This window comes from Streptomyces sp. NPDC051243, assembly GCF_044455405.1.
Classification (GTDB): Bacteria; Actinomycetota; Actinomycetes; order Streptomycetales; family Streptomycetaceae; genus Streptomyces.
This window is the reverse complement of sequence record NZ_JBITES010000003.1, coordinates 239,020-354,362: the sequence shown is the minus strand read 5'-3', so window position 1 is coordinate 354,362 and position 115,343 is coordinate 239,020. Positions and strand designations below refer to the sequence as shown.

Annotated in this window: 97 protein-coding genes and 2 tRNA genes (1 of these 99 running past the window's edge); 33 read left to right on the top strand and 66 right to left on the bottom strand. The window is 70.8% G+C overall.

All coding sequences use genetic code 11. The features are described 5' to 3' along the window. A protein-coding gene (locus ACIBAG_RS08865; RefSeq protein WP_399102576.1) for a VOC family protein crosses the window boundary here: on the bottom strand, positions 1-174 show its 5' end (the start). The gene continues 237 nt to the left of window position 1, outside the view; the window shows 174 of its 411 coding nt (coding positions 1-174); it begins with the start codon at positions 172-174; its stop codon lies beyond the left edge, outside the window. A gap of 224 nt (positions 175-398) precedes the next feature. After that, the gene (locus ACIBAG_RS08860) at positions 399-1,130 is read right to left on the bottom strand and encodes a FadR/GntR family transcriptional regulator (RefSeq protein ID WP_399102574.1); all 732 of its coding nucleotides are present in this window, start codon (positions 1,128-1,130) and stop codon (positions 399-401) included. A 351-nt stretch (positions 1,131-1,481) separates the two neighbouring features. Here ACIBAG_RS08860 and ACIBAG_RS08855 point away from each other — a divergent pair, with 351 nt between their 5' ends. The 5 genes from ACIBAG_RS08855 to ACIBAG_RS08835 are packed head-to-tail and all read left to right on the top strand — an operon-like array spanning position 1,482 to position 8,074. Then, on the top strand, positions 1,482-3,110 hold the full coding sequence (locus tag ACIBAG_RS08855) for an ABC transporter substrate-binding protein (protein WP_399102572.1): 1,629 nt from the start codon (positions 1,482-1,484) through the stop codon (positions 3,108-3,110). Between the two features lie 20 nt (positions 3,111-3,130). Then, positions 3,131-4,090 carry an ABC transporter permease gene (locus tag ACIBAG_RS08850; RefSeq protein WP_399102570.1) on the top strand — a complete coding sequence of 320 codons (960 nt, stop codon included), beginning with the start codon at positions 3,131-3,133 and terminating at the stop codon, positions 4,088-4,090. Then, entirely contained in the window at positions 4,087-6,075 is a 1,989-nt protein-coding gene (locus ACIBAG_RS08845) for a dipeptide/oligopeptide/nickel ABC transporter permease/ATP-binding protein (protein WP_399102568.1), read from the top strand. Before ACIBAG_RS08850 ends, ACIBAG_RS08845 begins: the two co-directional genes overlap by 4 nt. Continuing rightward, complete coding sequence (locus tag ACIBAG_RS08840) at positions 6,072-7,142, top strand: oligopeptide/dipeptide ABC transporter ATP-binding protein (protein WP_399102566.1); 1,071 nt, start codon at positions 6,072-6,074, stop codon at positions 7,140-7,142. Before ACIBAG_RS08845 ends, ACIBAG_RS08840 begins: the two co-directional genes overlap by 4 nt. Continuing rightward, positions 7,139-8,074 carry a dihydrodipicolinate synthase family protein gene (locus tag ACIBAG_RS08835; RefSeq protein ID WP_399102564.1) on the top strand — a complete coding sequence of 312 codons (936 nt, stop codon included), beginning with the start codon at positions 7,139-7,141 and terminating at the stop codon, positions 8,072-8,074. Before ACIBAG_RS08840 ends, ACIBAG_RS08835 begins: the two co-directional genes overlap by 4 nt. A gap of 188 nt (positions 8,075-8,262) precedes the next feature. Here ACIBAG_RS08835 and ACIBAG_RS08830 read toward each other — a convergent pair whose 3' ends face one another. From ACIBAG_RS08830 to leuA, 6 genes are all read right to left on the bottom strand, one after another. Further along, positions 8,263-9,453 carry an exo-alpha-sialidase gene (locus ACIBAG_RS08830; protein WP_399102562.1) on the bottom strand — a complete coding sequence of 397 codons (1,191 nt, stop codon included), beginning with the start codon at positions 9,451-9,453 and terminating at the stop codon, positions 8,263-8,265. Positions 9,454-9,492: 39 nt separating this feature from the next. After that, positions 9,493-10,152 carry a response regulator gene (locus tag ACIBAG_RS08825; RefSeq protein WP_399102560.1) on the bottom strand — a complete coding sequence of 220 codons (660 nt, stop codon included), beginning with the start codon at positions 10,150-10,152 and terminating at the stop codon, positions 9,493-9,495. Continuing rightward, entirely contained in the window at positions 10,149-11,339 is a 1,191-nt protein-coding gene (locus ACIBAG_RS08820; RefSeq protein WP_399103294.1) for a sensor histidine kinase, read from the bottom strand. Before ACIBAG_RS08820 ends, ACIBAG_RS08825 begins: the two co-directional genes overlap by 4 nt. A 119-nt stretch (positions 11,340-11,458) precedes the next feature. Next, positions 11,459-13,495, bottom strand: a complete 2,037-nt coding sequence (locus ACIBAG_RS08815; protein WP_399102557.1) for an MMPL family transporter — start codon at positions 13,493-13,495, stop codon at positions 11,459-11,461. A gap of 235 nt (positions 13,496-13,730) precedes the next feature. Continuing rightward, positions 13,731-14,429 carry a TerB family tellurite resistance protein gene (locus tag ACIBAG_RS08810; protein ID WP_399102555.1) on the bottom strand — a complete coding sequence of 233 codons (699 nt, stop codon included), beginning with the start codon at positions 14,427-14,429 and terminating at the stop codon, positions 13,731-13,733. A gap of 296 nt (positions 14,430-14,725) precedes the next feature. Next, positions 14,726-16,447 (bottom strand): 2-isopropylmalate synthase, encoded by a 1,722-nt coding sequence (gene leuA / locus ACIBAG_RS08805; RefSeq protein ID WP_399102553.1) that lies wholly within the window; start codon positions 16,445-16,447, stop codon positions 14,726-14,728. Positions 16,448-16,767: 320 nt separating this feature from the next. Between leuA and ACIBAG_RS08800 the strand changes: the two genes are divergently transcribed. From ACIBAG_RS08800 to ACIBAG_RS08785, 4 genes are read left to right on the top strand one after another with little or no spacing between them, the layout of a single operon-like run. Further along, positions 16,768-17,838: a M4 family metallopeptidase gene (locus tag ACIBAG_RS08800; protein WP_399102551.1), complete on the top strand. Its 1,071-nt coding sequence runs from the start codon at positions 16,768-16,770 to the stop codon at positions 17,836-17,838. Between the two features lie 21 nt (positions 17,839-17,859). Beyond that, positions 17,860-18,126, top strand: coding sequence for a protealysin inhibitor emfourin (locus ACIBAG_RS08795; protein WP_031476947.1), 267 nt, complete (start codon positions 17,860-17,862; stop codon positions 18,124-18,126). Between the two features lie 46 nt (positions 18,127-18,172). After that, a complete protein-coding gene (locus ACIBAG_RS08790) occupies positions 18,173-19,507 on the top strand; it encodes a GH1 family beta-glucosidase (RefSeq protein WP_399102548.1) in 1,335 nt (444 codons plus the stop codon). Beyond that, on the top strand, positions 19,504-20,754 hold the full coding sequence (locus ACIBAG_RS08785) for an MFS transporter (protein WP_399102546.1): 1,251 nt from the start codon (positions 19,504-19,506) through the stop codon (positions 20,752-20,754). The genes ACIBAG_RS08790 and ACIBAG_RS08785 overlap by 4 nt, the downstream gene beginning before the upstream one ends. Before the next feature lie 50 nt (positions 20,755-20,804). Here ACIBAG_RS08785 and ACIBAG_RS08780 read toward each other — a convergent pair whose 3' ends face one another. Then, positions 20,805-21,200: a peptidase inhibitor family I36 protein gene (locus ACIBAG_RS08780; RefSeq protein ID WP_399102543.1), complete on the bottom strand. Its 396-nt coding sequence runs from the start codon at positions 21,198-21,200 to the stop codon at positions 20,805-20,807. 124 nt (positions 21,201-21,324) lie between these two features. Continuing rightward, complete coding sequence (locus tag ACIBAG_RS08775; RefSeq protein WP_399102541.1) at positions 21,325-22,179, bottom strand: NAD-dependent epimerase/dehydratase family protein; 855 nt, start codon at positions 22,177-22,179, stop codon at positions 21,325-21,327. 119 nt (positions 22,180-22,298) lie between these two features. Here ACIBAG_RS08775 and ACIBAG_RS08770 point away from each other — a divergent pair, with 119 nt between their 5' ends. Both ACIBAG_RS08770 and ACIBAG_RS08765 read left to right on the top strand, forming a co-directional pair. Beyond that, a complete protein-coding gene (locus tag ACIBAG_RS08770) occupies positions 22,299-23,147 on the top strand; it encodes a helix-turn-helix transcriptional regulator (RefSeq protein WP_399102539.1) in 849 nt (282 codons plus the stop codon). Between the two features lie 239 nt (positions 23,148-23,386). Further along, complete coding sequence (locus tag ACIBAG_RS08765) at positions 23,387-23,863, top strand: hypothetical protein (protein ID WP_399102537.1); 477 nt, start codon at positions 23,387-23,389, stop codon at positions 23,861-23,863. Between the two features lie 47 nt (positions 23,864-23,910). Here ACIBAG_RS08765 and ACIBAG_RS08760 read toward each other — a convergent pair whose 3' ends face one another. Continuing rightward, the gene (locus tag ACIBAG_RS08760; protein ID WP_399102535.1) at positions 23,911-24,249 is read right to left on the bottom strand and encodes a P-II family nitrogen regulator; all 339 of its coding nucleotides are present in this window, start codon (positions 24,247-24,249) and stop codon (positions 23,911-23,913) included. After that, positions 24,246-25,565: an ammonium transporter gene (locus tag ACIBAG_RS08755; protein WP_399103292.1), complete on the bottom strand. Its 1,320-nt coding sequence runs from the start codon at positions 25,563-25,565 to the stop codon at positions 24,246-24,248. The genes ACIBAG_RS08760 and ACIBAG_RS08755 overlap by 4 nt, the downstream gene beginning before the upstream one ends. Before the next feature lie 532 nt (positions 25,566-26,097). Between ACIBAG_RS08755 and era the strand changes: the two genes are divergently transcribed. From era to ACIBAG_RS08730, 5 genes are all read left to right on the top strand, one after another. Then, positions 26,098-27,066 (top strand): GTPase Era, encoded by a 969-nt coding sequence (era, locus tag ACIBAG_RS08750; protein WP_399102533.1) that lies wholly within the window; start codon positions 26,098-26,100, stop codon positions 27,064-27,066. A gap of 223 nt (positions 27,067-27,289) precedes the next feature. Beyond that, on the top strand, positions 27,290-28,354 hold the full coding sequence (locus ACIBAG_RS08745) for a PhoH family protein (RefSeq protein ID WP_399102531.1): 1,065 nt from the start codon (positions 27,290-27,292) through the stop codon (positions 28,352-28,354). A 15-nt stretch (positions 28,355-28,369) separates the two neighbouring features. After that, entirely contained in the window at positions 28,370-28,867 is a 498-nt protein-coding gene (gene ybeY, locus ACIBAG_RS08740) for an rRNA maturation RNase YbeY (RefSeq protein WP_399102528.1), read from the top strand. Next, complete coding sequence (locus tag ACIBAG_RS08735) at positions 28,864-30,168, top strand: hemolysin family protein (RefSeq protein WP_399102526.1); 1,305 nt, start codon at positions 28,864-28,866, stop codon at positions 30,166-30,168. Before ybeY ends, ACIBAG_RS08735 begins: the two co-directional genes overlap by 4 nt. Then, entirely contained in the window at positions 30,165-30,524 is a 360-nt protein-coding gene (locus ACIBAG_RS08730; RefSeq protein WP_399102524.1) for an MmcQ/YjbR family DNA-binding protein, read from the top strand. The genes ACIBAG_RS08735 and ACIBAG_RS08730 overlap by 4 nt, the downstream gene beginning before the upstream one ends. Here the strand turns inward: ACIBAG_RS08730 and ACIBAG_RS08725 are convergent. Next, entirely contained in the window at positions 30,486-31,940 is a 1,455-nt protein-coding gene (locus ACIBAG_RS08725) for an MFS transporter (protein ID WP_399102522.1), read from the bottom strand. The genes ACIBAG_RS08730 and ACIBAG_RS08725 overlap by 39 nt on opposite strands. Positions 31,941-32,088: 148 nt before the next feature. On the opposite strand from ACIBAG_RS08725, the gene ACIBAG_RS08720 reads away from it, so the two are divergent. Together ACIBAG_RS08720 and ACIBAG_RS08715 are read left to right on the top strand one after the other, a co-directional pair. After that, positions 32,089-32,910: a helix-turn-helix transcriptional regulator gene (locus tag ACIBAG_RS08720; RefSeq protein ID WP_399103289.1), complete on the top strand. Its 822-nt coding sequence runs from the start codon at positions 32,089-32,091 to the stop codon at positions 32,908-32,910. A 28-nt stretch (positions 32,911-32,938) separates the two neighbouring features. Continuing rightward, positions 32,939-33,292 carry a cytidine deaminase gene (locus tag ACIBAG_RS08715; RefSeq protein WP_399102520.1) on the top strand — a complete coding sequence of 118 codons (354 nt, stop codon included), beginning with the start codon at positions 32,939-32,941 and terminating at the stop codon, positions 33,290-33,292. A gap of 21 nt (positions 33,293-33,313) precedes the next feature. Here ACIBAG_RS08715 and ACIBAG_RS08710 read toward each other — a convergent pair whose 3' ends face one another. After that, positions 33,314-33,727, bottom strand: coding sequence for a nuclear transport factor 2 family protein (locus tag ACIBAG_RS08710; protein ID WP_399102518.1), 414 nt, complete (start codon positions 33,725-33,727; stop codon positions 33,314-33,316). Between the two features lie 112 nt (positions 33,728-33,839). On the opposite strand from ACIBAG_RS08710, the gene ACIBAG_RS08705 reads away from it, so the two are divergent. Beyond that, positions 33,840-34,643, top strand: coding sequence for a VOC family protein (locus tag ACIBAG_RS08705; protein WP_399102516.1), 804 nt, complete (start codon positions 33,840-33,842; stop codon positions 34,641-34,643). Positions 34,644-34,757: 114 nt separating this feature from the next. On the opposite strand, the gene ACIBAG_RS08700 is transcribed toward ACIBAG_RS08705, so the two are convergent. Both ACIBAG_RS08700 and ACIBAG_RS08695 read right to left on the bottom strand, forming a co-directional pair. Next, positions 34,758-35,882, bottom strand: a complete 1,125-nt coding sequence (locus ACIBAG_RS08700) for a carbohydrate kinase family protein (RefSeq protein WP_399103286.1) — start codon at positions 35,880-35,882, stop codon at positions 34,758-34,760. 176 nt (positions 35,883-36,058) lie between these two features. Then, entirely contained in the window at positions 36,059-37,354 is a 1,296-nt protein-coding gene (locus ACIBAG_RS08695) for a glucarate dehydratase family protein (RefSeq protein ID WP_399103284.1), read from the bottom strand. Positions 37,355-37,490: 136 nt separating this feature from the next. Between ACIBAG_RS08695 and ACIBAG_RS08690 the strand changes: the two genes are divergently transcribed. Continuing rightward, positions 37,491-38,276: an IclR family transcriptional regulator gene (locus tag ACIBAG_RS08690; protein ID WP_399102514.1), complete on the top strand. Its 786-nt coding sequence runs from the start codon at positions 37,491-37,493 to the stop codon at positions 38,274-38,276. Positions 38,277-38,496: 220 nt separating this feature from the next. Beyond that, on the top strand, positions 38,497-39,732 hold the full coding sequence (locus ACIBAG_RS08685; protein ID WP_399102512.1) for an MFS transporter: 1,236 nt from the start codon (positions 38,497-38,499) through the stop codon (positions 39,730-39,732). Here ACIBAG_RS08685 and ACIBAG_RS08680 read toward each other — a convergent pair. The 5 genes from ACIBAG_RS08680 to ACIBAG_RS08660 all read right to left on the bottom strand — a co-directional run bounded on the left by ACIBAG_RS08680 (position 39,725) and on the right by ACIBAG_RS08660 (position 45,999). Beyond that, positions 39,725-40,717, bottom strand: a complete 993-nt coding sequence (locus tag ACIBAG_RS08680; RefSeq protein WP_399102510.1) for an adenosine deaminase — start codon at positions 40,715-40,717, stop codon at positions 39,725-39,727. The two genes, ACIBAG_RS08685 and ACIBAG_RS08680, sit on opposite strands and share 8 nt — an antisense overlap. A 20-nt stretch (positions 40,718-40,737) precedes the next feature. After that, the gene (locus tag ACIBAG_RS08675; RefSeq protein ID WP_399102508.1) at positions 40,738-41,643 is read right to left on the bottom strand and encodes a ribonuclease Z; all 906 of its coding nucleotides are present in this window, start codon (positions 41,641-41,643) and stop codon (positions 40,738-40,740) included. Positions 41,644-41,674: 31 nt separating this feature from the next. Continuing rightward, the gene (locus tag ACIBAG_RS08670) at positions 41,675-42,028 is read right to left on the bottom strand and encodes a histidine triad nucleotide-binding protein (RefSeq protein WP_399102506.1); all 354 of its coding nucleotides are present in this window, start codon (positions 42,026-42,028) and stop codon (positions 41,675-41,677) included. A 122-nt stretch (positions 42,029-42,150) separates the two neighbouring features. Next, positions 42,151-45,417 carry a S41 family peptidase gene (locus ACIBAG_RS08665; protein WP_399102504.1) on the bottom strand — a complete coding sequence of 1,089 codons (3,267 nt, stop codon included), beginning with the start codon at positions 45,415-45,417 and terminating at the stop codon, positions 42,151-42,153. Positions 45,418-45,501: 84 nt separating this feature from the next. Further along, the gene (locus ACIBAG_RS08660) at positions 45,502-45,999 is read right to left on the bottom strand and encodes a hypothetical protein (protein ID WP_399102502.1); all 498 of its coding nucleotides are present in this window, start codon (positions 45,997-45,999) and stop codon (positions 45,502-45,504) included. Between the two features lie 202 nt (positions 46,000-46,201). On the opposite strand from ACIBAG_RS08660, the gene ACIBAG_RS08655 reads away from it, so the two are divergent. Next, positions 46,202-46,618 carry a hypothetical protein gene (locus tag ACIBAG_RS08655; protein ID WP_399102500.1) on the top strand — a complete coding sequence of 139 codons (417 nt, stop codon included), beginning with the start codon at positions 46,202-46,204 and terminating at the stop codon, positions 46,616-46,618. On the opposite strand, the gene ACIBAG_RS08650 is transcribed toward ACIBAG_RS08655, so the two are convergent. The 5 genes from ACIBAG_RS08650 to hrcA all read right to left on the bottom strand — a co-directional run bounded on the left by ACIBAG_RS08650 (position 46,560) and on the right by hrcA (position 51,029). Then, positions 46,560-46,952, bottom strand: coding sequence for a VOC family protein (locus ACIBAG_RS08650; protein WP_399102497.1), 393 nt, complete (start codon positions 46,950-46,952; stop codon positions 46,560-46,562). The two genes, ACIBAG_RS08655 and ACIBAG_RS08650, sit on opposite strands and share 59 nt — an antisense overlap. 22 nt (positions 46,953-46,974) lie before the next feature. Further along, entirely contained in the window at positions 46,975-47,724 is a 750-nt protein-coding gene (locus ACIBAG_RS08645) for a 16S rRNA (uracil(1498)-N(3))-methyltransferase (RefSeq protein ID WP_399102495.1), read from the bottom strand. Beyond that, positions 47,721-48,797, bottom strand: coding sequence for a nitronate monooxygenase (locus ACIBAG_RS08640; RefSeq protein ID WP_399102493.1), 1,077 nt, complete (start codon positions 48,795-48,797; stop codon positions 47,721-47,723). The genes ACIBAG_RS08645 and ACIBAG_RS08640 overlap by 4 nt, the downstream gene beginning before the upstream one ends. Before the next feature lie 78 nt (positions 48,798-48,875). After that, entirely contained in the window at positions 48,876-50,012 is a 1,137-nt protein-coding gene (gene dnaJ, locus ACIBAG_RS08635) for a molecular chaperone DnaJ (RefSeq protein WP_399102491.1), read from the bottom strand. Then, positions 50,013-51,029, bottom strand: coding sequence for a heat-inducible transcriptional repressor HrcA (gene hrcA / locus ACIBAG_RS08630; RefSeq protein ID WP_399102489.1), 1,017 nt, complete (start codon positions 51,027-51,029; stop codon positions 50,013-50,015). A 165-nt stretch (positions 51,030-51,194) separates the two neighbouring features. Between hrcA and ACIBAG_RS08625 the strand changes: the two genes are divergently transcribed. Then, the gene (locus ACIBAG_RS08625) at positions 51,195-51,938 is read left to right on the top strand and encodes an MBL fold metallo-hydrolase (RefSeq protein WP_399102486.1); all 744 of its coding nucleotides are present in this window, start codon (positions 51,195-51,197) and stop codon (positions 51,936-51,938) included. A 42-nt stretch (positions 51,939-51,980) separates the two neighbouring features. After that, positions 51,981-52,796, top strand: a complete 816-nt coding sequence (locus ACIBAG_RS08620) for a DUF3097 domain-containing protein (protein WP_399102484.1) — start codon at positions 51,981-51,983, stop codon at positions 52,794-52,796. Here the strand turns inward: ACIBAG_RS08620 and ACIBAG_RS08615 are convergent. From ACIBAG_RS08615 to ACIBAG_RS08605, 3 genes are all read right to left on the bottom strand, one after another. Next, positions 52,774-53,364, bottom strand: a complete 591-nt coding sequence (locus tag ACIBAG_RS08615) for a Uma2 family endonuclease (protein WP_399102482.1) — start codon at positions 53,362-53,364, stop codon at positions 52,774-52,776. The genes ACIBAG_RS08620 and ACIBAG_RS08615 overlap by 23 nt on opposite strands. Positions 53,365-53,467: 103 nt before the next feature. Then, on the bottom strand, positions 53,468-54,700 hold the full coding sequence (gene hemW, locus ACIBAG_RS08610; RefSeq protein WP_399102479.1) for a radical SAM family heme chaperone HemW: 1,233 nt from the start codon (positions 54,698-54,700) through the stop codon (positions 53,468-53,470). A 58-nt stretch (positions 54,701-54,758) separates the two neighbouring features. Then, a complete protein-coding gene (locus tag ACIBAG_RS08605) occupies positions 54,759-56,999 on the bottom strand; it encodes a SpoIIE family protein phosphatase (protein ID WP_399102477.1) in 2,241 nt (746 codons plus the stop codon). A gap of 102 nt (positions 57,000-57,101) precedes the next feature. On the opposite strand from ACIBAG_RS08605, the gene ACIBAG_RS08600 reads away from it, so the two are divergent. Beyond that, the gene (locus ACIBAG_RS08600) at positions 57,102-61,250 is read left to right on the top strand and encodes a HAMP domain-containing protein (RefSeq protein WP_399102475.1); all 4,149 of its coding nucleotides are present in this window, start codon (positions 57,102-57,104) and stop codon (positions 61,248-61,250) included. Between the two features lie 12 nt (positions 61,251-61,262). Beyond that, positions 61,263-61,823, top strand: a complete 561-nt coding sequence (locus tag ACIBAG_RS08595) for a two-component system response regulator (RefSeq protein ID WP_399102473.1) — start codon at positions 61,263-61,265, stop codon at positions 61,821-61,823. A 123-nt stretch (positions 61,824-61,946) separates the two neighbouring features. On the opposite strand, the gene ACIBAG_RS08590 is transcribed toward ACIBAG_RS08595, so the two are convergent. Together ACIBAG_RS08590 and lepA are read right to left on the bottom strand one after the other, a co-directional pair. After that, positions 61,947-63,821: an AMP-dependent synthetase/ligase gene (locus tag ACIBAG_RS08590; protein ID WP_399102471.1), complete on the bottom strand. Its 1,875-nt coding sequence runs from the start codon at positions 63,819-63,821 to the stop codon at positions 61,947-61,949. A gap of 273 nt (positions 63,822-64,094) precedes the next feature. After that, positions 64,095-65,963, bottom strand: coding sequence for a translation elongation factor 4 (gene lepA / locus ACIBAG_RS08585; protein ID WP_399102468.1), 1,869 nt, complete (start codon positions 65,961-65,963; stop codon positions 64,095-64,097). Positions 65,964-66,227: 264 nt separating this feature from the next. Here lepA and rpsT point away from each other — a divergent pair, with 264 nt between their 5' ends. After that, entirely contained in the window at positions 66,228-66,494 is a 267-nt protein-coding gene (rpsT, locus tag ACIBAG_RS08580) for a 30S ribosomal protein S20 (RefSeq protein WP_399102466.1), read from the top strand. Between the two features lie 202 nt (positions 66,495-66,696). Here the strand turns inward: rpsT and ACIBAG_RS08575 are convergent, their stop codons facing one another. The 10 genes from ACIBAG_RS08575 to leuS all read right to left on the bottom strand — a co-directional run bounded on the left by ACIBAG_RS08575 (position 66,697) and on the right by leuS (position 79,395). Then, positions 66,697-67,092 (bottom strand): nuclear transport factor 2 family protein, encoded by a 396-nt coding sequence (locus tag ACIBAG_RS08575; RefSeq protein WP_399102464.1) that lies wholly within the window; start codon positions 67,090-67,092, stop codon positions 66,697-66,699. Positions 67,093-67,122: 30 nt separating this feature from the next. Next, positions 67,123-67,518, bottom strand: a complete 396-nt coding sequence (locus ACIBAG_RS08570; RefSeq protein WP_399102462.1) for a nuclear transport factor 2 family protein — start codon at positions 67,516-67,518, stop codon at positions 67,123-67,125. A gap of 176 nt (positions 67,519-67,694) precedes the next feature. After that, the gene (gene holA / locus ACIBAG_RS08565; protein WP_399103281.1) at positions 67,695-68,684 is read right to left on the bottom strand and encodes a DNA polymerase III subunit delta; all 990 of its coding nucleotides are present in this window, start codon (positions 68,682-68,684) and stop codon (positions 67,695-67,697) included. Between the two features lie 118 nt (positions 68,685-68,802). Further along, positions 68,803-69,048 carry a hypothetical protein gene (locus ACIBAG_RS08560; protein WP_399102460.1) on the bottom strand — a complete coding sequence of 82 codons (246 nt, stop codon included), beginning with the start codon at positions 69,046-69,048 and terminating at the stop codon, positions 68,803-68,805. Positions 69,049-69,399: 351 nt separating this feature from the next. Continuing rightward, on the bottom strand, positions 69,400-70,239 hold the full coding sequence (locus tag ACIBAG_RS08555; RefSeq protein ID WP_399102458.1) for an arylamine N-acetyltransferase: 840 nt from the start codon (positions 70,237-70,239) through the stop codon (positions 69,400-69,402). A gap of 4 nt (positions 70,240-70,243) precedes the next feature. Beyond that, positions 70,244-73,045: a ComEC/Rec2 family competence protein gene (locus ACIBAG_RS08550; RefSeq protein WP_399102455.1), complete on the bottom strand. Its 2,802-nt coding sequence runs from the start codon at positions 73,043-73,045 to the stop codon at positions 70,244-70,246. Continuing rightward, entirely contained in the window at positions 73,042-74,280 is a 1,239-nt protein-coding gene (locus tag ACIBAG_RS08545; RefSeq protein ID WP_399102452.1) for a helix-hairpin-helix domain-containing protein, read from the bottom strand. The genes ACIBAG_RS08550 and ACIBAG_RS08545 overlap by 4 nt, the downstream gene beginning before the upstream one ends. A gap of 176 nt (positions 74,281-74,456) precedes the next feature. Continuing rightward, entirely contained in the window at positions 74,457-75,302 is an 846-nt protein-coding gene (locus ACIBAG_RS08540) for a DegV family protein (protein ID WP_399102450.1), read from the bottom strand. Positions 75,303-75,395: 93 nt separating this feature from the next. Further along, complete coding sequence (locus ACIBAG_RS08535; RefSeq protein WP_399102448.1) at positions 75,396-76,193, bottom strand: hypothetical protein; 798 nt, start codon at positions 76,191-76,193, stop codon at positions 75,396-75,398. Positions 76,194-76,512: 319 nt separating this feature from the next. Further along, positions 76,513-79,395 carry a leucine--tRNA ligase gene (gene leuS / locus ACIBAG_RS08530; RefSeq protein ID WP_399102446.1) on the bottom strand — a complete coding sequence of 961 codons (2,883 nt, stop codon included), beginning with the start codon at positions 79,393-79,395 and terminating at the stop codon, positions 76,513-76,515. 469 nt (positions 79,396-79,864) lie between these two features. Here leuS and ACIBAG_RS08525 point away from each other — a divergent pair, with 469 nt between their 5' ends. Next, positions 79,865-81,208 carry a cytochrome b/b6 domain-containing protein gene (locus ACIBAG_RS08525; RefSeq protein WP_399102444.1) on the top strand — a complete coding sequence of 448 codons (1,344 nt, stop codon included), beginning with the start codon at positions 79,865-79,867 and terminating at the stop codon, positions 81,206-81,208. Then, entirely contained in the window at positions 81,205-82,818 is a 1,614-nt protein-coding gene (locus ACIBAG_RS08520; protein WP_399102442.1) for an NADH-ubiquinone oxidoreductase-F iron-sulfur binding region domain-containing protein, read from the top strand. Before ACIBAG_RS08525 ends, ACIBAG_RS08520 begins: the two co-directional genes overlap by 4 nt. A 167-nt stretch (positions 82,819-82,985) precedes the next feature. Here ACIBAG_RS08520 and ACIBAG_RS08515 read toward each other — a convergent pair. Further along, positions 82,986-83,058 (bottom strand) — tRNA-Ala (locus ACIBAG_RS08515). A gap of 100 nt (positions 83,059-83,158) precedes the next feature. On the opposite strand from ACIBAG_RS08515, the gene ACIBAG_RS08510 reads away from it, so the two are divergent. Beyond that, positions 83,159-84,373, top strand: coding sequence for a glycosyltransferase 87 family protein (locus ACIBAG_RS08510; protein WP_399102440.1), 1,215 nt, complete (start codon positions 83,159-83,161; stop codon positions 84,371-84,373). On the opposite strand, the gene ACIBAG_RS08505 is transcribed toward ACIBAG_RS08510, so the two are convergent. The 8 genes from ACIBAG_RS08505 to ACIBAG_RS08470 form a co-directional block, all read right to left on the bottom strand. Continuing rightward, entirely contained in the window at positions 84,352-84,585 is a 234-nt protein-coding gene (locus ACIBAG_RS08505) for a hypothetical protein (RefSeq protein WP_003976229.1), read from the bottom strand. The genes ACIBAG_RS08510 and ACIBAG_RS08505 overlap by 22 nt on opposite strands. A gap of 442 nt (positions 84,586-85,027) precedes the next feature. Continuing rightward, positions 85,028-85,100, bottom strand: a tRNA-Ala gene (locus ACIBAG_RS08500). 131 nt (positions 85,101-85,231) lie between these two features. Next, positions 85,232-85,903 carry a histidine phosphatase family protein gene (locus ACIBAG_RS08495; protein WP_399102437.1) on the bottom strand — a complete coding sequence of 224 codons (672 nt, stop codon included), beginning with the start codon at positions 85,901-85,903 and terminating at the stop codon, positions 85,232-85,234. Further along, positions 85,900-86,346 (bottom strand): ribosome silencing factor, encoded by a 447-nt coding sequence (gene rsfS, locus ACIBAG_RS08490; RefSeq protein ID WP_399102435.1) that lies wholly within the window; start codon positions 86,344-86,346, stop codon positions 85,900-85,902. The genes ACIBAG_RS08495 and rsfS overlap by 4 nt, the downstream gene beginning before the upstream one ends. A 124-nt stretch (positions 86,347-86,470) precedes the next feature. Continuing rightward, positions 86,471-88,174: an LCP family protein gene (locus ACIBAG_RS08485; protein WP_399102433.1), complete on the bottom strand. Its 1,704-nt coding sequence runs from the start codon at positions 88,172-88,174 to the stop codon at positions 86,471-86,473. Between the two features lie 25 nt (positions 88,175-88,199). Next, positions 88,200-88,838 (bottom strand): nicotinate-nucleotide adenylyltransferase, encoded by a 639-nt coding sequence (nadD, locus tag ACIBAG_RS08480; RefSeq protein ID WP_399102430.1) that lies wholly within the window; start codon positions 88,836-88,838, stop codon positions 88,200-88,202. 79 nt (positions 88,839-88,917) lie between these two features. Beyond that, a complete protein-coding gene (locus ACIBAG_RS08475; protein ID WP_399102427.1) occupies positions 88,918-89,082 on the bottom strand; it encodes a hypothetical protein in 165 nt (54 codons plus the stop codon). A gap of 131 nt (positions 89,083-89,213) precedes the next feature. Next, complete coding sequence (locus tag ACIBAG_RS08470) at positions 89,214-89,375, bottom strand: hypothetical protein (RefSeq protein WP_399102425.1); 162 nt, start codon at positions 89,373-89,375, stop codon at positions 89,214-89,216. Positions 89,376-89,500: 125 nt separating this feature from the next. On the opposite strand from ACIBAG_RS08470, the gene ACIBAG_RS08465 reads away from it, so the two are divergent. After that, on the top strand, positions 89,501-90,610 hold the full coding sequence (locus ACIBAG_RS08465; protein ID WP_399102423.1) for a M48 family metallopeptidase: 1,110 nt from the start codon (positions 89,501-89,503) through the stop codon (positions 90,608-90,610). 133 nt (positions 90,611-90,743) lie between these two features. On the opposite strand, the gene ACIBAG_RS08460 is transcribed toward ACIBAG_RS08465, so the two are convergent. The 5 genes from ACIBAG_RS08460 to proB all read right to left on the bottom strand — a co-directional run bounded on the left by ACIBAG_RS08460 (position 90,744) and on the right by proB (position 95,874). Continuing rightward, positions 90,744-91,820 carry a hypothetical protein gene (locus ACIBAG_RS08460; protein WP_399102421.1) on the bottom strand — a complete coding sequence of 359 codons (1,077 nt, stop codon included), beginning with the start codon at positions 91,818-91,820 and terminating at the stop codon, positions 90,744-90,746. Positions 91,821-91,941: 121 nt separating this feature from the next. Then, positions 91,942-92,541: a hypothetical protein gene (locus ACIBAG_RS08455; protein WP_399102419.1), complete on the bottom strand. Its 600-nt coding sequence runs from the start codon at positions 92,539-92,541 to the stop codon at positions 91,942-91,944. Positions 92,542-92,697: 156 nt separating this feature from the next. After that, positions 92,698-93,984, bottom strand: a complete 1,287-nt coding sequence (locus ACIBAG_RS08450; RefSeq protein ID WP_399102417.1) for a glutamate-5-semialdehyde dehydrogenase — start codon at positions 93,982-93,984, stop codon at positions 92,698-92,700. Positions 93,985-94,058: 74 nt separating this feature from the next. Continuing rightward, positions 94,059-94,523 (bottom strand): hypothetical protein, encoded by a 465-nt coding sequence (locus ACIBAG_RS08445; RefSeq protein ID WP_399102415.1) that lies wholly within the window; start codon positions 94,521-94,523, stop codon positions 94,059-94,061. Positions 94,524-94,767: 244 nt separating this feature from the next. Next, a complete protein-coding gene (gene proB / locus ACIBAG_RS08440) occupies positions 94,768-95,874 on the bottom strand; it encodes a glutamate 5-kinase (RefSeq protein ID WP_399103278.1) in 1,107 nt (368 codons plus the stop codon). A 247-nt stretch (positions 95,875-96,121) separates the two neighbouring features. On the opposite strand from proB, the gene ACIBAG_RS08435 reads away from it, so the two are divergent. Together ACIBAG_RS08435 and ACIBAG_RS08430 are read left to right on the top strand one after the other, a co-directional pair. Further along, the gene (locus ACIBAG_RS08435; protein WP_399102413.1) at positions 96,122-97,531 is read left to right on the top strand and encodes a polysaccharide pyruvyl transferase family protein; all 1,410 of its coding nucleotides are present in this window, start codon (positions 96,122-96,124) and stop codon (positions 97,529-97,531) included. Between the two features lie 124 nt (positions 97,532-97,655). Further along, a complete protein-coding gene (locus tag ACIBAG_RS08430; protein WP_399102411.1) occupies positions 97,656-99,704 on the top strand; it encodes a hypothetical protein in 2,049 nt (682 codons plus the stop codon). On the opposite strand, the gene ACIBAG_RS08425 is transcribed toward ACIBAG_RS08430, so the two are convergent. The 11 genes from ACIBAG_RS08425 to rplU form a co-directional block, all read right to left on the bottom strand. After that, the gene (locus ACIBAG_RS08425; protein WP_399102409.1) at positions 99,673-100,899 is read right to left on the bottom strand and encodes a glycosyltransferase family 2 protein; all 1,227 of its coding nucleotides are present in this window, start codon (positions 100,897-100,899) and stop codon (positions 99,673-99,675) included. The two genes, ACIBAG_RS08430 and ACIBAG_RS08425, sit on opposite strands and share 32 nt — an antisense overlap. A 234-nt stretch (positions 100,900-101,133) precedes the next feature. After that, the gene (locus tag ACIBAG_RS08420; RefSeq protein WP_399102407.1) at positions 101,134-103,218 is read right to left on the bottom strand and encodes a hypothetical protein; all 2,085 of its coding nucleotides are present in this window, start codon (positions 103,216-103,218) and stop codon (positions 101,134-101,136) included. Positions 103,219-103,348: 130 nt separating this feature from the next. Beyond that, positions 103,349-104,848: a D-ribitol-5-phosphate cytidylyltransferase gene (locus ACIBAG_RS08415; protein WP_399102405.1), complete on the bottom strand. Its 1,500-nt coding sequence runs from the start codon at positions 104,846-104,848 to the stop codon at positions 103,349-103,351. 180 nt (positions 104,849-105,028) lie between these two features. Next, positions 105,029-106,222: a hypothetical protein gene (locus tag ACIBAG_RS08410; RefSeq protein WP_399102403.1), complete on the bottom strand. Its 1,194-nt coding sequence runs from the start codon at positions 106,220-106,222 to the stop codon at positions 105,029-105,031. 93 nt (positions 106,223-106,315) lie between these two features. Next, entirely contained in the window at positions 106,316-107,875 is a 1,560-nt protein-coding gene (locus tag ACIBAG_RS08405; protein ID WP_399102402.1) for an alkaline phosphatase D family protein, read from the bottom strand. Positions 107,876-108,064: 189 nt separating this feature from the next. Then, the gene (locus ACIBAG_RS08400; RefSeq protein ID WP_399102400.1) at positions 108,065-109,543 is read right to left on the bottom strand and encodes a VCBS repeat-containing protein; all 1,479 of its coding nucleotides are present in this window, start codon (positions 109,541-109,543) and stop codon (positions 108,065-108,067) included. 40 nt (positions 109,544-109,583) lie between these two features. Continuing rightward, the gene (locus tag ACIBAG_RS08395) at positions 109,584-111,083 is read right to left on the bottom strand and encodes an FG-GAP-like repeat-containing protein (RefSeq protein ID WP_399102398.1); all 1,500 of its coding nucleotides are present in this window, start codon (positions 111,081-111,083) and stop codon (positions 109,584-109,586) included. A gap of 65 nt (positions 111,084-111,148) precedes the next feature. Continuing rightward, the gene (locus tag ACIBAG_RS08390) at positions 111,149-112,537 is read right to left on the bottom strand and encodes an integrin alpha (RefSeq protein ID WP_399102396.1); all 1,389 of its coding nucleotides are present in this window, start codon (positions 112,535-112,537) and stop codon (positions 111,149-111,151) included. Positions 112,538-112,844: 307 nt separating this feature from the next. Next, on the bottom strand, positions 112,845-114,290 hold the full coding sequence (gene obgE, locus ACIBAG_RS08385; RefSeq protein WP_399102394.1) for a GTPase ObgE: 1,446 nt from the start codon (positions 114,288-114,290) through the stop codon (positions 112,845-112,847). Positions 114,291-114,437: 147 nt separating this feature from the next. Further along, entirely contained in the window at positions 114,438-114,692 is a 255-nt protein-coding gene (gene rpmA, locus ACIBAG_RS08380; protein ID WP_030051735.1) for a 50S ribosomal protein L27, read from the bottom strand. Positions 114,693-114,706: 14 nt separating this feature from the next. Beyond that, positions 114,707-115,027, bottom strand: coding sequence for a 50S ribosomal protein L21 (gene rplU / locus ACIBAG_RS08375; RefSeq protein WP_004931419.1), 321 nt, complete (start codon positions 115,025-115,027; stop codon positions 114,707-114,709). Positions 115,028-115,343 lie beyond the last annotated feature (316 nt).

The window sequence follows — 115,343 nt, the reverse complement described above, 5'->3', positions numbered from 1 at the left end:
CGGCGCGAGGAGGATGGACGTGCCGGGCTGGTCGGCGGGGCCGACCGTGATCCAGCGCATCTTGCCCTGGCCGACGTCGGTCCGGACCTCGAAGCCGAGGGCGTCCCGGTAGAAGGCGAGGGAGGCGTCCGGGTCGTCGTGGGGGAGAAAGCTGGCGTGAATGCTGATGTCCATGGCCGTCACGCTAGCGGTGGGTCGGGGGCGGCGCTTCTTGATTCCTGACCGGTGTCGGCGACGCCTTCGTCTCTTTCGCCTGCGCCGCCCCTACCCGTCCCATCCTGAAGGGGCTGCCATCCCTTCGACCCCGCTTTCAGGGGGCTCTGCCCCCTGGACCCCCGCTCCTCGAACGCCGGAGGGGCTGACTTACCGGCGGGGGCGAACATCGCGACCCGCACCTGTCAGCCGGCCCCCCGCGACTCCCGCCCCGCCCGCGCCTCGATCCCCCTGAAGTGCACGGCCATCGCCCGCTGCGCCCCCTCCACGTCCCCGGCCCGCAAGGCCGTCACGATGTCCCGGTGCCAGCGCGCGGTGACGTCGGGAGACGGGTCGTCGGGACGCCCCCGCGCACCGTTGACGCGCCGGAAGACCGTCCAGAACGCGGCGAGCAGCTGCGGCACCAGGTCGTTGCCGAGGGACGCGTAGAGCAGCTCGTGGAACTCGCGGTCGAGGTCGGGGAAGGGCCGCCCCGCCCGCCCCGCCTCCTCCATCCTCGCCACGACGCCCTCCAGCCGGTCCAGCTCCGGCTCGGTGACCGTCGCCGCCACCCGCCGGATCAGCCCCTCCTCCAGCACCTCCCGCACCTGCAGGATCTCGGCGAGGGCACCGGCGTCATGGTCGTGCCGGGTGAGTGTGCGGAAGGTCAGCCCGTCGACCAGCGGGGTCAGCGAGGCCTGGCCGACGTACGTGCCGTAGCCGTGCCGGATCTCCACGATGTCCAGGGCCTGGAGCGCCTTGAGCGCCTCGCGGACGGAGTTGCGGCTGACGCCGAGGTCCTCCATGAGCTCGGCCTCGGTGGGCAGCAGGGCGCCGGCCTGGAGCCTGCGGTCGATGATCAGCTGCATGACCTGGCGCTGGATCCGGCTGTTCCTGGACTCCTCGGACGTACGGCTGTTCCTGGGCTGCCCGGGCATGCGGCGCATGGTACGCGCACCCGGACGTCCCACGTCCCATGTCTGCCGGATACGGCTCTGACGGGGGGTCAACTCTCGCCATTTCACAGCGCCATTGGTCCGACCTGTGGCAGATGCGCCATTCGTGTGAGATCCCTTGACCGCCCCCATCGCCCCACCTATGGTCGCGCTGACCGTCAGGACGTAGGACGTCGTATCTCCTCACCTTCCGAGATCCTCCAAGTTCCTTCCCAAGATCCCTCCCGAGATCATTCCCGAGATCATTCCGAATTCCCTCCCGAGATCATTCCGAGATCGTTCCGAGTTCCCTTCCCGAATCGTTCCGAGCTCTTTTTCTCCGCTGGAGGAACCGTGCCCGACGTGACCCACGACGTGCCGGCGCTGCACCGCCGGTCGTTCCTGAAGTACACCGGCGCGCTGGGCGCGGCCGCCGCCGTCTCCGCGTCGCTGTCGGCCTGTTCGTCGGGGCCGGAGTCCACCAACGAGACCGGCGGGGGCGGCGGCCAGAACCGGACGCTCACCGCGGTGATCGGCTACGGCAACGACGGCAGCTGGGACCCCACCCAGACGGCGTCCGCCTTCTGCATGGCCGCCAACAACCACATCTACGAGGGGCTCCTCGACACCGATCCGATCTCCCGCGAGCCGTACGCCGCCCTCGCCACCCAGGTGCCGGCCGACCCGAACGCGACGTCCTGGAAGTTCACCCTGCGTGCGGGCGCCACGTTCCACGACGGGAAGCCGGTCACGGCCGACGACGTGGTCTTCGTCTTCGACCGGATCCTCGACCCGGACACCCAGACCCTCGCCAAGGGGTTCTTCGCGAGCTGGCTGAAGGAAGTCCGCAAGATCGACGCGCAGAACGTCGAGCTGGTGCTCAAGTTCCCGTTCCCAGACGGGATTTCGCGACTCACCCTCGCCAAGATCATGCCGAAGCACGTCTTCTCCCAGCCGGGCGCCTGGGAGGACGCCATCAAGGGGAAGGCGATCGGCTCGGGGCCGTACCGGCAGACCGCGCACCACCCGAAGTCCAACACGACCTTCGAGGCGTATCCCGACTACAACGGCCCGCGCAAGCCCGCCTTCAAGAAGATGAACTGGCTGACGATCGTGGACGCGGCGCCTCGCGTGGCCAGGATCTCGGGCGCGAGCGCCGGGGCGCAGATCGCGGACAACATCCCGTACGCCAACATCGGGCAGCTGGAGAGCAGCGGCCTGACCGTCGCGGGCGGCGCCGGGATGAACAACCTGTTCCTGATGTTCAACACCAAGCACAAGCCCTTCGACGACGTACGCGTCCGCCAGGCACTGCACTACGCCATCGACACCGGCAAGATGATCGAGGTCGCCCTCAAGGGGCACGGGAAGCCGTCGTCCTCGTTCCTCAACGAGTCCAATCCCAGCTACCGGCGCGCCAAGACCGTCTACGACTACGACCCCGACAAGGCCAAGGCGCTGCTGAAGGAGGCCGGGGTCAGCGGGCTGGAGATCGAGATCCTCGCCGTCAACGTGAGCTGGATCGTGGACTGTCTGCCGACCGTCAAGTCGTCGTGGGACGCGATCGGCGTCAAGACGACCCTCTCCCCGCAGGAGACGACGGCCGTCTTCACCAAGATGGACCAGAAGCAGGACTACCAGGTGGTCGCCGCCGCCTCGAACCCCAACCAGTTCGGCCTCGACGCCGACCTGATCATGCACTACAACTACGGCCCCGAGAACCTGTGGATGCAGTACACGCGGTGGGCCGACAACTCCGTCGCCAAGGCGCTCTTCAAGGACATGGACCGGGCGACCCAGGAGCCGGACCCCGACAAGAAGAAGACGATGATCCAGGACTACATCGACGTCGTCGCCGAACAGGCCGTGCTCTACCCGGTCGTCCACAACGAGCTGATGACGGCCTGGAACGCCAAGCAGCTCAGCGGCATAAGGGCACAGCCGTACCCCGGTATCAACCTCCTCCAGGCCAAGTGGGCCTAGGGGCCCTGGGAGTCCCTGAAGTGGTCACCGTCGTCAGGATCCTGGCCCGTCGCGTCGCACTGCTCGTGCCGCTGATGCTGGGCATCGTGCTGTTCGTGTTCCTGGTCATGCGGTTCTCGGACGTCGACCCGGCGTCCGCGTTCTTCCAGGGCGCGAACCCGACGCCGCAGCAGCTGCACGAGTTCCGCGAGGAGAACGGCCTGCTGGATCCGCTCCCCGTCCGCTACCTCGTCTTCGTCGGCGACCTGCTCCACGGCGACATGGGCATCAGCGCCCTGACCCGGGCGCCGGTCGTCGACCAGGTCATGACCGCGCTGCCGCTGACCATCCAGCTCACCTTCCTGGGCCTCGGCATCGCGGTCGTGCTGTCGCTGCTCGGCGGCGTCACGGCGGCCATCTACCGCGACCGTCTCCCCGACCAGATCATCCGCGTCGTCTCCCTCACCGGGGTCGCCGCCCCCGGCTTCTGGCTGGCGCTGCTGATGATCCAGTACCTCGCCGTCGACCTCGGCTGGTTCCCGACCGGCGGCTACATCAACCCGGCCGACTCCTTCACCGGCTGGCTGAAGACCATGACCCTGCCCGCCTTCGCGCTGTCCCTGCCGGTGGCGGCGCAGCTGACGCGGATCGTGCGGACGTCCGTGGTGGAGGAGCTCGACAAGGACTACGTCCGTACGGCGATCGGCAGCGGGCTGCCGCCGGTCGTCGTGGTCGGGCGGAACGTCCTGCGGAACGCGCTCATCAACCCGCTGACCGTCCTCGGGCTGCGGGTCGGCTATCTGCTCGGCGGCGCCGTCGTCATCGAGACGATCTTCTCCCTGCCCGGCATGGGGAAGCTGATGATCGACGCCGTGAAGAACGGTGACCCGGCGGTCGTCCAGGGCGTGGTCCTGACGACGGCGACCGGGTTCGTGGTCGTCAACCTCGTCATCGACATCCTGTATCTGCTGGTCAACCCGCGACTGCGGGAGGCGACGTGACGTTCAACCGCAAGCGCCTGGCCGAGGCGCTGTCCCGTCCCGGCATCCGGCTGCGCGGCTGGCGCAAGCTGCCGCTGCTGTCGAAGGTCGCCGTCTGCTTCCTGGCCGTCGTGGTCCTGATGGCGCTGCTCGCCCCCGTGCTCTCCCCGCACGACCCCCTCGACCAGCAGCCACCGGTCGACGGCACCGGACACCCGTCCGCCGACCACTGGATGGGCCAGGACAGCCTGGGCCGGGACATCCTCAGCCGGCTGATGTACGGCGCCCGCTGGTCGCTGGCGATCGGGCTCGGCGCGACCGGGCTCGCGCTCGTCGTCGGCGCCCTGATCGGCGCGATCGCGGCGACCTCCCGCAAGGCGGTCGACGAGACGCTGATGCGCTGCCTGGACGTGGTGATGGCGTTCCCGGGCATCGCGCTGGCCGCCGTACTGGTCGCGGTCTTCGGCGGCGGCATCACGGTCCTGATCTGCGCGATCGCGTTCCTGTTCACGCCGCCGGTGGCGAGGGTCGTACGGGCGAACGTCCTCGATCAGTACGGCGAGGACTATGTGACGGCGGAACGGGTGATCGGGGCACGGACGCCCCACATCGTGCTGAGGCACGTGGCGATCAACTGCGCCGCCCCGGTGCTGGTGTTCTGCACGGTCCAGGTGGCGGAGGCGATCGTCTTCGAGGCGTCGCTGTCCTTCATCGGCGCGGGCGTGCGGCCGCCGGACCCGTCGTGGGGCAGTGTCATCGCGGACGGCAAGAACATGGTGCTGACCGGGGGTTGGTGGGCGACCGTCTTCCCCGGCCTGCTGATGCTGGTGACGGTGCTGTCGCTGAACATCCTCTCCGAGGGCGTGTCGGACGCGTGGGCGGCCCCGTCGGCGCGCGAGGTCGACGTACGGGACGACCACGACAAGCTGGAGGCACCGGAGCCGGGCAGCGGCGAGGTGCTGCGGCTGCCGGGACTGGAGGAGGCGGCGGCACGGCTCCGCTCACGGGCACGGCCGTTGCCGCAGGGACGGCAACCGGTGCTCGAGGTGGAGCACCTGGCCATCGGCTTCGAGGGCCGCCACAACGGTGTGGACATCGTCGACGGCATCAGCTTCGAGGTGCAGCCCGGTGAGGTGCTGGGGCTGGTCGGCGAGTCGGGCTGCGGCAAGTCGCTGACCGCCCTCGCGGTGATGGGCCTGGAGCCGAAGGGCGCCCGGGTCCGCGGCCACGTCCGCTTCAACCAACGCCAGTTGGTGGGCGAGCCGATGCGCGTACGCCGCAAGCTGCTCGGCCACGAGATGGCGATGATCTACCAGGACGCCCTCTCCTCCCTGAACCCGGCGATGACGATCCGCGCCCAGCTCAAGCAGGTCGTACGCCGCGGAGGCCGCCGCAGTCCCCACGAACTGCTCACGATGGTCGGCCTGGACCCCGAACGCACCCTGCGCAGCTACCCGCACGAACTCTCCGGCGGCCAGCGCCAGCGCGTCCTGATCGCCATGGCCCTGTCCCGCGATCCGAAGCTGATCGTCGCCGACGAGCCGACGACCGCGCTGGACGTCACCGTGCAGGCGCAGATCATGGAGCTGCTGCTGAGGCTGCGGGAGGAGCTGGGCTTCGCCCTGATCCTGGTCTCGCACGACCTCGCGCTGGTCGCGGACATCACCGACCGGGTTGTCGTGATGTACGGCGGCCAGATCGTGGAGACGGGTGTGACCGCCGACCTGGTGGAGGCGCCGGCGCACCACTACACGCGCGGACTGCTCGGGAGTGTCCTCTCGCTGGAGTCGGCGCAGGAGCGGATGACGCAGATCAAGGGCGTGGTGCCCTCCCCCGCCGACTTCCCCGCGGGCTGCCGCTTCGCGGACCGGTGCCCGCTGGCGAGCGAGGTGTGCCGGACGACGGCACCGGACCTGATCGGCGCACCGACACACACGGCGGCCTGCCATCACCCCGCGGTGGTGCTGGCGCCGACGGACCGCTCGGAGAGCGAGGCGGTGACATGAGCGCGGTCGAGAAGAGCGCGGCCGACGAGGTGAGCGCCGCCGGGGCGAGCCCTCTGGTGGAGCTGTCCGGCGCGCACGTCGTGCACAAGGCGCGCAGCGGCGGGCTGTTCACCCGGGACAAGGTGTACGCCCTGACCGGCGCCGATCTCGTCATCGCCCCCGGCGAGACGGTGGGCGTGGTCGGTGAGTCGGGGTGCGGCAAGTCGACGCTGGCCAAGGTGCTGGTCGGGGTGCAGCGGCCGACGGAGGGAACGGTGGCCTTCCGGGGGCGCGACCTGTGGGCGATGACACCTGCCGAGCGCAGGACGGCGGTCGGCGCCGGCACCGGAATGATCTTCCAGGACCCCTCGACGGCCCTGAACCGACGCCTGCCGGTCCGGCAGATACTGCGGGACCCGCTGGACGTGCACGAGCGGGGCACCAAGCGCGAACGCGAGGACCGGGTACGGGAGTTGATGTCCCTCGTGGGTCTCCCACGCGCGCTCACCGACGCGCTGCCCGGCCAGCTGTCCGGCGGCCAGCGCCAGCGCGTGGCCATCGCACGGGCGCTGGCCCTGGACCCCGACCTGGTCGTGGCCGACGAGCCGACGAGCGCGCTGGACGTGTCGGTCCGCGCCCAGATCCTGAACCTCCTCCTCGACCTGAAGGAGCGGCTGGGCCTCGCCCTGGTCTTCGTCTCGCACGACATCCAGACGGTACGGCGGATGAGCGACCGCGTGATCACGATGTACCTGGGCCGGATCGTCGAGGAGGCCCCGGCCGACCGGGTGACCGACCGGGCCCGGCACCCGTACACCCGCGCCCTCTTCTCCGCCACACCCGGTCTGATCGACCCGATCGACCCGATTCCGCTGGTCGGGCCGGTGCCGTCGGCGACACGGCCGCCGAGCGGGTGCCCGTTTCGGACGCGGTGCTGGAAGGCGAACGAGGTGTGCGCCGAGGTGATGCCCGAAATTTCCGGTGCGTCCATCCCGGGGCACCGGTACCGCTGCCACCATCCTGTGGAGGAGGACCAGTCGACCCGTGACCTGGTGACCCAGGCCGCGTCCACCAGGGAGCCTTCATGACCATCCCCACCCCGCTCACCGGTGTCGTCCCGCCCGTCTGCACGCCCCTGACACCGGACCGCGAGGTGGACGTCCCCTCACTGCTCAGGCTGGTCGACCACCTGGTCGAGGGCGGGGTGCACGGCCTGTTCGTGCTGGGCTCGACCTCGGAGGCGGCGTATCTGACGGACCGGCAGCGCAGGCTGGTGGTGGAGTCGGTGGCCGGGCATGTCGCGGGGCAGCTTCCGGTGCTGGCCGGGGTGATCGACATGACGACGCCGAGGGTGCTGGACCACGTCCGGGAGGTCACCGCGGCCGGTGCGGACGCGGTCGTGGCGACCGCCCCCTTCTACGCCCGCACCCACCGCGCCGAGATCGCCCGCCACTACCGCCTGATCGCGACGGCCTCCCCGGCCCCGGTCATCGCCTACGACCTCCCGGCCTCCGTGCACACCAAGCTTCCCGCCGACGTGATCCTGGACCTCGCGGCCGAGGGCTCCCTCGCGGGCCTGAAGGACTCCAGCGGCGACCTCGCCGCCTTCCGCGAGGTCGTCACCGGCACGCGTACCCGTCCCGACGTCCGGCGCTTCAGCGTGCTGACCGGTTCCGAGCTCGTCGTCGACGCGGCGCTCGCGATCGGGGCGGACGGCGCCGTGCCGGGGCTCGCCAACGTCGATCCGCACGGTTACGTCCACCTCGACCGGCTGTGCCGTGCGGGTGACTGGGAGCGGGCGCGGTCGGAACAGGAGCGGCTGTGTGCCTTGTTCGGCATGGTGACGGTCGGGGATCCGGGGCGGATGGGGGGCAGTTCGTCGGCGCTGGGGGCGTTCAAGGCGGCGCTGTATCTGCGGGGGGTCATCGGGTGTCCGGCGACGGCTGAGCCTCAGGTGCCGTTGTCGCCGGAGGAGGTGGAGCGGGTGGGCAAGTTCTTGGCGGGTGCGGGGTTGCTGTAGCGGTTTTTCGCCCCCGCCTCGGCTCTGCCCCCTGGGCCTCCGCTCCTCAAGCGCCGGAGGGGCTGACCCAGCCCGTCCGGCGCTTGAGGACGAGGCCCTTTAAGGGCCGAAGCGGGGGTCTGGGGGCGGCAGCCCCCAGGGATGGGACGGGTAGGGGCGGCGGGGCGGGAAAACACCGGCCGCGCCCGCTAGCCCAGGTCCGTCACCGGCAACCTCCGGAACTCGATCGTCTCGTACGTCCCCGTCACCCCCGTCTCGTACAGGATCCCGACCGTACGCCGGTCCACCCGCACCAGGTCGGAGTACGCCGCCCGCTGCTGAGACAGCGTCAGCGCCTTCGTGAACGTCGCCCCGCCGTCCGTACTGCGCCACACAGCCATCGACTGACGGGCGGTAGGGACGGACGGGCCCGAGAACAGCAACGGAGCGGCCCGACCCGGAAGTTGGAGCACACTCGCCTGCACCACCGGGACGTCGTTCAACGCGGGCTGGACGGTGTACGGCCGGTCCAGCGTCTCGCCACCGTCGTAGGAGTGACCGTCGAGACGGTTGCCGACGCTCGTCCCGTGCTGGTCGCGGGAGTTGAAGTACAGCCTGCCGTCGGGGAGTTCGGCGGCCGTGGACTCGTTGGCGTTCTCGTAGCCGTCGTAGGAGTCGTCCACGAAGCCCATGTGCCAGGTGAGACCGGCGTCGTCGCTGTAGATGGCGTGCGCGCCGTAGTACTTGGGCTCCTGGCCGGTGTCGGCCGAGCCGGGCGCCGGAGCCGTCGAGTGGTTCGACGGGACGACGAGGCGGCCCGCGTGCGGACCCCGCTCGAGCGCGATCGCGTGGCCCGGACCCGTCGCGTACCAGCGCCAGTTCGCCGGCTTCACCTGCCGCGTGATGTCCCGGGGGGAGGAGAAGTTCCGCCCGTCGTCCAGGCTCCGCTGGACGAACACCCGGCGGCTGTCCTCCGGCGCCGCCTCGCCCCGCATGATCTCGGCCTCCGTGACGTCACCGCTGTTGTAGGAGGTGACCAGCACGACCGTGCCCGTGCGCGGATCCACCACGGGTGCCGGATTGCCGCGCGTGTCCCCCTCCCCGGCGGCGACCACGGTCAACGGGCCCCAGGTGCAGCCGCCGTCGGTGGAGCGTCTGAGGACGACATCGATGTCCCCGGTGTCCCCCGCACCGTCGTGCCGGCCCTCGGCGAAGGCCAGGACCGTGCCGCGTGGGGTCGTGATCGCCGCCGGGATGCGGTACGTGTCGTAGGCGCCCTCGCCCGAGACGTACGGGACGGAGGACGTGCAGCCGGTGCCCGCCGAGGCGGTGCCGGCGGAGGTGAGTGGAGTGGTCAGGAGTACTGCGGTGGCCAGGAGTGTGCGGCTCAGGATGGTCATCGAGCTCCCTTGACGGAGGGTCAGACATTGACCTGTCCGTCACAGGTTCCCCGGTGTCACCATTCCTGACTCGTACGCCACGATGACCAACTGCGCCCGGTCCCGCGCCCCCAGCTTGCCCATGATGCGGCTGACGTGGGTCTTTGCCGTGAGCGGGCTCAGTCCCAATGCCTCCGCGATCTCCGTGTTGTTGAGGCCGCGCGCGACCAGCGTCAGCACTTCGCGTTCACGTTCGGACAGGCATTCGGGCCCGCCGGCGGTGGGCGCGGAGGGGCTGCGGAGGAAACGCTCGATCAGCCGTGCGGTCGGCCCCGGGGACAGCAGGGCCTCGCCCGCCGCCACCGTGCGGATGGCGTCGAGGAGTTCGGCCGGTCGGGTGTCCTTGACGAGGAATCCGGAGGCGCCGGCCCGCAGCGCTTCCACGATGTTCTCGTCGGTGTCGTAGGTGGTGAGGACCAGAACCCGCACCCCGGCCAGGTCCTCGTCGGCCGCGATGAGCCGGGTCGCCTCGATGCCGTCCAGATCGGGCATGCGGATGTCCATCACGACCAGGTCGGCGCGGGCGCCGCGGGCCAGTTCCGCGGCCTCCCGGCCGGTGCCCGCCTGGCCGACGACCTCCATGTCGGGGGCCGACTCGACCAGCATGGCGAACGCCTCGCGTACGAGGGTCTGGTCGTCGGCGAGCAGTACGCGGATCATCGGTTTCCCTCCCGGTCGGCTCCGATCGGGAGGACGGCACTGACCTCGAACCCGCCCCCCGTACGCGGTCCGGCGTCGAGTGTGCCACCCACGCTGCGGGCCCGCTCGCGCATGCCGACGAGGCCGTAGCCGTGGCCGGGACGCTGTGGGTCGAGGCCGGGGCAGGAGCCGTCATCGGAGACCGACACGCGCAGGGCGCCCTGCTCCTCGTACAGCTCGACGCGTACGGCCGGTTCGGCCCCCGCGTGCCGTACGACGTTGGTCAGCGCCTCCTGCACGATCCGGTACGCGGCCGCCCCCACGGCGGGCGGCACCTCCCGCACCCGTACCGCCGATTCCACCCGCGCACCGGCCAGGCGCGCCGTCTCCACCAGGTCCGGCACTCCGTCGAGCCCGGGCAGCGGGCCTCGAGCCTCACCGGCCGCGCCCCGTTCACGCAGGACGTCCAGCGTCGTACGCAACTCACCGCGCGCCGTGCGGCAGGTCTCGGCGATGTCGTCGAGCGACTTGGCGACCGTCTCGCGGTCCAGCCGCTCCGGGTCGGCCGCCAGTACGTGCGCGGCCACCGACGTCTGCACACCGATCAGCGTGATGCTGTGGGCGAGCAGGTCGTGCAGGTCGCGGGCGATGCGCAGGCGTTCCTCGGCGACCCGGCGGCGGGCCTCCTCCTCGCGGGTGCGTTCGGCGCGTTCGGCGCGTTCGACGATGGCGGCGACGTACTGGCGGTAGTAGCGGACGTCGATGCCGCAGAAGAGGACGGCGACGACCCAGCCGGCGATCCGCAGGAGTTCGCGCACCCCGTCGGGGTTGGTGAGGGCGTTGATGATCAGCGTCACGCCGAGGACCGTGGTGCCGGTGAGCAGCGTGCGGCGCACCGTGCCGGTCGCCGCGACCGTGTAGAGCACCACCATGGTGGCGGGGATGGGCGCGACGTGGTTGTTGTCGAGCGCGTGGTACGGGCCGATACAGGTCAGCACGGCGACCAGCACCAGCAGCGGACGGCGGCGCCGCCACACGAGCGGCACATGCGCCGCGAGCAGCAGGGTCCAGCCGAACGCGTCGGGTCGGAGCCCGTGGCTGCCGAGCAGGGCGATGACCGTGGCGAGGGCCGCCAGCGCCACTGCCAGCACAGCGTCGTTGCGCATGGCGTGCGGGGCGGTGTGGGGTTCGCGGTTGATCGCCGCCATCACCCGCTCGCCCACGCGGGGCCTGCCCACCGCTTTCGTCGTCTGCTGCACCGGCTCATCCTCCGCCACGGGGGCGTCCCTCCGGGAGAGGAGGGACGCCCTGACGGTGCGTGAGAGGCTCACACCGGCTCCGGCTGGCGTTCCTGCCGTGCCGCTGGCTGCGGCGCCCGGGACAGCCCGCCCGGCCACCACACCTTCCGCCGCAGCGCCACGCTCGCGCTCGTGACGAGGTAGGTGCGGACCAGGAACGTGTCCAGCAGCACGCCGACCGCGATGACGAAGCCCAGCTCCACGAGCGGCACCATCGGCATGCTGGTGAGCACCGCGAAGGTGGCGGCGAGGACGAGTCCGGCGGAGGCGATGACGCCGCCCGTCGTACGCAGCGCGGTCAGCGCGGCCGACGCCGGTTCGGCGCCGTTCAGGCACTCCTCGCGCATCCGGTGCATCAGGAAGATGCCGTAGTCGACGCCGAGGGCGACCAGGAACACGAAGGACAGCAGACCCAGCCCGGGATCCGTGCCCTCGAAGCCGAACACCGGCCCGAAGACGAGGCCACCGATGCCGAGTGCCGCGCCCCACACCGCGACCACGGCCCCGACCAGGATCAGCGGCGCGACCAGCGAGCGCAGCAGGACGACCAGGATCAGCAGCACGGACAGCAGCACGATCGGCACGACGATCGTCGTGTCCCGGGCGTTGGTGTCCTTCAGGTCGATCTGCTCGGCGCTGGGCCCGCCGACGTAGGAGCCGTCGAGCTTGTCGCGCAGGGCCTCGATGGTGGCCGTCTCCCCCGCGGACTGGGGCGGTGCGGCGGCGAGGACGGAGATCTCGGTCCAGCCGTCTCCCGTACGTCCTTCCTGCGCGCTGTCGACGCCCCGGGTGCCGCGGATCGACGCGAGCGTGTCGTCGGCACGGTCCTCCGGCGTGATGACGCTGATGGGCTGGGTGCCGCGCTCGGGGTAGGCCTCGGCGAGCGTCTCCATGGCGGCGATGGCGTCGGGCTTGCTGGTGAAGGAGTCCGCCTGCTTGAGGCTGCCGGGCAGGTTCAGGGCGCCGAGCGCGAGCGCGCCGAGCAGGACGGCACCGCCCACCAGCACGGTGATCGGCCGGCGTCCGGCGGAGCTGCCCATGGCGGTGAACAGGGACCGGCGGGCCTTGGGCGTGCTGCCGAAGCGGGGCACGAGCGGCCAGAACACGCGCCGGCCCAGGAGGACGAGGATCGCGGGGAGCAGCGTCAGCATCGCGGCGAGCGCGCACAGCACGCCGACGGTGCCGAGGGGGCCCATGCCGCGGCTGGAGTTGAGGTCGGCGGCGAGCAGGCACAGCAGTCCGGCGGCGACGGTGCCGGAGGAGGCGAGCACGGCGGGCCCGCAGCCCCTGAGCGCGGCGGCCATGGCGTCGTACGGCCGCTCGATGCGCCGTAGTTCCTCGCGGTAGCGGGAGATGAGCAGCAGCGCGTAGTCGGTGCCGGCGCCGAACACGAGGATCGTCATGATCCCGGAGCTCTGGCCGGAGATCGAGGTGCCGAATCCCTGATGGAGCCCGTATGCCACGCCCATGGACAGGTAGTCGGCCATGCCCGCGACCGCGAGCGGCACCAGCCACAGGAACGGGCTGCGGTAGATGAGGATCAGCAGCAGCGCGACGACGGCCGCGGTGGTGTAGAGCAGGGGGCCGTCGAGCGAGTTGAAGACCTCGGAGGCGTCCGTGGCGAGCGCCCCCTCGCCACCGACCTCGACGCTCAGTCCGTCGCCGCCCTTCGCCATGTCCCGCACCTCGTGGACGAGTTCGTCGCGGGCCTCCTCGTCCTGGCCCGGCTCGGTGCTGGCCACCGGGTACATCAGGGTGGTGCCGTCCTTCGACGGGATGCCCTGCGGCTGCCCGGTGAGCCGGTGCGCGCCCGCGATCCGGTCGATCTGGTCGGCGGCGGTCGCCTTGTCCTCGGCGGTCAGCCCGCCGTCACGGTGGTAGACGACGACCATTTCCGTGGCCTCACCGCCCGGCAGCCGGTCCTGGATCTTCGCGACCTGGGTGGAGTCGGCGCTGGCCGGCAGGTAGTCGATGGCACGGTCGCGCTGGACGTCCGCCAGCTTCGACGCGAACGGCGAGGCGATCGCGAGCACGGCGATCCACAGCCCGAGCACGAGCCAGGGCACGGCACTCCCCCACTGCTTCAAGGGCGTGGGAGGTACCCCCAGCCGCGCTGCTGTCCTTACGGCCCCCATCTGACGGGCCTCCCTCCGGTCCGGGTGTCTGGGTCGGTTCCAGACTCCCGGCGGGACGGGGGCGGATCGTCGGGCGCAAGGGCGAGTTCGCGGGTACTGCCGGGGGTGGCGGGACGGCCGGATTACTCCCGCGGGAGTACTGCGGGTGAAGAACGCGGCGACCGTTCTACGACGGTGTGCGCGCCGCCGCGGCCAGCAGCCGGGGCACGTCCTCGGAGTGGATGGTGAGGGCCGCGCCGACCGTCGCCAGGACGTCGCGCTCGGCGGGCGTGTACGGGCCGTCGGCCAGGGCGATCCGGGCGCCCTGGAGCAGGATGGACTCGCGTCCGGCGGGGGCGAGGTGCGGGGCGAGCGGGTCGAGGGCCTCATGGAGCTCTATGGCCAGACCGGCACCGCAGGGCTCGGAGAAGACCCGCCCGGTGTCCGCGGCCAGCGCCTCGACCAGGGCGTTGAGCTGTTCCTCCGTGCAGTCCTCGAAGCCGGCCGCCCGTACCGTGGCCGCCGCGGCCTCCAGGGAGGGACGGGCACAGGTGCCGCCCGCCGCCAGCACCGCCAGGGCGACGGTGTGCACGGCGTCGCGGAGCATCGCGGAGAAGCGGGTCGTGGTCGGGTGGTCCAAGACGTCGGTGCCGAAGTGGCGCCGGCAGGCGGCGCACTCCACGACAGGGGCGGTCTCCCCGCGCGGCAGCACGGGCACGCCGAGCAGAGTGAAGCGGCGGTGCCCGGTCAGCCGCTGGTAGTTGCGGTCGCCCCCGCATCCGGGGCAGAAGAACTCGCCGTCACCCACGGCAGACCACGCGGTGCGGGTGCCCAGGATGCGCGCAAGCCTGGCGGCACGGCCGTCTCGTCCCCGTCCTGGCAGCACGTCGCACCTCCGTAACGCCGCGGCAACATCGCCGCGCTTGCGTGATGTTAGCCACATCACGGACGCGGAGTCAGTACCCCGGACGAGACCTTTCCGTGACCTGCACAGGTCAATGGCCGAAAACGGACGGGCTCCGCCCGCCGGTATACGGCGGGCGGAGCCCGTTCAGGGGCGCGGGGCTGCAGTCGATCTGCGGCTACCGCCGCGTGGGCGCGACAAGCCACGACGGACCCGAGTCACCCACTGTCCAGCGGGCCTACGGCGAGAAGACGCGGCCAACCCAACGGAGCGAACCGTCAGCGAGCCGCCCTGTTGACGGCCGAGACAACCGCCTTCAGCGACGCACGCGTCGTGTTCGCGTCGATCCCGATGCCCCACAGCACCTTGCCGTCGATCGCACACTCGATGTACGACGCGGCCTGCGCCGACGCACCCTCACTCATCGTGTGCTCCTGGTAGTCCAGCAGCCGCGCGTCGATACCGATGGACTGCAGCGCGTCGAAGAAGGCCGAGATCGGACCGTTGCCGGTACCGGCCAGCACGGTGTCGACGCCGTCGACGGACGCCTCCACCTTCAGCGTGTCCACACCGTCCGTGTCGGTCGTCGACTGCCCGTTCTTGACCTGGATGCGGCCCCACGGGTTCTCGGGGTTCGGCAGGTACTCGTCCTGGAAGACCGCCCAGATGTCGGACCCGGTGACCTCGCCGCCCTCGGCGTCCGTCTTCGCCTGGATGATCTTCGAGAACTCGATCTGCATCCGGCGCGGCAGGTCCAGCTTGTGGTCGTTCTTCAGGACGTACGCGATACCGCCCTTGCCGGACTGCGAGTTGACACGGATGACGGCCTCGTACGAACGACCCACGTCCTTCGGGTCGATGGGCAGGTACGGCACGGCCCACTCGATGTCGTCCACCGTCACGCCCTTGGCGGCCGCGTCGGCCTCCATCGCGTCGAAGCCCTTCTTGATGGCGTCCTGATGGGAGCCGGAGAAGGACGTGTAGACCAGGTCGCCCACGTACGGGTGGCGCGGGTGGACCTCCATCTGGTTGCAGTACTCCCACGTACGACGGATCTCGTCGATGTCGGAGAAGTCGATCTGCGGGTCGACGCCCTGCGAGAACAGGTTCATGCCCAGGGTGACCAGGTCGACGTTGCCGGTGCGCTCGCCCTGCCCGAACAGACAGCCCTCGACGCGGTCGGCGCCGGCCATCAGCGCCAGCTCGGCCGCGGCGACGGCCGTACCGCGGTCGTTGTGCGGGTGCACGGAGATGCAGACGTACTCGCGGCGCGACAGGTTGCGGCTCATCCACTCGAAGCGGTCCGCGTGCGTGGACGGCGTCGAACGCTCCACCGTGGCGGGCAGGTTGAGGATGATCTCGCGGCCCGGGCCGGGCTGCCAGACGTCCATGACCGCCTCGCAGACCTCCAGCGCGAAGTCCAGCTCGGTGTCGGTGAAGATCTCCGGCGAGTACTGGTAGCCGAACTCGGTCTCCGGGCCCAGCAGCTTCTCGGCGTACTCCATCACCAGACGGGTGCCGTCGACGGCGATCTGCTTGATGTCGTCCTTGGAGCCACGGAAGACCACCCGGCGGAAGACCGGCGCGGTGGCGTTGTACAGGTGGACGGTGGCCCGCTTGGCGCCCTTCAGCGACTCCACAGTGCGCTCGATCAGGTCCTCGCGGGCCTGGGTCAGTACGGAGATCGTCACGTCGTCGGGGATCGCGCCCGGCTCCTCGATGATCGACCGTACGAAATCGAAGTCCGTCTGGCCCGACGCCGGGAAACCAACCTCGATCTCCTTGTAGCCCATCTTGACCAGCTGGTCGAACATCCGGCGCTTGCGCTCGGGCGACATCGGGTCGATCAGGGCCTGGTTTCCGTCGCGCAGGTCGGTGGAGAGCCAGCGGGGGGCGACGGTGACGCGGTTGTCCGGCCAGGTGCGGTCAGGGATGTCGACCTGCTCGTAGCGGCCGTACTTGTGGATCGGCATGGAACTGGGCTGCTGGCGGTTCGCCATGATTGCGGGGCTCCTCAGGGTGTCCGGAAGGACGGCCGACGACGCAACGCGAAGCTCCGCGGGGAGGGAGTCGACCTGGACTACAGGCCCTCGCCGCGGCAGCTAAGAAGAAGCAGCCCGAAACGCATGATGCTCCGCATGCTAGCCGAGCCCCTTCCGGATGCGGGGCGCCGTATCAGTATGCGGGACCCGAAGGACGAATGGGGCAAAAAGTGCGCCATACCACTTCGTCACGGAGCGTGCGGCTCCCTGTCCGCATATTTCACCAATCATGGTTGCCGGTAGTGACAGCGAGCTAACCCAGTGCAATGGTGCCGGGCATGACGACAAACGGGGGCTTCGAGCCCGTCTTCTGCACCGTCGTACCGCCACACGTCCTCGACAAACTGGCCCGCAACGACGACCCCGCGCTCTCCGGTCCCGCCCAGCGCACCCTGATGCGCGACAGCGAGCTGCGTGGCAGGCGCCGCGTGACGACCGAGTTCGCGCTCGCGGCCGCCCCGACGGCGAAGGCACCGTCGGACCAGCCGCTGCGCACGATCCACGACGCCGAGCACAAGACCGCCCTGCCCGGCAAGAAGGTCCGCGGCGAGGGCGACGACCCCGGCCAGGACGCCACGGTCAACCGCGCCTACTCGGGCCTCGGCGCCACCTTCGAGCTCTTCCTCAAGGCGTACCGGCGCCACTCCATCGACGGCGACGGCCTGCCGCTCGACGCCACCGTCCACTACGACAAGGACTACAACAACGCCTTCTGGAACGGCGAGCAGATGGTGTTCGGCGACGGTGACGGCGAGATCTTCCTCGACTTCACCATCCCGATCGACGTCATCGGCCACGAGCTCACCCACGGCGTCACGCAGTACACGGCCAACCTCACCTACTACGGCCAGCCCGGCGCCCTGAACGAGTCCATGTCGGATGTCTTCGGCGCCCTCATCAAGCAGTACACGCTCGGCCAGACCGCCGCCGAGGCCGACTGGCTGATCGGCGCGGGCCTGCTCGCCCCCAGCGTCTCCGGCAAGGCCCTGCGCTCCATGAAGGAGCCGGGCACGGCGTACGACGACGACGTCCTCGGCAAGGACCCGCAGCCCGCGACGATGGACGACTACGTCCGCACCGGCCGCGACAACGGCGGCGTCCACATCAACTCCGGCATCCCCAACCACGCCTTCTACCTGGCCGCCACCGCCCTCGGCGGCCACGCCTGGGAGAAGGCCGGCCAGATCTGGTACGACGTCCTGACCGGCGGCGAGCTGTCGGACCGGGCCATGTTCACCGACTTCGCGGGGCTGACCGTCAAGGCCGCACGGGAGCGCTTCGGCGACGGCGGCGAGGAACTCCAGGCCGTGGAGAAGGCATGGGAGCAGGTCGGGGTGCGGATCCTGTAAGTCCGTACTAGACAAGAACCCATGCGTATTCAGGTACGGCGCACGGGCGGATTCGCGGGTATCGAGCGGCACGCCGAGGTGGACACCTCGGGGCGGCCCGACGCCCAGGAGTGGCACGCCCTGGCCGAGAGCGCGGTCGCGTCCGGCCGGGGCACACCCCCGATCGGGGTTCCGGACGGCTTCAGCTACCAGATCACCGTGGACGGCAAGACGGTGTACTGCTCGGATCCCCGGCTCACCGACGAGCAGCGCAAGCTGATCAGCCGGGTACTGAAGGAAGGGGCGTAACTGGTTGTTCACGCCTGCCCGTTGACTTCCGTTACCGCCGGTACGGATGATCCGGCGCATGGCGACTGATGCGCACGGCGCGACGAACCCGATACCGCAGTTCCCGGCCGGCTTCCTGTGGGGCGTCTCGACCTCGGCCCACCAGATCGAGGGCGCGGCGGACGAGCGCGAGCAGTCCGTGTGGGACGCCTTCACGGCCGAGCCGGGACGGGTGAAGGACGGCTCCACGGCCGCGGTGGCCTGCGACCACTACCACCGCTACCGCGAGGACGTGGCACTCCTGGCCGACCTGGGCGTGGACGCGTACCGCTTCTCGATCTCCTGGCCGCGGGTGAACACACCGAAGGGCCTCGACTTCTACGACCGTCTGGTGGACGAGCTGTGCGCGGCCGGCGTACGTCCGGTCCCGACCCTCTTCCACTGGGACCTCCCGGTCGCGCTCGACTGGCTCGACCGGGACACGGCCGCCCGTTTCGCCGAGTACGTGTCCGTGGTCGCCGAGCGTCTGGGCGACCGCGTCAAGAAGTGGATCACCATCAACGAGCCTGCCGAGCACACCCTGCTGGGACACGCCCTCGGCACCCACGCGCCGGGCAGGCAGCTGTTGTTCGACGCCCTGCCGGTCGCCCACCACCAGCTGCTGGCCCACGGTCTCGCCGTACGGGCCCTGCGCGCGGCCGGTGCCACGGACATCGGGATCGCCAACTCGCACGGGCCGACGTGGCCGGCGTCGCGGGAGCAGGCGGACGTGGAGGCGGCGGACTTCTACGACGTACTGCTCAACCGGCTGTTCGCGGACCCGCTGCTGCTGGGTGAATACCCGGAAGGGCTCGGCGAGTTGATGCCCGGGGACGTCGAGTCCGATCTGAAGGTCATCGCCGAGCCACTCGACTTCTACGGCGTCAACTACTACGCGCCGACCCGGGTGGGCGCCCCGCAGGGAACCGAGATCGAGTTCGGCGGGGTGACCATGCCCGCCGAACTGCCCTTCTCGGTGCGGGAGATCGAGGGTGTCCCGACGACGGACTTCGGCTGGCCGGTGGTCCCCGAGGGCCTGACGGAGCTCCTCACCGGCTTCCGGGAACGCTACGGCGACCGGCTCCCGCCCGTTGTCATCACCGAGAACGGCTGCTCGTACGAGGGCGTCGACGACCAGGAGCGGATCGCCTACCTGGACGGCCACATCCGGGCGCTGCACAAGGCGGTGGAGGCGGGGGTGGACGTGCGTGGGTACTTCGTGTGGTCGCTGATGGACAACTTCGAGTGGGCCGAGGGGTACGTGCGGCGATTCGGGCTCGTGCACGTGGACTTCGGAACGCAGCGCAGGACGCGCAAGGCGTCGTACGGCTGGTTCCAGGAGTTGCTCCGGGCGCAGAGGTGACCGCGGCCCCACCCCATGCCCTCGCCGAACCCGTCGACCGGGTCGGCGGGGGCTGGACGGCGGCGCTGTCGCTGGCCAACGTCGCGATCTGGGTGGGCTGGTACGGCCCCCTGCAGATCCTGCTGGCCCAGCAGGCCGAGGACTTCGCGCCCGGCACGGGCATGTCGAAGGAGACGCTGCTGGCGTGGGTGACCGGCGTGGGCGCGGTCGTGTCCCTGGCGGCGAACCCGTTCTTCGGCGCGCTGTCGGACCGCACCACGGCCCGCTGGGGCCGCCGTACGCCATGGATCGTGGCCGGTGCGGCGGGCGGCGCGCTGTCGCTGCTGCTGCTCGCCGGGGCGGGCGGGCTGTGGACGATGGCGGTCGGCTGGTGCCTGGTCCAGCTGACGCTGAACGCGGCCTTCGCGGCGGTGACGGCGGCCGTGCCGGACCGGGTGCCGAGGCTCCAACGGGGCACGGTGGGCGGGTGGTTGGGGGCGGCGCAGATCCTGGGGGCGGTCGCCGGTACGGGCCTGGCGACGGCGGCCGGCGGGATCGCGGCCGGGTATGCGGCGTGCGCGGTGTTCGCGGTGGTGGGGGTGCTGCCGTATGTGCTGCGGTACCGGGATCGGAGGATCGGGGTGGCGGACCGGCCGGCGTGGTCGTCGGGTTCGTTCGTGCGGGGCTTCTGGCTGAGCCCGCGCCGCTACCCGGACTTCGGCTGGGCGTGGCTGACCCGCTTCCTGATCAACCTCAGCAACGCGCTGGTGATCCTGTACCTGCTCTACTACCTGCGGGACCGGCTTCGCTACGACGACCCCGAGCAGGGCGTGCTGATCCTCACCGCGGTGAACAGCGTGACCCTGCTGGCCACGGTCGTGGTGGGCGGCGTCTGGTCGGACCGGGTGGGGCGTCGCAAGCCGTTCGTGCACTGGTCCGGGGTGCTGATGGCGGCGGCCACCGCCCTGCTGGCCGTCTGGCAGACCTGGCCGGGCGCGATCGTCGTGGCGGCGCTGCTGGGCGTGGCGCTGGGGGTGTTCATGTCGGTCGACTTCGCGTTGATGACGGACGTCCTGCCCGAGGCACGGGACCGCGGGAAGGACCTCGGCGTCATCAACGTGGCCAACGCCCTGCCCCAGGTCGCGGCGCCCGCCCTCGCCGCGCCGATCGTCACCCACCTGGGCGGCTACCGGATGCTGTACCTGGTGGCGGCGGCGGTGGGGCTGGCCGGGGCGGTGCTGGTGGGGCGGATCAGGGACACGGCCTAGGACCTGTCAGACAGGCTCCAGGGGCTGGGGCGGGCCGGGAGGCGATCAGGTCAGCATTCGCCGCCCCACCGTGCGCTGTGCAGGGTGACGGGGCCCTCGAAGGTCACCATGTTGGTGTCGTTCGGGTAGTGCAGGCACCCCTTGAAGTTGCCGCCGTTCTCCGGCGTGGCGGTGAGGTTGTACCAGATGTGGTCGGCACCCGGGTGGCGCACACCGTTGTTGACGATGGTCACGCCCTTTTCCGAGTGCAGGTCGTACAGATTCCCCTTCGACTTCCACTTCGGCTTGCCCGACGCCGTGTCGTTGTTCCACACGCAGACGTATTCCCTCGGGCAGTCCGCCGGGGCGGCCGCCGCCGGCGGCGCCGCAGCCACACCCATGGCGGCCATCATCAGCACTGCCGCCACACCCATGCCGGCCTTCGCGCGCAACCGTGTCTTCATCATGTCGGCCCCTCCGTTTTCGCTCACTCGGGGCAGCCGTGGTCAATTCGGCCGCCCCCGAGTGACCCAGCATCGCGCGTGGTTCGGGGCGCCGGTCCCTGACATCTGTCAGGCAACCGGAGGCCGGTCACAGCGCTCCGGCCTCCCGGGCCGCGTAGACCGACGGGTACAGCGGGCGGTAGCCCAGCTCCCGGCGGATACGGACGGTGGAGGTGATCACGTGCCACGGGTCGGGGTCCGTGCGGTCGTACAGGTCGGCCGGGACGTCGACGCCGTTGAGCTGGTGCAACTCGACCGCCGTGACGGGGGCGTCGTCGGCGATGTTGTAGACGCGGCCCGCGATGCCCGGCGCGTGCAGGATGCGCAGCAGCGCCTGGGCGGCGTCCGCGTGATGGCCCATCTGGAGCCGTTGGGTGGCCGCCCAGTTCCGGGCCCACATCAGGGACTGGGAGAGGTGCGGATCGCCCTCGCCGTAGACGAAGGGGAGCCGGCCGACACGTACGTCCAGGCCCTCCAGCGCGAGCAGCTCCCGCTCGGCCGCCGCCTTGGACTCCGGATACGCACCCCACATCGCCCCACCCGGCCGGGTCTCGTCGTCCTCGGTCAGCGGGCGGCCACGGCCGGTGCCGTACACCAGGCCCGTGCTGACCTGCACGAACCTCCGCACGCCGGCGGTCTGCGCGGCACGGCCCAGCTCCACGGCCGCGTCCCGGTTGACGGCCCACGCCTCCTCGTCCGGGACCCCGCGGAAGGACGCCGCGACGTTCACGACGGCGTCGGCCCCGGCGACGGCCTTGCCGAGTACGTCGGCGTCCCGCAGGTCGCCGACCACGACTTCGGCGCCCAGCTCGGCAAAGGGCTCGCCGCGCGCAGCGTCCCGCACCAGCACCCGCGCGCGCTCTCCAGGCCGGGCCTGCGCCAGCAGCCTCGGCACGAATCGGCGGCCGACCTGCCCCGTCGTGCCTGTCACCAAAGTCAGCATGTCCTGCTCCTCTCGTCACCGACCACCCTCGGACGGCACCGGGAGGAGCGGGAGAGACCCGTTGATCAGGGGATCGGCAGTCCCTGGATAAGCCGGGCGGCATGCCCCAGGCTGGAGGAGTGAACCGAGCCGAACTCGCCGACTTCCTGCGCCGCGGCCGTGCCCGCCTCGGCCCCTCCGACGTGGGTCTCACGGCCGGCAGCCGCCGCCGTACGCCGGGGCTGCGGCGGGAGGAGGTGGCCCAGCTGGCGGGCATGTCGGTGGACTACTACACCCGGCTGGAACAGTCCCGGGGGCCGCGCCCGTCCCGCCAGATGCTGACGGCGCTGGCCCGGGCGCTGCGCCTGACCGCCGTGGAGCAGGATCACCTGTTCCACCTGGCCGGCGAGGAGCCCCCGCGGCGCGAGACGGCGTCGGCGCACGTCCGTCCCGGGCTGTTGCTGATCCTGGACCGCCTGCACGACACACCGGCGCAGGTGGTCAACGACTGCGGCGAGGTGCTGGCCCAGAACGCCATGGCCAGGGCGCTGGTCGGCGACGTGATGTCCCGCCCGCGCCGCGAACGCAACCTGACCCGCCTGTTCTTCCTGGACCCGGCCGCGCGCACGCTCTTCCCGGAGGAGGACCTCGCGGGCCACGCGCGCGCCCATGTGGCCACCCTGCGCGCGGTGGCCGCCGCCCGTCCCGACGACCCGGAACCGGCCGCGCTGGTCGCCGAACTCCGGGCGGCCAGCGAGGAGTTCGCGCGGCTGTGGGACGAGCACGAGGTGTCCCAGCGCAACAGGGCGACGAAGCGTTTCGTGCATCCCGTGGTCGGCCTGCTGGAGCTGGACTGCGAGGTCATGGTCAGCCACGAACACCACCACCTCCTGGTCGTCCACTCCGCCCGCCCGGGCACGGAGTCCCACGAACGCCTGCAGCTCCTGCGGGTGGTGGGCCTCCAGGACATGTCGCCCAGCGTTCCGTAGGTGCCGCGACGCTGACCAACTGGCGGTTGGTCCCTGGTAGTTGACTCGTCGGTAGTTGAGGCCGGAAATCACCCTTGCCGACCCTCGCCCCACGCGTATCAATGGAAACGGCGGTTCCGACGGACCGTCAGATTCGGCTCTCCACGCAGTGTGTCCGTACCCACCTGCCGAGCAGTTGCCCCACCCCCCACACGCAAGGCAGACGGAACTCCCCCACCCCCGAAAGGGAGCGAATCCCCATGAGACGAACGCGAATCGGAGCAGGTGCGGCGCTGGCGGCCGGGGCCCTCGCGGTCACCGGACTGGCCTTCGCGCCCGCCGCCCTCGCCGTCGCCCCCGGCACCGCGACGATCACCGCCGACTGCGGCAGCTTCGGCGGCGGCGAGGCCACCCTCACCGCGACCCAGAACGGCACGGCGGCCACCGTCACCGTCAACTCCTCCGCGATCACCGCGCCGATCGCGCTGGGCGAGGACTCGATCGCCTCGACGCTCACCCTGGTGAAGGCGGGCGGCGGCACCGTCGCCTTCACCGGCACGGAGAACCCGGCGATGGCCGCCGGCGACCCCGTACAGGTCGGCCCGCTCAGCGGCACCGTCGCCTCCGGGGACAGCCTGGAGGCCTTCGGCGGCTCGCTGCAGATGACCGTCTTCGGCATCACCATCACGTGCACGGCGACCGGGCCGCAGTCGCCGGGCCCGTTCGTGTTCGACTGAGGCGCCCGACGCGCTGACCAAGGGCGCGGTCCCGGCGCCGCTGCGCGTTACAGCGCGTCGGGGCCGCGCTCGCCCGTCCGCACCCGTACGACCGTGTCGACCGGCAGCGCCCAGACCTTGCCGTCGCCGATCTTGCCGGTCTGCGCGGCCTTCACGATCGCGTCGATGACGTCGTCGCACTGCGCGTCGTCCACGACGACCTCGATGCGGACCTTCGGCACCAGGTCGACCTGGTACTCCGCGCCCCGGTACACCTCGGTGTGGCCGCGCTGACGGCCGTAGCCGCTCGCCTCGGTCACGGTCAGACCGTGCACACCGATCTCCTGGAGGGCGGTCTTGACCTCGTCGAGCCGGTACGGCTTGACGATCGCGGTGATGAGCTTCATGCCTGCTTCTTGACCTTCTGGGCGGCGGGGACGGAGGCGGAGAGGGACGAGGTGACCGGGGCACCGTGCCCCAGGACCCCGTGATCGTAAGCGGTCTCGGCGTGCACCGTAAGGTCCAGGCCGGTGTGCTCCTGGTCCTCGCTCGCCCGGAAGCCCATGGCCTTGTCGATGACCTTGCCGATGCCGTAGGTGACGAGGAAGGCGTACGCCGCCACGGCCACGATCGCCACCAGCTGCTTGCCGAGCTGCCCGAGCCCGCCGCCGTACAGCAGGCCCTCGGCCCCGCCCGTCATGGCGGACGTCGCGAAGACGCCGATCAGCAGGGTGCCGATGACACCGCCGACGAGGTGGACGCCGACGACGTCCAGGGAGTCGTCGTAGTCGAGCTTGAACTTCCAGCCGACGGCGTAGGAACAGACGACACCGGCGGCGAGACCGATGACGAGCGCGCCGAGCAGGGAGACCGAGCCGCAGGAGGGTGTGATGGCGACCAGGCCGGCGACCGCGCCGGACGCGGCGCCCAGGGTGGTGGGGTGACCGTCGCGCTTCTGCTCGACGAAGAGCCAGCCGAGCAGGCCGGTGCAGCCGGCGGCGAGGGTGTTGAGGAAGGCGGCGGCCGCGAGGCCGTTGGCGCCGAGGGCCGAGCCCGCGTTGAACCCGAACCAGCCGAACCAGAGAAGACCGGCACCGAGCATGACCATCGGCAGGTTGTGCGGCCGCATGGCGTCCTTCTTGAACCCGAGCCGCGGGCCCAGGACCAGGCAGAGGGCGAGGCCGGAGGCGCCGGAGGTGATCTCGACCGGGAGACCGCCGGCGAAGTCGAGGGCGCCGAGCCGTTCGAGGATCCAGCCGCCGGGGCCCCAGGTCCAGTGGGCGACGGGAACGTATACGAGCAGCGCCCACACCGGCACGAAGACCAGCCATGCGCCGAACTTCGCACGGTCGGCGACCGCACCGCTGATGAGCGCCGCCGTGATGATCGCGAAGGTGAGCTGGAAGGTGGCGAACAGGACGGTGGGGACGGTGCCCTGGACGCTGTCGGGTCCGAGGCCGGACATGCCGGCGTGCTCGAGTCCGCCGATGAGACCGCCGAGGGCGTCGTCCCCGAAGGCGAGCGAGTACCCGCAGGCCAGCCAGACGATCGTCACCAGGGCGATGGACACGAAGCTCATCATCAGCATGTTGAGGACGCTCTTCGTGCGGACCATGCCGCCGTAGAACAGGGCCAGGCCCGGGGTCATCAGCAGCACGAGGGCGGTGGCGGCGAGCAGCCAGGCGGTGTCGCCGGTGTCGACGCTTGCGGCGGCGAGGGGCACGGTGGTCTCCAACGGTGCGGGGGCTCGTCAGAGGTTCACCGGGAAGAGTTTCCGGCTGTGTACGGGTGTGTTTCCGGGGTGTTTCATTGCACGGGGATTTCCGGAAGCTCACACGGCGGGGGTGGTCGATCCCTTGTGCGCGGGATGGCCATTCCCCGGCGCCCGGGGGTCTCGCCCCCTTGTGCGCGAGATGGCCACTTCCCGGCGCCCGGGGTTCTCGCCCCCTTGTGCGCGAGATGGCCGCTCCCCAAGAGCTCGGGGTTCTCGCCCCCCGTGCACGGGCTGGCCGCTCCCCGAGAGCCCGCGGTTGCCGCCCCCTCGCGCGAGATGGCCACTCCCCCGTACCCGGGGTTCTCGCCCCCCCCGTGCACGGGCTGGCCGCTCCCCGAGAGCCCGCGGTTGCCGCCCCATCGCGCGAGATGGCCACTCCCCAGCGCCCGCGGTTGTCGCCCCCTCGCGCGCGAGATGGCCACTCCCCGAGAGCCCGGGGTTCTCGCTCCCTTGTGCGGCGGGGGCTTGTGGATCAGGGAGAATGGGCGCCATGAGCGTTCGCAGCAAGTCATCCGAGCCGTCGGCATCGTCGGAGGCACCCCACCGCGCCGGCTTCGCCTGCTTCGTGGGCCGCCCCAACGCGGGCAAGTCCACGCTTACGAACGCTCTGGTCGGGCAGAAGGTGGCGATCACCGCCAACCAGCCGCAGACGACGCGGCACACGGTACGAGGGATCGTGCACCGGCCCGACGCGCAGCTGATCCTGGTGGACACCCCCGGGCTGCACAAGCCGCGCACGCTGCTGGGCGAGCGCCTGAACGACGTCGTGCGCACCACCTGGGCCGAGGTCGACGTGATCGGCTTCTGCCTGCCCGCCAACGAGAAGATCGGTCCCGGCGACCGCTTCATCGCGAAGGAACTGGCGTCGATCAAGAAGACGCCGAAGATCGCGGTCGTCACGAAGACCGACCTGGTGGACTCCAAGACCCTGGCCGAGCAGCTGATCGCGATCGACCAGTTGGGCAAGGAGCTCGGATTCGAGTGGGCCGAGATCGTGCCCGTCTCGGCGGTCGGCGACAAGCAGGTGGGCCTGCTGGCCGATCTGCTCGTTCCGCTGCTGCCGGAGGGGCCGGCCCTCTATCCCGACGGTGAGCTCACCGACGAGCCCGAGCAGATCATGATCGCGGAGCTGATCCGCGAGGCCGCGCTCGAGGGCGTGCGCGACGAGCTCCCCCACTCCATCGCCGTCGTGGTGGAGGAGATGCTCCCCCGCGAGGACCGCCCCGCCGACAAGCCGCTCCTCGACATCCACGCCTTCGTCTACATCGAGCGGCCCAGCCAGAAGGGCATCATCATCGGGCCCAAGGGCCAGCGCCTGAAGCAGGTCGGGATCAAGTCCCGCAAGCAGATCGAGGCGTTGCTGGGCACGCCCGTGTTCCTGGACCTGCACGTCAAGGTGGCGAAGGACTGGCAGCGCGACCCGAGGCAGCTGCGCAAGCTGGGGTTCTGAGGGGCACGAAACGACTGCGGCGGCCGGGCTTCGCAAGGGCGCTCCCCGCCGCCGCGTGACGGGGGATCCACCGACCGTGAACATCCCCACACACCCGTGACACCTCCCCGTCGAAAAGCCCTACGGCGTTGTCAGTCCCCCGGCGTACTCTTGAAATCGCCAGGCCGCCCATGTGGCAGGCGCGTCGTATCGAGGAGGATGAGCAGGCCTACAGAGCCGGCCCATGACTCAGACACCCACAGCTCACACCCCCGCGCAGGGGCAGGCACGAGCGCAGTTCACCGTCCCCGCCCAGCACCCCATGGTGACCGTCCTGGGGTCCGGCGACTCCCTCCTGCGCGTGATCGAGAAGGCCTTCCCGGCGACCGACATCCATGTCCGGGGCAATGAGATCAGCGCGGTGGGCGACAGCCATGAAGTCGCCCTTGTCCAGCGTCTGTTCGACGAGATGATGCTGGTGCTCCGCACCGGACAACCGATGACGGAGGACGCGGTGGAACGCTCGATCGCCATGCTCAGGGCAAGCGAGAACGGGGAAGGCCCAGAGGAGACCCCCGCCGAGGTCCTCACCCAGAACATCCTGTCCTCGCGCGGTCGCACGATTCGCCCGAAGACCCTCAACCAGAAGCGGTACGTCGACGCGATCGACAAGCACACGATCGTCTTCGGCATCGGCCCCGCCGGTACCGGCAAGACGTACCTCGCCATGGCGAAGGCGGTGCAGGCCCTGCAGTCCAAGCAGGTCAACCGCATCATCCTGACCCGGCCGGCGGTGGAGGCGGGCGAGCGGCTCGGGTTCCTCCCGGGCACGCTGTACGAGAAGATCGACCCCTACCTGCGCCCGCTGTACGACGCGCTGCACGACATGCTCGACCCCGACTCCATCCCGAGGCTCATGGCCGCCGGGACGATCGAGGTCGCGCCGCTCGCGTACATGCGTGGCCGCACGCTCAACGACGCCTTCATCATCCTGGACGAGGCCCAGAACACCAGCCCCGAGCAGATGAAGATGTTCCTCACCCGTCTCGGCTTCGACTCGAAGATAGTCATCACCGGTGACGTCACCCAGGTCGACCTCCCGGACGGCACCAAGTCCGGTCTGCGGCAGGTGCAGGACATCCTGGAGGGCCTGGACGACGTCCACTTCTCCCGGCTCTCGTCCCACGATGTCGTCCGGCACAAGCTGGTCGGCCGTATCGTCGACGCGTACGAGAAGTACGACAGCAAGCACGGCACCCAGAACGGCACGCACAAGGGCCGGGGCAAGTCCGGGCACAAGGGGAAGTAGAGACCGAGCAGCACCATGTCGATCGACGTCAACAACGAGTCCGGAACCGAGGTCGACGAGCAGGCGATCCTCGACATCGCCCGCTACGCGCTCGCGCGGATGCGCATCCACCCGCTCTCCGAGCTCTCGGTGATCGTCGTGGACGCCGACGCCATGGAACAGCTCCACATCCAGTGGATGGACCTGCCGGGGCCCACCGATGTCATGTCCTTTCCCATGGACGAGCTGCGGCCGCCCTCCAAGGACGACGAGGAGCCGCCCCAGGGGCTGCTCGGTGACATCGTGCTGTGCCCCGAAGTGGCCGCCAAGCAGGGGGCGGAGGCGCCCACGCAGCACTCCATGGACGAGGAGCTCCAACTGCTCACCGTCCATGGTGTGCTGCACCTGCTCGGGTACGACCACGAGGAGCCCGACGAGAAGGCCGAGATGTTCGGTCTGCAGGCCGCCATCGTGGACGGCTGGCGTTCGGAGAAGGGCCTGACCGGGCCCTCCCCGGCCCCGACCGTGTCATGAGCATCGCCCTCATCTCCGGTGCGATCGCCCTGGTGGTCGTGGCCTGGCTCGCCGCCTGCGCGGAGGCGGGCCTGGCCCGCGTCTCCAGCTTCCGCGCCGAGGAGGCCGTACGCGTCGGCCGGCGCGGCAGCGAGAAGCTCGCGCTGGTCGCCGCCGATCCGACGCGCTATCTGAACGTCGCGCTGCTGGTCCGCGTGGCCTGCGAGATGGCCGCCGCCGCGCTCGTCACCTACGCCTGCCTCCAGGAGTTCGACAGCACCACCGAGGCGCTGCTGGTCGCGATAGCGGTCATGGTCCTGGTGTCGTACGTCGCCGTCGGGGTCTCCCCGCGCACCATCGGCCGCCAGCACCCGCTGAACACGGCGACGGCGGCGGCGTACATCCTGCTGCCGCTCGCGCGGGTCATGGGGCCGATCCCCTATCTGCTGATCCTCATCGGCAACGCGCTCACCCCGGGCAAGGGCTTCCGCCGCGGCCCGTTCGCCTCCGAGGCGGAGCTGCGCGCGCTGGTCGACCTCGCCGAGAAGGAGCAGCTGATCGAGGACGAGGAGCGCCGGATGGTGCACTCGATCTTCGAGCTGGGCGACACGCTGGTGCGCGAGGTGATGGTGCCGCGCACCGACCTGATCGTCATCGAGCGCTACAAGACGATCCGCCAGGCCCTCACCCTCGCCCTGCGCTCCGGTTTCTCGCGCATCCCGGTCGTCGGGGAGAGCGAGGACGACGTGGTCGGGATCGTGTATCTGAAGGACCTGGTCCGCAAGACGCACATCTCCCGGGACGCGGAGAGCGAGCTGGTGTCGACGGCGATGCGGCCCGCGTTCTTCGTGCCCGACACCAAGAACGCCGGTGACCTGCTGCGCGAGATGCAGAAGGAACGCAATCACGTGGCCGTCGTGATCGACGAGTACGGCGGCACCGCGGGCATCGTCACCATCGAGGACATCCTCGAGGAGATCGTCGGCGAGATCACCGACGAGTACGACCGTGAGCTGCCGCCGGTGGAGGAGCTCGGCGAGGACCGCCACCGGGTGACCGCCCGGCTGGACATCACGGACCTGGGCGAGCTGTACGGCCTCGACGAGTACGACGACGAGGACGTGGAGACCGTCGGCGGGCTGCTCGCGAAGGCGCTCGGCCGGGTGCCGATCGCCGGGGCGTCGTCCGTGGTGGATCTGCCCGACGGCCGTGCGCTGCGGCTGACGGCGGAGGCGGCGGCGGGCCGCCGGAACAAGATCGTGACGGTGCTCGTGGAGCCGGTGGATCCCGTGGAGTCCCCGGAGGAGAAGGAGTCCGAGTGACGCCTCAGGAGCTGCGCGCCTTCTGCCTGTCCTTCAACGCGGCGGTGGAGGACTTCCCGTTCGCTCCGGAGATCTCGGTCTTCAAGGTGCTGGGCAAGATGTTCGCCCTGAGCTGGATGGACGCCCGCCCCCTCAAGGTCAACCTCAAGTGCGACCCGGAGGACGCGGCGCGGCTCCGCGGTGAGCACGAGGGCCTGATCACCCCCGGCTATCACATGAACAAGCGGCACTGGAACACCGTCACGGTGGACGGCGAACTCCCGGACCGTCTGGTCCGGGAGCTCATCGAGGACTCGTACGACCTCGTCGTGGCGGGTCTACCGCGAGCCGACCGGCTCCGCCTCGACCGCCCCTGAGCCGGCCGTCGCCCGCAGGGGCCGCAGGCCGAGTGCGATCAGGGCCGCGGCGGCCAGGACGATCGCCGCGTTCAGCGCGATGACCGTGCGGGTACCGGACAGCAGATCGCCGGCGGTCGTCGCGAGCACGCCCAGCAGCGGGATGCCGACCGTGAGGCCGACCTGCTGGGTCGAGGTGACCAGACCGGTGGCCAGGCCCTGCTCCTCGTCGGGGACGCCGGAGGTGACCGTCAGACCGTAGGAGATGATCGCGCCCAGATGGAACATGCTCGCCACCGAGACGGCGGCCGTGGCGAGCCAGACGGACCAGGTGTGGGCGTTCAGGAACAGCAGGCCCGCGGTGAAGGCGCCCTGGCCGGCCAGCGAGACGACCAGGGTGCGGCGCGCGCCGAGACGGCTGACGACCCTCGGGGTGAGCGAGCCCGCGATCACCGACACGACACCCTGGACACCGAAGACCAGGCCGGTCTCCCACGCCGACAGGTCCAGGATCTCCTGCAGATACAGGGTGAGCACGAAGATCACCGTCGACATCATCGAGAAGGTGACCAGACCGCCCAGGTTGCCCCACGCCACCGTGCGGCGGCGCAGCATGGGCAGGGAGACCAGCGGCTGCCGGGTGCGGGACTCGACGACCGCGAAGGCGGTGAGGAGGGCGATGCCCGCGACCAGGGTCGTGACGACGTCGGCGTGGGCGAAGCCGTGGTCGGCGGCGGTCGTGAGGGCGTAGATCAGGGACAGCAGACCGGCGGTGACGGTGATCGCGCCGGGGACGTCGAGGTGCGGGCGCTCGGGGGTGCGGGACTCGGGCAGCAGGCCGGGCGCGAGCGGCAGCACGACCAGCGCGAAGATCGCGAGCAGGCCCATCGTGGAGCGCCAGCCGAGCGCGTCGGTCAGGACGCCGCCCGCGACCATGCCGATGGTGAAGCCGAGGGACATCAGCGTCCCCGAGATCCCGAGGGCGCGGTCCCGGGCGGGGCCCTCGGCGAAGGTCGTCGTGAGCAGGGACATCCCGGTCGGGACGATCACCGCCGCGCCCAGCCCCTGCAGTGCGCGTCCGGCGAGGAACGACGCCGGGTCCCAGGCGAACGTCGCGAGCACCGAGGCCGCGGCGAACAGGGCGAGGCCGGTGAGGAACAGCTTGCGGCGGCCGTAGAGGTCGCCGATGCGGCCGAACAGGAGCAGGAACCCGCCGGACGGCAGCGCGAACGCCGTGACCGCCCACTGCAGCGCCGACTGGCTCATGCCGAGGTCGGCGCCGAGGACGGGCAGGGCGACGTTCAGGACGGAGAAGTCGAGCGCGACCATGAACTGGGCCGCGCACAGGACGAACAGGACGAGTTTGTCGCGCGTCGACATCCGGGGGGTGTCGAGCGGTGGGGACGAAGGGTGGGTGAGGTCGGTGTCGATCGCCATGGACAAGAGACTGCTGGCGTCGGAATAGCCGTGGGGAGCGGGGAGTTGTGCTGGTGGTGGCACCACCAGGCAACGGGATGAGGGGGATCCGTACGTGTCTCAGGGCACGCTGAAGAGCCAACGGCGGCAGGAACTGCGCGAGTTCCTGATGACAAGGCGGGCCAGGGTGACCCCGGCCGAGGCGGGCCTGCCGGACGGCGGGGCTCGGCGCCGTACGCCGGGGCTGCGGCGCGAGGAGGTCGCCGTGCTCGCCGGGGTGGGTGCCTCCTGGTACCAGTGGCTGGAGCAGGGGCGAGAGATCTCCGTGTCGCCGCAGGTCCTGGACTCGGTGGCGCGGGTGCTGCGGCTGAGCAACGCCGAGCGGCGGCATCTGTATCTGCTGGCCGGGCTGAATCCGCCCGAGCGTGAAGTGGCGCCCGAGAAGCGGGACATGTGCGACGGGCTACGGCGGCTGATCGACGCGTGGATGCCGTATCCGGCGCACATCATGGACCGGTACTACAACGGCGTCCTGTACAACGACGCGGCGGCGACGGTGCTCGGCATGCGTCCCGGCAAGCGGTGGAACTGCCTGATCGACTTCTTCACCGATCCCATGTACCGGGCCCGGGCGAAGAACTGGGAGGAGAACGCCCGGACGGTCGTGGCGCAGTTCCGTGCGGTGTGCTCGGCCTCCCCCGACGACGAGGGGTTCCAGGATGTGCTCGCCGAGGCGAAGGCGTCCAGCCCGGAGTTCTGCGAGCTGTGGGAACGGCGGGACATCGAGGACGCCGGGCAGATCCGCAAAGAGCTGGACCATCCGCTGGTCGGGGTGCTGTGCCTGGAGTCGAGCGTGATGCAGATGCCGGTACGGCCCGATCTGTCGATCGTGCTGCACGCGCCGCTGGACGAGGCGAACACGGCGGCGAAGCTTCAGTGGCTGGCGTCGCCGGAGGGGCGGCGCGGGGCGATGTACCCCGTGGCCGGGTAGGGCGGCTGCCGCTCCGTATGCTCAGGTCATGACCGACAACAGCGCGCTTGACCCCGAGGACCGCAAGATCGTCACCCTGGCCCGTTCCGCGCGGGCCCGCACCGGTGTGCCCGAGGGGGCGGCCGTACGGGACGAGACCGGCCGTACCTATGTCGCCGGGACCGTCGCCCTGGACTCGCTGAAGCTGAGCGCGCTGCGGACCGCGGTGGCGATGGCGGTGGCGTCGGGGGCGAAGTCGCTGGAGGCGGCGGCGGTCGTGACGGAGGCGGAGTCGCCCTCGGACGAGGACCGGGCGGCGGTACGGGACCTTGGCGGGCCGGGGACGCCGGTGCTGGTGGCCGGGCCTGACGGAGTGGTCCGTACGACGGTGACGGCCGGCTGAGGCCCGCGTTCCGGCCTGAGTTCAGGTCCGGGCCGCCCCCGTGATGTGGCTGAGCACGCAGAGCCAGCGGTCGTCGCGCCGTACGAACACGTCGGTCGTCCATTCGTCGGCGTCGAAGCGTTCGCCCCGGTAGTGAGCGGTGTTCGTGACCCGGGCCGTCAGGACCGCCGAGTCGCCGTACACCCGGATCCTGGGCTCCCCGACGAGCCGGAACGCCGAGTGGGTCAGCTCCCCGGACTCGACGTACGCCAGGAACTGCTCTCTGGTGGAGATGCCCGACTCGGAGACGATGACCCAGTCCTCGGCCATGAAGCCGGCGATCCGCGCGGGGTCGTTGGAGACCATCGCCGCCGCCCAGTCGTGTGCGAGGGCGGCGAGCCGGTCGTGCGGCGCACCGTCCGGTCCCCGCGGGGCCGCACTCGCGTCGTCGCTCATGGCCGGATGGTAACCGGAGCCGCCCGGCGGGGCGTCCGCAGCGGAGCCGACGGGCGAGTGTCAGTGCCGGGTGCCACGCTGAAGTCATAGCGGACTGCGGAAGGGCATCGTCATGATCACCACTGACCTCTCCCCCGGCTCCCCCTGTTGGCTCGACCTCGGCTCCCCCGACGTCCGGGCCGCCGCGGCCTTCTACGGCTCGGTGCTCGGCTGGGAGTTCGAGTCCATGGGGGGTGAGGCGGAGGACTTCGAAGGCGGGATGTTCAAGAAGGACGGCAAAACCGTCGCCGGGCTCGGCAGGCTCACCGAGGAGGGGGCGCGCTCGGCCTGGATGATCTACTTCACCGTCACCGACGCGGACGCCACGACGGAGGCGGTTCGCGGTGCGGGCGGCACCGTGCGGGTGGAGCCGCGGGACCTCGGCGACTGGGGTCGGATGGCGCAGTACAGCGACCCGCTGGGCGGGCAGTTCGCCGTCTGGCAGCCGGGGAAGAACGCGGGCTTCGAGCTGGCGGACGAGACGGGGTCGCTGTCGTGGACCGAGCTGTACACGAGCGACGCGGGGGCGGCGCGGGAGTTCTACGGCACCGTCTTCGGCTGGCAGTACAGCGACATGGAGCTGCCGGGCGGCGGGGGCACGTACACCCTCATCACCCCTGCCGATCTGCCCGAGGAGCGTATGCAGGGCGGGCTCATGGAGCTGCCCAAGGAGAACCTCGCGCTGGCGGGCGGGCAGCCTTACTGGCATCCGGTCTTCAATGTCGACGACTGCGACGCCGCGGTCGCCAAGGTCACCGAGAACGGCGGCAGCGTGCAGATGGGGCCGGAGGACGCGGAAGGCGTGGGCCGGCTGGCGGTGTGCCTGGACCCGGCCGACGCGGACTTCGTGGTGCTGAAGCCGGCGCCGGCGAGCTGAGCCCTGCGGGGCATCGCCGCCGGGTCTCGGCCGGGCGCGTCACATGGGCCGGGCGCTGTCACATGGGCCGGGCGCTGTCACATGGGCCGGGCGCTGTCACATGGACGGGCGCTGTCACATGGACCGTCTGAACCCGATCGTCGGCACCGCCCGCCGCAACGGCCAGGGTCTCGCGGCCTCCTCCGGCACCAGGTCCGCCAGGAACGCGTACCGGCGCAGGGCCTCGGGGTCCTGCCGGTCGAGGGACTGCACCTGGCGCCACCAGGCGCCGATCTCCGCCCAGCCGGGGGCCGAGAGGGAGCCGCCGAACTCCTGCACCGAGAGGGCCGCGGTCAGCCCCGCGAAGGCGAGCCGGTCGGCGAGCGGCCAGTCGGCCAGGGTGCCGGTGACGAAGCCGGCGACGAAGACGTCGCCGGCGCCGGTCGGATCGAGGGCCTCGACCGCGATGGCCGGGACCACGGCGGTCTCGCCGGTCCGGCCGTCCACCGCGTACGCACCCTCCGCGCCGAGGGTGACCACGGCCACCGGCACGTACGCCGTGAGGGCATGGGCCGCCTCGCGGGGGCACTCGGCGCCCGTGTAGCGCATGGCCTCCGCCGCGTTCGGCAGGAACGCCTCGCAGTGCTCCAGGTCGGCGAGCCCCGCCAGGTCCCACGCCCCCGTGTCGTCCCAGCCGACGTCGGCGAAGATGCGGGCGCCCTTGCTCGCGGCCTGCGCGATCCACGGGGCCCGCTGTCCCGGCACCAGGGAGGCCACGGCGGCACGCGCGCGGGGCGGGCAGTCCGGTGCCGGCTCCTCGGGGGGCGGCTCGTGGCCGTGGGAGACCATCGTGCGCTCCCCCTCGTACGCCATCGAGACCGTGACCGGCGAGTGCCAGCCCGGCACCGTGCGCGACGGCGAGAGGTCGATGCCCTCGCCGTGCTCCAGCGCGTCCCAGCAGTACTCGCCGTAGTGGTCGTCGCCGAAGGCCGCCGCGAGCGACGTCCGCAGGCCGAGGCGGGCCAGGGCCGTCGCCATGTTCGCCACCCCGCCGGGGCTCGAGCCCATCCCGCGCGCCCAGGACTCGGTCCCGCGCACGGGGGCCGAGTCCAGGCCGGTGAAGATGATGTCGAGGAAGACCGTGCCCGTGAGATACACGTCCCAGGGCGGGTCGGCGGGCGTGCGCAGACCGGTGAGGGGGTCGACATGGGTCCCCTGGGCACGGCGGTACTGGCCCCCGGCCGTGGCCGTCCTGCTCATGGGTGTCTTCCCCATGGCCGCCTTCCCCTGCGGCGAGGGTCCCTTTCCGTTGGGCGCGGTGGGCGTGGTCACGGTGCGCTCCCTGACGTGGTGCTGATCTGGCCAGTGTGCACCACGCCACTGACAACGCCACAGGGATCTCGCCCGGCCCCCCTTACGGGCAGGCCAGGGAGCTCCTACCAGCGAGGCACCGACGGTGTGACCCACCCGGGGTCGGCGACCCGCATCGCGGCCGCGTCGTCGCGGTCCCGCAGCGAGCCGTCGTCATCCAGCCACCGCCGGTGCAGCTCCGCCAGCCGCTCGCGGTCCAGCTCGACACCGAGACCGGGCGCGTCGGGTACGGCGACCTTGCCGTCCGCGAAGCGGAGCCGCTCGGTGAGGACGTCCTCCGACTGCCAGGGGTAGTGGGAGTCGCAGGCGTGGTGGAGGTCCGGCACGGTCGACGCCACGTGGGTCATCGCGGCCAGGGAGATGCCGAGGTGTGTGTTGGAGTGCATGGACACGCCGACGCCGAAGGTGCGGCAGATCGCGGCCAGCTGCTGGGTGTTGCGCAGCCCGCCCCAGTAGTGGTGGTCGGAGAGGACGACCTGCACGGCGTCCTTGGTGAACGCCTCCTTGATCTCGGCGAACGTCGTCACGCACATGTTGGTCGCCAGCGGCACCCCGGCCCGCGCGGCGACCTCGGCCATCGCGGCCGTACCGAGGGTCGGGTCCTCCAGGTACTCCAGGACGTCCCCCAGTTCCCGCGCCACCTTCAGCGAGGTCTCCACGGACCAGGCACCGTTGGGGTCGAGACGCAGAGGGTGCCCGGGAAAGGCCTCCGCGAGCGCCCGTACGGCGGCGATCTCCTCCTCCGGCGCGAAGACCCCGCCCTTGAGCTTGAAGGAGGTGAACCCGTACCGCTCCGTGAACCGCCGCGCCTGCTCGACGACTCCGGCCGGATCGACGGCGGCACCCCAGTCGTCCTTCTCCGCGCGCACGCCCTCCGGATGGTCGGCCCACTTGTAGAACAGGTAGGCGCTGTACTCGACCGCGTCCCGCACCTTGCCGCCGAGCAGCGCGTGCACGGGCAGCCCGAGCGTCTTGCCGAGGGCGTCGAGGCAGGCGACCTCGAAGCCGGAGACGACGGACAGCCGCAGCTTGTCGGCGGTCTGGACACCGCGCAGCCCGCCGACGTCGACCTGGCCGGAGACCCGGGACCGGTCGACGGCCACCTCGTCCGCGATGACGAACAGCCCGTTGAGATCACCGACTTGACGGCCGACCAGCTTCTCCGCGAACGGCCGGGCGAGCTCCAGGTACTTGGTGTCGCCGTACGTCTCACCGACCCCGACGACCCCGCCGGCCGTCTCGAGCTCCACGATCAGGCGGGGCGTGTACGGCTGGTGCACGCCCTGGGTGTTCAGCAGCGGCGGGTCGGCGACCAGGATCGGCGTCAGGCGTATGTCCGTGATGGTGAGGTCCCGGGACACCGTGCGACTCACGCGATCATCTCCCTACGTAGATGTCATCCACGTATGAGAATAGAGATTAGGCAGGCGAAACAGGCCCGTCAATGGCGCAGCCGGACGCCCATCTCTCCACGATTGGTCCGATTACGATCGGCCCATGTCGGAGACAGGCGGCGTCCGCGAGGTGAAGTCCGCGGCGCGGACGGTCGAGTTGCTGGAACTCCTCGCCGCGCGCGGCGACCGTCCGGCACGCCTGCAGGAGCTGGCGGACGAGCTGGACGTGCCGCGCAGCTCCATGTACGCGCTGCTGCAGACCCTGATCTCCCGGGGCTGGGTCCGCACCGACGTCACCGGCTCGCTCTACGGCATCGGCATCCACGCCCTGCTCACCGGCACGACCTATCTGGACTCCGACCCGCGCGTCCGCGTCGTACGCCCGTATCTCGACGAGGCCTCCGACGCGCTGGGCGAGACGATCCACATGGGGCGGCTGGACGGCCCCCACGTGGCGTACCTGGCGACGCGCGAGTCGCACGAATACCTGCGGACCATCAGCCGGGTCGGGCGACGGCTGCCGGCGCACGCGGGAGCCCTGGGGAAGGCGCTGCTGGCGGAACGCCCGGCAGCGGAACTCGCCGACGGCCCGTACGAGGCGCTCACCGCCAACACGCACACCACCCGCGACTCCCTCGCCGCCGACCTCGCCGAGGTGCGGGCGCGCGGCTACTCCGTCGACCGCGAGGAGGGCGTCCTCGGCATCGTCGGCTTCGGCTTCGCCCTGCGCTACGACACCCCGGCCCAGGACGCGATCAGCTGCTCGGTGCCGGTGGCGCGGCTGTCGGCCGGGCACGAGGAGCGGATCGTCGCGGTGATGCGGGGCATCAGGGCGAAGATCGAGGCGACGGTTCCCGGTGCGGGCGGGTCGGTGCACTGGCGCAGGTGAGGGCCGGGCAACGAGCCTGACGGGACGGGATGAAGGCTGCTGGAAGGCCCTCGTCTACCCCTCGTTCCCCATCCCAAACAGAACGTGCCCCACATCACACCCCCCGCGCTTCTTCACCCCTCCCCCTCCTTGATACAAATTCTGCGCGCGTTCCTGTCCGTCGACGGCCTGCGCCCCTCCCCCTCTTGAGCCGCTCCTTTCGCATGCCCTGGGAACGCCCGTGTTCGCCCCCCGCACCACCCCCTGGCCCCTCGTCGCCCTTTTCACGGCCGGGTACCTCGCCCCGTATCTGCTGCCGACGGTCGTCGGCAGGATCGACTCCGGGCTTCCGCTCTCCCCGACCCAGGCGGGCGCCGTCGGCAGCGCGCTGCTGCTGAGCTCGGCGTCGGCGGGCTTCCTCCTGGCGTCCCGCGTGGACCGGATCGGGGCACGGCGGCTGGCCCGCGCCGGCCTCACCCTCGCCCTCCTCGGCTACGGCGGGGCGGCCCTCGCGCACCCGGTACCGGCCGTCGTCCTCGGCATGCTCGTCGGCGGCTTCGGATCCGGTACGGCCACCGCGGTCGCCGCCACCCGCATCGCCGCCCAGCCCGACCCGCACCGGGCCACCACGCTCGGCCTCCTCGGCGTCTCCGCCCTCGCGGGCGCCGTCTATCTGACGGTTCCCCACCTCGGGCCGGGCCACGGTCTCCCGCTCGCCGCGATCGCCCTCACCGCGCTGGCCGTATGGCCGCTGACGGGCCGCCTCCCGGCCGCCACGGCCGGCTCGCGGCAAGGCGGTTGGGACGCATCCCGCCTCCCCCACCGCCGCCAGGGCCTGACCCTCGCCGCCTGCATGCTGTGCTGGTCCCTCGCCCAGAACTCCCTCTGGGGCGTGAGCGGCCGGATCGGACTGACCCAGGCGCACCTGACGGAGGCCACGGTCGGCGTGGTGTTCGCCGTGGCGCTCGGCGCCGGGCTGCTCGGCGTCACCGGGGCGGGCGCGCTCGGCCCGCGCCTCGGCCGCGCACTGCCCATCGGCGCGGGTACGGTCCTCATAGCGGCCTGCATCGCGCTCAGCGCGTCCGCCACCGACCTGGCGACTTTCGCGACCGGCGAGATCGCCTGGAACACGCTCTACCCGATCGTCCTGTCGTACGTCATCGGCCTCGCCGCCTCCCTCGACGGACGCGGCCGCTGGGCGGTGCTCGTCGGCTCGGCGTCGTCGCTGGGCACGGCGGCGGGCCCGCTGACCGGGAGCGTGCTGTCGGCGCAGGCCGGGTTCCCCGTCATGGGGGCGGTGCTGGCGGCCGGGCTGCTGGTGATCGCCGTACCGATGACGGCGGTGGCGCTGGGCAGCCGGCCGCGGAAGACCGTCGGGGCCGCCGAGGTCTTCGAACCCGTGGAGGTCGTCGAGATCCCCCTGGACACCGTCGAGGCCACCCCGGCCGCTCCCGAGCGCCTCACCCCGGCTACCTGAACTCGTAGGCCTCCACCTCGGCCAGGTACCGCGCCCGCAGCTCCTCGTCGTCCTCCAGGAAGGAGGCGAGGAACGAGTTGCGGGCGAGCTCGCGGAGCCGCTCCTCGGTGAGGCCGAGGGTCCGGCGTACGGCGTCGAAGTTGTCGCCCGCGTACCCGCCGAAGTAGGCCGGGTCGTCGGAGTTGACCGTGCACATCAGCCCGGCGTCGAGCATGGCGGGCAGCGGGTGCTCGGCGAGGGTGTCGACGGTGCGCAGCCGTACGTTCGACAGCGGACACAGCGTCAACGGCACCCGCTCCCGCACCAGCCGCTCGACCAGCGCCGGGTCCTCCACGCACCGCAGCCCGTGGTCGACGCGCTCGACGCCGAGGACGTCGAGGGCCTCGGTGATGTAGGCGGGCGGCCCCTCCTCGCCCGCGTGCGCGACGCGCCGCAGCCCGAGCGCGGCGGCGGCCTCGTACACCTCGCGGAACTTCACCGGCGGATGCCCGACCTCGGCCGAGTCCAGTCCGACGCCGGTGATCCGGTCGAGATACGGCTCGGCGGCCCGCAGCGTCTCCATGGCCGACTCGGCGGAGTCGTCGCGCAGGAAGCACATGATGAGCCGGGTGGAGACACCGTGGTCGGCCTCGCTCCGCTCCAGCGCCCGCCACAGCCCGTCCACGACCGTGCCCAGCTCGACGCCCCGCTTGGTGTGCGCCTGCGGGTCGAAGAAGATCTCCGCGTGCCGCACACCCTGGGCGGCGGCGCGGGCGAGGTAGGCGTTCGCGAGGTCCGCGAAGTCCTGCTCGGTGCGCAGGACGGCCATGAGCTCGTAGTACAGGTTCAGAAAGGACTGGAGGTCCTCGAACTGGTAGGCCTTGCGGAGCTCTTCGGTGTCGCCGTACGGCAGCTCGACGCCGTTGCGGGCGGCCAGTTCGAAGGCGAGCTCGGGTTCCAGGGTGCCTTCGACGTGGAGGTGCAGTTCTGCTTTGGGGAGGGGCATCGAAGCATCGTACGGCGAGGTCAGCGCCGCTTCGGCAACGGCACCCGCAGCAGGTCGTGCGCGACCGTCAGCTCCCCGTCGAACCCGGCGTCCCGCGCCTGCCGCTCGAACTCGTCGGGCTCGGTGTAGCGCTGGCTGAAGTGGGTGAGCACGAGATGCCGTACGCCGCACTCGAGCGCGACGCGAGCGGCCTGACCGGCGGTCAGATGGCCGTGCTCGGCGGCGAGTTCGATGTCCTCGTCGAGGAAGGTGGACTCGATGACGAGCATGTCGCAGCCCTCGGCGAGGGCGTACACGCCGTCGCACAGCCGGGTGTCCATGACGAACGCGAACCGCTGCCCGCGCCGGACCTCGCTGACGTCCTGGAGCGAGACTCCGCCGAGCACCCCTTCCCGCTGGAGCCGCCCCACGTCCGGCCCCTTGATGCCGTGCGCGGCGAGGCGCTCGGGCAGCATGCGGCGGCCGTCGGGTTCGACGAGGCGATAGCCGTACGACTCGACGGGGTGCGAGAGGCGGGCGGTGTGCAGCGTGTAACCGCCGGTGTCGGCGATGACGCCGTCGGCGCTGACCGGGACCTGCGTGATGTCGACGGTCTCGCGGTAGGCGGTGGCGTACCGCAGCCGGTCGAAGAAGCGCTTCCCGGAGCGCGGGTAGTGGGCGGTGACCGGGTGCGGGACCTTGTCGAGGTTGATCCGCTGGATGACCCCGGCGAGTCCTAGGGAGTGGTCCCCGTGGAAGTGGGTGATGCAGATCCGGTTCAGGTCGTGGGCGGCGACACCGGCGCGCAGCATCTGCCGCTGGGTGCCCTCGCCGGGGTCGAAGAGGATGCCCTCGCCGTCCCAGCGCAGGAGATATCCGTTGTGGTTCCGGTGCCGGGTCGGGACCTGGCTCGCGGTCCCGAGGACGACCAATTCACGTACGGACACGGTGACTTCGGCTTACTTCCGGTTGCGCGGGTTATCCGGGGGGCCACTGCATGCCACGGCCGCCGAGGACGTGCGCGTGGGCGTGCCAGACGGTCTGCCCGGCTCCGGCGCCGGTGTTGAAGACGATGCGGTAGCTCTCCAGCTTGTCCTCGTCGGCGACGGCCTGGGCCTCCCGCAGGACGTCCGCGGCGAGCGTCGGGGCGCCGGTGGCGAGGGAGGCGGCGTCCGGGTAGTGCGCCTTGGGGATGACCAGGACGTGGGTGGGCGCCTGGGGGTTGATGTCCCGGAACGCGACGGTCGTGTCCGTCTCCCGCACGATCGTCGCCGGGACGTGCCCTTCGACGATCTTGCAGAACAGGCAGTCGTCCTGCGGCTCCCCTGCCATGGTCCCTCCGGGGGTTGGGCCGGTTTGGTTTACGGGGGGCATCGTATCGTCGTCGGCTGCGGCTGCGTTGGGGTTGATCGCGCCCCGCGGCGGAGCCGCATATCGATACAGCCCCGCGCCCCTTACGTCGGCAAACTGGGCGGCGTTTTGGCCGGCCGCTCCTCCAGCCTCTCCAGAGCGATGCGGATCGCCTCGTCCAGTTGTGTGTCTCTCCCCGCCACATAGTCCTGCGGGCGCTGTACCACCTCCACGTCCGGGTCCACCCCGTGGTTCTCCACGTCCCAGCCGTAGCCCTCCAGCCAGATGGCGTACTTCGGCTGGGTGATCAGCGTGCCGTCGACCAGGCGGTAGCGGCTGTCGATGCCGATCACGCCGCCCCATGTGCGCGTGCCGACCACCGGGCCGAGCCCCAGTGCCTTGATCGCCGCGTTGACGATGTCGCCGTCGGAGCCGGAGAACTCGTTCGCCACCGCCACCACGGGTCCCCGGGGAGCGTCCTCCGGGTAGCTGTACGGGCGCATTCCGCGGGGCAGTCCCCAGCCGACGATCCGGCGGGCCAGCTTCTCCACGACCAGCTGCGAGGTGTGGCCGCCGCCGTTTTCGCGCACGTCCACGACGAGGCCTTCCCGGGCCACCTCGACGCGCAGGTCGCGGTGGATCTGGGCCCAGCCGGGTGCCTGCATGTCGGGTACGTGGAGGTAGCCGAGCCGTCCGCCGGACTTCTCGTGGACGTAGGCGCGGCGGTCGGCGACCCACGCGTGGTACCTGAGCGGCTGCTCGTCGGCGATCGGGATCACGACCGCATGCCGTACGTCTCCGCCGCCCGCCGGCGAGATCGTCAGCTCCACCGCCTTGCCGGCCGTGCCGACGAGCAGCGGCCCGGGCCCGGTCACCGGGTCCACCGGGACACCGGCGACGGCCACGATCGCGTCGCCGGCCCGCACCGCGACGCCCGGCGCGGCCAGCGGCGCCCGGGCCTCGGGGTCGGAGGTCTCCGAGGGCAGGATCCGGTCGATGCGCCAACTCCCGTCGGGGTGGCGGGAGATGTCGGCGCCGAGGAGGCCCTGCCGGGCTCCGCCGCCGTAGCCGCCGCGCGGCGAGACGTAGGCGTGCGAGGTGCCCAGCTCGCCCTGGACCTCCCACAGCAGGTCCATCAGGTCGTCATGGGTGGCCACCCGGTCCACCAGCGGGCGGTAGCGGTCCAGGACGCCCGTCCAGTCCACGCCGCTCATGTCCGGCCGCCAGAAGTGGTCGCGCATGATGCGGCCGGTCTCCTCGAACATCTGCCGCCACTCGGCCGACGGGTCGACCGTCTGGCGTACGCGGGAGAGGTCCACGGTGATGTTCGTGTCGCTGTCCTCGTCGCCGGAGGCCCGCCGGTCGCTGGGCACGACCTTGAGCCTGCCGTCGGTCCACAGCAGCACCCGCTTGCCGTCGCCGCTGACCTCGAAGTGGTCGGCGTCGTCGGCGAGATGCTCCACGCGCCGCTGGACGAGGTCGTAGCGCTCCAGCTCGGTCTTGGGCTCGGGGTCGTCGGGCGTGGCCCGGGAGGCGCCGAGGGCACCGCGCACGGGGTGGCGCAGCCACAGCACGCCGTCCTTCGCGGCCCGCAGATTGGTGTAGCGGGCGGCCTCGACCGGGAACGGCACGATCCGGTCGGCGAGCCCTTCGAGGTCGATACGGGTGGTGGGGGCGCCCTCGCTGTCGGGCGTCTCGTCCTTGTCGGGCGCGTCGAAGGGGCGGCCGTGCCGCTGCGGGCCGAAGGGGGACGGCGTGGTCGCCGCCAGGGTGATCAGGTGGGGGCGGGAGCCGACCACGAAGGCGAGGTCGAAGACGTGCTCGTCGTAGACCGGGTCGAAGGCCCGCGTCGACAGGAACACCAGGTGCTTGCCGTCCTGGGTGAACGCGGGCGCGTAGTCCTGGAAGCGGAGCGGGGTCGCCTCGGAGACCGACAGGTCGGTGGTGTTGGCGAGCTTCAGCTGGCACAGCGGGCGCGGGCCGGGGTGCGACCAGGCGAGCCAGGCCGAGTCGGGCGAGAAGACAAGGCCGGACACGTCGCCGTCCGCGCTGCGGTCGACCTCGCGGACCTCGCCGGTCTCCCGCTCGACGAGCAGTACCCGACCGTCGTGCGCGGCGACCGCGGCCCGGCTGCCGTCGGGCGCCATCGCGAGCCCCAGCACCCGCCCGAGCTGCCCGGCGGCGAGCCTGCGCGGCGTGGCCCCGGGCGCCAGTCCGGTCGCCGGCGCGAACTCCAGCGCGTCGTCGCCCTCGGCGTCCGTCACCCAGACGACCCACTCCTCGCCCTCCGCCCGGAAGGTGCGGGGCCGCCGGGCCCGTACGCCCGGCTCGGCGGCGAGCGTACGGGCGGGACCGGACCGGTGGGTGACCCAGTGCACGGCGCCCCGGACGGCGACGGCGCTGCCGCGCGCGGTGTGGTCCGGAGCCGCCGACCCGAACCAGCGGGCGGCGTCCACCGGGAACGGCTGCCGGTCGGTGCGCTGCCCGCCGAGCCGGATGTCGAGCCTGCGCGGCTCGGCCCCGTCGAGGTCGTCGAGCAGCCACAGGTCACCTGCCGAGGCGTACACGACGCGGGTGCCGTCGCTCGCGGCGTGCCGGGCGTAGAAACCTCCCCCACTCTCGAATTCGCTCGAGCGGGAGGTGCCCCCACCAGGCGTGTGCCGTCGTAGGTCCGACCCGTCCGCGAGGGAGGAGTACACCGCCCCGACGCCCTCGTGGTCGGAGAGGAAGGCGATGCGCTCGCCCGCCCACACGGGGTACTCGATGTTCCCGTCCAGCTCCGCGTGCAGCCGTACGAAGTCCCCGGTGCCCTCCGGGTCGATCCACAACTTGCCCGCCGTACCGCCCCGGTAGCGCTTCCACCGGGCCGCCTCCAGCCCCATGGGCGCGGACGCGAGCACCAGCTTCGGCCCGTACACGACGTCGGCGACGGGGCCGTAAGGCAGCGGCGTGGCCGGTCCGCCGTCGAGCGGGACGGTGTGGGCCCAGGTGCGGCGGCTGCCCGCCTGGCCGTGGCTGCTGATCGCGAGGACGTGGCCGTCGGGGGTCCAGCCGCGCACCCGGGTCTGCCAGCTGCCCCAGTGGGTGAGCCGCCGCGACGGGCCGCCGTCGACCGGCGCGATGTGTACCTCGGGGGCGCCGTCGCGGGTGGAGGTCCAGGCGACGGTCGTGCCGTCGGGCGAGATGCGCGGCAGACTCACCGGCACGTTGTCGGCGCTGACCCGCCAGGCCCGGCCGCCGTCGAGCGGGGCGAGCCAGACGTCGTCCTCCGCGGTGAAGGCGACCAGGTCGCCGTGCGGATGCGGATAGCGGAGGTAGGCGGGCGCGGGGGGTGCGGCCGAGGGCGAGACGGACGTCGCGGTCTGTGTCACCCGATCACCCTAAGCAAGGGCGGCGGCCGGGGACAGGCCTTTGGATCACTTGGATCGCCTGTCCGAACTCCCCCTCCAGAGCGGTCACTTGCCCTCCGGCCAGCAGTTCGGGTGCTGCTTGCAGTAGACGGTCTTGGTGACGGTCACCGTGACGGTGGGCCCGGGCTGCTGTCCGCCTCCCGGATTGACGGGCGAGGGCGTGGCGTCGCAGTTGCCCAGCCCGTTCACGTTGAACCATTCCTTGCCGTCGATCTTGGCGACGAGGTGCCCGCGGACACAGGACCCGCTGACGGCCCGGGTGATCCGGCCGGTGACGGTGATGTCCTTGCCGTCCTTGGTCTCGCCCTCGCAGTCGACCTTGACGACGGTGTTCTCGGTCGCGGTCGGCGCGGCGGAGCCGCCCTTGCCGCCCTCGTACGATCCCGTGCAGTTGAGCCACTGCACGTCGGCCTTCTGCCGCTCCAGCTCCTCGGTCACCGTCTGGTCGGTCGTGAACGCCACGGTCGCGCTGCTCAGCCCGCCCGGATCACAGGCCACCACACCGCCGACGACGACCACGACGACCCCCGCCGCACCCGCCACCCGCACCCCGTGAGCGCGACGACCGGCGACACGGCTGCGCCCCGTGTGACCTGTGCGACCCCAAACCCTCCTGAATGCCCCCATGGACGGCAGCCTGCCACTGTCCCGGCCGACGCGGTAGGGCGCATACGGCCACTCCCAGCTCGCGCACGTCACGGAAAACCCCGGGATCCGGCGGTGCCCGGCACCGTAACGTGACGGGATGCGATCCGACCGCCGACTGCGCAGGCTCGTCGTGGACGAGCGGACGACGTACCTCTGGAGTGTCCGGCACAAGCACCGGGACGGTGACGTCTGCCGGGAGGTCCTCAACCTCTACCGGGACGGCACCCGCACCCGGATCGTGTTCCGGGAGGGCGGGGCGGGCTCGGGCCGCGTCGTCGCCGAGGGCTACTTCTTCTCGGGCTGTGTCGCCGACGGCCCCGGCAACGCCCTCAACCTGCGCGAGCCCGGCGTCGTACGGGCCCTCGTCGACGAGGCGGAGGCACGCGGACTGCTGCCGGGCGGCGGGGAGCTCGACGGCTGGGAGCTGTTCCCGGCGGCCGCCGAGGCGGTCGGCCTCAGGCGCGCAGCAGCAGCCACTCCTGCAGCTCCACCAGGTTGCCCTCCGGGTCCTTGAGGTGGGCGACCCGCATGCGGTCGGTCATCGGGGCGGGGCCGTGCAGGAGGGTCGCGCCGTGGGAGGTGATCCGGGCGCAGTAGGCGTCCAGGTCGTCCACGCGCAGCACCACCAGGGAGCGGTGACCGTCGGGGGCTTCGCCGAGTTCGCCGAGGATCTCGGCCATCATGGCCCGGTCCTGCAGCGCGATGCCGGCCGAGCCGACGGTGGGGCTGAACTTCTCGTACGGCCCGTTCACCGCCCCGGACTGCGGCTTGAGGCCGAGGACGTCGGCGTAGAAGCGGTAGCAGGTGGCGAAGTCGGTGACGAGGAGCCGGACTTGGGCGAGTTCCACGACGTTCCCCCCGGTGTCGGGTTCAGGACCAGCGGCCGGTGCGGCCGAGGAGCAGGGCCGCGGCGGCGGTCCCCGCGGTCGAGGTACGCAAGACGGTGGGCCCCAGCACACAGGTCCTGGCGCCGGCCTCCTCGAAGAGCGCCAGCTCGTCCTTCGACACGCCCCCTTCGGGGCCGACGACCAGCACGATCTCGCCTTCCGAGGGAAGTTCGGCGGTGGCGAGCGGTTCGCTGTCGTGCTCGAAGTCGGAGTGGAGTACGGCGGCGAAGTCGGCATTGGCGAGAAGTGCAGCAACCTGCTTGGTCGTCGCCGCGTCCGCGACCTGCGGGAAGCGCACCCGGCGTGACTGCTTGCCGGCCTCGCGGGCGGTGGCCCGCCACTTGCCGAGCGCCTTCAGGCCCCGGTCGCCTTTCCACTGGGTGATGCAGCGGGCCGCCTGCCAGGGCACGATGGCGTCGACGCCGACCTCGGTCATGGTCTCCACGGCCAACTCGCCCCGGTCGCCCTTGGGGAGGGCCTGGACGACGGTGATGCGGGGCTGCGGCGGGGGCTCCTCGGAGACCGACGTCATGTGGACGATCAGCCGGTCCTTGCCCTCGGTGTCGATCACGTCGCACACCGCGTAGCGTCCGGAGCCGTCGGTGAGAACGACCTCCTCGCCGGGCTGGAGCCGCTTCACGGAGACGGCGTGGCGGCCCTCGGGCCCGTCGAGCACATACCGGCCTCCACGGCCCGCGTCGAAGTGCTCGACCACGAACACCGGCGCCGTCATCGCCGCCCCCCGATGCCCGACAACGCTGTCGCCGCGGCGTCCAGTTCGGCGGCCAGTACCTCCACCAGCTGCCCGGCGGGCAGTTCACGGGCCATCCGGTGCCCCTGACCCGCCCACAGCGCCATGCCCTGCGGGTCGCCGGACGCGGCGGCCTTCTTGCGCAGCGGGGAGGTGAGGTGGTGGACCTCGGGGTAGGCGGCGGGGGCGTACGGACCGTGTTCGCGCAGGAAGCGGTTGACGAGGCCGCGGGCCGGCCGTCCGGAGAACGCGCGCGTCAGCTCGGTGCGGGCGAACAGGGGGTTGGTCAGCGCCTGCTTGTGCAGGGTGTTGGCGCCGGACTCCGGGGTGGCGAGGAACGCGGTCCCCAGCTGGGCGGCACTGGCGCCGGCCGCGAGCGCGGCGGCGATCTGGCTGCCGCGCATGATGCCGCCGGCGGCGACGATGGGCAGACTCACGGTCTCGCGGACCTGGGCGATGAGCGAGAGCAGCCCGATGCCGGTGCCGTCGGTCTCGGGATTGTCGCGGTGAGTGCCCTGATGGCCGCCCGCCTCGACACCCTGCGCGATCACGGCGTCGGCACCGGCCCGCTCCACGGCGAGCGCCTCGTCAGGTGTGGTGGCGGTGACCAGCGTGAAGGTTCCGGCACGCCGCAGGGACTCCAGCACATCGCCGCTGGGCACGCCGAAGTGGAAGGAGACGACCGGCACCGGATTGTCGAGCAGCACGGCCAGCTTGGCCTCGTACCCGTCGTCCCGCCCGCTGTCCGGGTCCCCGAGCTCGGTCTCGTACCAGGCGGCCTCGCCGGCCAGCTGATGCGCGTAGACGTCGACGGCCGCGGCGTCGGCATGGTCGGGCTGCGGCATGAACAGGTTGACCCCGAAGGGCCGCGTGGTCAGCCCCCGCAGCTGCTTGATCTCCTGGTACATCCCGTCGGCGGTCTTGTACCCGGCGGCGAGGAACCCCAGCCCACCGGCCTCGGCCACGGCAGCGGCGAGCGGCGGCACGGAGACGCCGCCCGCCATGGGGGCCTGCACGATCGGATGGGGGAAGAGATCGGTCAGTGCGGAGGACATGACGGCATGTTGTCACGTCCCCCGAACAAGTCCGAATCGGCCCTTCCCCTTGGCGTAGGCCGGGGGCGCCCCGCTGGCTCAGCGCCCGTTGAAGGCGTCCTTCAGTCGCGAGAACAGCCCCTGCTGCCCCGGCTGGAACTGCCCCTGCGGCCGCTCCTCACCCCGCAGCTTGGCCAGCTCCCGCAGCAACCGCTCCTGCTCCGGATCCAGCTTGGTCGGCGTCGTCACCTCGACATGGACGATCAGGTCGCCGCGCCCGCCGCCGCGCAGATGCGTCACACCCCGCCCGTGCAGCGGAATCGACTGCCCGGACTGGGTACCGGGCCGGATGTCGACCTCCTCCAGCCCGTCCAGCGTCTCCAGCGGCACCTTGGTGCCGAGGGCCGCCGCGGTCATCGGGATCGTCACGGTGCAGTGCAGGTCGTCGCCGCGCCGCTGGAAGGTCGGGTGCGGCAGCTCATGGATCTCGACGTACAGGTCACCGGCGGGACCGCCGCCGGGCCCGACCTCGCCCTCACCGGCGAGCTGGATCCGCGTGCCGTTGTCGACACCGGCCGGGATCTTGACCGTCAGGGTCCGGCGGGACCGTACGCGGCCGTCGCCCGCGCACTCGGGACACGGCGTCGGCACCACGGTCCCGAAGCCCTGGCACTGCGGGCAGGGACGGGACGTCATGACCTGGCCCAGGAAGGACCGCGTCACCTGGGACACCTCGCCGCGCCCGCGGCACATGTCACACGTCTGCGCGGAGGTCCCCGGCGCCGCGCCCTCACCGTTGCAGGTGTTGCAGACGACGGCCGTGTCGACCTGGATGTCCTTCGTCGTGCCGAAGGCCGCCTCGTCGAGCTCGACCTCCAGCCGGATCATCGCGTCCTGGCCGCGCCGGGTGCGCGAGCGCGGGCCGCGCTGGGACGCCGTACCGAAGAACGCGTCCATGATGTCCGAGAAGTTCCCGAAGCCACCGGCGCCGAAGCCGCCGGCTCCCGCGCCGCCCGCCTGGGACAGCGGGTCGCCGCCGAGGTCGTAGACCTGCTTCTTCTGCGGGTCCGACAGCACCTCGTAAGCGGCGTTGATCTCCTTGAACCGCTCCTGGGTCTTCGGATCCGGGTTGACGTCCGGGTGCAGCTCGCGGGCGAGCCGCCGGAAGGCCTTCTTGATCTCTTCCTGCGACGCGTCGCGACGCACGCCGAGCACGGCGTAGTAGTCGGTGGCCACTTACGACTCCGCCAGGATCTGTCCGACGTAACGTGCCACTGCGCGTACCGCTCCCATCGTTCCCGGGTAATCCATGCGGGTCGGTCCGACCACGCCGAGCTTGGCGACTGCCTCGCCGCCCGAACCGTAGCCGACCGACACCACCGAAGTGGAGTTGAGTCCCTCGTAGGCGTTCTCGTGACCGATGCGTACGGTCATGCCCGAATCCCCGGCCTCGCCAAGCAACTTGAGGAGCACGACCTGCTCCTCCAGCGCCTCCAGGACGGGCCGGATGGTGAGGGGGAAGTCATGTCCGAAGCGGGTGAGATTGGCGGTGCCGCCGATCATCAGCCGCTCCTCGTTCTCCTCGACGAGCGTCTCCAGGAGGGTGGAGAGCACGGTCGAGACGGTGCCGCGGTCCTCCAGGTCGAAGGCCTCGGGGAGGTCCTCGACGAGTCGCGGCACATCGGTGAAGCGCCGCCCCGCGACCTTGCTGTTCAGCCGCGCGCGCAGATCCGCGAGCGAGGCCTCGCCGAAGGGCGCCGGGCAGTCGACCATCCGCTGCTCGACCCGCCCGGTGTCCGTGATCAGCACGAGCATCACGCGCGCGGGCGCGAGTGACAGCAGCTCGACGTGCCGGACGGTGGACCGGGTCAGCGAGGGGTACTGCACGACGGCGACCTGCCGCGTGAGCTGCGCGAGCAGCCGCACGGTGCGCGCCACCACGTCGTCGAGATCGACGGCGCCGTCGAGGAAGTTCTGGATGGCGCGCCGCTCCGGCGGGCTCATCGGCTTGACGCCGGCGAGCTTGTCGACGAACAGCCGGTAGCCCTTGTCGGTGGGGATGCGCCCGGCGCTGGTGTGCGGCTGGGCGATGTACCCCTCGTCCTCCAGGGCCGCCATGTCGTTGCGGACGGTCGCCGGGGAGACACCGAGGTTGTGCCGCTCGGTCAGGGCCTTCGAGCCCACCGGCTCCTCGGTCCCGACATAGTCCTGGACGATGGCGCGCAGAACCTGGAGCCTGCGTTCACTCAGCATCTCGCGCACACCTCCAGAGGTCGTGTCCCTTGGCGTCTTTCCTGGCACTCTGTCCGTCCGAGTGCCAGCCGTCCCCGGCCCAGTGTACGGCCGTGGGGTACGCCCCGGGCAAGGCCGGTCCGGCACCGCCGTGCTCGACGGTGGTGTCTTGGTTAGCGTCGCGGTATGACGGTGACTTGGGAAGAGCTGGGGTGGGAGCGGCTGGCGGCCGGGGTGGGCCGGTGCCGGCTTCCGGTGTGGGACTGCACGGTGGGGCTGGTCGTCGGGGACGGGGCGGCGCTGATCGTCGACGCCGGTTCGAGCCTCGCGGAGGGCACGCGACTGCGCACCCAGGCGCAGTGGCTCGCGGGTCATCGTGTGACTCATCTCGCGCTCACGCATCCCCATTTCGACCATGTCTTCGGGGCGGCGGCGTTCGCGGGCACGGAGGTGTACGGCGCGGTCGGCGTGGACACGGTCCTCGGTGGCCGGCACGCGCGCGAGGAACTGCGCGGGGACGCGATCCGAGGCGGCCTGGACGCCGCCGCGGCGGAGGAGGCCGTGGACGCGCTGGTCCGCCCCCACCACCAGGTGAGCGGCGAGTGGACCCTCGACCTGGCCGGCGGCCGCCAGGTGCTGCTGGCGAACGTGGGCCCCGCCCACACGGCCCACGACCTGGTGGTGCTCGTGCCGGGCGAGCTTCCCGGCGACCGGGAGGTGGTCTTCTGCGGCGACCTGGTGGAGGAGTCGGGCGAACCGCAGGCCGGCCCGGACGCCGTACCGTCGCACTGGCCGGCGGCCCTGGACCGCCTCCTGGAGCTGGGCGGCGAGGACGCGCTGTACGTGCCCGGTCACGGAGCGGTGGTGGACGCGGAGTTCGTACGGCGCCAGCGAGACGAGCTCGCCTCGAGATTCGGCGTGTCGCGGTGATCCGGGGGACGCGCGGGGCGCGCTTCTCCTATCGTCATCCGAATGCGCCAGTACTCACCGGACCTGACCCCGCCCTGGAAGAAGCCCCGGCAGGTACCGGAAGTACCCGCTGAACCGGGCCTGGTCGTGGAGGAGCCCGGCACGGGTTTCTGCGGCGCGGTGATCCGCTGCGAGGCGGGCACGGTGACCCTGGAGGACCGCTTCGGCAAGCACCGGGTGTTCCCGCTGGAGCCGAGGGGATTCCTGCTGGAGGGCAAGGTCGTGACCCTGGTCCGGCCGTCGGGCGCGGCTCCGGTACGTCCCACCCGTACGGCGTCCGGTTCGGTCGCCGTCCCCGGCGCCCGCGCGCGCGTGGCCCGCGCCGGCCGTATCTACGTGGAGGGCCGCCACGACGCCGAGCTGGTCGAGAAGGTGTGGGGCGACGACCTGCGCATCGAGGGCGTGGTCGTGGAGTATCTGGAGGGCGTCGACGACCTGCCGTCGATCGTGGCCGACTTCGCGCCGGGTCCGGACGCACGCCTGGGGGTCCTGGTGGACCACTTGGTGCCGGGCTCGAAGGAGTGGCGGATCGCCGAGTCGGTGACGAGCGAGCACGCCCTGGTGGTGGGCCACCCGTACATCGACATCTGGGAGGCGGTGAAGCCGTCGTCGCTGGGGATCGCGGGCTGGCCGCGGGTGCCGCACGGCGAGGACTGGAAGACGGGGGTGTGCCGGGCGCTGGGGTGGCCTTCGGAGAACACCGGGGCTGTGTGGCAGGCGATTCTCAAGCGGGTGGGGTCTTACAGGGACCTTGAGCCGGAGTTGTTGGGGCGGGTGGAGGAGTTGATCGATTTCGTTACGGTAGGCGGTGAGGCCTGACGCCCTTGTAAGTGTCGAACTCGGTGGTGTCCAGTTCGATACCCAGAGGCCTCAATGGCACGGGCGCGCCGAACCTCGTCACCCGCTGCACCTCGTAGTCCGCTTCTTCTCCCGCGCCCGTCGGCTCGGTGAGCATGACGCAATGCCCCACGATCGGGTCGATGATCAGATAGACGGGAACACCGCCGGCGGCATAGATCGAACGCTTGATCCCGTAATCACGCTCCACACTTGTCTTGGATACAACCTCGAGAAGCATGCTGATGACCTTGGACGGCATCAGGTGGCCCGCACGCGGACCGACGCCGCGCTCGATCAGCACGAGGTCCGGCAACGGCTCGCTGGTCTCTTGCAGGATGGCGACGGCCTGTGTCTGAAGCCTCCTCCAGTCCCGGCGCGGGAACTGGTCGAGAACCGCTTCGACGATGTCGTTGTGCACCACATCCGGCGCCGCCATCATCACGATTTCCCCCCGGAGGAGCTCCGCCTTGTATCCCTCGGGAACCTCGAGGTTCTCGAAGAACTCCACGACATCGGTGGTCATCGGTCGGTCGTCCACAGCGGTCATCTCCGCAGCCCTCCGGTTTCCGCCACCGTCAATTACAGCGGCAGACTACGAACCAGGTTAGGGATCGAACCGGCGTTCCGCACCGATTCACCCGCCCGAGTGATCAGTCCACCAAATCCCTGACCACCGCATCCGCCAGCAACCGCCCCCGCAACGTCAGCACCGCACGCCCGTGCGCGTACGGCCCCGCCTGCAGCAGGCCCTCCCCCAGCGCCCGCTGGGAAGCCGCAAGCCCTTCCTCCCGCAGCAGCTCCAGCGGCACCCCCTCCCGAAGCCGCAGCTCCAGCAGGATCCGCTCGACCCTGCGGTCCTCCTCAGACAGCAGCTCCCGCCCCGCCCCCGGCGACCGCCCCCCAGCCAGCGCCGCCGCATACGCGCCCGGATGCTTCACGTTCCACCAGCGCACCCCGCCCACGTGCGAGTGCGCCCCCGGACCCGCCCCCCACCAGTCCGCGCCCCGCCAGTACAGCTCGTTGTGCAGGCACCGGGCGGCCTCCGAGGTCGCCCAGTTCGACACCTCGTACCAGTCGAAACCGGCCTCCGACAGCACGGACTCCGCGATCAGGTACCGGTCGGCGTGCACGTCGTCGTCCGTCATCGGCACCTCGCCCCGGCGGATTCGGCGGGCCAGCTGGGTGCCCTCCTCGACGATCAGGGCGTAGGCGCTGACGTGGTCCGGCCCGGCGCCGAGTGCCGCCTCCAGCGACGTCCTCCAGTCGTCGTCCGACTCCCCCGGCGTGCCGTAGATCAGGTCCAGGTTCACGTGCTCGAAGCCCGCCGCACGGGCCTCGGCCACGCACGCCTCCGGCCGTCCCGGCGTATGCGTCCGGTCCAGCACGCGCAGCACATGCTGCTTCGCGCTCTGCATCCCGAAGGAGATCCGGTTGAAGCCGCCCTCGCGGAGCGTGGCCAGGTACGCCGGATCCACCGACTCCGGGTTCGCCTCCGTCGTGATCTCCGCGTCCGGTGCCAGGCCGAACTCGTCGCGGATCGCCCCCAGCATCCGTACGAGATCGCCGGCGGCCAGCAGCGTCGGCGTACCGCCGCCCACGAAGACCGTGCGGACCTCGCGCGGATCGTCGCCGAGGACCTTGCGGGCCAGGCGGATCTCGTCGACGAGGGTGTCGGCGTAGTTGTCGCGGGAGGCCAGCACTCCGCCCGTGCCGCGCAGCTCGGTCGCCGTGTAGGTGTTGAAGTCGCAGTAGCCGCAGCGGGTCGCGCAGTACGGGACGTGCAGGTAGAAGCCGAGGGGGCGGTCGGCCGCGTCGGCGAGCGCGTGCGGCGGCAGCGCGCCGTCGGTGGGGACGGGCTCGCCGTCGGGGAGTGCGGAAGGCATGGGTTCTATTGTCCCGTACCTCTGTCCCGTACCTCGCCGGTGTCCCGTTCCGCGTCGGTCACTCGGCCTGCAGCACCAGCAGCGCAAGATCGTCCTCCGGAGGACGGCCGCTGAACTCGTGCACCAGCCTGCGGATCCGTTCCGCGATCAACTGGGCGTTCATGCCCGCGCACCCGGCGAGCGCGGTCGCGAGGCCGTCGCCGTCGTCGAACTGGCGGGAGCCGCTGCGCCGCTCGGTCACCCCGTCGGTCACGCACAGGAGAGTGTCGCCGGAGCGCAGCTCGAAGGTCTCGCTCGTGTACGTGGCGTCCTCGACGACCCCGAGGATGGTCTGGGGCTCCGCGGCCGTGTGGACCTCGCCGCCCGCGCCCAGCAGCAGGGGCAGGGGGTGTCCGGCGGACGCGAGGGTGCAGCTGATGCCGCCGTCGAAGGGGGTCAGTTCGCCGTAGAGCAGGGACAGGAAGCGGGTCTGCGGGCCGTCGCCGGGGGCGACCGGGCCCACCAGGGCGCGGGCGGCGGCGTCGGCGGCCTCCGTGGCGTCGTCGAGGAGGAGCTGGTTGAGGCGGTCGAGGACGTCGGCGACCCGGTAGCCCTCGCGGGCGAGCAGCCGCAGCCAGGGGCGGGCGATGCCGATCACCACGGCAGCCTCGGGCCCCTTGCCCTGGACGTCGCCGATGGCGAAGCACCAGCGGCCGTCGCCCGCCGGGAACAGGTCGTAGAAGTCGCCGCTCGGGCCGCCCTTGTCGCACGGCTCGTACACCAGGGCGCTGGCCACCCCGGGGATCTCCGCGACCGCGCCGGGCAGCAGTCCGCGCTGCAGCACCCGGCTGATGGTCTCCTGCCGGGCGTACTGGCGGGCGGCTCCGATGGCGAGGGCCACCCGGCGGCTGAGGTCCTCCACGAGCCCGGTGACCTCGTCGGGGAAGCGGCTGAGGCCGGCCCGGCCGATGACCAGCGTGCCCAGCGGGCGGCCGCCCGCGATCAGGCGGTACGCGAGCGCCGTGCCGCGGACTCCGCGCTCGCCGAGCGCCTCACCGGGCCAGGGGTAGGGGACGGGGCCGGTGCGGTGGTCGTCGTCCGGCTCCGGCGGCTCCTTCTCCAGGGCGCGGCGCAGTTCCTCGATGAGGTTCTCGGAGCCGTGCCAGACGCGGGCGAGCCGGGGCCCGGCCCCCGCGGCACCCTCCACCGGCCGGCCTCCGCCGCCCCCGGTCTCGCCGGACCGGTGGTAGCCCCAGCGCCCGGCGACCTCGTCCTCCAGCCACACCGCGCACCAGTCCGCGAGCCGCGGCACGATCAGCTGGCCGGCGAGCGCGGCGACCAGGTTCTCGTCGAGCTGACCGGCGAGCAGGTCGGAGGCCTCGGCGAGGAAGGACAGGGCGCCCCGGTTGAGCCAGTCCCGTTCGCGTTCGGGGCGATGGGGGTACGCCGGGTGGTCCGAGTAGCCCAGGTCTCCGTGTTCGAACGAGGCCGGCGAGGCCGGTGGGTGCCCCTGGGTGAGGGAAGCCGGAGGGTCTGCCTGGGCGAGGGAAGCATGAGGGTCCCCCTGGGCGAGGGACGCCGGAGAGTTCCCGTCCGCGAGGGAAGCCCGAGGGTCCCCCTCCGCGAGCGGCGCCGAGGCGTCCCCCTGCTCGCCCGAGGCCGGGAACGCGGGCCCGGCCGAAACCGGCGGCGGCTCCGGCGCGAGGATCTCCGCCACGCGCAACCCGCGCTCCAGCGCACGCTCCTGCGCGTACGCCTCGATGTCGTCCCTGGCCGCTACGGGATCCTCGGCGGGCAGCCGCGCCCACACGGTCTTGGCGCCGGTCCGGTAGGTGACGCCCCAGGACTCGGCGAGCCGGGCCACCAGCCGCAGGCCTCGGCCGTACTCGGGAGTCTCGTACGGCGCGTCGACCTCACCGTCGCGCGGGGCGCGCGAGGGGTGGTGGTCCAGCACCTCGACGAGGAGGGCGCCGGTGTCCTCCTCGAGCCGGCAGGTGAGCTCGACGTCGGTGCCGGCGTGCACGACGGCGTTGGTGACCAGCTCGCTGACGGCCACGACGGCGTCGTCGACGAGCCGGTCGCTGAGGAGTTCGGTGCCGGGGAGCCCGGAGGCGGCCCACTCGGTGAGGGCGGCGCGCACGAGGGAGCGGGCGGAGCCCGGGGAGAGCGGGGTGCCGGGGAGGGAGGTACGGGTTTCCGGGCGCATGACTTCCCCCGCGCACGGGTGGGATTCGCGATCCGTGCGCGGGCGTGCGCCCTCGTGCGCAGGCGCATCAGAGGCACGGGTAACGGTCTCCCGTTGCGCCGGAATGGCCCCCATGGACAGCTCCCCGAACGGTTCGGACGAATACGCCTCAGTCGACGCCGACAGAGTGACAGACTGGCCACGCCCATAAGCACCGAGTTACCGAAGTGGGCCGCCATGAGTGAGAACCGTGCTACGCGTGTGCTCGAAGACGGACAGAAAGACGGTCAAATTCGAGCATCGGACCTGCGTCCCCTGCTCGCCGCGATGACCGCGGCCCGCGACGGCGACTTCCGCCAGCTCCCGGAGACAGGTGACGGAGTCGTCGCCGAATTGACGGCGGTCTTCAACCAGATCGTGCACCGCAGCACCCACTTCAACGGCGAAGTGCAGCGGGTCAAGCGGGAGTTGGTGCGCCACGGCAGGCTCGACGAGCGGCTCTCGGCGAGCCCCGGGCAGGGCGGCTGGATGACCCGGGTCAACGACGTCAACCAACTGCTCGACGCCCTGGTGGCCCCGGCGGCGAACGCGACCCGTGTCCTGGACGCGGTCGCCGGCGGTGACCTCACCCAGCGCGTCGACCTGCACGACGGCACCCGCCAGTTACGCGGTGACCTGCGGCGCCTCGGCCGGGCCGTGAACAAGATGGTCGACCAGCTGTCCCTGTTCACCGGCGAGGTGACCCGGGTGGCCCGCGAGGTCGGCACCGAGGGCCGGCTCGGCGGCCGGGCCAAGGTGCAGGGGCTGTCGGGCAGTTGGCGGGACGTGACCGAGGCGGTCAACGCGATGGCGTCCCGGCTGACGGCGCAGGTGCGCGACATCGCGGCGGTGACCACGGCCGTGGCCCGCGGCGACCTGACCCGTACGGTCACCGTCGAGGCGACCGGCGAGCTGCTCGAACTCAAGCTGACCGTCAACACGATGGTGGACCAGCTCTCCGCCTTCGCCGACGAGGTCACGCGCGTGGCCCGCGAGGTGGGTACGGAAGGGCAGCTGGGCGGACGCGCCCAGGTGCGGGGCGTCAGCGGCGTATGGAAGGACCTCACCGACAACGTCAATTTCATGGCGTCGAACCTGACCTCCCAGGTCCGCAACATCGCCCAGGTCACCACCGCCGTCGCCAACGGCGACCTGTCGCAGAAGATCACCGTCGACGCCCAGGGCGAGATCCTCGAACTCAAGTCGACCATCAACACGATGGTGGACCAGCTCTCCGCCTTCGCCGACGAAGTCACCCGCGTCGCCCGCGAGGTCGGCACCGAAGGAAACCTCGGCGGCCGGGCTCAGGTGCGGGGCGTCAGCGGCGTATGGAAAGACCTCACCGACAACGTCAATTTCATGGCGGACAACCTCACCTCCCAGGTCCGCAACATCGCCCTCGTGTCCACGGCCGTGGCCCAGGGCGACCTCGGCAAGAAGATCACGGTCGAGGCGAAGGGCGAGATCCTCGAACTCAAGTCGACCATCAACACGATGGTGGACCAGCTCTCCGCCTTCGCCGACGAGGTCACCCGCGTCGCCCGCGAGGTCGGCACCGAAGGCAACCTCGGCGGCCAGGCCCAGGTGCGAGGCGTTTCCGGCGTATGGAAAGACCTCACCGACAACGTCAACTTCATGGCGCTGAACCTGACCTCCCAGGTCCGCAACATCGCCCAGGTCACCACCGCCGTCGCCAACGGCGACCTGTCCAAGAAGATCACCGTCGACGCGCGCGGCGAGATCCTCGAGCTCAAGGACACCGTCAACACGATGGTGCAGCAGCTGCGCGCCTTCGCCGACGAGGTCACGCGTGTGGCCCGCGAGGTCGGCACCGACGGCCGGCTCGGCGGCCGGGCGCAGGTGCTGGGCGTCTCCGGTGTCTGGCGCGACCTGACCGACAACGTCAACTACATGGCCGACAACCTCACCTCACAGGTGCGGAACATCGCCCAGGTCGCGACGGCGGTCGCCCAGGGCGACCTGTCGAAGAAGATCGACGTGGACGCGCGCGGCGAGATCCTGGAACTCAAGACCACCATCAACACCATGGTCGACACCCTCTCCTCCTTCGCCGACGAGGTCACCCGCGTCGCCCGCGAGGTCGGCACCGAGGGCCAGCTCGGCGGCCAGGCACGGGTCGAGGGCGTGTACGGCACCTGGAAGCGCCTGACGACCAACGTGAACGAACTCGCCCTCAACCTGACCACCCAGGTCCGCGCGATCGCCGAGGTCGCCTCGGCCGTGGCCCAGGGCGACATGTCCCGCTCGATCACGGTCGAGGCGCGCGGCGAGGTCGCCGAGCTGAAGGACAACATCAACCTGATGGTGGCCAACCTGCGCGAGACGACCCGCGCGAAGGACTGGCTGGAGTCCAACCTGGCCCGCCTCGCCGCGCTGATGCAGGGCCACCGCGACCTGATGGAGGTCGCCGACCTGCTGCTGCGCGAGCTGACCCCGCTGGTGAACGCCCAGTACGGCGCGTTCTTCCTGGCCGACCCGGACGAGGAGGGCGCCGCGCTCCATACGACCGTTCCCGCGAAAGGGCTGGCGTTCATCGCCGGGTACGGCTCGGCCCAGGGCACGACCATCGAGACGGGCGGTCTCCCGGTGCACGGCCTGGTGCGGCAGGCGGCCCGCGAGAAGAAGCGGATCCTCGTCGAGGAGGCCCCGCCGGACTACATCAAGATCAACAGCGGGCTCGGCGAGGCCGCCCCGACCAGCGTCGTCATCATCCCGATCCTCTTCGAGGACAAGCTCCTCGGCGTGATCGAGCTGGCGTCCTTCTCCCGCTTCTCCGACGTCCACCTGGCGTTCTTCGACCAGTTCGTGAACACCATCGCCGTCGCGATCAACACGATCATCGCCAACTCCCGTACGGAGTCCCTGCTCGGCGAGTCCCAGCGCCTCGCCATGCAGTTGCAGGAACGCTCGGACGAACTCCAGATGCAGCAGGCGGAGTTGCAGCGCTCCAACGCCGAACTGGAGGAGAAGGCGGCCCTGCTCGCGACGTCCTCCCAGTACAAGTCGGAGTTCCTGGCGAACATGTCGCACGAACTGCGAACGCCTTTGAACTCCCTGCTGATCCTGGCCCGCCTGCTGTCGGACAACCCGGACGGCCACCTCTCCGACCAGGAGGTCCAGTTCGCGACGACGATCCACCGCTCCGGCTCCGACCTCCTCCAGCTGATCAACGACATCCTGGACCTGTCGAAGATCGAGGCGGGCCGGATGGACGTACGCCCCAAGAAGCTCCCGCTCATCAAGCTCCTCGACTACGTCCACGCCACGTTCCGCCCGCTCACCCTGGACCGGGGGCTGGCCTTCGAGGTGTCGGTCGGCGAGGGCGTGCCGCGCGAGATGTACTCGGACGAGCAGCGCCTGCAGCAGATCCTGCGCAACCTCCTGTCCAACGCGATCAAGTTCACCGCGTCCGGCAAGGTCGAGCTGCGCGTGAACCGGGTGAAGGACCCCGAGCACCAATGGGCGTCCCCCCGCTCGAGCGAAGTCGAGAGTGGGGGAGTGCGCGAGGGCGACGAGGTGATCGCGTTCGCGGTGTCCGACACCGGCATCGGCATCGCGGCGGAGAAGCTCCCGGTGATCTTCGAGGCGTTCCAGCAGGCCGACGGCACCACCAACCGCAAGTACGGCGGCACGGGCCTCGGCCTGTCCATCAGCCGGGAGATCGCGGGCCTGCTGGGCGGCCGTATCGTCGCCGAGAGCGAGCCCGGCAAGGGCTCCACCTTCACGCTGTACGTCCCGGTGATCAGCCCCGGTCACGCGGCCACCGGCCCGGCCGTCGAGGACCGTGCGCTGCCGATGCCGGAGCAGTTGTCGGCCGAGCCGTTCCCGACCGCCCACGACGCGGACGAGAGCTGGCCGACCCCGACCAAGCTGGAGGCGTGGCAGACGGGCCGGGCGGGCCGGGTGCTGCCGGGCCGGCGGGTGCTGATCGTGGACGACGACATCCGCAACGTCTTCGCGCTCACCCATGTCCTGGGCCGGGTCGGCATGCCGGTGCTGTACGCGGAGAACGGCCGCGAGGGCATCGAGACGCTGGAGCGGAACCCGGACGTCGAACTCGTCCTGATGGACATCATGATGCCGGAGATGGACGGTTACGAGACCATCTCCGCCATCCGCCGCACCCCACGCTGGACGGACCTGCCCATCGTCGCGCTGACCGCGAAGGCCATGCCGGGCGACCGGGAGAAGTCCATCGCGCGGGGTGCCAACGACTACGTACCGAAGCCGGTCGACGTGGATCAGCTGCTGACCGTCGTCTGCGACCTCCTGGACCCCGAGGGCGCGCCGGCTACCGCGGAACCGGAGAAGACAGAGACTGAATGAGGCACAGTCATCATGAGCGCTGAGGCAACGACCGACGAGCGTGCAGGCATCCTCCTGGTCGACGACATGGAGGACAACCTGATCGCGCTGGAGGCCGTCCTGGGGTCCCTCAACGAGCCGCTCGTCCGCGCGCGTTCGGGCGAGGAGGCGATGAAGGCGCTGCTGCGCCAACGCTTCGCCCTGGTCCTGCTCGACGTCCGCATGCCGGGCATGGACGGCTTCGAAACGGCCACGAACATCAAACGGCTCGACCAGACCAAGGACGTCCCGATCATCTTCCTGACCGGAGCGGAGGACGACCCCGGCTACGCGTTCCGCGGCTACGCGACGGGCGCCGCGGACTACTTGACCAAGCCGTTCGATCCGTGGGTACTGCGCGCGAAGGTGACGGTTTTCCTGGATCTGTATCGCAAGAACAGGCAACTGGAGCGACTGTTGAGCCGGGAGCACCTCCACAGCAAGGAGCTGAGCACCCAACTGGCGGCTCTGGAGGACCAGCTCTCCGGGGAAAAACCGCCGGACCTGACAGACCTACGCGCCAGGGTCCACGAGATACGCCGCCTTGTCGGGTAGGGGGCGAGTTGGACCTTTAAGGGGCGCGGGGCTCCATCGATGTGCGGCTCCGCCGTGTGGGCGCGAGCAACCACGAACCACCCGCAGCCGCCGACGATTCCCCGCCACCCCTCCCCGAAGGCGCTACGCCTCCCGCGTCCCCGCGTACATCTCCTCGATCAGATCCTTGTACTCCCGCTCCACCACCGGCCGCTTCAGCTTCAGACTCGGCGTGATCTCCCCGTGCTCCACATCGAGATCCCGCGGCAGCAACCGGAACTTCTTGATGGTCTGCCACTTCTGCAGCCCGGCGTTGAGCTTCGACACGTACCCCTCGACCATCGCAACGGTCTCCGGCGCAGCCACTACGTCGGCGTACGACTTCCCGGACAGCCCGTTCTCCTCGGCCCACCCGAGGATCGCGACCTCGTCCAGCGCGATCAGCGCCGTGCAGAAGTTCCGGTCGGCGCCGTGCACGAGGATGTTGGAGACGTAGGGGCACACCGCCTTGAACTGCCCCTCGACCTCGGCGGGCGCGATGTACTTGCCGCCCGACGTCTTGATCAGGTCCTTCTTGCGGTCGGTGATGCGCAGGTACCCGTCGGGCGACAGCTCGCCGATGTCACCGGTGTGGAACCAGCCGTCGGCCTCCAGCACCTCGGCGGTCTTGTCCGGCAGCCCGTGGTAGCCCTCCATGATGCCGGGGCCGCGCAGCAGGATCTCGCCGTCGTCCGCGATGCGCACCTCCGTGCCGGGCAGCGGCTTGCCGACCGTGCCGGTGCGGTAGGCCTCACCGGGGTTCACGAACGACGCGGCGGAGGACTCGGTGAGGCCGTAGCCCTCGAGGATGTGGATGCCCGCGCCGGCGAAGAAGTAGCCGATCTCGGGAGCGAGAGCCGCCGACCCCGACACGCACGCGCGCAGGTTTCCGCCGAAGGCCTCGCGGATCTTGGCGTACACCAGCGCGTCGGCGACCTTGTGCTTGGCACCCAGCCCGAACGGCACGGAGTGGCTGCCGGTGCGCCGGAAGTTGTCCTGGGAGACCTTGGCGTACTCGCGGCTCACCTCGGCGGCCCACTGGAAGATCTTGTACTTGGCGCCGCCGGCCGCCCGGGCCTTCGCGGCGACCCCGTTGTAGACCTTCTCGAAGATGCGGGGCACGGCCGCCATGTACGTCGGCTGCACGACCGGCAGATTCTCGATGATCTTGTCGACGCGGCCGTCGACGGCGGTGACGTGTCCGACCTCGATCTGGCCGGAGGTGAGCACCTTGCCGAAGACGTGCGCGAGCGGCAGCCACAGGTACTGCACGTCCTCGGGTCCGACGAGCCCGGTCGCGGCGATCGCCTTCGCCATGTACGCCCAGTTGTCGTGCGGCAGCCGTACGCCCTTGGGGCGTCCGGTGGTGCCCGAGGTGTAGATGAGGGTGGCGAGCTGGTCCTTGGTGATCGCGCCGACCCGCTCCTTGACCAGGTCGGCGTCCTTCTCCAGCCGGGCCGCGCCGCGCTTCTCCAGCTCGTCCAGGGTGAGGATCCAGTCGGCGGTCTCGACGCCGGCCGGGTCGATGACGACGACGTGGGTCAGGTGCGGCAGCTCCGCGCGCTTCTCCACCGCCTTGGCCAGCTGCGCCGCGTCCTCGGCGATCAGCACCCGGCTCTCGGAGTCGGAGAGGATGTACGCCGACTCCTCGGCGTTGGTCTGCGGATAGACGGTGGTGGTGGCCGCGCCGGCGCACATGATGCCCAGGTCGGCGAGTATCCACTCGATCCGGGTCGAGGAGGCGAGGGCCACCCGCTGCTCGGGCTGGACGCCCAGCTCGATGAGCCCGGCCGCGATCGCGTAGACCCGCTCGGCGGACTGCGCCCAGCTCAGCGACTTCCAGTCGTCCGGGCCCTGGCCGGAGGCGGCGGGCACCGGATAGCGGTATGCCTCGGCGTCCGGCGTTGCCGCCACGCGCTCCAGGAAGAGGGTCGCCACGCTCGGCGGACGGTTCTCGATCAGTGTCTGTGTGTCGCTCACGACATCCTCCGGGGCCCGCGACGGTGCGGCTGGCTCAAACGGCCGGCTTTCCAGTCGGCTCATTACGGCGGTTTTCACTCGCGCGCTGTTGTTTAACTCGCGAGTAACTATCGAGCAGGGATCAGAGTAAAGGTCGACCGGCCGCCGCGTAAGGGTCCGCGGCCTGTCACTTCCTCCAGACAGTCACCCCCGGTACGCACAGAAGCCCGCCGCACTTGCGTACGACGGACCCCTGTTGCACCGGTTTGCCGGGTCACCCCGTGTTACCTGCGGTTACTTCTTGCCCTTGGCCGAACCCGCGCTGTCATCACTGCTCAGTACGGCGATGAAGGCCTCCTGCGGAACCTCCACGGAACCCACCATCTTCATCCGCTTCTTGCCTTCCTTCTGCTTCTCCAGCAGCTTCCGCTTGCGGGAGATGTCACCGCCGTAGCACTTGGCGAGGACGTCCTTGCGGATGGCACGGATGGTCTCGCGGGCGATCACCCGGGAGCCGATGGCGGCCTGCACCGGCACCTCGAAGGCCTGGCGCGGGATGAGCTCCTTGAGCTTGGCGACGAGCCGCACGCCGTACGCGTACGCCTGGTCCTTGTGGGTGATCGCCGAGAAGGCGTCCACCTTGTCGCCGTGCAGCAGGATGTCGACCTTGACCAGGCTGGAGGTCTGCTCGCCGGTGGGCTCGTAGTCCAGCGACGCGTAACCACGCGTCTTCGACTTCAGCTGGTCGAAGAAGTCGAAGACGATCTCCGCGAGCGGGAGGGTGTAGCGGATCTCCACCCGGTCCTCGGAGAGGTAGTCCATGCCGAGCAGGGTGCCGCGCCGGGTCTGGCACAGCTCCATGATCGAGCCGATGAACTCGGTCGGCGCCAGGATGGTGGCGCGCACGACCGGCTCGTACACCTCGTTGATCTTGCCCTCGGGGAACTCGCTCGGGTTGGTGACGGTGTGCTCGCTGCCGTCCTCCATGACCACGCGGTAGACCACGTTCGGCGCGGTGGCGATCAGGTCGAGGCCGAACTCGCGCTCCAGCCGCTCGCGGATCACGTCGAGGTGGAGCAGGCCAAGGAAGCCGACGCGGAAGCCGAAGCCGAGGGCGGCGGAGGTCTCCGGCTCGTAGACGAGGGCGGCGTCGTTGAGCTGGAGCTTGTCGAGGGCCTCGCGCAGCTCCGGGTAGTCCGAGCCGTCCAGCGGATACAGGCCGGAGAAGACCATCGGCTTCGGGTCCTTGTAGCCGCCGAGCGCCTCGGTGGCGCCCTTGGCCTGGCTGGTGACGGTGTCACCGACCTTGGACTGGCGGACGTCCTTCACACCGGTGATCAGATAGCCCACCTCGCCGACACCGAGGCCGTCGGCCGGGAGCATCTCGGGCGAGTTCGTCCCGATCTCCAGCAGCTCGTGCGTCGCGCCCGTCGACATCATCCTGATGCGCTCGCGCTTGTTGAGCTGGCCGTCGATGACACGGACGTACGTCACGACACCGCGGTAGGAGTCGTAGACGGAGTCGAAGATCATCGCGCGCGCGGGGGCGTCCTTGACGCCGACCGGCGCCGGGATCTCCCGTACGACCTTGTCGAGCAGCGCGTCGACGCCGACACCGGTCTTGGCGGAGACCCTGAGGACGTCGTCGGGGTCGCAGCCGACCAGGTTGGCGAGCTCCTCGGCGAACTTCTCGGGCTGCGCGGCCGGCAGGTCGATCTTGTTGAGCACCGGGATGATCGTGAGGTCGTTCTCCATCGCCAGGTAGAGGTTGGCGAGGGTCTGGGCCTCGATGCCCTGGGCGGCGTCGACGAGGAGGATGGTCCCCTCGCAGGCGGCGAGCGACCGTGAGACCTCGTAGGTGAAGTCGACGTGCCCCGGGGTGTCGATCATGTTGAGGATGTGCGTGTTGCTCTTGTCGTGGGTGGGAGCCCACGGCAGACGCACCGCCTGGGACTTGATCGTGATGCCGCGCTCACGCTCGATGTCCATCCGGTCGAGGTACTGAGCACGCATCTGCCGCTGCTCGACCACACCGGTCAGCTGGAGCATCCGGTCGGCGAGCGTGGACTTGCCGTGGTCGATGTGCGCGATGATGCAGAAATTGCGGATCAGAGCCGGGTCGGTACGGCTCGGCTCGGGCACATTGTTAGGGGTCGCGGGCACGCAGGGTCCTGTCTCTTGAGGCGCCTTATGCCTCGGGTCGGATCGATACGTAGCTTCCATGGTCCCATGGGCGGCGACCGGGGGGCGGTTTGGGCCGCGATGGGGGGCTTCGCAGGCCGGTTTGGGGTGGCCGGAGGGCCACTGGTAGCCTGGGTGGCTGTGTCTCATGCCCTCTCAGCGCGAGGCACACCCCAAGAAAATCACCCGGTACGCGTCCGTGCGGCTTCCGTGCGGCCTCGTACCAGAACCTGAAAAGGCTCATTCGTGGCGAACATCAAGTCCCAGATCAAGCGGATCAAGACCAACGAGAAGGCCCGGCTGCGCAACAAGGCCGTCAAGTCCTCCCTGAAGACCGCGATCCGCAAGGCCCGTGAGGCCGCTGCCGCGGGTGACGTCGAGAAGGCCACCGAGTACCAGCGCGCCGCGTCGCGTGCGCTCGACAAGGCCGTCTCGAAGGGCGTCATCCACAAGAACCAGGCCGCCAACAAGAAGTCGGCGCTTGCTTCCCAGGTCGCGTCCCTCAAGGGCTGACACCTTTTCTTTGATCTGATCGCCGGAAGGACCCAGAGCGGGCCCTCTCTCATCCGCTCCCGACCGGCACCCTCGGAGCCGCGCGCGGCCTGCGTTCGCCACGCGGGCGCGGCTCCAGCAGCGTGAACCGAAGGCTCCGCCTTCCGCCCTTCCCCAGGGCGGCGGGCGGGGCCTTCGGCATGCGTGGGGTGCCTGTCGGCCGTCAGCTCCAGAAGTCGTTGCTCTGGTCGATGTCCTCGATGCACTCGTCGACGTCGGTCATCTTGTCCCCCACGATCCGGAAGACCAGGGCTCCGTTCTCGTCGAGGTGCTTGTCGTTCCGGTCGGCCTGGAAGCGGTGCACGGAGACCGCGTGCCCACGACCGTCGACGAGGATGTTGCGAACATCGACCTGGATTGTGCCGTTGGTCTCCTCGAAGAGCCGACGGAACATGTCGATGATCGCGTCCTGCCCCTTGAAGTCGCCCGACAACGGGTGACTTCCGGGCACATGGTGCGTACAGTCCCCGGCCATCAGCCCACGCAGGGCATCCATGTCGCCCCGCGCGAAGGCCTCGTAGCCCTTGCGGACGAGCTGGGCGTGCGGGTGTTCGGCCATGGCGCCACCTCCGTCATGCCTGGCCGGGGTTCACGACCAGAAGTCGTTGAACTGGTCGAGGTCGGCGACGCACTCGTCGAGGTCGCTGGCCTTGTCGCCGACGACCCGGAAGACGATGCCTCCGTCGATCTCCAAGTGCTTGCCCTGACGCTCAGCCGTGGCGTGGTGCACGGACATCACATGCCCACGAGCGTCGACGAAGAGCTGACGCAGTTCGACGTTCAACGTCCCGCCCGTCTCCTCGAAGAGCCGCTGGTACAGCTCGATACACGCGTCCTGGCCCTTGTAGTCGCCGGCCAGCGGGTGATCGCCCGGCAAGTGGTGCGTGGCGTCCCCCGTCATCAGGGTGCGCAGGGTGTCCATGTCGCCGCGGGAGAACGCCTCGTAGCCCTTGCGGACGACAGTCGCGTGCGGATGCTCAGCCATACCGATCGCCACCTTCCGTCAAGTCGGTCATGCTGGGCGATTTCAGGCTGTATGCACAATTCTCCTCGTAGTCGCAGCTACGGCCACTGGATCAGGACGGCGCTCGTCTGTGGCGCACGGCGGCTGCCCCTGGCGCCCGTCAGCCGCGTGTGGCCTGGTCAGCGCCTACGCCCGCGTCAGCCACGTCCCCTGGAACGCGCCGCCCTCGCGATCGTCACGACCGCCTTCTCCAGCGCGTACTCGGGGTCGTCCCCGCCGCCCTTCACGCCGGCATCGGCCTCGGCGACGGCCTGCAGCGCGACGGCCACGCCGTCGGGCGTCCACCCCCGCATCTGCTGCCGTACACGGTCGATCTTCCACGGCGGCATGCCCAGCTCGCGCGCCAGGTCGGCGGGCCGCCCGCCTCGGGCCGAGGACAGCTTCCCGATGGCCCGCACTCCCTGCGCCAGCGCACTGGTGATCATGACCGGGGCCACGCCGGTCGCCAGCGACCACCGCAGCGCCTCCAGCGCCTCCGCGGCCCGCCCCTCGACCGCCCGGTCGGCGACGGTGAAGCTCGACGCCTCGGCCCGGCCGGTGTAGTACCGCCCGACGACGGCCTCGTCGATGGTCCCCTCGACATCGGCGACCAGCTGACTCACCGCGGACGCCAGCTCCCGCAGATCGCTGCCGATGGCGTCGACGAGCGCCTGGCAGGCCTCGGGCGTCGCGGACCGCCCGGTCGCCCGGAACTCCTGCCTGACGAACGCCAGCCGGTCCGCCGGCTTCGTCATCTTCGGGCACGCCACCTCCCGCGCCCCCGCCTTGCGCGCGGCGTCGAGCAGCTTCTTGCCCTTGGCCTGACCGGCGTGCAGCAGCACCAGCGTGATCTCCTCGGCGGGCGCCGTGAGATACGCCGTGACGTCCTTGATCGTGTCCGCCGACAGATCCTGCGCATTGCGCACGACCACGACCTTGCGCTCCGCGAACAGCGAGGGGCTGGTCAACTCGGCCAGTGTGCCCGGCTGCAACTGGTCCGGCGTCAGCTCCCGCACGTCCGTGTCGGCATCGGCGGCCCGCGCGGCGACCACCACCTCCCGCACGGCACGATCGAGCAGCAGCTCCTCCTGACCCACGGCGAGGGTCACGGGGGCGAGGGGGTCGTCGTTCGCAGTCTTCCTGGCCATCGCGACAAGCATGGCACGGGGCACTGACAACGCGGCTCCCGTGCCGGTGGCGGACAGCGGGCCGAACGCCCGGCCGGCGCCCTCGCCGACCTCCCCCGGCGCCGGGTGTCCGATCAAGCTACGGCTCCTCCCGCCACCCGTCCCACTCCCCCGCGAACTCGTCCAGCTCCCCCGGATCCAGCCGCCCCTCCTCGTCCCGCAGCACCACCAGCCACTGCGCGTCCTCGGCGTCGTCCTCCCCGGCCAGCGCGTCCCGCACGAGCCGCGGCTCCTCGTCGATGGCGAACCGCTCCCCGAGCGCCTCGGCCACCTCCTCCGCCGCATCGCGGTCGGGCGGCACCAGGACATGTCTCACGTCACTCACGGAGCCATTTTCCGGCACGCCCGCCGAGGCCGACCGCCGAGGTCGACCGCCGGGCGCCGGGCGCCGGGCGCCGGGCGCCGGGCGCCCGGTTGTGCTCGCGGTGCGGGGGCAGCGGGTCACGGTCGCCAAGATCACCGGTATGTACCGGGACGAGCGGTGTGGCGTGATTCCCGGGAGCGCCCCGGACACCGCCCGCCCGGTCAACCCCGCCGGCCGGCGCCGCACACCGCCCGCCCGGTCAACCCCGCCGGTCGGCGCCGCACACCGCCCGCCCGGTCAACCCCGCCGGTCGGCGCGCACACCGCCCGCCCGGTCAATCCCGCCGGTCGGCGCCGCACACCGCCCACCCGGTCAATCCCGCCGGTCGGCGCCGCGCACCGTCGGCACCCGGTCCAGCTCGATCCCGAACCGCTCCCGGTACACCCCCAGCACCTCCTCGTCCGTGCCCAACTCCCGCTCCTCACGCTTCCCGTCGGCCGCCGTCGCCTTGAACGTGCGGCCGCTGAGCGTGATCCGCCCTCCCTCCTCCGTCACCCGCGAGCACACCAGCGACTGTGTGAAGTGCGACGCCGGCGAGGTGCTGTGCCACCACGCCCCCGCCACGAAGTCGCCGAGCACCCGGGGCCTTCGCTCCAGCCGGTACTCCGGCCGGCCGGCCATGACGACCTCCAGGTCCGCCGCCTCCGCCGCGTCGTGACCGCCCCGCACCCCGGCCGCGTCCGGCCCGGCCTCGACGATCCGGAAGACGCCTGCGGGATCCAGCTGCTCACCGCGCGCCTCGAACGCCAGCGGATAGTGACTGTGCGCCCCGAAACCCACGTCCGCGAGCCATGCACCCCCGTCCACCGTCCGCACCTTCAGCGCCATGTGGTCGTAAGGAATCCCGAGCCGCCCCTCCTGCCCGTGCACCCTCGCTGCGAGCAGCGTCACGTCGAAGCCCAGCGCGGTGAGCAACGCCCCGAAGATCCCGTTCAGTTCGTAGCAGAACCCACCCCGTCCGGCCCCCACCACCTTGTCCAGCAGTCGCTTCTCCTCCAGCACGATCTCCTCGCCGAGGTGGATCGACAGGTTCTCGAAGGGCACGGTCTGCAGATGGCGCAGATGCAGCTCACGCAGCACGTCCACGGTGGGCCACGCCGGGTGCTCGACCCCAAGTCGCCGGAGATAGGCATCAACCTCAACGGAATCCATGCCCTCAGTCTCCCGCCACCTCGAGCTCCGCGCCCGTACCAGAGACCGCCAGCGCCCCGTCCTGGTCCGTCCGCAGCACCACCGCGCCCTGCGCCCGCAGCGCCGCCACGGTGCCGGGAGCCGGGTGGCCGTACGGGTTGTCCGCACCGCAACTGATCAGCGCCAGCCTCGGCGCCGCCCGGCCTATCAGCTCCGGGTCCTGGTACGCCGAGCCATGGTGGGCGACCTTGAGCACATCCACGCCGCCCAGCAGCGCCCCGGCCGGTGATCTCAACAGCGCGCGCTGGGCCGGGGGTTCGAGATCCCCGAGCAGCAGGAGCCGCAGCCCGGCCGACCGGACGAGCATGGTGACACTGGCGTCGTTCGGGCCCTCCGGGTCCGGCACCGGCTGGGGCGGCGGCCACACCACGCGCCAGCTCAGCGCCCCGGTGCGCCGCTCCTCCCCGGCCACGGCCCGCGTCAGCGGGATGCGCCGAGCGGCCGCCTCTCTTCGTACGAACTCCATCTGGTCGACGGGCTCTTCGTGCCCGGTGGTCTCGATCGCGCCCACCTCACGCCCACGCAGCACGCCGGGCAGGCCCGCAACGTGGTCGGCGTGGTAGTGGGTCAGCACGACGAGCGGCACCCTGGTGATCCCGAGCGTGCGCAGGCACCGGTCGACCAGTGCCGGATCGGGACCGGCGTCCACGACCACACCCGTCCCCTCGCCCGCCGCGAGCACCGTCGCGTCGCCCTGTCCCACGTCGCACATCGCGAACCGCCACCCGGGCGGCGGCCATCCCGTGACCACCCGGGTCAGCGGCGGCGGCTGGACGACCAGCAGCAGGAGCAGCGCCCCGCAGGCAGCGCACCACCAGGGGTGCCGCAGCAGTCGCCGGCCGACGAGCAGGACGACCAGCGTGGCGAGGGCGAGCAGCGCCGCCCCGGCCCAGCTGCCGGGCCAGTCGACGCCCGCCCCGGGCAGAGCGGCACCTGTCCGGGCCACGTCCGCGATCCACCCGGCCGGCCAACTCGCGCACCAGGCCAGTGCCTTGGCCACCGGCATCGCGAGCGGAGCCGTGGCGAGGGCCGCGAAGCCCAGCACCGTGGCCGGCGCGATCGCGAACTCCACGAGCAGATTGCACGGCACCGCCACCAGGCTCACCCGGGCCGACAGCACCGCCACGATCGGCGCGCACAGCGCCTGCGCGGCAGCCGCGGCGGCCAGCGCCTCGGCCAACCGCGGCCGGACCCCTCGTCGGCGCAGCGCCGCGCTCCAGCGGGGCGCGAGGGTGAGCAGGGCTCCTGTGGCGAGCACGGAGAGCAGGAAGCCGTAACTGCGGGCCAGCCACGGGTCGTACAGCACCAGCAGCAGTACGGCCGTCGCCAGCGCCGGGATCAGTGATCTACGGCGACCGGTCGCCAGCGCCAGCAGTGCGACGGCCCCGCAGGCCGCGGCCCGCAGCACGCTCGGGTCCGGCCGGCACACGACGACGAACGCCAGGGTGAGCGCTCCGCCGAGCAGCGCGGTGGTCCGCAGGGAGATGCCGAGGCGGGGCGCGAGACCACGGCGCTCGGCCCGCTGGGCCAGGCCCGGTGGACCGATGAGCAGGGCGAGGATGATCGTGAGGTTGCTGCCGGAGACGGCGAGCGTGTGGGCAAGGTCGGTCTCCTTGAACGCCTCGTCCAGCTCCGGGGTGATCCGCGAGGTGTCGCCCACGACCAGCCCCGGCAACAGCGCCCGCGCGTCCGCCGGCAGCCCGTCGGTCGCCTCCCGCAACCCGCCGCGCAACCGCCCCGCCAGCCGCTGCGCCGCACTGGGCCGCCCCACGACCTGCGGCACGGCCGGTTCCCTGACCCGCAGTACGGCGGCGATCCGGTCCCCGTCGGCCAGCGGCGCCGCGAACCTGGCGGTCACACGCAGCCGCGTGGAAGGGAGAAGCCGTAGCCAGGGGGAATGCCGGTCGGTAGCGGACTGGGATGTGCCGTTGGCGCCGCCGGAAGACCCCCATCCACCGTCGACGATCATCAGTACCGGCGCCCGCGTCACCAGGGCCGCGCCGTCCGCCCCTTCGATGCGCCGCACGTCCGCGTTGATCAGTACGGAGGTCGGGGCCATGTGATTCCCTCTGACGCGGGGCCGGGTGAGCCGCGGGTCGGCGGTGACCTCGACCTCGGCGGTCACGGTGGCGTACTCCCGTGCCAGCCCCGGCACCGGTCCGCGCCGCAGATCGGCCCCGTGCAGCCCCGTGGAGAGTGCGGCCCCGGCGATACAGAGCAGGACGGCGGCGGCCGAGATACGCGGCCAGGTGAGTCGCGCGGGCGCTGTGACCTGCCCACGCGGCCCCTTGCGCGGACCCACCGAGGAGTCCCGTCGCGGCAGGGAATCCGGTCCAGATGAGGAACCCCGTCGAGGTTCCGGTCGAGGTGAGGAATCCCGTCGAGGTTCGGGTCGAGGTGAGGAACCCCGTCGAGGTTCCGGTCGAGGTGAGGAATCCCGTCGAGGTTCCGGTCGAGGTGAGGAATCCCGCCCGAGCACGGAACTGCGTCGCAGTACGGTCGCACGACCAGCGTGCCCACCACCCCGTCGCAGCAACAGCAGTACGCCTGCCGCGACCAGACAGACGACCACGGTCCCAGTCGCCCACACCGGTGGTGCATCGAGCATCAGCGCAGCCGTCGCCCAGGCGGCGAGCGCGGGTGGGACCAGTCGGAGGTCCGTCGGTCCCTCCTGTCGGGGGTGCGAGGCGCCGAGCCGGCTTCCGGAGGCGGCGTGAACGGCGGCACGGGAGGGCGCGAAGTCGGTTGTGGGTGCGTCGTCACTCATGGCCGTACGAGATTCCTCAGATCCGCGAAACGACGGGTGCCGATGCCGTTGACTTCCTGCAGTTCGTCCACTGAACGGAAGCCGCCGTGCCGGGTGCGGTAGTCGACGATGTGCTGGGCCAGCACCGGGCCGACGCCCGGGAGAGTGTCGAGCTGGTCGACGGTCGCCGTGTTGAGGGAGACCGGCGCGGCGGGCCCCGCACCGGCGCCGGCGGCACCGCCCGTGCCCGTACCGGACGCCGCCCCGGGGACCGCTGCCGGACCGCCCACGATCACTTGCTCGCCGTCCACCAGGAACCGGGCCCGGTTGAGGGTGTCGGTGTTCGTCCCGGGACGCACTCCACCGGCCGCACGCAACGCGTCCGCGACACGCGAGCCGGCCGGGAGGCGATGGATGCCCGGCTCGCGCACCTTGCCGCTGACGTCCACCACGATCTGTGCCGCTGCCGTGCCCGCGACACCCGGGACACCGGCGGCCGCCGGCGCGTCCGCCCCGGCCTCCTCACCCGGCTCCCCACCCGGGTACGGGGCTGCCGCCCGCACCACCTCGGGCGCCCGCACGGACTGCGTCCGGCCGCTCCAGAAGTGCTGTACGGCGAACCCGGCGGCCAGGACCAGCACCACGGTGAGCGCGACCACACTGCGCCGCTCCAGCCCGCACCTCGCCTGCAACCAGACCGGCATCCGCTCCCGCAGCGCCAGCCCTGCCCGCGCCCGCCAGTACCCGCTGCGGGAGTCACTGCTCCCGGCGTCAGTGCCGTGACCGGATCCGCCGGTCACACCCCCATCCACCAGGTCGTCGCGCCCTGTCCCGCCGACCGTCCCCGCATCCACCGGACCCGGGCCCAGCACAGCATCACCGGGCGGAACGTCGGAGCCCACAGCCACATCGACAGGCGGGCCCTTCGGCCGCACAGCCACATCCCCACGCCGAACATCCGGCCCCTGCGCGACACCAACCTCCGGGACCTGCGTCCCCGCCCTCGGCGGCCCCGCCCCCGACTCCCCCCACTCCACGGCGGGTTCGGCGAAAATCACCTCCGCCCGGCGGCGCAGTTCCTCCGCCGACGCCTCCCGTTGCCGGGCCCGCCCGCGGTCTCGCAGGCGTCGATGGCGAGCGCGAACGTCGGAGTGAGGACCGCGGCCCGGGCCGCTGGTCACCGTCGTCGTGCGGGTGCGTGTGCCCGTGAGTGGGCGTGTCCGGGTGCCCGTACGTGTACGTGATCGAAGTGCCATGCGACGAGGATCGGACACCTCGCCAACTCGCGATGATCTTGCTCAATTCCCGGGGATTACCGCCCAGTTGTGGATAACTCAGCCACCCGCAAGAGTGACTCAGCCACTCGAGAACGCCTCACGCGCTGGAGAGCGAGTCACACCCCTGCCGTGCCGTCACCGCGGTGAAAGTGCCGTCACCGGGGCGAAACCACAACCCCCAGCAACCCGGGCCCCGTATGCGCCCCGATCACCGCCCCCACCTCACTCACATGCAGTTCCGCCAGCCCCGGCACCCGCGCCCGCAACCGGTCCGCCAGCGCCGACGCCCGGTCGGGAGCGGCGAGATGGTGCACCGCGATGTCGACCTGTGCGCTGCCCGCCCGGTCGGCCGCGATCTCCTCCAGGCGGGCGATCGCCTTGGACGCCGTCCGCACCTTCTCCAGCGGGCCGATCCGCCCGCCCTCCAGCTGCAGCAGCGGCTTCACCGCGAGCGCCGAGCCCAGCAGTGCCTGCGCGGCACCGATGCGGCCACCGCGGCGCAGATAGTCGAGGGTGTCGACGTAGAAGTAGGCGGCCGTGGCCCCGGCTCGCTTCTCCGCGGCCGTCACGGCGTCGTCCACCGTGCCGCCCGTCTCCGCCGCCTCGGCCGCGGCGAGCGCGCAGAAGCCGAGCGCCATGGCGACCATCCCGGTGTCCACCACCCGCACCGGCACCGGCGCCTCGCGCGCCGCGAGGACCGCCGCGTCGTAGGTGCCGGAGAGCTCGGCGGACAGATGCAGGGAGACGATGCCGGTGGCGCCGGACTCGGCGACCTTGCGGTAGTGCTCCGCGAAGACCTGGGGGCTCGGGCGCGACGTGGTGACGGGGCGTCGCTTCTGCAACGCCTGGGCGAGGGAACGGGTGGAGATCTCGGTGCCCTCGTCCAGCGCCTGATCGCCGAGTACCACGGTCAGAGGTACCGCGGTGATGCCGTGGCGCTCCATCGTCCGCGGCGGCAGGTAGGCCGTTGAATCGGTGACGATCGCGACATGGCGGGACATGAGCTGGAGGTTACCTGGCGTAGCGCCCGGGCGGCAGCCCGACCCCGCTCGGCCGGGCATGCCTTGGCCTGATCATCGAGTGCTCATGCGGGCTCAAGTCGTGCTCTCGGGGCGGGTCTTCTTCTGCCAGGGGTATGTCGGGCGGGGGCCGGGCGGAGTGATGGCGGGCCTGGTCGGCTCCTCGGCCCGCTGCGTCCGGGGGCTGTTCGGCCAGGTCTGCTCGGTCGTCGCGGCGGGCTCGGGGGCCGGGGCCTCCGGCCACGGGGGCGGTGTCGACGACGGGCCTTCCGGCGGGGTCGAGGACGAGAACGGTCCTGCCGGCGGCGTCGAGGACGAGGAGGACTCCGTCGTCTGCCAGTGCCGCAGGGCGCCGGTCTCCATGTCGATCTGCGCGCCGAGGGTGTCCAGGTCGTCCTCGGCGAAGCGGCGGGCCCGGTCGCGCGCGGCCCAGCGCAGGGAGTCCGCCGACTGCACGATGCGCTCGGTGCGCTCACGCAGCTCGGGCAGTCGCTCGGCGAGCTGTGCGCGGTCCGGCTCCGACTCCAGCCGCCGCAGTTCGGCGTCCAGTTCGTGCCCGTGGGCACTGAGGCGGTGGAAGAGGCCGAGGGACTCCTTGAGGGACTCGTCCTCGCCGACGCCCGCCTCCAGCGCGTCCTGGGTGGCCCGCATGGAGGTGCGCAGCTTCAGCCGCAGCTGGGCGAGTTCACCCGCCGGGCCCGGCTGGGCGAAGGACTTGGCCCGCAGGGTGTGGTCCTCGACCGTGCGCCGGGCGTGTGTGATCGTCTCGTCCACACGGCGTTTGGCCGCGCCGACCACCTTCACCGTGGCATAGGCCCCCAGCACGACGAAGAGCACGAAGAGCAGGGCGACGACTGCGATCACTGCATCCACGAACGCCTCCTCCGGCCGACCACGACACACGCCGCGTCACTCTTCAACGGTAAACGCAGCGGGCAGGCCCGGAGTTCCAGCAGAACCCCGAACCTGCCCGTAGGGGATCACCCCGAGCAGGATCACCCGGAGACATCCGTCACACTCACGGCGGCAGCGAGCCGCCCGCCACGCTCACGGAACCAACCCGGCCCCGGTCCTCAGCCCAGACCCTCAGCCCGAGCCAAGGCCCTCAGCCCGAGCCCAGAGCCTCAGCCAGACCTCAGCCCTGGCCCTGGCCCTGGTCCTGGCCCTCAGTCAAGATCCAACCGCCGGATCCCTACGCCGGAACGATGTTCACCAGCTTCGGCGCCCGCACGATCACCTTGCGGATCCCGGCCCCGTCCAGCGCCGCCACGACCTTCTCGTCGGACAGCGCGACCTTCTCCAGCTCCTCCTCGGAGATGGCCGGCGAGACCTCCAGGCGGGCCTTGACCTTGCCCTTGATCTGCACCACGCAGGTCACGGTCTCGTCCACGACGTACGCGGGGTCGGCGACCGGGAAGTCCTGGTGGACGACGGAGTCGGTGTGGCCCAGCTTGCGCCACAGCTCCTCGGCGATGTGCGGGGCCAGCGGCGCGGCCATCAGCACCAGCGACTCGGCGACCGAGCGCGGAACCGGGCCGCCCGCCTTGGTCAGGTGGTTGTTCAGCTCGGTGACCTTGGCGATGGCGGTGTTGAACCGCATGCCCTCCAGGTCCCCGCGCACCCCGTCGATCGCCTTGTGCAGGGCACGCAGCGTGTCCTCGTCGGGCTCGGCGTCGACGACCGAAACCTCACCGGTCGCCTCGTCGACGACGTTGCGCCACAGCCGCTGCAGCAGCCGGAACTGGCCGACCACCGCGCGCGTGTCCCACGGCCGGGACACGTCCAGCGGGCCCATCGCCATCTCGTACAGCCGCAGCGTGTCGGCGCCGTACTCGGCGGCGATCTCGTCCGGAGTGACGGCGTTCTTCAGGGACTTGCCCATCTTGCCCAGCAGCCGGGAGACCTTCTCGCCCTGGTAGTAGTAGGCGCCGTCGCGCTCCTCCACCTCGGCGGCCGGTACGGCGATCCCGCGCGCGTCCCGGTAGACGTAGGCCTGGATCATGCCCTGGTTGAACAGCTTGTGGAACGGCTCCGCGGACGAGACGTGCCCCAGGTCGAACAGCACCTTGGACCAGAAGCGGGCGTACAGCAGGTGCAGCACGGCGTGCTCGGCGCCGCCGACGTACAGGTCGACACCGCCGTGCGGCTGGCCCTCGCGCGGGCCCATCCAGTACTGCTCGATCTCCGGGTCGACCAGCTGCTCGCTGTTGTGCGGGTCCAGGTAGCGCAGCTCGTACCAGCAGGAACCGGCCCAGTTGGGCATGGTGTTGGTCTCACGCCGGTACCGCTTCGGGCCGTCGCCCAGGTCCAGCGTGACGTTGACCCACTCCTCGTTGCGCGACAGCGGCGTCTCGGGCTGGGTGTTCGCGTCGTCCGGGTCGAAGGTGCGCGGCGAGTAGTCCTCGACCTCGGGCAGCTCCAGCGGCAGCATCGACTCGGGCAGCGCGTGGGCGATGCCGTCCTCGTCGTAGACGATCGGGAAGGGCTCGCCCCAGTAGCGCTGGCGGCTGAACAGCCAGTCGCGCAGCCGGAAGTTGACGGTGCCCTCGCCGATGCCCTTGCGCTCCAGCCATTCGGTGATGCGCGCCTTGGCCTCGGCGACGCCCAGGCCGTCCAGGGAGATCTCGTCGTTGGCGGAGTTGATGATCTTCGCGTCGTACGACGAGAAGGCGTCCTCCCACGTCGAGGTGTCCGTGCCCCGGCCGTCGGTCGGCTCGACGATGCAGACGATCGGCAGCTCGAAGGCGCGCGCGAACTCGAAGTCGCGCTGGTCGCCCGCCGGCACCGCCATGATCGCGCCGGTGCCGTAGCCCATCAGGACGTAGTCGGCGATGAAGACGGGGACCTGCTCGCCGTTGACCGGGTTGGTCGCGTACGAGCCGATGAAGACGCCGGTCTTGTCCTTGGCCTCGGCCTGACGCTCGACGTCGGACTTCGAGGCGGCCTGCGCGCGGTAGGCGGCGACGGCCTCGGCCGGGGTGGCGTGACCGCCGGTCCAGACGTCGTGGGTGCCCTCGGGCCAGGCGTCCGGGGTGAACTTGTCGACCAGCGGGTGCTCGGGCGCCAGCACCATGTAGCTCGCGCCGAACAGGGTGTCGGGGCGCGTGGTGAAGACGGTGATGCGCTCGCCGTCGATCGGGAAGTCGACGCGGGCGCCCTCGGAGCGGCCGATCCAGTTGCGCTGCTGCAGCTTGATGGCCTCGGGCCAGTCCAGCTCGTTCAGGTCCTCCAGCAGCCGGTCGGCGTACGCGGTGATGCGCATGTTCCACTGGCGCAGCTTGGCCTTGAAGACCGGGAAGTTGCCGCGCTCGGAGCGGCCCTCGGCCGTGACCTCCTCGTTGGCCAGGACGGTGCCCAGGCCGGGGCACCAGTTGACCGGCGCGTCGGAGGCGTATGCCAGGCGGTACTCGCCCAGGACGTCGGCGCGCTCGGCGGCGCTCAGCTCGCTCCACGCGCGCGTGCCGCCGTCGGTTCCGGGTACCGGGCGCTCACCCGACTCGAACTGGGCGACCAGCTCCGCGATCGGCCGGGCCTTCTTCGCCTCGTCGTCGTACCAGGAGTTGAAGATCTGCAGGAAGATCCACTGGGTCCACTTGTAGTAGTCCGGGTCGATCGTGGCGAACGAGCGGCGCTTGTCGTGGCCCAGGCCCAGCCGGCGCAGCTGGGCCTTCATGTTCTCGATGTTGGCCTCGGTGGAGACGCGCGGGTGCGTGCCGGTCTGCACGGCGTACTGCTCGGCGGGCAGGCCGAAGGCGTCGAAGCCCAGGGTGTGCAGGACGTTGTGGCCGGTCATGCGCTGGAAGCGCGCGAAGACGTCGGTGGCGATGTAGCCCAGCGGGTGGCCGACGTGCAGGCCCGCACCGGAGGGGTACGGGAACATGTCCATGATGAACTTCTTGGGCCGGGCGACGACCGAGGGGTCGCCCGCCAGGTCGCCCTTCGGGTTCGGGGCGGCGTAGGTGCCCTCCGCGTCCCAGAAGTCCTGCCAGCGTGCCTCGATGTCGGCCGCCATGGCGGCCGTGTAGCGGTGCGGCGCTGCTGCCTCGGCGGCGGCAGCGGGGTTCGTCTCGCTCATGATCCTCAAAGCTCCATCGATCGTCTCTGCCAGCGGCTGCGGTTCTCTGGAAACGAAAAATCCCCTCGCACAGGAGGGGACGCCGCGCCGATTCCGACCATCCGATTCGCCCGGTGGTCGGGACTGATCAGCGCGGCCCGCTAAGCAGAAGGCGTACGGCACGCATGGCGTCAGGGTACCGCAGCGCCGGAGCGGGTCGCGACGGGCTTTCGACGGGGGCGCGGGCGGGCTTTCGGCAGGGGCGCGCGTGAACAACGGCGCCCCGGGTTCCGTACCTGAGAGTTGTGAAGACCTCGAAAAGCTGAAGAACGTTCAATTGTTACCTGGCGTAACAGTCGCTAAGGGACATCGCACGCCCCTCGCTGCCCGCAGATAACAACGCAATAACTCAAACGCCGTACCCCCCGGTATGGAGCCACTTAGAGTGCGGCACCGGGACCGCCTTCCCGAACCGCTCGGAGTTGCCCCCATGAACCCTCGTCGTAGTAACAGTTCGCTTCCCCAACCGGGCCGGTCGGCCTACGGGGTGGCGACCGCTGCTGTCCTGCTGCTCATACCCCTGGTCGTGCTGCTCGGCGGCACCTGGCTCCAGGAGTTCCTCAACTTCGGTGCCGGTGTCCTGTCACTCGTCTGCCTCACCTGCTCGGTGATCTGGGGCCTGGTCGCCCAGGACCGGATGATCCTCAACACCCGCCAGCGGATCATCGCGCAGGGCATCCACCGGGTGACCGCCGTGGCCTCGATCGCGTTCCTCCTGGTGCACATCGGCGTCAAGCTGGCCCTGGACCACGCCAGCCCGATCGCCGCGCTGATCCCCTTCAGCCTCTTCGTCTTCGGCGGCGACGAGATCCCCGGCAGCGCCTTCCTCATCGGCCTGGGCTCCCTTGCCGCGCTGCTCATGATCTTCGTGGGCGTCACCGGCGCGCTGCGCAACCAGTTCGCCTCCCCCGCGCCGGTCGCCGCGCGCTGGCGCGCCATGCACATGCTGGCCTACCCGGCCTGGTGCGCCGCCCTGATCCACGGCCTGTTCGCCGGCCGCCCGGCGAAGACCTTCTTCATGGTCTGCTACGAGCTGTGCGTGGTCGCCGTCGCCGCGGCCCTCGCGCTGCGCGCCGCCCCGCGCCCGGTCAAGCGCAAGTTCGCCGACCGGATCGCGCAGCTCATCGGCAACGAGCCGGGGGCCCGCGAGGACCTGGAGGAGAGCCGCGCCAGGGCGGCGTCCGGGTCCTCACTGCCGGGCTACGAGGACCCGCGCCCGTCCCGTTCGTCCCGACCGTCGCGCGACGAACGGACCGGCCCCCTGCCCGGCATGCCCGCCACTGCCCCATCGGCCGCGGAGACCACAGGCGGCTTCGCGGCCGCCTACCGCGCCGTCAACCCCCGCCGCGGGCAGCGACAGCAGCCGTACGCCGACCAGACCGCGCGCATGGACCTGCCCCTGGACATGCAGCCGACGGAGGCGATCCCACGCGTGGACGGCGGCGGAGGCGGCACCGGCAGCTGGCCGATCCCCTCGCCACCGCCGGTCGGCGAGGCGCCCCCGTCGGCCTACGACCCGCTCAACGACACGGGATACAACATCCCCGTCTACGGCGATTCGGGCACCCCGGGCTATGGCTCGGGGGCTTCTGGCTACGGTTCGAGTGATGTGTACGACACCGCTGAGACGAACGCCGTCTTCGGTACGTACAACCAGAACGACACGTACAACAACAGCGGTCCCGCCACTGAAACAATGCCCGGTGCGTCCTACGACTTCGACGCGCCGGGTTCGGGCGAACCTTGGAACACGCCTTCCGGAGGCTTTAAGTGAACGAGGCCCTGCCCGACGTCCCCGAAGTCCGCGTCGTCGGCCTTCCCCAGCTGACGTCGGGCTTCGACCTTGTCGAAAGACTCGATCTGCCCATGCACCTGAAGGTGCACGGGCCGCTCGAACCGATGGGCGGCGAGCAACTCGCCAAACTCGCCGAGAACATCAACCTGAAGGGCCGCGGCGGCGCGGGGTTCCCCTTCCACAAGAAGCTGCGCTCGGTCGCCGAGTCCGCGATCAAGCGCGGGGTACGGCCGGTCGTCGTGGTCAACGGCAGCGAGGACGAACCGGCCTGCCGCAAGGACACGGTGATGATCAACCGTGCCCCGCATCTCATCCTGGACGGCGCGCTGCTGTGCGCCGAGGCCCTGGGTGCCCGCACGCTCGTGGTGGCGGTCACCCGGGAATCGACCCAGCGCTCCATGGAGGCCGCCCTCGCCGAACGCGGCCTCAGCAACAGCCGCCGCTCCGCTCTACGCGCGTGGGTGCAGCGCAACCCGGTCCGCATGGTCACCGGCGCCGCCGCCTCCGTGATCCGCTCCATCGACGGCGGCCCGGCGATCCCGCCCGGCCGCAAGGTCAGCGCCTCGCAGAACGGCGTCGGCGGCGCACCCACCCTGCTGTCCAACGCCGAGACGTTCGCCCAGCTGGCCATCGCCGCGCGCATCGGCCCGGAGCGCTACGGCAACACGGGCCTGTACGACGAGCCGGGCACCGTCATGCTCACGGTCTCCGGCGCGGTCGCCCGCCCCATGGTCATCGAGGTCCCGACGGGCGTGCCGCTGCGCTACGTTCTCCAGCTCGCCGGCGCCCCGCCGGTCCCGCAGGGCGTGCTGACCGGCGGTTACCACGGCAAGTGGATCGACGCTGCGACGGTCAACGAGGCGATCGTCTCGCGCAACTCCCTGGACGCCGTGGGCGGTTCGCTCGGGGCCGGCGCGATCCTGCCGATCACTCAGGAGACCTGCCCGCTCGGCGAGTCCCTGCGCGTCGCCCAGTGGCTGGCCGAGGAGAGCGCGGGCCAGTGCGGGCCCTGCTACCTCGGTCTGCCGGCCGCCGCGCGCGGCATGGAGGACATCCTCAACGGCGGCGGCCCGGCCGCCCTGGAAGCCCTCAAGCAGGTCGCCAAGAACGTGAAGCGGCGCGGCGCGTGCTCGCACCCGGACGGCTCAGCGATGTTCCTGGAGTCGACCATCAAGGCGTTCACGGACGACCTCGCGGCGCACGTCCTCGGCAACGGCTGCGGACGGCCCGTGGAGGGCGTTCTGCCGCTCTTCGAGGGCGGCAGGGCACCCACGGGCATCCCGGGCGGCGCAGAGGAGGAGGAGAACGGCCCCAGCCGCCAGAAGATCTACGTCGACTGGACACTGTGCCGTGGCCACGGCCTGTGCGCCGACATCCTCCCGGAGGTCTTCCAACTCGGCGCCGACGGCTTCCCCACCGTCGCCCAGGCGAAGGTCCCGCGCTACGCCGAGGCCAAGGCCCTGCGCGCGGTGCGCCGTTGCCCGGCCCTCGCGCTGCGCATCGAGGAGGACACCCGCGCGCAGGACTCCTCCCGCAACAACCTCCCTGTTCTCTCCCAGGGCCGGGGCAGGCGCGCGCTGGGACGCTGAGACCGGGCACACGCGCGTGGAGGGGCCGTCCAAGCCGGACGGCCCCTCAATCACCTCTGAAACCAGGCGAACCAGGGATCCCGCGGCCTCCGCCTGACCAGAAATCCCGTCGCCTCCGCAACAAAAAAGATCCCGCCGGATCGAACTGACCCGGCGGGATCCTGCTGTGGAGCTAAGGAGAATTGAACTCCTGACCTCCTGCATGCCATGCAGGCGCTCTACCAACTGAGCTATAGCCCCTTGTTTTGGTCCGCCCGGTTTCCCCGGCGGCGACGCCAACATTACCGGTCGACCTGGTGCAGCACCAAATCGTTTCCACTCCGCACCGATACGGGCACTAATGTCGGGTTCCGTGACCGTGATCGCGTCCTCCGGAGTTCGCCGTCGAGCGCCGGTCGCCATGGGGGCCTGCCTGGCCTCCTTCGCACTGTTCTGGGTCGCCCAGCGGGCCGCGCACGTCTCGATGATCGACCTGATGGTGTACCGGGCCGAGGGCTTGACCGTACGCGCGGGAGGCGACCTGTACGCGCTCCGCACGACGGACGCCCGACTGCCCACCACCTACCCGCCGTTCGCCGCCCTGCTGTTCACTCCCCTGACGCTCCTCGACACGGCGACCATGCGCACCCTGGGGACGGCAGGGAATCTCGCTCTGCTCGTGGTGTTCGTACGACTGTCCCTGCGCCTTGTCGGGCACGCGCGCGTGGAGAGCGTCTGGTGGGTCGCGGCGGTGGCCGTGTGGTGCGAGCCGGTGTGGACGACGCTGCGGTACGGGCAGATCAACCTGCTGCTCGCCGTCCTGGTGCTGTGGGATCTGTCACGGCGCCCGGCTGACCGCTGGGCCGGCGCGGCCATCGGGCTCGCGGCGGCCGTCAAGCTGACGCCCGCGTTGTTCGCGGTGTTCCTGCTCGTCACGGGTGCCGTCGCCCGCCACCGGCACGGCTCCGGCGGGCCCTGGCTGCGGCACGCGTGCGCGGCGGCCGCCTCGTTCGCCGGGGCGACCCTGCTGGCCGCGGCCGTACTGCCGTACGACTCCTGGCGTTTCTGGACCCGGATGGTGTTCGCGGCGCGGCGCGTCGGGCACGCCGAGGACACCGCGAACCAGGCCCTGCGCGGCGTTCTGGCGCGGCTGCTGCACACGCCGGAGCCCGGCGCCGTCTGGGTCGTCACTGCGGCCGTGGTGGCCGTGGCGGGGCTGGGCATGGCCGTGGCGGCGGAGTTGCGCGGGATGCGGGCCTGGGCGGTGACCGCGTGCGCTATGACGGCGCTGCTCGTCAGTCCGGTGTCCTGGTCGCACCACTGGGTGTGGTGCGTGCCGGTCGTCCTGCTGCTCGCCACGCGCGCGTGGCGGGCGACGGCTTCGGGGACGCTGCTGGTCTTCTCCTCGTACGCACTGTGGTGGGTGCCACACGGCCCGGGACGGCACGAACTGCACCAAAAGGGAATCGAGTTGGTGATGTCGGCCGGCTACGCGGCGGCAGGCTGCCTTTTCCTCGTGATCGCCGGGATCTCCCTCGGGAACCCCGGCCGTCGTCAAGCCGTGACGAAGGAATAGAAGCGCTTGAGTGTGCAGTGTTCTTCGAGGAGGCGGCCGTAGATCGGTTCGCCCTCGAGTTCACGGTAGGTCTCGATGGGGTCGCCTTTTATGATCAGCGCCCGTGCGCATTCCTCGCACCAGTACTGGTAGTCGGGGTTCACCGGTTCCATGTCACGGACGATCGGCGTTCCGCTGCCGCACCAGTCGCACTTTCGCCTGTGTGCACCCATCGATCAGCTCCAGCTGTGGCCGCAGGCCGTGCACACGTAGGAAACTCCGCCGTTGTCCCCGAGGAGCTGGGCGACATGGACGGAACCGCAGGAAGGGCAGCTGAGGCGGGTGATCGTATCCCGTGTCAACGCTGCTTCGAAGAGGTGACCGACCTCTTCGAGGATGCTCGCAGGCATCGCTACTCCCTCCCGTCGGGTCGCGCCCCCTTCCGGCCGTTTGATTCTGCCACGGCCGGACCAATACGGTCAGCGACGCCTCAGTACCAGTCCGGCCACGGCGGCATCCATGGCCGTACTGACCGTGCGAACACGCACCCCAAAGCGCCTCTTGAGAGGTATACGCCTGCGAGGGCCGAGTGACTCAAGCCGGACCCGAACACTTCAGCGGATACCAGAAGATCCCGCCGATCGAAGCGATCGGCGGGATCTTGTTGTCTCACTGTGGAGCTAAGGAGAATTGAACTCCTGACCTCCTGCATGCCATGCAGGCGCTCTACCAACTGAGCTATAGCCCCTCGCCATGCGGCGGAGCCGCATGATGTTTCCGTCTCCCCGCTCGGCGGGGCGAACAAGAAGAACTTTAGCCTGCGACCTGCCGGAAAGTGAAATCCGGGTCCCGGGTCGCCCCGACCGGGACCCTGGTGGCTCAGTCGTCGTCGCCGAGCACCGGCTCCGGCAGCGTGCCGGCGTTGTGTTCCAGCAGTCGCCAGCCGCGGGCGCCCTCGCCGAGGACGGACCAGCAGCAGTTGGTGAGGCCGCCGAGGCTCTCCCAGTAGCGGGGCTCCAGGCCGAGGAGGCGGCCGATGGTCGTACGGATCGTGCCGCCGTGGCTGACCACGACCAGCGTGCCTTCGTCCGGGAGCTTCTCGGCGTGCCGGAGCACCACGGGCGCGGCGCGGTCGGCGACCTCGGTCTCCAGCTCGCCGCCTCCGCGGCGCACCGGCTCACCGCGCTTCCACGCGGCGTACTCCTCGCCGTGGCGGGCGATGATCTCGTCGTGGGTCAGCCCCTGCCAGACGCCGGCGTAGGTCTCGCGCAGGCCCTCGTCGTGCGTCACCTCCAGGCCGGTGAGCGCGGCCAGCTCGGCGGCCGTGTGGGCGGCGCGCTGGAGGTCGGAGGCGATGATCGCGTCGGGCTTGAGGCCCGCGAGCAGCCGGGCGGCGCGGCGGGCCTGGGAGACGCCCGCCTCGGTGAGGGCGACGTCCGTGGAACCCTGGAAGCGGCGCTCCACGTTCCAGGAGGTCTGGCCGTGCCGCCACAGGATGACGCGGCGGCCCCGGCCGGCCTTGCCCGCGGCCACCTCACCGGTGGCGCTCATCGCCACTCACCGCCCAGCTCGGCCGCCTCCTCGGCGGCCTGCAGCTTGGCGTGCTCCTCGGCCTTGCCGCGGGTGGCCTTGGCGTCGTCGGGCAGCTCGAGCTCGGGGCAGTCCTTCCACAGCCGCTCCAGGGCGTAGAAGACGCGCTCCTCGCTGTGCTGGACGTGGACCACGATGTCGACGTAGTCGAGCAGCACCCAGCGGGCCTCGCGGTCGCCCTCGCGGCGCACCGGCTTGGCGCCGAGCTCCTTGAGGAGCCGCTCCTCGATCTCGTCGACGATCGACTTGACCTGGCGGTCGTTGGGCGCGGAGGCCAGCAGGAAGGCGTCCGTGATCGACAGGACGTCGCTGACGTCGTAGGCGATGATGTCGTGCGCGAGCTTGTCGGCGGCCGCCTGGGCGGCGGTGGTGACGAGCTCGAGAGAACGGTCGGTAGCGGTCACTACAAGGCTTTCGGTCGGCGGACACTTGAACTCACTCGGACTCAAGGGTCTCACGGACCGGTGACAGCACCCCACGTGATTACCGGCTCACGTGGGGTGGCCTGCGGTTATGTGCCTTCTGCGGCTACGGGGACGCCGACTCGTAGTCCTGTCCGAGGACCACCGTGACGTCGGCGTTCCCGGAGACGTCGCCCTTGGTGACCGCGTCGGCGGACAGGCCCAGGGTCTTGGCGACCTCGGTGGCGTTCGCCTTGTCGGCGGCGTCGGCGTAGACGACCTCGGACGTGGCCTCGGTGGCTGCCGTACCGCCCTCCAGGAAGGTGAAGCCGCCGTTGAGCAGCACCACGCGTGCCTTCTCCGTGTTGTCCTTGGCGCCACTGGCGTTCCGGACGGACACGCGGACGGCGGCGTCCTTGTCGGGGCTCTTTGCGGTGCCGCCGAGGACGTTCTTGACGACACTGGCGCTCGCCTGGGCGCTCAGCGTGCCGTCGGTCTGGACGGGCAGCATGGCCGTCTTGTAGTCGCCGCCCTTGGCGAGTTCGGCGAGCTTGGCGAGGAAGGCGCCGAGGTCCTTGTCGGTGAGCGGCGGCTCGATGATCATGCCGAGAGTCTGCACGGTGACGGTCGCGCCCTCGGTGTCCGAGGTCAGCTTGCGCAGCGTGGCCTGCATGACCTGCCCGAACCGCTCCAGCTGGGCGTTCTGGGCCTCGCCGGAGCCCTGGTAGGTGGCGTAGGCGACGGCCATCTTGCCGCTGAGGGTCTGGGCCTTGCCCTTGCGGACGAGGGGCGCGGCGCCCTTGGTCTTGGCGTCCGGGTCGGGCACGTCGGCGTTGGTGTCGACCTCGATGTTGCCGACCAGGTCGACGAGGTTCTGCAGGTACGGGGTGTCCAGCCGCCAGGTGCCCTGGATCTCGGTGCCGAGGACGGTGTCGATCGCGTCGCGCGTCCCGGCGGAGCCGTCGTCGTCGACGGACTTGGCGAGTGTGGTCGTGGTGCCGTCGTCGCCGGACAGGGCGAGCGAGTTGGGCAGCAGGACGGTGGTGCCCTGCTGGGTGGTGGTGTTGTCGACGAGCAGCGCCGTGGAGGTGCCGCCCTTCTTGGTGTTGTGCAGGTGGACGACGATCACGTCCCGCTTCTGGGCGGCGACGGGGGTGTCGGTGCCGCTCTTGTCGTCCGACGACGACAGCCCGGGCAGCTTTCCGGCGTACCAGAGGTAGCCGACGCCGCCGGCCGCGACGAGCGCCAGCACGACCACGAGGGCGATCACACGCGCGCGTGCCCGGCGCCGGGCCTCCTCGCGGCGCTCGGTGCGGTTCTCGGTGAACTTCAGCCAGTCGATGACGTCCTCGGAGTCCGAGTCGGGCTCCTCGACGAAGGCGAACTGCTCGGTGCGGTAGTCCCGCTCCCCCCGGTCCTGCATGCCCGTGTCCTCGACCGGCCCGGCCTGGTGCGGGATGTAGGCGGTCTGCTCGGCGACCCGGGGCTGGTGACCGCTGGTGGCGGTACGCCCGTACGGGTCGTAGGGCGGTGAGTGCGCGCCGGCCTGCTGCTGGTGGGTGCCGGTGCCGTACGGGTCGTAGGACGGCGTGGGCGGCTGCTGACCGGTGTCGCCGGCGCCGTAGGCGTCGTACGGCGGGACCGGTTGCTGCGGGCCGGTCGCGTACGGGTCGTAGCCGTAGCCCTGCTGTGCGTAGGGGTCGTACTGCTGCTGGGGCGGCTGTTGCTGCGGGACCTGTCGGTACACCGGCCGTCCGTACTCGTCGTAGCCGACGAGTTCGTACTGGTCGGCGCCGTGCCCTGCGGCCCCCGCGTCGTATCGGTCGTTCACCGGTAGCCCCTCTCGGCTCACTGCCTCACTCGCCGCGGTACAGCTCACGTTTGTCGATGTAGCGCACGACTCCGTCGGGCACCAGATACCAGATGGGGTCTCCCTTCGCGACTCTCGCGCGGCAATCGGTGGACGAGATGGCCAGCGCGGGCACCTCGACGAGCGACACGCCGCCTTCCGGGAGCCCGGCGTCGTCGAGGTGGTGGCCGGGCCGGGTGACGCCGATGAAGTGCGCGAGGGAGAACAGTTCCTCCGAGTCGCGCCAGGTCAGGATCTGGCCGAGGGCGTCGGCGCCGGTGATGAAGAAGAGGTCGGTGTCCGGGTTGAGCGCGCGTAGATCGCGCAGGGTGTCCACCGTGTACGTCGGGCCGCCGCGGTCGATGTCGATGCGGCTGACGGAGAACTGCGGGTTCTCGGCGGTGGCGATGACCGTCATCAGATAGCGGTCCTCGGCCGGGGAGACGTGCCGGTGGCTCTTCTGCCAGGGCTGGCCGGTGGGCACGAACACGACCTCGTCGAGGTGGAACGTCGCGGCGACCTCGCTGGCCGCGACGAGGTGGCCGTGGTGGATCGGGTCGAACGTTCCGCCCATGACGCCGAGGCGGCGCTTGCCGGCGTTCGACGGGCCGTTTCCGGGGCCGGTAGGCATGTCCTGCTCTCCCATGCGTGCAGACCCTACCGGCCCCGCCTGAGAACTCCGGCCGACAGCTGTCCGGGCGGAGCGGGAGGGGCCTGGCAGGCGCTCAGCGGTCGCGGTTGAAGCGGGTCGTGATCCACAGCAGCAGCATGAGGATGATGAACGCGCCACCGCCGGTGACCCAGGCGTTGAGGCTGTCGTGGTTGCCGCCGTGCTCCTCGCCCTCGGCGGCGAGGGTGACCAACTGGGCAGCTGCGCTGTGGAAGCTCATCTTCGGCGTGACCTATCGGGTGTGGGCGGGATAAAGATGTCGGCCCATCGTAAGCGGGCGCCATGACGGCGATCACGCCGACTCCACCGTTGGGACGCCCGGTACGAGCCGTGGGGAACCTTCCCGCGGGCTCATTCGTCCTTCCGCCTGTAGCCCCGCAACAGCAACCACGCGGTCAGCACACAGCCCACGACCATCACGATCAGCACGACCCGGAGCAGATTCCCGGCCCCCTGTTGCTCGGCCGCGCTCGCGGCCTCGGTGAGCCAGGCGGCTGCGGGGTTGTGCTCCATGGCGCGGAACTCCTTCGCTGTAGTGCCCGTCCACGGTAACTCCGCCTAGGCTGGGCTCTGCTTCGGGGGCGCAAAGGGCGGAACAAGGCTCCGCAAAGGGCCGGCACAGAGCCATCCACACGCACATGGGGGAAGACATGTCCGACGGCCACGAGCACAACGGGCACGAGAACGTACCGAGCAGGCAGCGCAGGCGTTTCCCGGGGATCTCCTCGCGCGCCTACGAGCACCCGGCCGACCGCTCGGCCCTGGTGGCCCTGCGCAAGCTCAGCGGCTTCGACACCGTCTTCAAGGCGCTGAGCGGCCTGCTGCCCGAGCGCAGCCTGAGGCTGCTGTTCCTGTCGGACTCGGTCCGGGTGTCGGACCAGCAGTTCACGCACCTCAACGACATGCTGCGGGACGCCTGTTACATCCTGGACCTGGAGAAGGTCCCGCCGATGTACGTCAACCAGGACCCGGTGCCCAACGCGATGTGCATCGGCCTGGACGAGCCGATCATCGTCGTCACCACCGGTCTGGTGGAGCTGCTCGACGAGGAGGAGATGCGGGCGGTGATCGGCCACGAGGTGGGCCACGCCCTCTCCGGCCACTCGGTCTACCGCACGATCCTGCTCTTCCTGACCAGCCTCGCCGTCCGGGTCGCGTGGATCCCGCTGGGCAACCTCGCGATCATGGCGATCGTGACGGCGCTGCGGGAGTGGTTCCGCAAGTCGGAGCTGTCCGCCGACCGGGCCGGTCTGCTCGTCGGCCAGGACCTCCAGGCCTCGATGCGCGGTCTGATGAAGCTGGCGGGCGGCCACCATCTGCACCAGATGAACGTGGACGCGTTCCTGAAGCAGGCCGAGGAGTACGAGGCGGGCGGCGACCTGCGCGACTCGGTGCTGAAGATCCTGAACGTCCTGCCCCGCTCCCACCCGTTCACCACGGTCCGCGCCGCCGAGCTGAAGAAGTGGGCCGAGTCCCGCGACCACCAGCGGATCATGGACGGCCACTACCCGCGCCGCTCGGAGGACAAGGACACCTCGGTGACGGACTCCTTCCGCGAGTCGGCGTCCCACTACGCCACCCACGTCAAGTCCTCCAAGGACCCCCTGATGAAGCTGGTCACGGACATCGCCGGCGGCGCGGGCGACCTGGGCGGCCGGGTACGACGCGGCTTCGGAGGCTTCACGAGCGCGCCTCCGAAGGACGGGCCGAGGCGGGACGACACGGATGACCAAGGGGCGGGCAACTGATTTTCAGCCCGTCCGGGGGCGGCAGCCCCCAGAAGGACCCGGGGTCTGAGGAGCAGCGCCCCTGGAGGACGGGACGTGCAGGGGCGGCGGGGGCGGCTGCGTTTATCAGCGGCTCCGCCGCGGGCCCCCCGCCTCACACCCGCGGCTGGGAACCCGCCGCCAACGACCCGCAAAGCGCCGTGGCCCCACCCGTGGCATAGGGATCGGTCCCCGCCGGGCCCCCCTCCTTCGCCGTCTGCCCCGCCAGCAACGGATGCAGCCGGTTCGTCGAGTCGTCCGCACAGGACAGCGGCCCGGCCTGCACGTAGGACACGACAAGCTGCGTCTGATGCAGCCGCAGATCCTCCCGGTCGAACCGGAAGTGCAGCTCACGCCGGACGGTGAAGAGCGACGCCTCGCTCGCCTTCTCCCCCGCCTCCACCGGCCGCAGGGCGTACACGAACGTATGGTCCGCCGTGACCTCCAGGGTTGCGGAGTCGGTCTCGGCGGCCTGGAGCGTCCCCTGCACCCGGACCTGGCGATCGGCCAGCTCGGCCTGCGAGGGGTCGAAGCGAACCAGCCACCCGGTCGGTGCGTGCCGCCCGTCCGCGGCCGGCTGCCGGAAGCTCTGGTCGAACTGGTCGAGTTGATCGGGGTCGAGCAGCACCCGGACCGGCCGGACCTGGTCGCCGGTGAGCACCTCGGGATAGAGCGAGGACCGCACGATGTAGTCCTTCGCGATACTCAGCGCGTTGGTCACCTGACTGTCCGAGAAGTGCGCCGTCCGCCGCGCGGCCGGAAGCGGAATGCCTTCCGCGCCGATACGGAACTGTGCGGCGGGGCTCTGCGCGTACAGGTGCTCGGTGTCGTTCGTCCCGGGCACCTTGCCCTGCGGGGCGAGCGGGATGACGGTCATCCGCAGGGGCTCGGCGGGCGGCCCGGAATCGGCGGGGTTCTGGTAGGGATGCCGTACGCCCATGTAGATCGCCGTACCGAAGGCCACGGCGATCAGGAGGACGAGGATCAGTGCCTGCCGGGACAGGCCCCGGCGCATGGGTGGACGGCGGCGTACGGCGGGCGCGTGGTCGCCAATGCGCTCCTGGGCGGAGAACTCCTGGAGGCGGGCAGCGCGTACGAACGACTCGTCGAACACGACGGATCGGTACTCGTCGTCTCCACCTCCGGGGCCGCCCTCGGGTGTCCCCTCGGGTGGGTCTCCAGGCCCTCCCATACTTTCAGGGTAGGTCGCCGGGGGCTCAGGTAAACGCCCTGCTGCGCGACAAGTTCTGACAGGTTCTCACCAGGTTGGTCGGGCAGCTCGCAGTAGCGTTCAGGCCCTCGATCAGGTCCGATCAGGGGGTGCGCGGGGTCGCCGATATGGCCGGCTGGGAGTGGTCGGCGGAGACGGAGGGAGTGGCTCCGCTGCCCTGTTCCAGTCCGGTGGACGCGGGCGGCGGTACCTGGTCCCGGCTGGAGGAGGCGCCGCGGTAGACCGCCGTGAAGGCCAGCGCGACCATGCCGATGCCCATCACGAGGGCGAGGACCCAGGCGACGGGACGGTGCCAGCGGATCTGCTTGCCGTACGTTCCCGGGGCGCCGTAACGGCCCTCGAGAATGTCCGTGTCGTCCAGATCGTCCAGCTCGGGATCATGGCCGAATCCGGCGCGGCCGTCGGGGCCGTACCCGTCGTCGTACCGCTCGCCCCGGCCGTGTGTCCGGCGCGCTTCCGCCTCGGAGGCCTCCGCTCTCGCCTGGGCGGCTGCCAGGAGGCGTTCGACGGCGGTCGGCTCGTGCACCACGGCCGCCCGTACGAAGGCCTCGTCGAAGACCACGGAGGCGAACTCTTCGTCCGACACCCCGCGGTCGTGGTCGTCGTCGGGCTCCCAGCCGTCAGGGAACGGCGTGCCCCCCACGTCCTCCGGCACGGCTCCAGAGTAGTCCTGGGGGGTCAATTTGGGCAGACGGTATGGAAATTCATCCGCCTTGTGAGACACCCCTTGTGCGGCACGGACGCAGTCGGGGGCGCGTGTCGGACGCATATGCCCTGATCGCGCGCCACGCGCCCCACGGCCCAGCGACGCGCCCCCTGCTCCCGCATGCGGCGTGATTCAGCGCCGTACGTGCCCGTCCCCGGTGACGATGTACTTCGTGCTGGTGAGCTCCGGCAGCCCCATCGGGCCGCGGGCGTGCAGCTTCTGCGTGGAGATGCCGATCTCCGCGCCGAAGCCGAACTGGCCGCCGTCGGTGAAGCGCGTCGAGGCGTTCACCGCGACCGTCGTGGAGTCGACCAGCTGGGTGAAGCGGCGGGCGGCCTGCTGCGAGGTCGTGACGATGGCCTCGGTGTGGCCGGAGGTCCACAGGCGGATGTGCTCGACGGCCTTGTCCAGCGAGTCCACGACCGCGGCGGCGATGTCGTACGACAGGTACTCGGCCTCCCAGTCCTCCGCCGTGGCTTCGACAACGGTCGCCTTGGAGTCCTTGGCGTACGCCAGCACCCTCTCGTCCGCGTGCACGGTCACGCCGGCGTCCGCGAGGGCGTCCAGGGCGCGCGGCAGGAACTCGGGGGCGATGTCCTGGTGGACGAGGAGGGTCTCGGCGGCGTTGCAGACGCTGACGCGCTGGGCCTTGGAGTTGATCAGGATCTCGATGGCCATGTCGAGGTCGGCGTGGGCGTCGACGTAGACGTGGCAGTTGCCGGTGCCGGTCTCGATGACGGGGACGATCGACTCCGAGACGACCGTCTGGATCAGCGAGGCGCCACCGCGCGGGATCAGCACGTCGACCAGGCCGCGGGCGCGCATCAGCTCGCGCACGCTCTCCCGGCTCTCCCCGGGCACCAGCTGCACGGCGTCGGCGGGCAGCCCGGCCCCGCCCACCGCGTCCCGGATCACCCGGACGAGGGCGGTGTTCGACTCGTACGCCGAGGCCGAGCCGCGCAGCAGCACGGCGTTGCCGGACTTCAGACAGAGGGCGGCGGCGTCCACGGTGACGTTCGGGCGGGCCTCGTAGATGATCCCGACGACGCCCAGCGGGACGCGGACCTGGCGCAGGTCGATGCCGTTGGGGAGGGTGGAGCCGCGCACGACCTCGCCGACCGGGTCGGGCAGTGCGACGACGTCCCGTACGTCGGAGGCGATGGCCCGCACACGCTCCGGCGTCAGCGTCAGCCGGTCGATGATCGCCTCGCTGGTGCCGGCCTCCCGGGCCTTGGCGATGTCCCTGGCGTTGGCCTCGACGATTTCGCTCGTACGGACCTCCAGGGCGTCCGCGATGGCGAGCAGCGCGTCGTCCTTCTCGGCCCGCGGCAGCGGGGCGAGGTCGGCGGCGGCGGCCTTGGCGCGGTAGGCGGCCTGGGTGACCGGGGTCATGGAGTCGTACGGCGAGAGCGTGGTCATGAAAGAAGGGTAGTGCGCTCGCGAGGCCGGTCCATCGAGCATTCCGAACCGCGAGACAAGACGCCCAGGGCCGGTCAATAGGGGTGGACACCTACCGGAGTCGCCGGTGGCGGTCCGTAGCCCTCGGCGATGCGCTGGTGGTAGGTCTCCCGGTCGATGACCTCCAGGCCGACGATCTCCCAGGGCGGCAGTCCCGCGCTCTGCCGGTGCTCGCCCCACAGACGCAGGGCGACGGCGGCAGCGTCGTGCAGGTCGCGGGCCTCTTCCCAGTAGCGGATCTCGGCGTGGTCGTTGGCGTACCGGCTGGTCAGCAGAAAGGGGTGGTCGTGGGCGAGCTGTTCGAGTGCGCGCCGCACCTCCTTCAGCGGGGCCTCCCGGCCGGAGACGCTCAGGGTGACGTGCCACAGGCGGGGCAGGTCCTTGGGCTCCTCGTACCGGTCGCCGGCCGCGACGCTCGTCAAGGCGCGCTCCTCACCGGCCGCACGGGACGAGGCCCCTCCGGCACCGCGGGACGCCGTCCCAGGGCGCACTCGTCTCACGACGGCCTCCTTTACGCAGTGACCGAACCGTCTCGTGCGGAATGTGTCCCTGAGACAAAGTTGAGCAGGCCGGGGGCGTTCGCGGGGCGATTTTGCGGAACGTGGACCTCAACGTCCACCTCAGGGCGACTTCGATCGCAGGGCGTTCCCCCCGTTTTCGGCCCATGGTTCGCAGTCCGGATCCGGGTCCGGGGTCGGAGGACGGCCGAGCGGCCCGGCGGTCCCGGCGGACGTCACACAGCCCTCAGGGCTGCAGGATCACCAGATCGTCCCGATGGACGACCTCCCGCTCGTACTCCGCCCCCAGCTCCCGCGCCAGCTCCCGCGTCGACCGCCCGAGCAGCTGCGGGATCTCCTTGGCGTCGAAGTTGACGAGCCCGCGTGCGACCGCGTGCCCCGCGCTGTCGCGCAGCTCGACCGGGTCGCCCGCGCTGAACTCGCCCTCGACGGCGGCGATTCCGGCCGGCAGGAGCGACATACGGCGCTCGACGACCGCCCGTACCGCGCCGTCGTCCAGGGTCAGCGATCCCTGCGGTGTGGAGGCGTGCTGCAGCCACAGCAGCCGGTCGGCGGAGCGCCTGCCGGTGGCGTGGAAGTAGGTGCCGGTGTCGCCGCCGTGCAGCGCCTCGGCGGCGTGGATCGCGCTGGTGAGGACGACCGGGATGCCGGCGGCGGCCGCGATCCGGGCCGCCTCGACCTTGGTGACCATGCCGCCGGTGCCGACGCCCGCCTTGCCGGCGCTGCCGATCTCCACCTCCGCGAGGTCCTCGGGTCCCCGTACCTCCGCTATCCGCGAGGTGCCCGGCTTGCTGGGGTCGCCGTCGTACACGCCGTCCACGTCGGACAGCAGCACCAGCAGATCCGCCCGTACGAGATGGGCGACGAGGGCCGCGAGCCGGTCGTTGTCACCGAAGCGGATCTCGTCCGTGGCGACGGTGTCGTTCTCGTTGACGATCGGGAACGCGCCCATCGCGAGCAGCTTGTCGAGGGTGCGGGAGGCGTTGCGGTGGTGGGCGCGGCGGCTCATGTCGTCGCTGGTCAGCAGCACCTGGCCGACGCGGACGCCGTAGCGGGCGAAGGAGGCGGTGTAGCGGGCCACGAGCAGGCCCTGGCCGACGCTGGCGGCGGCCTGCTGGCGGGCCAGGTCCTTGGGGCGCCGGCGCAGGCCCAGTGGGGCGAGTCCGGCCGCGATGGCGCCGGAGGAGACGAGGACGACCTCCTTCTCGCCGCCGCTGCGGCTCTTGGCGAGCACGTCGACGAGCGCGTCCACGCGGTCGGCGTCCAGGCCGCCCGACGCGGTGGTCAGCGACGAGGAGCCCACCTTGACGACGACCCTGCGGGCTTCGCGCACACCCTGCCTTGCCCCTGCCACCTGTGCTTCTTCCCCTCGCGTGCATCCGGTTCCCTGATCGGCAATCTACGCGAAGCGGATCGTGTGGCGCGCGGCGATTCCAGCCTCCGGACAGACGGGCGGACAGGCGTGCGGAAAGGCGGCCGGCAGGCGAGCGGTAACTGTTTGCTCACGGGTCGCATACGGCAAAAAGGTTGCGTTGGTTGCCTATAGAAAACAACGACTGGGCAAACTTATTTTGAACGCTGTGTCACACAATGCCCACCATGGTCAGCGCGAGAAGCGCATCCTGCTCCGCTCGGGTAAGAGCCCCTACGACGTCGTTCCCGTTGAGGAGGCGCTGCACCGAGACGTCATCGCCACCAACGCCGGCAACCTGATCTTCAGCGACGCCACCCACAAGGTCCTCGAGACACCGCACACCGAGGTCGTCTCGAACGGCATCCGCACCGATGTCTCGGCGGCGGGCCGGATCAACGAGGAGTACGACGCGTTCGTCGTACCGCTCGCCAACGCGTTCCGGCCTTCGTTCGAGGCCCAGTTGAAGCGGCTGACGCGGCTGATCGGCAAGCTGAGGATCCCGGTGGTCGTGGTGGGGGTCGGCGCGCAGGCCGGGCTGGGCTACAACCCGGCGCGGCTGAAGCCCATCGAGCCCGCCGTGCGCGCGTTCGTCTCCGCCGTGCTCGACCGCAGCGCCTCGATCGGTGTCCGGGGCGAGTTCACCGAGAAGTACCTCAGGGATCTGGGCTTCCGGGACGTCGAGGTCATCGGCTGCCCCTCGCTCTTCATGTACGGCAAGGAGCTCACCGTCACCAAGCGGGAGCCCGCCCTCGGCGCCGGCTCCCGGATCGCGGTCAACGGCTCGCACAGCGCGGTGAAGTCGCAGGGCCTGGACCGGGTCATCGCCCGCGCCCACGCCCGCTACCCCAGCCTGCGCTTCATCGGCCAGAACATCAGCGACGCGCGGCAGTTGCACTGGCGGGACCTGTCGGACCCGAACGGCCTGGTGACGGCGATGCCGACGCACCCCGAGCACCCGATGTACCGCGAGGACAAGGTCCGCGTCTACATCGATCCGGTCACCTGGATCGACGACCTGCGCGGGTTCGACTTCTCCTTCGGCTCCCGCATCCACGGCAACATAGCCGCTCTGCTCGCGGGCACACCGGCGACGGTGCTGTGCGGTGACTCGCGCACGCTGGAGCTGTGCCGCTACTTCGACATCCCGCACCGCCGGATCGACCGGCTGCCCGAGGACCTGGACCCCACGTCGCTGTACGAGGAGGCCGACTTCGGCGCCCTGATGCGCGGCCACCAGGAGCGGTTCGAGCGGTTCACGGCGTTCCTGGAGCGCAACGGCCTGGACAACACGTTCACGCACGGCGACGGCGGCGCCGCCTTCGAGGAACGCATGCGGTCACTGTCCTTCCCGGCGGGCATCCGCCCCTGGAACGACGTCGACCTCGCCTCGCTCACCACCCGGTTCGGCTGGCTGCAGAGCCGTATCTCCGAACTCGCCACGGACAACGACCGGTTGAGACGGGAGCTGGCCCGCACCGGCAAGACGGGCACGGCCCTTGCGGCGCCGTCCGTCTACCGCCGGGCCCGCCGCGCGGTGGGCGGCCCGATCCGCCGGGCGCTGCAGTCGGGACGCTAGGCCCGGCCCAGGACTCTCATACTCCAGGCCACTCCAAACCCTCCGGACACTCGCGTGTCGTCCGGAGGTCGGCGGGCGTTAACCCGGACGCACGACGTCCCCGCCGACCTTGGAGTGACCGCAGTTGCCCACACCCTTGTCCCGCTTCCCGGTGAGAGCGCTCGTCACGGCTCTCCTGGCCGTCGCCTTCGGCGCCCAGGCCGTGGCGGCGCTGCGCCCGCACATCCCGCTGCTGCTCGCGGCGACCCTCGCCTCGCTGGCCGCCGAGGGCGTGCTGTACCGCTGGCAGCGCGGCATGCTGTCGCTGTTCGCCAAGTCGCACGCGGACATCACCGTGCGGCATGTGCTGCGGGACCTGCTGCTGGTCGTGGCCCTGCTGCGGCTCGGCGAGCAGCACCGGGAGACGGTGTACACGCCGCTGGTCGCGGGCCTGCTCGCCTTCTACGCGCTGCACTGCGCGATCCAGGCGGTCTCCGTCCTGGTCCGCCGCACCCGCACCCTCCCCGTGGTCACCCGCAACATCGACGCCTCCGCCCTGCGCCTGTCCCCCGCCCCGCCGATACTGCTGCGCCGCCCAGGCCACCGCCTGCCGGCCTTCGGCCTCCCGGCCACCGCGGGCCTGCTGACCACGGCGGCCACCGACGACCCCCGCTGCGCGGCCCTCGGCATCGCGTTCTCCCTGGGGCTCGCCCTGGTGGGCCTGTACGACCTTCTCGTACGGCTGCTGCCGAGCCGTCGCCCGGCGAGCGAGCGGGAGACGCTGGACTGGCTGGACGCCTGGCTGGCCGAGTACCGGCCGACGGTCGGGCTCTACTTCTCCGGCGGCGCGTCCTCCGCCTACCAGGCGAACATGTGGCTGGAGCCGCTCGCCCAGTTGGACGGGCGTCCGCTGATCGTGCTGCGCGAACGGTTCATGGTGCAGAAGATCGGCCCGACGGACGTGCCGATCCTGTGCCTGCCGAAGGTCTCCACGCTGATGCGCCTGGAGCAGTCCACGCTCGAGGTCCTCATCCACCCCGCCAACTCCGGCAAGACCTCCCAGGTCCTGCGCATCCCCACGCTCAAGCACACCTTCGTCAACCACGGGGAGAGCGACAAGCTGTCGTCCTGCAACCCGTACGCGAAGGCCTACGACCAGGTGTGGGTGGCCGGTCCGGCGGCTCGGGAGCGGTATGCGGCGGCCGAGGTCGGCGTCGAGGACAAGGACGTGGTGGAGATCGGCCGCCCGCAGCTGGACACCGTACGGCCGTACGCCGGCCCGCCGGCTGGTAGGTACACGACGGTCCTCTACGCGCCGACCTGGGAGGGCTGGGACGGCAACCCCGGCAACACCTCGGTGATCGAGGCCGGCGAGAACCTCGTACGGGCGCTGCTCGCGGACCCGGGCGTACGGCTGCTGTACAAGCCGCATCCGCTGACGGGGTCGGTGGATGCGCGGGCCGGGGCGGCCGATCTGCGCATCCGGGAGCTGATCCGGGCGGCGAACCGGGAGCGGACGGGCGAGCGGCCCGGCGGCGCCGGTGAACTCGCCCTGCGTACGAAGGAGTTGGAGCGGCTCACCACGACGACCGTGCGGGCGAGCGCCGACCAGGTCGAGCGGATGATGTTCCAGTCGGCGCCGGAGCCGGGGCGGGCGGAGGCGGTGGCGCGGGCCACGGCGGCCTGGCAAGAGGCGTACTGGGCCTCACTTCCGGAGGGGGAGCACCAGGTCGTCACCGACGTGCGGCCCGAGCTGTACGCCTGCTTCAACGAGGCCGACCTGCTGATCAGCGATGTGTCGAGCGTGATCAGCGACTTCCTGGCGAGCGGGAAGCCGTACGCCGTGGCGAACACCAGCGGCCTCGCGGAGGAGGTGTTCCGCAAGGCCTTCCCGACCGTGCGCGCGGCGACCGTGCTGACGCCGGACGCGGCCGGGGTGCCGGAGCTGCTGGACGTGGTGCGGCACCCCGAGAAGGACGAACTGGTTCAGGCCCGGGCCGAGTTGAAGCGGCACCTGCTGGGACCGGACGAGCCGTCGTCGCAGGTGCGCTTCGACGAGGCCGTACAGGCGCTGTGCGCGGCGGCCCGGGAGCACCGGGCGCGGATGGCGCGGCGGCTGGCCGCCGAGGACCTCGCGGAGATCCCGGACCAGCGCGGCCGCGTCACGCCGCAGCAGCCCTCCCGCCCGGTGTAGCCCCGCGCGAGGACCTCAGCATCCGCCGCGCCTTGCGCACCGCCCGCCGCAGGAACGAGTCCGCTCCGCCCCCCCGGTATCCGGGGAAGGCGCGGGCCTCGCGCGGTTCGGCGAGGTACACGGAGTCGGGTATCCCCGCGGCGGCGTCCCGGAAGTGCGGGTAGGCGAGGTAGAGCCGGCGGCCCTTCTTCTCCAGGAGGGCCGCCGCCTGCTTCTTGGCCTTGATGAACTCCACGACGGGCAACAGGAGTTCGGGACGCTGCTCGGCGACCAGGTGCAGGCGCAGCCGCTCGTGGACCTTGAGGCGGCGGGCGATGTCCGGGGTCCAGTAGGCGTCCATGAGGGGCTTGGCCAGTTCGAGCTTGTGCTGCCGGACCTTCTCGCTGTCCTTGGCGTACTTGGGCCCGAACTGCGGCAGCAGGGTGATGAGGAAGGGGCGCACCATGAGCAGGTCGCGGCGGTCACCCGCGGGCACGTGCTCGGCGATCAGGTTCATCAGGGCGCGCGCCGAGTCGAAGCGCAGGGTGTAACCGCCGCTCTTCGTCACGTGCTTGCCGTCGTCGCGGCCGACCAGGTAGTAGCAGGTGTAGTCGGCGATCACGGAGACGCCGTTCGCCCGCAGATAGGCCTCCATCGTGAACAGCGCGTCCTCGCCGGTCCACAGGGACTCGTCGAAGCGCATGTCGTGCCGGGTGAGCAGCTCGCGGCGGAACAGCTTCTGCGCGCTCAGCGTGAACTTGATGTTGGAGGAGAAGACGTCGGTCCGGTCCAGCGTCTTGCCCCACATCGACTTGGGCGCGGTGCGGTTGACGCCCTCGACGCGGCCGAGGACCACGTCGGTGCCGTTCTTGTCGGCCATCGCGACCATGCGCTCCAGGGCCTCGGGGCCCAGCCGGTCGTCGGCGTCCAGGAAGAAGACGTAACGCCCGGTCGCCTTGCCCAGACCGACGTTGCGGGGGCCGCTGGGGCCCCCGGAGTTCTCCTGCCGGATCACGGTCACCGGCATCGGCACGCGGGCCGCGAACTCCTCCAGGCACTCCCCCGTGCCGTCCGTCGAGCCGTCGTCCACGGCGATGACCTCGATGCGCTCCGGGTCGATGGTCTGTGCCTCGACGGATGCGAGGCACTCGACCAGATACGGCATCGCTTCGTACGCCCCGATGATCACAGTCACATCAGGCTGCGTGACGGTCACGTTTCCCCCTTGTCAACGGGATATTTCCCCCGTATCGCCTCATTCGCTACCTGGTAGACGGCTGGGCGATGGAAGCGGTTGCCTCACAGTCATGTTTTGGTGAGTCAGATCACAGGGGGTGGCTGACATGGAGTCACGCTATGCGGGCAACGTAAGAGGCCCGCAAGAAGCGGCCGTTGACGAGAAACGGCCCCCGAGGATCGCTCCTCGGGGGCCGCGCTGTCGGTTCGCGGGTCAGGCGGTCACATCGTCGTCGGCGGTCGCCATCCGCTGCTCGGGTACGGCCGCCAGCCGTGACTCCTGGCCGACGTTGCGCGTCTCGGCCTTGATCGCGAGGTTGGTCACCGCGGTGTTGAACTGCTCGATGGAGGTCGGCTCGTCCGGGCCCAGCAGGTACCGCTTGAGGTCCTTGCGGTCCTCGGCCAGCGGGTCGGCCGCCGGGTCGCGTACGGCGTCCAGCAGCTCGCCCAGCTCGGCCGCGCTGTTGGACAGGATCGTCGCGGCGCGCACCGCGGTGTTCGCCCGCTTGAACTCCTCGACGCCCACCTCGGCTGAGTCCGTGACGGCGTACGGCTTGCCGCTGGCGATGAAGTCGGAGACCACGCTGGAGATGTCGGAGACCATCGCGTCGGAGACGTTGAAGCAGTCGTACAGACGGGGCTCGGCGCCGGTGATGACGCGGTGCTCGTGGCTGCCGAAGGAACGCCAGTACGCGGTGTTCCACTCGGCGCGCAGCCGGGCGACCTCCTCGTGCCGGGCCACGTCGACGAGCCCGTCGCGGGTGGCCTCGGCCTCGTCGCCGCCCTTGCCGTTCCCGCTGCCCTTGCCCTTGCCGGACAGCTCGGCGAGGCGGGCCTCGATACGGGCCAGCTCGGCCTTGGCGGCGGCCTGCGCGGCGCTGTCGGGCTGGAAGCGGGAGTCGGTGGCCCGCTCGGCGGCGGCCTGCTCGACCAGGGCGGTGATCCGGCGGTGCGCGGCGCCGGCCTCCTTGCTGACGGTGCCGGTGAAGGGGTGCGGCTTGTACAGGACGCGGACCGGCGGATCGGCCTTGACCAGCTTCTTCACGATGTTCTCGCCGGCCAGCACGATCGAGGTGTTCCCGGGGTTGCCGTCCCAGCCCTCCCAGGTCGGCGCGTAGAGCACGGTCGGGATCCGGCCCTCGGGGACGCCGTTCCAGCTCTGGATCGGCGCCAGCTGCGGGCGGCCGACCTCGACGATGTCGTCGTCGCGGACGCCGACGTCGGCGATGGCGTACCGGTCGCGGCCCGCGCGCCCGGCGGTCCACACCTCGTCGTAGACCTTGCTGTACGGGTTGACGCTGGCCAGCTTGTCGCTGTCCCCGTGGCCGATGAAGACGTGCTTCATGGTGGGGACGCGCAGCAGGTGGATGTTCTTGCCGACGTTCGCGGCGTACAGGGCGACGCGCACGTTGGACAGGTCCATGTTCATCAGGTGCACGCCACCGGGCACGCAGATCACGGGGACCGTGGTGGGCGCCAGGTTGTTCAGGATGACGCGCTCGCGCAGGATGATCAGCGGCTTGGAGTCCAGCTGCTCCATGGTCTCCAGCCACATGTTGACCTGGTAGGCGGAGTCCTTGGAGCCGGAGAAGTACAGCACCGTCTCGGGCCGGTACTCGCCCAGCCAGTCGTCGACGGCGGCCAGCACGGTCTCGGCGTTCGGCGGGATCTTGCGGCCGCGGATGTACGGCACGAGGGCGAGTACGTACAGGCAGCCCAGGCCCACCGTGACGCCGATGCCGATGAAGCCGGCGACGGCCGACTCCAGGGCGGCCGAGACCAGGATGCCGACGACGGCCGCGAGGTCGAGGTGCAGCATCTTCTCGGCGGAGCGGTGCAGCAGCCGGCGCGGCGGGGCGTCCGGGATGCGGATGCGCGAGGCGAGGTCGACGTTGCGGGTGGCGACCGGCATACGGCGGCGGTTGCGGATCAGGGTGACCAGCGCGCCGTGCGGGGCCTGGAGGCCGTAGAAGGCGATGAAGCAGGCGATGGCGCCGTAGTAGATCAGGTCGTCCGCGAGGCCGAGCCGGGCAAGCAGCAGGATCAGCAGCAGCTGGCGGATCAGGAAGCGGATCGACAGACCGGCCCGGACCTTGCTCAGGCGGTTGACCAGATAGCTGCCCTTGCGGTGCAGATAGTGGTCCGCCAGGTACGTCACGGCGGCCGCGGCCGCGAAGGCGGGGACGCTCGGGACGAGCGCGGCCAGCATGAGCGCCGGGAAGCCCAGGATCATGAGGGCCGCCGCGGCCAGCTCGGCCGGGCTGCCCACCCGGGCGACGCGAATAGCGGTGGATATCACGGAGAACCTGCTCAGGGAGAGGGGCCGGTCTGAAGGGGGGTGAGGGGGGTGAAGGACTCAGGCCCCTGTGAATTCTTCGTGAACGAAGAATCGCAGAGGCCTGAATTCCATAAGGCTTATTGACTTCTGATTATGCCATGCCGTCCTGGCGGTCCAGGACACTGGCGAGCGCCTGCTCGAAGCCGGACGCCTTGCCGGCGGCCGCCGTCGGGTCCTGCTGGCGGACGTCGATCACATGGCCGGTCAGCTCGGAGAGCAGCACGTCGAGGGAGGTGCGGGCGACGGCCTCGGAGGAGAGCAGGGAGCCCGCCGGCTCCTGGCCGAAGGCCTTGGTGCGCATCGGGGTGGCGGTGCGCTCCGGATTGATGCAGTTCACGCGGATGCCGTCGCCGGCCCACTCGTCGGACAGGGCCTGGGTGAGGTTCACCATGGCGGCCTTGGTCGAGGAGTACAGGCTGTACTCGGCGCGACCGCGGGTGTAGCTGCTGGAGGTGTACAGCAGCAGCTGGCCGTTGGTCTCCGCCAGGTACTTGTACGAGGAGCGCGCGATCTGCACCGGGGCCAGGTAGTTGACCTTCAGCGCCTCCTCGATGGTGGCGTTGTCGGTCTCGGCGAGCTTGCCGATGCGCAGCACACCGGCGGTGTTCACGACGTAGTCGATGCGCCCGGTCTCGGCGTACGCCTTGGACAGCGCGTCGTCGACCTCCTCCGGGTTCTCCACGTGGGTGCCGGTGGTGGAGCGGCCCAGCGCGTACACCGTGGCGCCGTAGGACTCGGCGAGTTCGGCGATGTCCTTGCCGATGCCGTAACTGCCGCCGAAGACGACGATCGTCTTGCCGGTCAGGAGCTGACGGTAGGCCTCCTCGCTCACCTGCTCGGGAGCGGCGGTGGAGGCCAGCTGGAACAGCTTGTCGGCGATGAAGACGTCGACGGGCTGGGTGACCTTCATGTTGTACTCGTCACCCGCGACGACGTGGATCGGCACGTCCGGCAGGTACTTGAGCACGACGGAGCAGTCGTCCGTCGCCTGGAAGTTGGGGTCACCGGCGGCGACCTCGTAGGCCCGCTTGATCGTGGACAGCTTGAAGGCCTGCGGGGTCTGGCCGCGGCGCAGGCGGGAGCGGTCCGGGATCTCGGTGATGAACTCGCCGTCCTCGCCGTGCGTGCGGGTCACGATGATGGTGTCCGCGGACGGGATGGCGACGTCGACGGCCTGGTAGCGCTCCAGCGCCACGACACAGTCGTCGATCACGCGCTGCGACAGCAGGGGGCGTACGGCGTCGTGGAACAGGACGTTGAGGTCCTCGCCCTCGGCCAGGCCCTCGCCGAGGGCGGCGATGGCGCGCTCGGTCGTCTCGTTGCGGGTGCTGCCACCCTCGATGATCTTCTTGACCTTCGTGAACCCCGCCTTGGCGACGATCTTCTCGATGTCCGGCACGTAGCCGGGCGCCATCAGCACGATGACGTCGTCGATCGAGTCGGCCTTCTCGAAGGTGGTCAGGGTGTGCTCGATGACTGCCTTGCCGGCGATCTTCAGCAGCTGCTTGGGGATCGACAGACCCACGCGCTGACCGGTACCGCCGGCCAGGATCACTGCGGTGGTACGGGGCTTGGCTATGTGCTGGGACACAGGTGACCTACCTTGTGGCGACTGGGAACTTGGAAATGGTCCCACTTGGGGTTACCGCAGTGCAAGGTGAGCGTCCCCGGCCGCATATGTGCGCGCAACCTGTCATTCACCTTGTACGCATGCTCCTTGCCGAGAGTGTGCGCGGACGTTCACGGAATTGCTGTGAGTAACGGCACAGGCTCAGCGAAGCCGCAGTCGCTTGAGGCAGCGATGGCCGAGGACCCGCACCAGTTCCTTGGACGTCGTCTGGTGAACCGTGCGCGACTTGGCGGCCGCGGTGTGCCGCAGGGGAGCGGCGGCGGCCGCGGCGAGGGCGCCGTAGAGCGCCTGGGCTGCGGCTTCCGGGGTGATGCGCGGCACTCCTTCGGTGCGTGTCGCGGGCTTTTGCATTTCCGACAAAAGCCGCATGTCTCCGATGACTCGGACGCCCGTCCCGCCAATACGCTCCGCGATCTCCGCGCCGATCTCGGCGGCGGCCTCGACGGCCCATCGCGGGGTGCCGATCTTCACGTCGCCGGGACCGGGAGTGCACGTGTTCTTCATATGCATCACGGCGCCGTTCCGGACGAGCTGCGAATAGAGCTCCTCGGGCAGTTCATTGGCGCGGAATTCCTTATTAAGATTCCGCAGCATTTCGGTCTCGGCGAGGGTGAGCGAGCGATTCGCGGTGTCCGGAACCGGTCTCAGCAGCCCGATGGGCAGGCCGAGCAGCGCCTCGAAAGTCCGCATCAGGCCCCCTTTGTCCCGTTCGTCGACCACGACGACGGTCACCCGCTCCGGCCCGACCACCCGGGCCCAGCGCTCGACGAGCCGGTCATGCCGGTGCCGGTGCCAGAAGCTGGGGTTGGGCTTCTCGTACGGCGGCTTGCGGAGCATGTGCTCCAGCCACTCCTCGTAGCCCATGCGCAGACCGTTCTGCACGTACTGCTGCCACTGCGAGGGCATGATCCGCGCCAGCGGGCGCAGCGTGACCAGGACGTGTACGCGGTCGCCGCCGAGCTGCTCGACGATCCGCTCGATCGTCGCGGCGTCCGGGGCGTCGGCGAAGAACTCGCTGCTGATCACGGATGTACGGCGGCCTGTGGCGCGCACGCGCTCCAGAAGCCGCTCCCAGTGCCGCTCGGTGGGCTCGGTGTCGCCCATCATTCCGGTGCGCGCACAGGCGGCCAGGACCGCTTCCATGGGGTGCCGGGTGGTGGCCGGCCACTCGACGCCGTGCCGGGCCATCTCGTCCCTGGCCTCGAACAGCGCGCCCTGGATCGAGGTGGTGCCCGTTTTGTGCGGGCCGATGTGCAGCAGGCGGGTCCCGGCGGGCAGCGGGGTGATCACGCTGCCGTTCGCAGGGAGTTCATCTCTCGTACAGTCCGTCTCCATGGTCAGAGGACGGTAAGAGCACTCCCTGAGACTGTGCTGAGAGTGACCTGGGACACGGATGAGTCCCAGGCCCTCCACCAACGGTGACGGGAGTCACACCACCTCGACGCCCGGCCGCCCCGCCTCCACCCGCAGCCGCGCCAGCGTGCTCGGCGTGGCCGTCTGCTGACGCACCGTGTCCACGATCCTCACCTGCGCGTCGATGCCGTCACGGCGGATGTCGAAGAGGTGGTAGCCGCGGTGGGCGTCGAGCAGCTTCCAGTGCGGGTTGTCCGGCAGGCGCGGGTCCCACTCCTTGTGGAAGGCGGCCTGGTCCTGGTCGCCGTTGCTGGAGATGGACGTACCCACGAACTCGGCGCCGACGACGGCGGAGTTCGGGTCGGCGTAGTCCTCCTTGAGGTCGCTGATCATCGTGAGGTGACGGTCGCCGGTGAACACGACCGGGTTGCGGACGTGCTTCAACTCCTCCATGAGGGCGTTGCGTTCGACCTGGTAGCCGTCCCAGGCGTCGTAGTACCAGAGCTTGCCCTCGCCGACCTTGAGGTCGGTCTCGGCCATCATGATCTGCGAGCCGATCATGTTCCAGCGGGCCGGCGAGTGGCGCAGCCCGTCGATCAGCCACTGCTTCTGCTCGGCGCCGAGCATGGTCAGCGAGGGGTCCTGGGCGCCCTCCTGGCTGGTGGCCTGGTCGCTGCGGTACTGCCGGGTGTCCAGCACGCTGAGCCGGGCCAGGCGGCCGAACTCCAGACGGCGGTACATCTGGATGTGCGGGCCGTTCGGGATGGCGCTCGCGCGCACCGGCATGTGTTCGTAGAACGCCTGGTAGCCGGCGGTCAGCCGGGCCACGAAGGCGTCGTGCGGCTGCTTGTCCGGGTCCTGCGGGATCTCGCCGGCGAAGTCGTTGTCGACCTCGTGGTCGTCGAAGGTGACCACGAAGGGCGCGTTCGCGTGCATCGCGGCGAGGTCCGGGTCGGTGCGGTACTGGGCGTACCGGTTGCGGTACTGGACCAGGGTGTACGGCTCGTCGGTGCCCTCGTGCCTGCGCAGGGCGGTCGCCGACGGCCGGGACTCGTAGATGTAGTCGCCGACGAACAGGACGAAGTCGGGGTCCTGGGCCAGCATGTCGGCGTACGGCGTGAAGTAGCCGTGCTGCCAGTTCTGGCAGGAGGCCAGCGCCATGCGCAGCCGGCCGCCGGAGCTGTTCGGGTGGGGCGCGGTGCGGGTGCGGCCGGTGGGCGAGAGCTGGCCGCCGACGCGGAAGCGGTACCAGTACGTACGGCCCGGGCGCAGCCGCCGTACGTCCACGTGAACGCTGTGCCCCAACTCGGGCCGGGCCTGGGCGACACCGCGGCGCACCGGCTTGCGGAACCGCTCGTCCTCGGCGAGCTCCCACTCGACGGTCACCACGCTGTCGGGCATCCCGCCGCCGTTCAGCGGGTCGGGTGCGAGCCGGGTCCACAGCACGATGCCGTCGGGCAGCGGGTCGCCGGAGGCCACGCCGAGGCTGAACACGCCGTCGGGCAGCGGGGTTTCGGCGGCCCGGGCGGCCGTCGGCAGCCACAGCTGGGCGGAGGCCGCGGCCCCGAGCACGGCGGCTCCGGCGGTCAGGAAACGGCGTCGGTCGGGGGACACGGACCCGGTCTCCGGGGTCATCGGCGAACTCCCTTGCCTCGCTGGCCTCTTGGACACTTCGGATGCTCACGCCCGTGGGCGGTCCGGTTGCTGAACTGTGCGCTTCGCGTGCATGACAAACAGGGAGACAACAGAAGACCCGTTGCGGCACGGCAGGGTGCCCTTGCCACAACGGGTCCGGTGTTCGATCAGGGGTTGAACCCGTGGGGATCAGTAGTTGAACCCGGAGCCCAGCCTCGCGTTGGCCGCGACCGTGCCGAGCGTCCCCGCCCCGAAGGTGAACGAGCCGGTCGGTGTGATCCCGGCCGACGTGGAGGGGAACACCCACACCGACCCGGCGTTCGCGTTCTCACCCGGTGCGCCGACGACGAGTTCGGCGCGTCCGTCGCCGTTGCCGTCGACGAGACGGGTGGTGGCGCCGAAGACGTCGTTGCTCTCGGCCGCGCCCGGCACCCCGGCGGTGTTCTGGTTGACGCCCTTGGCACCGATGCCGGTCAGACCGTTCGCACCGCCGCGCAGGACGACGACACCGCCGGCGTTGCTCAGCCCGTCGAAGTCCTCGAACGGCACACCGGCGGCGACGTCGTCGTAGCCGTCGCCGTCGACGTCCGCGACGGACACGTCGGCGCCGAAGCGGTCGTACAGCTCGGCGGCGCCCGGGACCCCGGCGCTGTCCTGGTTGACGTACATCGCCTTGGTGCCGACGGGCCCGTCCGCGGAACCCGGCACGAACGCGACCCGGCCGCCCTCGGGGATCGGGGTCGACAGGTCGCTGTCGGCGCCGTCGTAGCGGCCGACCACGATGTCGTCGTAGCCGTCGCCGTTCACATCGCCCAGGTCCAGCGACTCGCCGCCCTGCACCCGCCAGCCCCTGCTGTCCTCGATCACGACCTTGTCGGCGAGCCCGTCCGGCGTGCCCCGCCAGTACGTGATGCGGCGGGCGTCGCCCTCGTCACCGTCGTGCATGGTGCCCACGACATCGTCGATGCCGTCGCCGTTCACGTCACCGGTGGCCAGGTCCAGGAAGCGGGGGTCGGAGTCGTCGAAGACGATCTGCTCCCCGCCGCTCGACGAACCGTCACGGCCGAAGGGCCCCTTGACGACCCGCAGCCTGACGAGGCCCTGGACGACGACCAGGTCGGTGGCTCCGTCCCCGTTCACATCCCCGACGGTGAGCTCTCCCCGAGCGCTGAGCCCGTCGTACGTCTCGCGCCCGTACGCCAGCGGCGCCCCGCCCGACAGCCCGTTCGCCCCGCCCCAGACGACCTGCACGAGCCCGGTCAGGGCGCCCCCTTCCACCGAGTCCTCGCCGGTGACGCCGACGATCAGGTCCGCGTACCCGTCCCGGTCGAGGTCGGCGCTGCTCACCGCGCTGCCGAACAGGTCTTCGCTCTCGGCCGAGTCGGTGACACCGGCCGTGTTCTGGCTGATGACCTGCCTGGCAGAGGTCTTGAGCCCGCTCGCCGACCCGTACACGACGGCGACGTACCCGGCCCGTGTCTTGCCGTCGACGGTCGCGTCGGGCGCCGCCACGGCGAGGTCGGCGTAGCCGTCCCCGTTGAAGTCGTCCTTCAGCTCCGCGGTGGCCGGCCGGGCGTCGGCCACGGCGTGTGCCGCGGGAAGGGAGGCCCCCGTGACGGCCAGGACGACGGCGAGACTGACGCGCCAGGCCTTCCGGTGTCGGTTCATGTCACTGTCCTGTTCTGCTGGTTACGAGGAGGGGGCGCCGTCAGTCGGCCAGCGAGGCTCCGAAGGAGGCCCCGAGCGAGGTCAGGCCCATCGTGGAAGGGCCGAAGGAGAAGGAACCGGCGGCGGTGACACCGCTGGAGGTGGCCGGGAAGACCCACGCGGCCCCATGTCCGAAGTTCTCGGCCGGGTCGCCCACCACGAGGCCGTCCCTCTTGTCGGAGTCGGCGTCGACGAGGGCGGTCTCGGCACCGAACTTGTCGCCGTTCTCGGCCGTGCCGGGCACACCGCTGGTGTTCTGGGTGAACGCCTTGATGCCGGTGGTGGTCAGGCCGCCCGCGCTGCCGCGCAGCACGAGGACGCCGCCCGCGTCGGCGACGCTGCCGAGATCCTCGCCGGGCAGGCCGGTCACCACGTCGAGGTAGCCGTCGCCGTTGGTGTCGCCGATGGACAGGCCCGTCCCCATGCCGTCGCCGCGCTCGCCCGAGCCCGGCACACCAGCCGTGTCCTGGTTGATCCACAGCGGCGCCCGGGTGGTCGAGACGCCGCTCGGACCGCCGTACACGACGGCCAGCGCACCGCCCTTCGTGGGCAGTCCGGCGTCGCTGTCGTAGTCGTCCTTGGAGTGGCCGACGACGATCTCGCCGTACCCGTCCTTGTTCAGGTCGCCGATCGCGACGTCCTCGCCGCCGATGATCCGCCCCTGGGCGTCCTTGAGGTTGCCCTGGTAGGTGAGACCGTCGGGGCCGCCCGTGAGCAGGGAGACGGCACGCGAGTCCGGTTCGTCCTGGGAGGAGGTGCGCACGGCGAGGTCGGCGATGCCGTCGCCGTTCACGTCACCGGCCGCCACCGAGTGATGGTTCGAGCGCTCATCGGCGCCGATGGCGAAGAGGTCCTTCTTCGCGGGCTGTCCGGCGCGGGTGAACGGGCCGTGCCACACCTCGCCGGGTGCTTCGTTCTCCGGTACGTCGTCGCTCACCATCACGATGTCGGGTCGCTTGTCGCCGTCCACGTCCGCGACGGTGAACCGGCCGGCCCACTCGTAGCCGATGCTCCATGTCAGCTGCGTCGGCGTGGCCGACAGCCCCTTCGGACCACCCCAGTTGACGAGGAGGGCGACGCCGTAGTCCACGTACGGCTTCTCCGACTCGGCGGTCGTCACCAGGTCGGCGTATCCGTCCCCGTCCAGGTCCGCGCTCGCCAGCTCCGCCCCGTAATAGGCCTCGTTCGTACGGTCCGGCCAGGTCAGCACCTGCTTGCGCGAGGTCGACAACCCGCTGGAGGAGCCGTACAGCACGCTGATCGCGCCGCGCAGCTGCTTGCCGCCCACCGTGGCGGCGGGGGCACCGATCGCCACATCGGGATACCCGTCCCCGTTGAAGTCGTCGTGCAGCCGCTTGGCGCTCGGCGTGGTTGCCGCGGTCTCGGTGGCGGCGTTGACGGCGGGCACCGCCAGCGCGCCGGCGACGACCGCGACGCCGGTGGCGAGAGCGAGGCGTCCGCGGCGGGTGAGCGGAGTACGGCGGTGGGAACGCGAAGCCATGTGATTCCTGACGCAGGGAAGACGTGTGGGCGGAAGACGTGTGGGCGGGTGTGAAGGGATGCGGGTCAGCGCGGGAACCGGTGGCCGAGCCAGGCCCCGGTGGCGACCGTCCCGAGGGTGCGGGCGCCGACGGCGAAGGAGTTCTTGGCCGTGACCCCCGTCGAGCCGGACGGGAACACCCACACACCACCGGCGTACGAGTCCTCCCCGACCGCGGCGACGACGGGCTCGGCCCGCCCGTCGCCGTTGCCGTCGACGAGATGCACGCGCTCGCCGAAGCCGTCGCCCTTCTCGGCGGTGCCGGGAACGTCCGCGCTGTTCTGACTGAAGAGTCTGCCGCCGGCCCCGGTGGGACCGTCCGGTCCGCCGGGTACGACGACGAAGGTCCCGGCCTCCCTCAGCGTGCCCAGGTCCTCGTACGGGTCGCCGGCCAGGACGTCGCCGTAACCGTCGCCGTTGACGTCGGCGACCGCCAGGTCGTACCCGAGCACGTCCCCGGCCTCGTCGGTGCCGGGCATGCCGGGGGTGTCCTGGGTGATGGTGTGGGCGCCGACGGCATTGGCCGGGCCGTTCGCCGTGCCGTAGATGAACCGGAGGCCTCCGTAGCCCATGACGATGTCCCCGCGGCGGTCGCCGTTGACGTCGCCGATGGTCAGGGTCCAACCGGGTCTGATCTCCTCGCCCTGCGCGTCCTTGAGGACGACGAGCGGCCGTATGCCCTCGCGGCTGCCGCGCAGGAAGTTCAGGTGCTCGCCCCGGTTGCCCTCGTCGTCGGCGTCATACGACCGAGCCAGGGTGACGAGGTCGGTGATGCCGTCGCCGTCCACGTCACCGGCCACGACCTTGACCAGTTCGATGTCGCCGTCGTAGAGCCGCACCCCGGTCGTACCGGCGGGCACACCGTCGCGCCCGAACGGCCCGTACTCCATGCGGCCGCTGTAGAGCAGGTCCTCGTGTCCGTCCCCGTTGAAGTCGCCGGTGACGGTTGAGGAGCCGCTCTGGTACGGGCTGTCGCCGATCGCGGGCCGCACCTTCCCCGAGGTGAAGCCGCCCGGGCCGCCCCACAGCACGGTCCGGCTGCCCTTGCGGGCGATGCCGCCCTGCTCCCACTGCTCGCCGTCGGCCGACACCTGCAGGTCGCTGTACCCGTCGCCGTCCAGGTCGGCGGCGACGAGATCCGAGCCGAAGCGGTCCCCGGCCTCGACGGTGCCCGCAATCCCGGCGGAGGCCTGCGTGTACACCTTCCTGACCGTGGTGCGCAGCCCGCTCGCGGACCCGTACAGCACGGCGACGTAGCCGGCCCGCGTCTTGCCGTTCACGGTGGCGTTGGGAGCGGTGACGGCGAGATCGCCGTACCCGTCGCCGTTGAAGTCCTGCCGCACGGTGGCGGTCGCCGCCCGGGCATCCCCGACCGGCAGCACACCGACGCTCGCGGCCGCCAGGGCGACAGCCATGGCAACGGTACGCCGCGTTCTGTACGAAACAGCCTCGACCACGTCGACTCCGGGAATTCGCTGGGCAGTTGACGGTGGTGAGGTCCTGAGAATTCAAGATCCTCATCCACGCCGCCCAGTACGACTCACGGAGGGACGAAGGGGTTGCCCCCAGATGCGCCGGGAATTTTCCCGGCGTTAACCGATCCGGCCAGTCCGGCCAGTCCGGCGATCGCGACCGGGGCCGGGGCCGTTCACGGCAAAGCGAAGGGCCGGGGGCTGCAGCCCCCGGCCCACGGTCACGACAGCGCTACGCGCCCGCCCGGACCTAGAACGGCTCGAAGTCGTCGAACTCCTGCGCCGCTTCATCACGCTCGGCCTGCTTGTCACGCCGACGCTGCGCCGAGGGTCGAGGCGCCTCGAAGCGGTGGTCCTCGCCACGCCGCCCGAGCATCTCCGCGCCGGCCATCAGCGTGGGCTCCCAGTCGAAGACGACGGCGTTGTCCTCGGGCCCGATGGCGACGCCGTCGCCGGAGCGGGCCCCCGCCTTCATCAACTCCTCTTCCACACCGAGGCGGTTGAGCCGGTCGGCGAGGTAGCCGACGGCCTCGTCGTTGTTGAAGTCGGTCTGCCGCACCCAGCGTTCGGGCTTCTCGCCACGCACCCGGAACAGCGGCTCGCCCGCGACCTCCTCGCGGGTCACGGTGAAGCCCGCGTCGTCGACGGCCTTCGGCCGGATCACGATCCGCGTCGCTTCTTCCTTCGGCTTGGCGGCACGCGCCCTGCCCACCAGGTCCACCAGCGCGAACGACAGTTCCTTCAGCCCGGTGTGGGCAACGGCGGACACCTCGTAGACCCGGTATCCACGGGCCTCCAGATCCGGCCGCACCATCTCGGCGAGGTCCTTGCCGTCGGGTACGTCGATCTTGTTCAGGACCACGATCCGGGGCCGGTTGTCGAGACCGCCGTACTCGCGCAGCTCCGCCTCGATGACGTCCAGGTCGGAGACGGGGTCCCGGTCGGACTCCAGCGTCGCCGTGTCCAGGACGTGCACGAGCACACTGCACCGCTCGACGTGCCGCAGGAACTCCAGGCCCAGGCCCTTGCCCTGGCTGGCGCCCGGGATGAGCCCCGGGACGTCGGCGATGGTGTAGACGGTCGAACCGGCGGTCACCACGCCGAGGTTGGGCACGAGGGTCGTGAACGGGTAGTCCGCGATCTTCGGCTTGGCCGCGCTCAGCACGGAGATCAGCGAGGACTTGCCGGCGCTCGGGTAGCCGACCAGTGCCACGTCGGCGACGGTCTTCAGCTCCAGGACGATGTCCTGCAGGTCCCCCGGCTCACCGAGCAGCGCGAACCCCGGCGCCTTGCGCCGCGCCGACGCCAGCGCCGCGTTGCCGAGCCCGCCCCGGCCGCCCTGCGCGGCGACGTACGACGTGCCGTGCCCGACCAGGTCGGCGAGGACGTTGCCGGCCTTGTCGAGGACGACGGTGCCGTCCGGCACGGAAAGGACCAGGTCCTGCCCGTCCTTGCCCGACCGGTTGCCGCCCTCGCCGGGCTTGCCGTTGGTGGCCTTGCGGTGCGGGGAGTGGTGGTACTCGAGCAGCGTGGTGATCGACTGGTCGACGGTGAGGATCACGTCCCCGCCGCGCCCGCCGTTGCCGCCGTCGGGCCCGCCGAGCGGCTTGAACTTCTCACGGTGGACGGAGGCACAGCCGTGGCCTCCGTTACCCGCGGCGACGTGCAGCTCGACGCGGTCCACGAAGGTGGTCATGGTTCAGTGCCTCCAGTTACCTACGGAAATGTCTTAGACGTAACACGCGAAAGGCGGACCCGCCTTCCCACAGGGGAAGTGAGGTCCGCCTCGCGAAACGCTCTACGGCGCCTGAGCCCGGAACCGGGCTGCCCTGAGGGGGCTGTGTCAGGCGACCGGAACGATGTTCACGACCTTGCGGCCACGGCTGGTGCCGAACTCCACCGCACCGGCCTGCAGCGCGAACAGCGTGTCGTCGCCGCCACGGCCGACGCCGGCGCCCGGGTGGAAGTGGGTGCCGCGCTGACGGACCAGGATCTCGCCCGCGTTGACGACCTGACCGCCGAAGCGCTTCACGCCGAGGCGCTGAGCGTTGGAGTCACGACCGTTACGGGTGGACGATGCGCCCTTCTTGTGTGCCATCTCTCCTCAGTCCCTTACTTCGCAGCCGCGGGGATCTCAGTGACCTTGATCGCCGTGTACTGCTGGCGGTGGCCCTGACGACGGCGGTAGCCGGTCTTGTTCTTGTAGCGCAGAATGTCGATCTTCTGGCCCTTGTGGTGGTCCACGACCTCGGCCTGGACCTTGATGCCGGCCAGCACCCACGGGTCACTGGTCACAGCGTCGCCGTCGACAACGAGCAGGGTCGAGAGCTCGACCGTGTCGCCAACCTTGGCAGTGGAAATCTTGTCAACCTCAACGATGTCGCCGACAGCAACCTTGTGCTGGCGACCACCGCTGCGCACGATGGCGTACACGCGGATCTCACTCTCTCGCTCGGAAACGGCACCCCCGCAGTCCAGCCACCACGCACGCGGGCGGCCTCTCCGGAACACCCTGTGCTCCGGAGGAAGAGGTTTACGGGGATGTGGCGCGTCCTATATCTGTGGACACGCCGAGGGTCAAGGTTACGGGGCCCTGGCCGAGAGGGTCAAACCGGGCCGGGCCCCACGGGTGTGCGGCCGGTCACGTGGACCGGCCGCACCCCACACAGCCCCCGGATCGCCGCGCACCTCACAGCGGTGGCGGCCGGCGACCGGGGCTTGTTACCCGGCAACCAGGCCCCGCCCCGAA

What these genes read in the sequence shown, in the direction of transcription:
- ACIBAG_RS08760 (WP_399102535.1), bottom strand. Translation starts at nt 24,249, where the DNA reads ATGAAGCTCATCACCGCGATCGTCAAGCCGTACCGGCTCGACGAGGTC.
- ACIBAG_RS08835 (WP_399102564.1), top strand. Translation starts at nt 7,139, where the DNA reads ATGACCATCCCCACCCCGCTCACCGGTGTCGTCCCGCCCGTCTGCACG.
- ACIBAG_RS08680 (WP_399102510.1), bottom strand. Translation starts at nt 40,717, where the DNA reads ATGCCCCTCCCCAAAGCAGAACTGCACCTCCACGTCGAAGGCACCCTG.
- ACIBAG_RS08595 (WP_399102473.1), top strand. Translation starts at nt 61,263, where the DNA reads ATGAGCGCTGAGGCAACGACCGACGAGCGTGCAGGCATCCTCCTGGTC.
- ACIBAG_RS08860 (WP_399102574.1), bottom strand. Translation starts at nt 1,130, where the DNA reads ATGCCCGGGCAGCCCAGGAACAGCCGTACGTCCGAGGAGTCCAGGAAC.
- ACIBAG_RS08405 (WP_399102402.1), bottom strand. Translation starts at nt 107,875, where the DNA reads ATGACCCCGGAGACCGGGTCCGTGTCCCCCGACCGACGCCGTTTCCTG.
- ACIBAG_RS08670 (WP_399102506.1), bottom strand. Translation starts at nt 42,028, where the DNA reads ATGGCAGGGGAGCCGCAGGACGACTGCCTGTTCTGCAAGATCGTCGAA.
- ACIBAG_RS08575 (WP_399102464.1), bottom strand. Translation starts at nt 67,092, where the DNA reads ATGGCCGAACACCCGCACGCCCAGCTCGTCCGCAAGGGCTACGAGGCC.
- ACIBAG_RS08505 (WP_003976229.1), bottom strand. Translation starts at nt 84,585, where the DNA reads ATGGGTGCACACAGGCGAAAGTGCGACTGGTGCGGCAGCGGAACGCCG.
- ACIBAG_RS08690 (WP_399102514.1), top strand. Translation starts at nt 37,491, where the DNA reads ATGTCGGAGACAGGCGGCGTCCGCGAGGTGAAGTCCGCGGCGCGGACG.
- holA (WP_399103281.1), bottom strand. Translation starts at nt 68,684, where the DNA reads ATGGCCAGGAAGACTGCGAACGACGACCCCCTCGCCCCCGTGACCCTC.
- ACIBAG_RS08640 (WP_399102493.1), bottom strand. Translation starts at nt 48,797, where the DNA reads ATGTCCTCCGCACTGACCGATCTCTTCCCCCATCCGATCGTGCAGGCC.
- ACIBAG_RS08745 (WP_399102531.1), top strand. Translation starts at nt 27,290, where the DNA reads ATGACTCAGACACCCACAGCTCACACCCCCGCGCAGGGGCAGGCACGA.
- ACIBAG_RS08620 (WP_399102484.1), top strand. Translation starts at nt 51,981, where the DNA reads ATGCGCCAGTACTCACCGGACCTGACCCCGCCCTGGAAGAAGCCCCGG.
- ACIBAG_RS08705 (WP_399102516.1), top strand. Translation starts at nt 33,840, where the DNA reads ATGATCACCACTGACCTCTCCCCCGGCTCCCCCTGTTGGCTCGACCTC.
- ACIBAG_RS08615 (WP_399102482.1), bottom strand. Translation starts at nt 53,364, where the DNA reads ATGACCGCTGTGGACGACCGACCGATGACCACCGATGTCGTGGAGTTC.
- ACIBAG_RS08780 (WP_399102543.1), bottom strand. Translation starts at nt 21,200, where the DNA reads ATGATGAAGACACGGTTGCGCGCGAAGGCCGGCATGGGTGTGGCGGCA.
- ACIBAG_RS08470 (WP_399102425.1), bottom strand. Translation starts at nt 89,375, where the DNA reads ATGGAGCACAACCCCGCAGCCGCCTGGCTCACCGAGGCCGCGAGCGCG.
- ACIBAG_RS08830 (WP_399102562.1), bottom strand. Translation starts at nt 9,453, where the DNA reads ATGACCATCCTGAGCCGCACACTCCTGGCCACCGCAGTACTCCTGACC.
- ACIBAG_RS08725 (WP_399102522.1), bottom strand. Translation starts at nt 31,940, where the DNA reads ATGGCGATCGACACCGACCTCACCCACCCTTCGTCCCCACCGCTCGAC.
- leuS (WP_399102446.1), bottom strand. Translation starts at nt 79,395, where the DNA reads ATGAGCGAGACGAACCCCGCTGCCGCCGCCGAGGCAGCAGCGCCGCAC.
- ACIBAG_RS08720 (WP_399103289.1), top strand. Translation starts at nt 32,089, where the DNA reads ATGACAAGGCGGGCCAGGGTGACCCCGGCCGAGGCGGGCCTGCCGGAC.
- ACIBAG_RS08540 (WP_399102450.1), bottom strand. Translation starts at nt 75,302, where the DNA reads ATGTCCCGCCATGTCGCGATCGTCACCGATTCAACGGCCTACCTGCCG.
- ACIBAG_RS08820 (WP_399103294.1), bottom strand. Translation starts at nt 11,339, where the DNA reads ATGGCGGCGATCAACCGCGAACCCCACACCGCCCCGCACGCCATGCGC.
- ACIBAG_RS08475 (WP_399102427.1), bottom strand. Translation starts at nt 89,082, where the DNA reads ATGAGCTTCCACAGCGCAGCTGCCCAGTTGGTCACCCTCGCCGCCGAG.
- ACIBAG_RS08655 (WP_399102500.1), top strand. Translation starts at nt 46,202, where the DNA reads ATGCGATCCGACCGCCGACTGCGCAGGCTCGTCGTGGACGAGCGGACG.
- ACIBAG_RS08600 (WP_399102475.1), top strand. Translation starts at nt 57,102, where the DNA reads ATGAGTGAGAACCGTGCTACGCGTGTGCTCGAAGACGGACAGAAAGAC.
- ACIBAG_RS08605 (WP_399102477.1), bottom strand. Translation starts at nt 56,999, where the DNA reads ATGGGGGCCATTCCGGCGCAACGGGAGACCGTTACCCGTGCCTCTGAT.
- ACIBAG_RS08525 (WP_399102444.1), top strand. Translation starts at nt 79,865, where the DNA reads ATGAACCCTCGTCGTAGTAACAGTTCGCTTCCCCAACCGGGCCGGTCG.
- ACIBAG_RS08390 (WP_399102396.1), bottom strand. Translation starts at nt 112,537, where the DNA reads ATGGCTGTCGCCCTGGCGGCCGCGAGCGTCGGTGTGCTGCCGGTCGGG.
- nadD (WP_399102430.1), bottom strand. Translation starts at nt 88,838, where the DNA reads ATGGGAGAGCAGGACATGCCTACCGGCCCCGGAAACGGCCCGTCGAAC.
- leuA (WP_399102553.1), bottom strand. Translation starts at nt 16,447, where the DNA reads ATGGCGAACCGCCAGCAGCCCAGTTCCATGCCGATCCACAAGTACGGC.
- ACIBAG_RS08800 (WP_399102551.1), top strand. Translation starts at nt 16,768, where the DNA reads ATGACGACAAACGGGGGCTTCGAGCCCGTCTTCTGCACCGTCGTACCG.
- ACIBAG_RS08570 (WP_399102462.1), bottom strand. Translation starts at nt 67,518, where the DNA reads ATGGCTGAGCATCCGCACGCGACTGTCGTCCGCAAGGGCTACGAGGCG.
- ACIBAG_RS08395 (WP_399102398.1), bottom strand. Translation starts at nt 111,083, where the DNA reads ATGGCTTCGCGTTCCCACCGCCGTACTCCGCTCACCCGCCGCGGACGC.
- hrcA (WP_399102489.1), bottom strand. Translation starts at nt 51,029, where the DNA reads ATGCTGAGTGAACGCAGGCTCCAGGTTCTGCGCGCCATCGTCCAGGAC.
- ACIBAG_RS08645 (WP_399102495.1), bottom strand. Translation starts at nt 47,724, where the DNA reads ATGACGGCGCCGGTGTTCGTGGTCGAGCACTTCGACGCGGGCCGTGGA.
- ACIBAG_RS08795 (WP_031476947.1), top strand. Translation starts at nt 17,860, where the DNA reads ATGCGTATTCAGGTACGGCGCACGGGCGGATTCGCGGGTATCGAGCGG.
- ACIBAG_RS08710 (WP_399102518.1), bottom strand. Translation starts at nt 33,727, where the DNA reads ATGAGCGACGACGCGAGTGCGGCCCCGCGGGGACCGGACGGTGCGCCG.
- ACIBAG_RS08550 (WP_399102455.1), bottom strand. Translation starts at nt 73,045, where the DNA reads ATGAGTGACGACGCACCCACAACCGACTTCGCGCCCTCCCGTGCCGCC.
- ACIBAG_RS08775 (WP_399102541.1), bottom strand. Translation starts at nt 22,179, where the DNA reads ATGCTGACTTTGGTGACAGGCACGACGGGGCAGGTCGGCCGCCGATTC.
- ACIBAG_RS08555 (WP_399102458.1), bottom strand. Translation starts at nt 70,239, where the DNA reads ATGGATTCCGTTGAGGTTGATGCCTATCTCCGGCGACTTGGGGTCGAG.
- ACIBAG_RS08510 (WP_399102440.1), top strand. Translation starts at nt 83,159, where the DNA reads ATGTCGGGTTCCGTGACCGTGATCGCGTCCTCCGGAGTTCGCCGTCGA.
- ACIBAG_RS08625 (WP_399102486.1), top strand. Translation starts at nt 51,195, where the DNA reads ATGACGGTGACTTGGGAAGAGCTGGGGTGGGAGCGGCTGGCGGCCGGG.
- ACIBAG_RS08715 (WP_399102520.1), top strand. Translation starts at nt 32,939, where the DNA reads ATGACCGACAACAGCGCGCTTGACCCCGAGGACCGCAAGATCGTCACC.
- era (WP_399102533.1), top strand. Translation starts at nt 26,098, where the DNA reads ATGGGCGCCATGAGCGTTCGCAGCAAGTCATCCGAGCCGTCGGCATCG.
- rpmA (WP_030051735.1), bottom strand. Translation starts at nt 114,692, where the DNA reads ATGGCACACAAGAAGGGCGCATCGTCCACCCGTAACGGTCGTGACTCC.
- ACIBAG_RS08765 (WP_399102537.1), top strand. Translation starts at nt 23,387, where the DNA reads ATGAGACGAACGCGAATCGGAGCAGGTGCGGCGCTGGCGGCCGGGGCC.
- ACIBAG_RS08465 (WP_399102423.1), top strand. Translation starts at nt 89,501, where the DNA reads ATGGGGGAAGACATGTCCGACGGCCACGAGCACAACGGGCACGAGAAC.
- ACIBAG_RS08460 (WP_399102421.1), bottom strand. Translation starts at nt 91,820, where the DNA reads ATGGGAGGGCCTGGAGACCCACCCGAGGGGACACCCGAGGGCGGCCCC.
- ACIBAG_RS08450 (WP_399102417.1), bottom strand. Translation starts at nt 93,984, where the DNA reads ATGACCACGCTCTCGCCGTACGACTCCATGACCCCGGTCACCCAGGCC.
- ACIBAG_RS08790 (WP_399102548.1), top strand. Translation starts at nt 18,173, where the DNA reads ATGATCCGGCGCATGGCGACTGATGCGCACGGCGCGACGAACCCGATA.
- ACIBAG_RS08400 (WP_399102400.1), bottom strand. Translation starts at nt 109,543, where the DNA reads ATGAACCGACACCGGAAGGCCTGGCGCGTCAGTCTCGCCGTCGTCCTG.
- ACIBAG_RS08410 (WP_399102403.1), bottom strand. Translation starts at nt 106,222, where the DNA reads ATGGAGACGGACTGTACGAGAGATGAACTCCCTGCGAACGGCAGCGTG.
- ACIBAG_RS08545 (WP_399102452.1), bottom strand. Translation starts at nt 74,280, where the DNA reads ATGGCACTTCGATCACGTACACGTACGGGCACCCGGACACGCCCACTC.
- ACIBAG_RS08495 (WP_399102437.1), bottom strand. Translation starts at nt 85,903, where the DNA reads ATGAGCGCCACCGGTGAGGTGGCCGCGGGCAAGGCCGGCCGGGGCCGC.
- ACIBAG_RS08735 (WP_399102526.1), top strand. Translation starts at nt 28,864, where the DNA reads ATGAGCATCGCCCTCATCTCCGGTGCGATCGCCCTGGTGGTCGTGGCC.
- ybeY (WP_399102528.1), top strand. Translation starts at nt 28,370, where the DNA reads ATGTCGATCGACGTCAACAACGAGTCCGGAACCGAGGTCGACGAGCAG.
- hemW (WP_399102479.1), bottom strand. Translation starts at nt 54,700, where the DNA reads ATGCCTTCCGCACTCCCCGACGGCGAGCCCGTCCCCACCGACGGCGCG.
- obgE (WP_399102394.1), bottom strand. Translation starts at nt 114,290, where the DNA reads ATGACCACCTTCGTGGACCGCGTCGAGCTGCACGTCGCCGCGGGTAAC.
- ACIBAG_RS08700 (WP_399103286.1), bottom strand. Translation starts at nt 35,882, where the DNA reads ATGAGCAGGACGGCCACGGCCGGGGGCCAGTACCGCCGTGCCCAGGGG.
- ACIBAG_RS08840 (WP_399102566.1), top strand. Translation starts at nt 6,072, where the DNA reads ATGAGCGCGGTCGAGAAGAGCGCGGCCGACGAGGTGAGCGCCGCCGGG.
- ACIBAG_RS08825 (WP_399102560.1), bottom strand. Translation starts at nt 10,152, where the DNA reads ATGATCCGCGTACTGCTCGCCGACGACCAGACCCTCGTACGCGAGGCG.